At 71.7% G+C, this 113,438-nt stretch carries 100 protein-coding genes, 1 tRNA gene and 2 pseudogenes (1 of these 103 only partly in view); 52 read left to right on the plus strand and 51 right to left on the minus strand.

Going from position 1 to position 113,438, the window contains the following annotated elements:
* The 3 genes from ACFRFC_RS02300 to ACFRFC_RS02310 all read left to right on the plus strand — a co-directional run.
* On the plus strand, positions 1-942 hold a 942-nt coding region (locus tag ACFRFC_RS02300; RefSeq protein ID WP_383112576.1), incomplete at its 5' end, for a PP2C family protein-serine/threonine phosphatase.
* A 247-nt stretch (positions 943-1,189) separates the two neighbouring features.
* The gene (locus ACFRFC_RS02305) at positions 1,190-2,536 is read left to right on the plus strand and encodes a VWA domain-containing protein (RefSeq protein WP_382682018.1); all 1,347 of its coding nucleotides are present in this window, start codon (positions 1,190-1,192) and stop codon (positions 2,534-2,536) included.
* A 248-nt stretch (positions 2,537-2,784) separates the two neighbouring features.
* Entirely contained in the window at positions 2,785-4,170 is a 1,386-nt protein-coding gene (locus ACFRFC_RS02310) for an FHA domain-containing protein (RefSeq protein WP_382682015.1), read from the plus strand.
* 33 nt (positions 4,171-4,203) lie between these two features.
* Here ACFRFC_RS02310 and ACFRFC_RS02315 read toward each other — a convergent pair whose 3' ends face one another.
* The 3 genes from ACFRFC_RS02315 to ACFRFC_RS02325 all read right to left on the minus strand — a co-directional run bounded on the left by ACFRFC_RS02315 (position 4,204) and on the right by ACFRFC_RS02325 (position 5,988).
* Positions 4,204-5,190: a methyltransferase domain-containing protein gene (locus ACFRFC_RS02315; RefSeq protein ID WP_382682012.1), complete on the minus strand. Its 987-nt coding sequence runs from the start codon at positions 5,188-5,190 to the stop codon at positions 4,204-4,206.
* Positions 5,191-5,311: 121 nt separating this feature from the next.
* Positions 5,312-5,779 carry a hypothetical protein gene (locus tag ACFRFC_RS02320; RefSeq protein ID WP_382682010.1) on the minus strand — a complete coding sequence of 156 codons (468 nt, stop codon included), beginning with the start codon at positions 5,777-5,779 and terminating at the stop codon, positions 5,312-5,314.
* A gap of 38 nt (positions 5,780-5,817) precedes the next feature.
* Positions 5,818-5,988, minus strand: coding sequence for a DUF397 domain-containing protein (locus tag ACFRFC_RS02325; protein ID WP_382682007.1), 171 nt, complete (start codon positions 5,986-5,988; stop codon positions 5,818-5,820).
* Positions 5,989-6,206: 218 nt separating this feature from the next.
* Here ACFRFC_RS02325 and ACFRFC_RS02330 point away from each other — a divergent pair, with 218 nt between their 5' ends.
* Both ACFRFC_RS02330 and ACFRFC_RS02335 read left to right on the plus strand, forming a co-directional pair.
* On the plus strand, positions 6,207-6,740 hold the full coding sequence (locus tag ACFRFC_RS02330) for a DUF6879 family protein (RefSeq protein ID WP_382682004.1): 534 nt from the start codon (positions 6,207-6,209) through the stop codon (positions 6,738-6,740).
* A gap of 23 nt (positions 6,741-6,763) precedes the next feature.
* Positions 6,764-7,615 (plus strand): helix-turn-helix domain-containing protein, encoded by an 852-nt coding sequence (locus tag ACFRFC_RS02335; protein ID WP_382682003.1) that lies wholly within the window; start codon positions 6,764-6,766, stop codon positions 7,613-7,615.
* Positions 7,616-7,705: 90 nt separating this feature from the next.
* Here the strand turns inward: ACFRFC_RS02335 and ACFRFC_RS02340 are convergent, their stop codons facing one another.
* The 3 genes from ACFRFC_RS02340 to ACFRFC_RS02350 all read right to left on the minus strand — a co-directional run bounded on the left by ACFRFC_RS02340 (position 7,706) and on the right by ACFRFC_RS02350 (position 9,831).
* The gene (locus tag ACFRFC_RS02340) at positions 7,706-8,329 is read right to left on the minus strand and encodes a DUF4232 domain-containing protein (RefSeq protein ID WP_382682001.1); all 624 of its coding nucleotides are present in this window, start codon (positions 8,327-8,329) and stop codon (positions 7,706-7,708) included.
* A 408-nt stretch (positions 8,330-8,737) separates the two neighbouring features.
* Positions 8,738-8,932, minus strand: coding sequence for a DUF397 domain-containing protein (locus ACFRFC_RS02345; RefSeq protein ID WP_382681999.1), 195 nt, complete (start codon positions 8,930-8,932; stop codon positions 8,738-8,740).
* Between the two features lie 29 nt (positions 8,933-8,961).
* The gene (locus tag ACFRFC_RS02350) at positions 8,962-9,831 is read right to left on the minus strand and encodes a helix-turn-helix domain-containing protein (RefSeq protein WP_382681997.1); all 870 of its coding nucleotides are present in this window, start codon (positions 9,829-9,831) and stop codon (positions 8,962-8,964) included.
* A 297-nt stretch (positions 9,832-10,128) separates the two neighbouring features.
* Between ACFRFC_RS02350 and ACFRFC_RS02355 the strand changes: the two genes are divergently transcribed.
* From ACFRFC_RS02355 to ACFRFC_RS02365, 3 genes and pseudogenes are all read left to right on the plus strand, one after another.
* Positions 10,129-10,587: an ATP-binding protein gene (locus ACFRFC_RS02355; RefSeq protein WP_383112577.1), complete on the plus strand. Its 459-nt coding sequence runs from the start codon at positions 10,129-10,131 to the stop codon at positions 10,585-10,587.
* Positions 10,588-11,429: 842 nt separating this feature from the next.
* Positions 11,430-11,843: a globin gene (locus tag ACFRFC_RS02360; RefSeq protein WP_382682115.1), complete on the plus strand. Its 414-nt coding sequence runs from the start codon at positions 11,430-11,432 to the stop codon at positions 11,841-11,843.
* Positions 11,844-12,085: 242 nt separating this feature from the next.
* Positions 12,086-12,352, plus strand: a pseudogene (locus ACFRFC_RS02365) (ABC transporter ATP-binding protein); the annotation flags it as partial.
* Positions 12,353-12,385: 33 nt separating this feature from the next.
* Here ACFRFC_RS02365 and ACFRFC_RS02370 read toward each other — a convergent pair.
* From ACFRFC_RS02370 to ACFRFC_RS02400, 7 genes are all read right to left on the minus strand, one after another.
* On the minus strand, positions 12,386-13,060 hold the full coding sequence (locus ACFRFC_RS02370) for a hypothetical protein (RefSeq protein WP_382681995.1): 675 nt from the start codon (positions 13,058-13,060) through the stop codon (positions 12,386-12,388).
* Positions 13,057-13,467, minus strand: a complete 411-nt coding sequence (locus ACFRFC_RS02375; RefSeq protein WP_382681992.1) for an acyl-CoA thioesterase — start codon at positions 13,465-13,467, stop codon at positions 13,057-13,059. The genes ACFRFC_RS02370 and ACFRFC_RS02375 overlap by 4 nt, the downstream gene beginning before the upstream one ends.
* Before the next feature lie 2 nt (positions 13,468-13,469).
* On the minus strand, positions 13,470-15,134 hold the full coding sequence (gene ettA, locus ACFRFC_RS02380; protein WP_382681990.1) for an energy-dependent translational throttle protein EttA: 1,665 nt from the start codon (positions 15,132-15,134) through the stop codon (positions 13,470-13,472).
* A gap of 216 nt (positions 15,135-15,350) precedes the next feature.
* Positions 15,351-16,787, minus strand: coding sequence for a Cys-Gln thioester bond-forming surface protein (locus tag ACFRFC_RS02385; RefSeq protein ID WP_382681988.1), 1,437 nt, complete (start codon positions 16,785-16,787; stop codon positions 15,351-15,353).
* A gap of 272 nt (positions 16,788-17,059) precedes the next feature.
* Complete coding sequence (locus ACFRFC_RS02390; protein ID WP_382681986.1) at positions 17,060-17,554, minus strand: single-stranded DNA-binding protein; 495 nt, start codon at positions 17,552-17,554, stop codon at positions 17,060-17,062.
* Between the two features lie 392 nt (positions 17,555-17,946).
* Positions 17,947-20,070, minus strand: a complete 2,124-nt coding sequence (locus tag ACFRFC_RS02395) for a GTPase (RefSeq protein WP_382681983.1) — start codon at positions 20,068-20,070, stop codon at positions 17,947-17,949.
* Between the two features lie 336 nt (positions 20,071-20,406).
* Positions 20,407-22,014, minus strand: coding sequence for a dynamin family protein (locus tag ACFRFC_RS02400; protein ID WP_382681981.1), 1,608 nt, complete (start codon positions 22,012-22,014; stop codon positions 20,407-20,409).
* 318 nt (positions 22,015-22,332) lie between these two features.
* Between ACFRFC_RS02400 and ACFRFC_RS02405 the strand changes: the two genes are divergently transcribed.
* A tRNA-Arg gene (locus ACFRFC_RS02405) sits at positions 22,333-22,405 on the plus strand.
* 429 nt (positions 22,406-22,834) lie between these two features.
* Entirely contained in the window at positions 22,835-23,977 is a 1,143-nt protein-coding gene (locus ACFRFC_RS02410; RefSeq protein ID WP_382681978.1) for a Fic family protein, read from the plus strand.
* Positions 23,978-24,315: 338 nt separating this feature from the next.
* On the opposite strand, the gene ACFRFC_RS02415 is transcribed toward ACFRFC_RS02410, so the two are convergent.
* Positions 24,316-25,485, minus strand: coding sequence for a tryptophan dimethylallyltransferase family protein (locus ACFRFC_RS02415; protein ID WP_382681975.1), 1,170 nt, complete (start codon positions 25,483-25,485; stop codon positions 24,316-24,318).
* A 492-nt stretch (positions 25,486-25,977) separates the two neighbouring features.
* Between ACFRFC_RS02415 and ACFRFC_RS02420 the strand changes: the two genes are divergently transcribed.
* From ACFRFC_RS02420 to ACFRFC_RS02430, 3 genes are all read left to right on the plus strand, one after another.
* Positions 25,978-34,356 (plus strand): amino acid adenylation domain-containing protein, encoded by an 8,379-nt coding sequence (locus tag ACFRFC_RS02420; RefSeq protein WP_383112578.1) that lies wholly within the window; start codon positions 25,978-25,980, stop codon positions 34,354-34,356.
* Between the two features lie 115 nt (positions 34,357-34,471).
* Entirely contained in the window at positions 34,472-34,702 is a 231-nt protein-coding gene (locus ACFRFC_RS02425; RefSeq protein ID WP_382682112.1) for an MbtH family protein, read from the plus strand.
* Positions 34,699-35,925 (plus strand): cytochrome P450, encoded by a 1,227-nt coding sequence (locus ACFRFC_RS02430; RefSeq protein ID WP_382681970.1) that lies wholly within the window; start codon positions 34,699-34,701, stop codon positions 35,923-35,925. The genes ACFRFC_RS02425 and ACFRFC_RS02430 overlap by 4 nt, the downstream gene beginning before the upstream one ends.
* Before the next feature lie 84 nt (positions 35,926-36,009).
* Here the strand turns inward: ACFRFC_RS02430 and ACFRFC_RS02435 are convergent, their stop codons facing one another.
* Entirely contained in the window at positions 36,010-37,026 is a 1,017-nt protein-coding gene (locus tag ACFRFC_RS02435) for an aldo/keto reductase family protein (protein WP_382681968.1), read from the minus strand.
* A gap of 170 nt (positions 37,027-37,196) precedes the next feature.
* Here ACFRFC_RS02435 and ACFRFC_RS02440 point away from each other — a divergent pair, with 170 nt between their 5' ends.
* Positions 37,197-39,713 (plus strand): ATP-binding protein, encoded by a 2,517-nt coding sequence (locus ACFRFC_RS02440; protein ID WP_382681966.1) that lies wholly within the window; start codon positions 37,197-37,199, stop codon positions 39,711-39,713.
* On the opposite strand, the gene ACFRFC_RS02445 is transcribed toward ACFRFC_RS02440, so the two are convergent.
* Positions 39,702-40,286, minus strand: coding sequence for a hypothetical protein (locus tag ACFRFC_RS02445; RefSeq protein WP_382681965.1), 585 nt, complete (start codon positions 40,284-40,286; stop codon positions 39,702-39,704). The two genes, ACFRFC_RS02440 and ACFRFC_RS02445, sit on opposite strands and share 12 nt — an antisense overlap.
* Positions 40,283-41,452, minus strand: a complete 1,170-nt coding sequence (locus ACFRFC_RS02450) for a hypothetical protein (RefSeq protein WP_383112579.1) — start codon at positions 41,450-41,452, stop codon at positions 40,283-40,285. Before ACFRFC_RS02450 ends, ACFRFC_RS02445 begins: the two co-directional genes overlap by 4 nt.
* Positions 41,453-41,900: 448 nt before the next feature.
* Between ACFRFC_RS02450 and ACFRFC_RS02455 the strand changes: the two genes are divergently transcribed.
* Positions 41,901-44,657 carry a BTAD domain-containing putative transcriptional regulator gene (locus ACFRFC_RS02455; protein ID WP_382681960.1) on the plus strand — a complete coding sequence of 919 codons (2,757 nt, stop codon included), beginning with the start codon at positions 41,901-41,903 and terminating at the stop codon, positions 44,655-44,657.
* Positions 44,658-44,729: 72 nt separating this feature from the next.
* Here the strand turns inward: ACFRFC_RS02455 and ACFRFC_RS02460 are convergent, their stop codons facing one another.
* From ACFRFC_RS02460 to ACFRFC_RS02470, 3 genes are all read right to left on the minus strand, one after another.
* Positions 44,730-45,275: a sigma-70 family RNA polymerase sigma factor gene (locus ACFRFC_RS02460; RefSeq protein ID WP_382681958.1), complete on the minus strand. Its 546-nt coding sequence runs from the start codon at positions 45,273-45,275 to the stop codon at positions 44,730-44,732.
* Between the two features lie 125 nt (positions 45,276-45,400).
* The gene (locus ACFRFC_RS02465; protein ID WP_382681956.1) at positions 45,401-46,369 is read right to left on the minus strand and encodes a hypothetical protein; all 969 of its coding nucleotides are present in this window, start codon (positions 46,367-46,369) and stop codon (positions 45,401-45,403) included.
* 11 nt (positions 46,370-46,380) lie between these two features.
* Positions 46,381-47,169 (minus strand): transglycosylase SLT domain-containing protein, encoded by a 789-nt coding sequence (locus ACFRFC_RS02470; protein WP_382681954.1) that lies wholly within the window; start codon positions 47,167-47,169, stop codon positions 46,381-46,383.
* 718 nt (positions 47,170-47,887) lie between these two features.
* On the opposite strand from ACFRFC_RS02470, the gene ACFRFC_RS02475 reads away from it, so the two are divergent.
* The 8 genes from ACFRFC_RS02475 to ACFRFC_RS02510 all read left to right on the plus strand — a co-directional run bounded on the left by ACFRFC_RS02475 (position 47,888) and on the right by ACFRFC_RS02510 (position 56,195).
* Positions 47,888-48,280, plus strand: a complete 393-nt coding sequence (locus tag ACFRFC_RS02475; RefSeq protein WP_382681951.1) for a hypothetical protein — start codon at positions 47,888-47,890, stop codon at positions 48,278-48,280.
* The gene (locus ACFRFC_RS02480) at positions 48,277-48,558 is read left to right on the plus strand and encodes a hypothetical protein (protein ID WP_382681949.1); all 282 of its coding nucleotides are present in this window, start codon (positions 48,277-48,279) and stop codon (positions 48,556-48,558) included. The genes ACFRFC_RS02475 and ACFRFC_RS02480 overlap by 4 nt, the downstream gene beginning before the upstream one ends.
* 173 nt (positions 48,559-48,731) lie before the next feature.
* Positions 48,732-49,016 carry a hypothetical protein gene (locus ACFRFC_RS02485; protein ID WP_382681947.1) on the plus strand — a complete coding sequence of 95 codons (285 nt, stop codon included), beginning with the start codon at positions 48,732-48,734 and terminating at the stop codon, positions 49,014-49,016.
* A 34-nt stretch (positions 49,017-49,050) separates the two neighbouring features.
* On the plus strand, positions 49,051-49,815 hold the full coding sequence (locus tag ACFRFC_RS02490) for a hypothetical protein (protein ID WP_382681944.1): 765 nt from the start codon (positions 49,051-49,053) through the stop codon (positions 49,813-49,815).
* The gene (locus tag ACFRFC_RS02495) at positions 49,812-51,125 is read left to right on the plus strand and encodes a hypothetical protein (protein WP_382681941.1); all 1,314 of its coding nucleotides are present in this window, start codon (positions 49,812-49,814) and stop codon (positions 51,123-51,125) included. Before ACFRFC_RS02490 ends, ACFRFC_RS02495 begins: the two co-directional genes overlap by 4 nt.
* A 140-nt stretch (positions 51,126-51,265) precedes the next feature.
* Positions 51,266-52,759, plus strand: coding sequence for an SCO6880 family protein (locus tag ACFRFC_RS02500; protein ID WP_382681938.1), 1,494 nt, complete (start codon positions 51,266-51,268; stop codon positions 52,757-52,759).
* A 191-nt stretch (positions 52,760-52,950) separates the two neighbouring features.
* Positions 52,951-54,390: an ATP/GTP-binding protein gene (locus ACFRFC_RS02505; protein WP_382682109.1), complete on the plus strand. Its 1,440-nt coding sequence runs from the start codon at positions 52,951-52,953 to the stop codon at positions 54,388-54,390.
* On the plus strand, positions 54,387-56,195 hold the full coding sequence (locus ACFRFC_RS02510) for a type IV secretory system conjugative DNA transfer family protein (RefSeq protein ID WP_382681936.1): 1,809 nt from the start codon (positions 54,387-54,389) through the stop codon (positions 56,193-56,195). Before ACFRFC_RS02505 ends, ACFRFC_RS02510 begins: the two co-directional genes overlap by 4 nt.
* On the opposite strand, the gene ACFRFC_RS02515 is transcribed toward ACFRFC_RS02510, so the two are convergent.
* Positions 56,128-57,510, minus strand: coding sequence for a DUF418 domain-containing protein (locus ACFRFC_RS02515; protein WP_382681933.1), 1,383 nt, complete (start codon positions 57,508-57,510; stop codon positions 56,128-56,130). The two genes, ACFRFC_RS02510 and ACFRFC_RS02515, sit on opposite strands and share 68 nt — an antisense overlap.
* Positions 57,507-57,899: a hypothetical protein gene (locus ACFRFC_RS02520; protein ID WP_382681931.1), complete on the minus strand. Its 393-nt coding sequence runs from the start codon at positions 57,897-57,899 to the stop codon at positions 57,507-57,509. Before ACFRFC_RS02520 ends, ACFRFC_RS02515 begins: the two co-directional genes overlap by 4 nt.
* A 151-nt stretch (positions 57,900-58,050) precedes the next feature.
* Here ACFRFC_RS02520 and ACFRFC_RS02525 point away from each other — a divergent pair, with 151 nt between their 5' ends.
* The 5 genes from ACFRFC_RS02525 (at position 58,051) to ACFRFC_RS02545 (ending at position 63,752) form a co-directional block, all read left to right on the plus strand.
* Positions 58,051-59,097 carry an NlpC/P60 family protein gene (locus ACFRFC_RS02525; RefSeq protein ID WP_382681928.1) on the plus strand — a complete coding sequence of 349 codons (1,047 nt, stop codon included), beginning with the start codon at positions 58,051-58,053 and terminating at the stop codon, positions 59,095-59,097.
* On the plus strand, positions 59,090-59,587 hold the full coding sequence (locus ACFRFC_RS02530; RefSeq protein WP_382681926.1) for a DUF4913 domain-containing protein: 498 nt from the start codon (positions 59,090-59,092) through the stop codon (positions 59,585-59,587). Before ACFRFC_RS02525 ends, ACFRFC_RS02530 begins: the two co-directional genes overlap by 8 nt.
* Positions 59,588-59,652: 65 nt before the next feature.
* Complete coding sequence (locus tag ACFRFC_RS02535; protein WP_382681923.1) at positions 59,653-60,741, plus strand: hypothetical protein; 1,089 nt, start codon at positions 59,653-59,655, stop codon at positions 60,739-60,741.
* A gap of 163 nt (positions 60,742-60,904) precedes the next feature.
* Complete coding sequence (locus ACFRFC_RS02540) at positions 60,905-62,050, plus strand: hypothetical protein (protein WP_382681921.1); 1,146 nt, start codon at positions 60,905-60,907, stop codon at positions 62,048-62,050.
* Between the two features lie 82 nt (positions 62,051-62,132).
* A complete protein-coding gene (locus ACFRFC_RS02545) occupies positions 62,133-63,752 on the plus strand; it encodes a glycosyl hydrolase (protein WP_382681918.1) in 1,620 nt (539 codons plus the stop codon).
* 122 nt (positions 63,753-63,874) lie between these two features.
* On the opposite strand, the gene ACFRFC_RS02550 is transcribed toward ACFRFC_RS02545, so the two are convergent.
* The gene (locus ACFRFC_RS02550) at positions 63,875-66,838 is read right to left on the minus strand and encodes a BTAD domain-containing putative transcriptional regulator (RefSeq protein ID WP_382681915.1); all 2,964 of its coding nucleotides are present in this window, start codon (positions 66,836-66,838) and stop codon (positions 63,875-63,877) included.
* Between the two features lie 101 nt (positions 66,839-66,939).
* Here ACFRFC_RS02550 and ACFRFC_RS02555 point away from each other — a divergent pair, with 101 nt between their 5' ends.
* On the plus strand, positions 66,940-68,352 hold the full coding sequence (locus ACFRFC_RS02555) for a hypothetical protein (protein ID WP_382681912.1): 1,413 nt from the start codon (positions 66,940-66,942) through the stop codon (positions 68,350-68,352).
* A gap of 101 nt (positions 68,353-68,453) precedes the next feature.
* Positions 68,454-68,903, plus strand: a complete 450-nt coding sequence (locus tag ACFRFC_RS02560; RefSeq protein ID WP_382681909.1) for a hypothetical protein — start codon at positions 68,454-68,456, stop codon at positions 68,901-68,903.
* 144 nt (positions 68,904-69,047) lie between these two features.
* Here ACFRFC_RS02560 and ACFRFC_RS02565 read toward each other — a convergent pair whose 3' ends face one another.
* Entirely contained in the window at positions 69,048-70,265 is a 1,218-nt protein-coding gene (locus tag ACFRFC_RS02565; RefSeq protein WP_382681907.1) for a helix-turn-helix transcriptional regulator, read from the minus strand.
* A gap of 172 nt (positions 70,266-70,437) precedes the next feature.
* Here ACFRFC_RS02565 and ACFRFC_RS02570 point away from each other — a divergent pair, with 172 nt between their 5' ends.
* Positions 70,438-71,301 (plus strand): radical SAM protein, encoded by an 864-nt coding sequence (locus ACFRFC_RS02570; RefSeq protein ID WP_382681904.1) that lies wholly within the window; start codon positions 70,438-70,440, stop codon positions 71,299-71,301.
* Between the two features lie 490 nt (positions 71,302-71,791).
* Here the strand turns inward: ACFRFC_RS02570 and ACFRFC_RS02575 are convergent, their stop codons facing one another.
* The 3 genes from ACFRFC_RS02575 to ACFRFC_RS02585 form a co-directional block, all read right to left on the minus strand.
* Positions 71,792-72,001 (minus strand): DUF397 domain-containing protein, encoded by a 210-nt coding sequence (locus ACFRFC_RS02575; RefSeq protein WP_382681901.1) that lies wholly within the window; start codon positions 71,999-72,001, stop codon positions 71,792-71,794.
* A 196-nt stretch (positions 72,002-72,197) separates the two neighbouring features.
* Entirely contained in the window at positions 72,198-72,398 is a 201-nt protein-coding gene (locus ACFRFC_RS02580) for a DUF397 domain-containing protein (protein ID WP_382681899.1), read from the minus strand.
* Positions 72,395-73,225, minus strand: a complete 831-nt coding sequence (locus ACFRFC_RS02585) for a helix-turn-helix domain-containing protein (protein ID WP_382681896.1) — start codon at positions 73,223-73,225, stop codon at positions 72,395-72,397. Before ACFRFC_RS02585 ends, ACFRFC_RS02580 begins: the two co-directional genes overlap by 4 nt.
* Before the next feature lie 105 nt (positions 73,226-73,330).
* Between ACFRFC_RS02585 and ACFRFC_RS02590 the strand changes: the two genes are divergently transcribed.
* The 5 genes from ACFRFC_RS02590 (at position 73,331) to ACFRFC_RS02610 (ending at position 77,257) form a co-directional block, all read left to right on the plus strand.
* Positions 73,331-73,582: a hypothetical protein gene (locus ACFRFC_RS02590; protein WP_382681893.1), complete on the plus strand. Its 252-nt coding sequence runs from the start codon at positions 73,331-73,333 to the stop codon at positions 73,580-73,582.
* Positions 73,579-74,121, plus strand: coding sequence for a hypothetical protein (locus ACFRFC_RS02595; protein WP_382681891.1), 543 nt, complete (start codon positions 73,579-73,581; stop codon positions 74,119-74,121). Before ACFRFC_RS02590 ends, ACFRFC_RS02595 begins: the two co-directional genes overlap by 4 nt.
* Complete coding sequence (locus ACFRFC_RS02600) at positions 74,115-74,327, plus strand: hypothetical protein (protein ID WP_382681888.1); 213 nt, start codon at positions 74,115-74,117, stop codon at positions 74,325-74,327. Before ACFRFC_RS02595 ends, ACFRFC_RS02600 begins: the two co-directional genes overlap by 7 nt.
* Before the next feature lie 583 nt (positions 74,328-74,910).
* Positions 74,911-76,776, plus strand: coding sequence for an RICIN domain-containing protein (locus tag ACFRFC_RS02605; RefSeq protein ID WP_382681885.1), 1,866 nt, complete (start codon positions 74,911-74,913; stop codon positions 76,774-76,776).
* Between the two features lie 136 nt (positions 76,777-76,912).
* Complete coding sequence (locus tag ACFRFC_RS02610; RefSeq protein WP_382681882.1) at positions 76,913-77,257, plus strand: hypothetical protein; 345 nt, start codon at positions 76,913-76,915, stop codon at positions 77,255-77,257.
* 244 nt (positions 77,258-77,501) lie between these two features.
* On the opposite strand, the gene ACFRFC_RS02615 is transcribed toward ACFRFC_RS02610, so the two are convergent.
* The 5 genes from ACFRFC_RS02615 to ACFRFC_RS02635 form a co-directional block, all read right to left on the minus strand.
* The gene (locus ACFRFC_RS02615) at positions 77,502-78,320 is read right to left on the minus strand and encodes a BtpA/SgcQ family protein (RefSeq protein WP_382681880.1); all 819 of its coding nucleotides are present in this window, start codon (positions 78,318-78,320) and stop codon (positions 77,502-77,504) included.
* 74 nt (positions 78,321-78,394) lie between these two features.
* Positions 78,395-79,318 carry a sugar phosphate isomerase/epimerase family protein gene (locus ACFRFC_RS02620; RefSeq protein WP_382681879.1) on the minus strand — a complete coding sequence of 308 codons (924 nt, stop codon included), beginning with the start codon at positions 79,316-79,318 and terminating at the stop codon, positions 78,395-78,397.
* Positions 79,315-80,082 (minus strand): SDR family NAD(P)-dependent oxidoreductase, encoded by a 768-nt coding sequence (locus tag ACFRFC_RS02625; RefSeq protein WP_382681875.1) that lies wholly within the window; start codon positions 80,080-80,082, stop codon positions 79,315-79,317. The genes ACFRFC_RS02620 and ACFRFC_RS02625 overlap by 4 nt, the downstream gene beginning before the upstream one ends.
* Before the next feature lie 16 nt (positions 80,083-80,098).
* Positions 80,099-81,583: an FGGY-family carbohydrate kinase gene (locus ACFRFC_RS02630; protein WP_382681873.1), complete on the minus strand. Its 1,485-nt coding sequence runs from the start codon at positions 81,581-81,583 to the stop codon at positions 80,099-80,101.
* A complete protein-coding gene (locus ACFRFC_RS02635) occupies positions 81,580-82,383 on the minus strand; it encodes a DeoR/GlpR family DNA-binding transcription regulator (RefSeq protein ID WP_382681870.1) in 804 nt (267 codons plus the stop codon). The genes ACFRFC_RS02630 and ACFRFC_RS02635 overlap by 4 nt, the downstream gene beginning before the upstream one ends.
* Before the next feature lie 351 nt (positions 82,384-82,734).
* Here ACFRFC_RS02635 and ACFRFC_RS02640 point away from each other — a divergent pair, with 351 nt between their 5' ends.
* Genes ACFRFC_RS02640 through ACFRFC_RS02660 form a run of 5 tightly spaced genes read left to right on the plus strand, consistent with a single transcriptional unit; the run spans position 82,735 to position 88,135 of the window.
* Positions 82,735-83,727, plus strand: coding sequence for a sugar ABC transporter substrate-binding protein (locus tag ACFRFC_RS02640; protein WP_382682107.1), 993 nt, complete (start codon positions 82,735-82,737; stop codon positions 83,725-83,727).
* A gap of 14 nt (positions 83,728-83,741) precedes the next feature.
* A complete protein-coding gene (locus ACFRFC_RS02645) occupies positions 83,742-85,253 on the plus strand; it encodes a sugar ABC transporter ATP-binding protein (RefSeq protein WP_382681868.1) in 1,512 nt (503 codons plus the stop codon).
* Between the two features lie 19 nt (positions 85,254-85,272).
* Positions 85,273-86,265 carry an ABC transporter permease gene (locus tag ACFRFC_RS02650; protein ID WP_382681865.1) on the plus strand — a complete coding sequence of 331 codons (993 nt, stop codon included), beginning with the start codon at positions 85,273-85,275 and terminating at the stop codon, positions 86,263-86,265.
* A gap of 20 nt (positions 86,266-86,285) precedes the next feature.
* Positions 86,286-87,365 (plus strand): amidohydrolase family protein, encoded by a 1,080-nt coding sequence (locus ACFRFC_RS02655; protein WP_382681862.1) that lies wholly within the window; start codon positions 86,286-86,288, stop codon positions 87,363-87,365.
* Entirely contained in the window at positions 87,365-88,135 is a 771-nt protein-coding gene (locus ACFRFC_RS02660; protein WP_382681859.1) for an inositol monophosphatase family protein, read from the plus strand. Before ACFRFC_RS02655 ends, ACFRFC_RS02660 begins: the two co-directional genes overlap by 1 nt.
* Before the next feature lie 46 nt (positions 88,136-88,181).
* On the opposite strand, the gene ACFRFC_RS02665 is transcribed toward ACFRFC_RS02660, so the two are convergent.
* Complete coding sequence (locus ACFRFC_RS02665; RefSeq protein WP_382681856.1) at positions 88,182-88,706, minus strand: GbsR/MarR family transcriptional regulator; 525 nt, start codon at positions 88,704-88,706, stop codon at positions 88,182-88,184.
* A 148-nt stretch (positions 88,707-88,854) separates the two neighbouring features.
* Between ACFRFC_RS02665 and ACFRFC_RS02670 the strand changes: the two genes are divergently transcribed.
* Genes ACFRFC_RS02670 through ACFRFC_RS02680 form a run of 3 tightly spaced genes read left to right on the plus strand, consistent with a single transcriptional unit; the run spans position 88,855 to position 92,691 of the window.
* Positions 88,855-89,796 carry a DUF885 family protein gene (locus tag ACFRFC_RS02670; RefSeq protein WP_382681853.1) on the plus strand — a complete coding sequence of 314 codons (942 nt, stop codon included), beginning with the start codon at positions 88,855-88,857 and terminating at the stop codon, positions 89,794-89,796.
* A 59-nt stretch (positions 89,797-89,855) separates the two neighbouring features.
* A complete protein-coding gene (locus ACFRFC_RS02675; protein WP_382681850.1) occupies positions 89,856-91,319 on the plus strand; it encodes an MFS transporter in 1,464 nt (487 codons plus the stop codon).
* Between the two features lie 43 nt (positions 91,320-91,362).
* Positions 91,363-92,691, plus strand: coding sequence for an alpha/beta hydrolase-fold protein (locus ACFRFC_RS02680; protein ID WP_382681847.1), 1,329 nt, complete (start codon positions 91,363-91,365; stop codon positions 92,689-92,691).
* 52 nt (positions 92,692-92,743) lie between these two features.
* Here ACFRFC_RS02680 and ACFRFC_RS02685 read toward each other — a convergent pair whose 3' ends face one another.
* Together ACFRFC_RS02685 and ACFRFC_RS02690 are read right to left on the minus strand one after the other, a co-directional pair.
* Entirely contained in the window at positions 92,744-92,971 is a 228-nt protein-coding gene (locus ACFRFC_RS02685) for a hypothetical protein (RefSeq protein WP_382681845.1), read from the minus strand.
* An 80-nt stretch (positions 92,972-93,051) separates the two neighbouring features.
* Positions 93,052-93,600 carry a LuxR C-terminal-related transcriptional regulator gene (locus ACFRFC_RS02690; RefSeq protein WP_382681842.1) on the minus strand — a complete coding sequence of 183 codons (549 nt, stop codon included), beginning with the start codon at positions 93,598-93,600 and terminating at the stop codon, positions 93,052-93,054.
* A 912-nt stretch (positions 93,601-94,512) separates the two neighbouring features.
* On the opposite strand from ACFRFC_RS02690, the gene ACFRFC_RS02695 reads away from it, so the two are divergent.
* Together ACFRFC_RS02695 and ACFRFC_RS02700 are read left to right on the plus strand one after the other, a co-directional pair.
* Positions 94,513-94,746: a hypothetical protein gene (locus tag ACFRFC_RS02695; protein ID WP_382681839.1), complete on the plus strand. Its 234-nt coding sequence runs from the start codon at positions 94,513-94,515 to the stop codon at positions 94,744-94,746.
* A gap of 277 nt (positions 94,747-95,023) precedes the next feature.
* The gene (locus ACFRFC_RS02700) at positions 95,024-95,956 is read left to right on the plus strand and encodes a hypothetical protein (protein WP_382681836.1); all 933 of its coding nucleotides are present in this window, start codon (positions 95,024-95,026) and stop codon (positions 95,954-95,956) included.
* 225 nt (positions 95,957-96,181) lie between these two features.
* Here ACFRFC_RS02700 and ACFRFC_RS02705 read toward each other — a convergent pair whose 3' ends face one another.
* Positions 96,182-96,478, minus strand: coding sequence for a hypothetical protein (locus tag ACFRFC_RS02705; protein WP_382681833.1), 297 nt, complete (start codon positions 96,476-96,478; stop codon positions 96,182-96,184).
* Positions 96,479-96,612: 134 nt separating this feature from the next.
* Between ACFRFC_RS02705 and ACFRFC_RS02710 the strand changes: the two genes are divergently transcribed.
* A complete protein-coding gene (locus ACFRFC_RS02710; RefSeq protein WP_382681830.1) occupies positions 96,613-97,311 on the plus strand; it encodes a TetR/AcrR family transcriptional regulator in 699 nt (232 codons plus the stop codon).
* Positions 97,312-97,418: 107 nt separating this feature from the next.
* Here the strand turns inward: ACFRFC_RS02710 and paaE are convergent, their stop codons facing one another.
* The 6 genes and pseudogenes from paaE to ACFRFC_RS02740 form a co-directional block, all read right to left on the minus strand.
* Positions 97,419-98,459 carry a 1,2-phenylacetyl-CoA epoxidase subunit PaaE gene (gene paaE, locus ACFRFC_RS02715; RefSeq protein WP_382682105.1) on the minus strand — a complete coding sequence of 347 codons (1,041 nt, stop codon included), beginning with the start codon at positions 98,457-98,459 and terminating at the stop codon, positions 97,419-97,421.
* Between the two features lie 320 nt (positions 98,460-98,779).
* Entirely contained in the window at positions 98,780-99,361 is a 582-nt protein-coding gene (gene paaD / locus ACFRFC_RS02720; protein ID WP_382682103.1) for a 1,2-phenylacetyl-CoA epoxidase subunit PaaD, read from the minus strand.
* A gap of 83 nt (positions 99,362-99,444) precedes the next feature.
* A complete protein-coding gene (gene paaC / locus ACFRFC_RS02725) occupies positions 99,445-100,275 on the minus strand; it encodes a 1,2-phenylacetyl-CoA epoxidase subunit PaaC (RefSeq protein ID WP_382681827.1) in 831 nt (276 codons plus the stop codon).
* A gap of 39 nt (positions 100,276-100,314) precedes the next feature.
* Positions 100,315-100,623, minus strand: coding sequence for a 1,2-phenylacetyl-CoA epoxidase subunit PaaB (paaB, locus tag ACFRFC_RS02730; RefSeq protein WP_382681824.1), 309 nt, complete (start codon positions 100,621-100,623; stop codon positions 100,315-100,317).
* Positions 100,620-101,564, minus strand: coding sequence for a 1,2-phenylacetyl-CoA epoxidase subunit PaaA (paaA, locus tag ACFRFC_RS02735; RefSeq protein WP_382681821.1), 945 nt, complete (start codon positions 101,562-101,564; stop codon positions 100,620-100,622). The genes paaB and paaA overlap by 4 nt, the downstream gene beginning before the upstream one ends.
* A 169-nt stretch (positions 101,565-101,733) precedes the next feature.
* Positions 101,734-101,871, minus strand: a pseudogene (locus tag ACFRFC_RS02740) (3-oxoadipyl-CoA thiolase); the annotation flags it as partial.
* Positions 101,872-102,028: 157 nt separating this feature from the next.
* Between ACFRFC_RS02740 and ACFRFC_RS02745 the strand changes: the two are divergent.
* The 3 genes from ACFRFC_RS02745 to ACFRFC_RS02755 all read left to right on the plus strand — a co-directional run bounded on the left by ACFRFC_RS02745 (position 102,029) and on the right by ACFRFC_RS02755 (position 105,553).
* Entirely contained in the window at positions 102,029-102,469 is a 441-nt protein-coding gene (locus tag ACFRFC_RS02745) for a hotdog fold thioesterase (RefSeq protein ID WP_382681818.1), read from the plus strand.
* A complete protein-coding gene (gene paaK / locus ACFRFC_RS02750) occupies positions 102,466-103,854 on the plus strand; it encodes a phenylacetate--CoA ligase PaaK (RefSeq protein ID WP_382681815.1) in 1,389 nt (462 codons plus the stop codon). Before ACFRFC_RS02745 ends, paaK begins: the two co-directional genes overlap by 4 nt.
* 379 nt (positions 103,855-104,233) lie before the next feature.
* The gene (locus tag ACFRFC_RS02755) at positions 104,234-105,553 is read left to right on the plus strand and encodes an amidohydrolase family protein (RefSeq protein WP_382681812.1); all 1,320 of its coding nucleotides are present in this window, start codon (positions 104,234-104,236) and stop codon (positions 105,551-105,553) included.
* Between the two features lie 197 nt (positions 105,554-105,750).
* On the opposite strand, the gene ACFRFC_RS02760 is transcribed toward ACFRFC_RS02755, so the two are convergent.
* On the minus strand, positions 105,751-106,443 hold the full coding sequence (locus ACFRFC_RS02760) for an alpha/beta fold hydrolase (protein ID WP_382681809.1): 693 nt from the start codon (positions 106,441-106,443) through the stop codon (positions 105,751-105,753).
* Positions 106,444-106,606: 163 nt separating this feature from the next.
* Complete coding sequence (locus ACFRFC_RS02765; RefSeq protein ID WP_382681806.1) at positions 106,607-107,329, minus strand: RNA polymerase sigma factor; 723 nt, start codon at positions 107,327-107,329, stop codon at positions 106,607-106,609.
* Between the two features lie 505 nt (positions 107,330-107,834).
* On the opposite strand from ACFRFC_RS02765, the gene ACFRFC_RS02770 reads away from it, so the two are divergent.
* On the plus strand, positions 107,835-108,788 hold the full coding sequence (locus ACFRFC_RS02770) for a D-2-hydroxyacid dehydrogenase family protein (RefSeq protein WP_382682101.1): 954 nt from the start codon (positions 107,835-107,837) through the stop codon (positions 108,786-108,788).
* A 139-nt stretch (positions 108,789-108,927) separates the two neighbouring features.
* Positions 108,928-109,221 (plus strand): chaplin, encoded by a 294-nt coding sequence (locus tag ACFRFC_RS02775; protein WP_382681803.1) that lies wholly within the window; start codon positions 108,928-108,930, stop codon positions 109,219-109,221.
* Positions 109,222-109,356: 135 nt separating this feature from the next.
* Here ACFRFC_RS02775 and ACFRFC_RS02780 read toward each other — a convergent pair whose 3' ends face one another.
* The 7 genes from ACFRFC_RS02780 to ACFRFC_RS02810 form a co-directional block, all read right to left on the minus strand.
* Complete coding sequence (locus ACFRFC_RS02780) at positions 109,357-110,223, minus strand: tyrosinase family protein (RefSeq protein WP_382681801.1); 867 nt, start codon at positions 110,221-110,223, stop codon at positions 109,357-109,359.
* Positions 110,207-110,680 carry a tyrosinase family oxidase copper chaperone gene (locus ACFRFC_RS02785; protein ID WP_382681798.1) on the minus strand — a complete coding sequence of 158 codons (474 nt, stop codon included), beginning with the start codon at positions 110,678-110,680 and terminating at the stop codon, positions 110,207-110,209. Before ACFRFC_RS02785 ends, ACFRFC_RS02780 begins: the two co-directional genes overlap by 17 nt.
* A 108-nt stretch (positions 110,681-110,788) precedes the next feature.
* Complete coding sequence (locus ACFRFC_RS02790) at positions 110,789-111,304, minus strand: hypothetical protein (RefSeq protein WP_382681795.1); 516 nt, start codon at positions 111,302-111,304, stop codon at positions 110,789-110,791.
* 145 nt (positions 111,305-111,449) lie between these two features.
* The gene (locus ACFRFC_RS02795; protein ID WP_382681792.1) at positions 111,450-112,061 is read right to left on the minus strand and encodes a vitamin K epoxide reductase family protein; all 612 of its coding nucleotides are present in this window, start codon (positions 112,059-112,061) and stop codon (positions 111,450-111,452) included.
* The gene (locus ACFRFC_RS02800) at positions 112,061-112,558 is read right to left on the minus strand and encodes a DUF5949 family protein (RefSeq protein WP_382681789.1); all 498 of its coding nucleotides are present in this window, start codon (positions 112,556-112,558) and stop codon (positions 112,061-112,063) included. Before ACFRFC_RS02800 ends, ACFRFC_RS02795 begins: the two co-directional genes overlap by 1 nt.
* A 261-nt stretch (positions 112,559-112,819) precedes the next feature.
* Complete coding sequence (locus ACFRFC_RS02805) at positions 112,820-113,107, minus strand: hypothetical protein (protein ID WP_382681787.1); 288 nt, start codon at positions 113,105-113,107, stop codon at positions 112,820-112,822.
* 228 nt (positions 113,108-113,335) lie between these two features.
* A protein-coding gene (locus tag ACFRFC_RS02810; RefSeq protein WP_382681784.1) for a hypothetical protein crosses the window boundary here: on the minus strand, positions 113,336-113,438 show its 3' portion. 662 nt of this gene lie beyond the right edge of the window; only the last 103 of its 765 coding nucleotides appear in the window; the start codon falls outside the window, past its right edge; the stop codon is at positions 113,336-113,338.

The following is a 113,438-nucleotide window of genomic DNA, read 5'->3' on the forward strand; positions in this document are numbered from 1 at the left end:
CGGGGGGGGTCCGTCGGGACGGCCGGTGCGGCCCTGTGTGTGGCCTGCCGGGCGGGGCGGGTGGACGGCGACGGGTACTGCGAGAACTGCGGGCACGCGCAGCCGCGTGAACGCGACCACATGGAGCAGGAGTCCGGCCCGGTCGCCGCCGTCAGTGATCGCGGGCTGCGGCATCACCGCAACGAGGACGCGTTCGCCCTCGGCTGCACCGCGCTGCCGGACGGCTCGACGGCCGCGCTGGCGATCGTCTGTGACGGGGTCTCCTCCGCGACCCGGCCGGACGACGCCTCGCTGGCGGCCTCCCGCGCGGCCGGTGACAGTCTGCTCGCCGCGCTGCCCGCCGGGACGCATCCGCAGCAGGCCATGCACGACGCGATCGTGGCCGCCTCCCGCGCGGTCAACTCGCTGGCCAACGAGCCGGCGACGGCCCGCGAGCACCTCCCGCACCAGAACGCCCCCGCGTGCACGCTGGTCGGGGCGATCGTCACCGGCGGCCTCCTGGTCGTCGGCTGGGTCGGCGACAGCCGCGTGTACTGGGTGCCGGCCGACCGCACCTCACCACCGGCCCGGCTCACCGAGGACGACTCCTGGGCGGCGCAGATGGTCGCGGCGGGCCTGATGAACGAGGCGCAGGCCTACGCCGACGAGCGCGCCCACGCGATCACCGGCTGGCTCGGCGCCGACGCCTACGAACTGGAGCCGCACACCGCTTCCTTCAAACCGGACCGGCCAGGTGTAGTGGTCGTATGCACCGATGGTCTGTGGAACTACGCGGAAGGGGCCGAGGAGATGGCCCGGACCGTGCCGGTCGACGCCGCGGTACGGCCGCTGCACAGCGCGCGGGTGCTGGTCGGCCACGCCCTGGACGGCGGGGGCCACGACAACGTAACAGTGGCGGTCCTGCCGTTCCCGGCCGTGCCACAGGGGGCAGGATCGGCCTGAGGCCGGGGGTGCCGGGGGTGCCCCCTGCGTGCCGGGGGCCGACCGTACGGAAAAAAATGAAGCATGACGTGGCCTCGGCGGCGCCGTTCAGGGGCGCCACGGGGTAGGGGTCCCGCGAGGTATGGGTCCTACGGGGTGTGGGTCCCGCGGGACCTCGTCCGGAAATGATCGTTCGCGGATCGGAGGGGACCGGTCCGCCCACTGTCGTCGTCCCACCTCGGGGCGTCCAAGGGGGATTTGAACAGGAATGGCCAATTTCTCGAAGTCGAACGTGCCGCAGTTCTCGATGGACGTGTACCAGAACGAGTACCTGCCGGAGGGCGGCCGGGAGGTCAACGCGATCGTCACGGTGAGCGCGACCGGCGGCGGGACCGTCGGCAGCGCGGTCGGGGCGCAGCACATGTACTCGCCCGGTCAGGGCCCGTCGGCCGCCGTCGCGCTCATGGTCGACTGCTCGGGGTCGATGGACTACCCGCCGACCAAGATGCGCAACGCGCGCGATGCGACGGCCGCGGCGATCGACACCCTGCGTGACGGCGTGCACTTCGCGGTGATCGACGGGACGCATGTGGCGCGGGAGGTCTATCCGGCCGGCGGGCGGCTCGCGGTGGCCGATCCGACCACCCGGGAGCAGGCCAAGCAGGCGCTGCGCCGGCTGAGCGCGGGCGGCGGTACGGCGATCGGCACCTGGCTGCGGCTGGCCGACCGGCTGCTGTCCACGGCGGAGGTGGAGATCCGGCACGGCATCCTGCTGACCGACGGCCGCAACGAGCACGAGTCGCCGGAGGATCTGCGGGCCGCGCTGGACAGCTGCGCCGGGCGGTTCACCTGCGACGCGCGGGGCGTGGGCACCGACTGGGAAGTGAAAGAAGTCACAACGATCGCCTCGTCGCTGCTCGGCACGGCCGACATCGTCGCCGATCCGACCGGGCTGGCGGCCGACTTCACGCAGATGATGGAGACGGCGATGGGCAAGGAGGTCGCCGATGTCTCGCTGCGGCTGTGGACCCCGGTCGGTACGACGATCAAGTACGTGAAGCAGGTCGCGCCGACCGTCGCCGACCTCACCGGCCGTCGCACGGAGGCGGGCCCGCGCGCGGGCGACTACCCCACCGGCTCCTGGGGCGACGAGTCCCGGGACTATCACGTCTGCGTGGAGGTTCCGGCGGCGAACCTGGGCCAGGAGATGCTGGCCGCGCGGGTCTCGCTGGTCATCCCCGAGGCCGACGGGTCGGTGCGCAATCTCGGGGCACAGGGGCTGGTACGGGCCGTATGGACCGACGACATGGCGGCGTCCACGTCGATCAATCCTCAGGTCGCCCACTACACCGGCCAGGCCGAGCTGGCACAAGTCATTCAGCAAGGGCTCGATTTGCGCAAATCGGGAGATATGGATGGCGCAACGGCCAAACTGGGCCGAGCCGTTCAGCTCGCCAGCGCTTCGGGCAACGCCGATACGGCGAAACTCCTGGCGAAGGTGGTGGACGTCGTGGATGCCACGACAGGTACTGTGCGACTGAAGACGAAGGTCGCGGAGGCCGACGAGATGACTCTCGAAACCCGGTCCACAAAGACTGTTCGTGTAAAGAAGTAGAAAACCGTCCGGGAAACATCGGACGGTTGGAGTGGCAGCAGGCCGTCGAAGAAGTACCGGACGGTTGAAGTGGCGGTAGACGGTCGAAGAAGTAGAAGAAGTAGCAGACGGTCGAAAAAACAGCAGACGCAAGAGGACGCACGAATGCGGGTCGGGGCGAAGAGTTCCCGGTCCGCCGCGAGCCCGGCCCCTCGGGGTGGGAGAAACCCGGCCGTACGGCCGGGAAAAGGAGAGGGGGAAGCGCTGACATGCCGACCTGCCCGAACGGACACCAGTCGGGGTCCGACGATTGGTGCGAGGTCTGCGGTCACCGCATGGCCGGTGCCGTGCCCCCGCCTCCCCCGCCGCCTCCGGCCCCGGGCGGTTACGGCTTCCCGCCGCCCGCCGGCCACCCCGGCACCGGACGCCCGCCGGAATTCTGCCCGCAGTGCCGCACGCCCCGCGAGGGGGCGGCGCCGTTCTGCGAGGAGTGCCGGTGGAACTTCCTGACCAACACGGCGACGTCGTACACCCCGGCGGCCCCGCGCCCGCCCGGCGGCGGCCCCCCGCCCGGCTTCCAGACGGGACCTCCCGGGCAGCCCAGTCCGGGCCCGACGTATGGCGGGGGCACCGACGCGTACGACTATCAGGGCTCGCGCCCGTCACAGATGAACCGGCCGGCTGAGCCGATCCCGCCGTTCGGTGATCCGGGTGGGGGGCGTCCCGGGGGGCCGGGGCCGTTTGGCGGTCCCGGTGGGCCTGGGGGGCCTGGGGGGCCTGGTGGGCCTGGAGGTCCGGTGGGTCCTGGTCCGGGAGGGCCCGGTCACGGCCCCGGTCCTGGTCCCGGTCACGGTCCTGGTCCGGGTCCCTTCGGTGGTGGCGGCGATCCGTCCCGGCCCGTTCCGCCGCTTCCCGGGCCAGGTGGACCGGGTGGGCCGGGTGGACCGGGTCCGCACGGAGGTGCTCCGCAGGCGTTCCAGCAGCCGGGTCCGCATGGTCAGCCCGGACCGCCCGCGCCGCCCGCTCATCCCGGCTTCCCGCAGGAGACGGGACGCCCGCCGGCCGGTGGCCCGCCCTTCGGGGGCGGGGAGGACGACTGGGTGATCTCGCCGCCGACGGGCGGACAGGGTGGGTACGGAGCACACGGCGGCGGTCCCGGTGGTCCGGCCGGTCCCGGCGGGGGTTACGGCTACCCGCAGCCCGGCTCCCACCAGGCCCCGCCCCCGCCCCCTCCCGGGCAGCAGCGTCCACTGACCTGGACGGCGACGATCGGTCCGGACCGCGACTACTTCCTGGCCATGATGCAGCGCTCGGGCCCCGAGGCGGCGGGCCTGAACCTGCCCGCGTACTCGCCCGAGCAGCAGCGCACCCTCCCCGGCAACCAGTTCACGATCGGGCGTCGTCGTCACTCGACCGGGGAGACGCCCGACATCGATCTGTCGGTGCCGCCGGAGGACCCGGGTGTCTCGCATCAGCACGCGGTGCTGGTGCAGCAGCACGACGGCACCTGGGCGGTGGTCGACCAGAACTCGACGAACGGTACGACGGTGAATGGGTCGGAGGAGCCGATCCAGCCGTTCGTGCCGGTGCCGTTGCAGGACGGGGACCGGGTGCATGTGGGGGCGTGGACGACGATCACGATCCGGCGCGGCTGAGTCAGGGGCGAGTGAGGGGCGGCGGCCGGGTGGTCATTCGGGAAGGGGCCAGGCGTACGGCCCCTCCGGTGCGTCGAGCCAGGACCAGGCGCGCTCGCCGGTGACGGTGATGCCGTACCGCTCGCGGCGGGGTCGGCCCTCGCGCTCCCACAGGGTGTAGGCGTCCTGCGGGTCGAGGCTGCCGTGGGTGAGGGTGACGAGGAAGCGGAACAGATCGTGCTCGCGGCCCGGGTGTGGGACCGCGCCGAGCGGGGCCGGTTCGGGTGGGGGGCGGCCGGTGCCGCGCAGGGGCACGAAGTAGGCGGGGGTGTTGAGGAAACGTCCCTCGGCGTGTCCGGCGCCGGTCACGGTGAGCGAGATCAGGCCGGTGGCCAGCGGCGTGAGGATCCGCCCGCCGGGACGGCACTGGGCGAGCCAGGGGCGCGGGATGCTCGGCAGAGCGCAGGTGGCGATGATCCGGTCGAAGGGAGCGCGCTCGGGAACGCCTCGCGCGCCGTCGCCGGTGACGACCACGGGCCGGTACCCGGCGGCGGCGAGATGCCGTAGGGCGGAGTCGGTGATCTCCGTTTCGAGATCGATCGTGGTGACGAGCCCGTCATCGCCGAGCCGGTGAGCTAGCAGGGCGGCGTTGTAGCCCGTACCCGTGCCGATCTCCAGCACCCGGTCACCGTCCCGGACGTTCAGCGCGACGAGCATGAGCGCCATGAGGGAGGGCTGGCTGCTGGAGGAGACGAGTTCCCCGTCACGCAGGCGGGTGGCGAGGGGGGTGTCGGCATAGGCGCCGCGCAGCCAGCGTTCCTGGGCGGCGGGGTCGGGGTTCTCCCCCCAGCAGCGCTCGTAGCCGCCGACGGCACCGACGTAGTAGTACGGCACGAAGAGATGCCGGGGCACCGCCTGGAACGCCTCCCGCCACACCGGGTCCCCGGCCCAGGCCCCGCTCGCGTCGATCTCCCGCACCAGCGTCTCGCGAGCCACCACGGCCAGCTCCTCCAGCTCCCGCCCGGGAGCGTGTGCGCCCATGGGTCCACTGTGCGGCGGTTCCGGACGGGAGGCGAGCAGGCGGGGCGGAGGGTCACCGGGGCAATCCGGAGCGTCACGCCCTCCGGCGACCTGAGGGCTCTCGCATCGCGCATTTCGAGGGCTATCGCATGGGACATTCCAGCTGCGGCATGCCCCGGTGCGGGGAGCAGCAGATGAGGGACAGATGCAGATACGAGGGCCGTTCGAGGTAGAAGCCGAGTGACACGTCCCCGCCCCGGGCGAGCCGCTCGGCGGCGGATCTGACCAGGACCGCCAGGCGCGTACTGTCACGGTCGGCCTCGGAGTCGAACCGGGGCGCGTACGCGGTGAGCCGCTCCCCCAGCCACTGCGCCGCCTCCTTCGGCTCCGCCCATGTCCCGCGCACCAGCTTCCTGGGCTTGACCAGCCAGTACGCCGTCTCCAGCGGAGGCAGATCGACGACCGGGAACTCGGCCCTCACCTCCCGGTACCTCTGCACCAGCTCCGGCCTGCCATCCCCCGGCGGTGGAAGAGAGTGCGCGGGCCTCCGCAGCGCCTCGTCATCGAACCGCCGCTTCGGCCCGGTCCACAGATATCCGTGGTGGTGCAACTGCCGTCCCCTTCAGGACCGTACGGACGACAGCGACGTCAGGCCGAGAGCCCGAAGCGGGCCGGGTCGATACCGGCGGCGTCCAACTCGGCCGTGGTGAACCGCAACGGGGCCTTCTTGAACGCGGCGGATTCGGGCAGTGGGAGGTCGTAGAGGTCGGTCATCCCTGTGCCCTTCTGATTGAGGGTCTCGCCCGGTGCTTGGCGCACGTCGTCACGCTAGGGGGGAGGTGCGGAGAGCTGCCAGCGTTGTGCGTGAATGTGCGTACAGGCTTGTTCAGTGCCGGTTAACTACATTTCACCCTTGACCAGATCTCCATCTGACGTCAGATTTGCGCACATCAGTGCACGGCAACGACGACGGAGGACGTCATGCGTTTACATCCGCGTTCCCGCCCGCCTGGCGCCGATGCTGAGGGAGGCGTGCGATGCCGCAGAACGCACCCAGCTTTGAGGAACTGCTGGGCGCCGCTCAGCAGTCCGCCGTGCATCTCGAAATGCGCGATCAGTACTCCGTCGGTGACGAGGAGGACGACTTCAACGCCTGGCTGAGCACAGGCCGGAGGGACGTCGACCCCGCCTCGGAGTACTGGGCGCCCTGGTTTGAATTGATCTCCAGCACGGTGGCTCGTGGCGTCGTCGTTCGACGGGCCAGGATCGTCTCCGAGCCGGTCACGGACTACATCCGCTACGAGCACGCGGGGGCGGTCGTCAATGTGACGGCCGGCGAACAGGTGCGGTGGCTGCCCCGGCCCCGGGCGGTCGATCTGCTGCTGCCGGGCGCGGATCTGTGGATCTTCGACCAGGAGCAGGTCCTGTTCAATCACTTCACCGGCGTGGGAGATTGGGCAGACCCGCGCCAGGAGCTGCGAACGGAACCGACTATCGTCAAGCAGTGTTCGGATGCGTTCGAGGCGGTCTGGGAACGCGCCGTCCCACATGAAACGTACGAGATTCACTGACAGAAAGCACCGTTGGCTGGCTCATGACGAAGTCGCCGTCCTCCTCGGCCCAAGCCGCCCGCGCGAATGTGGCGCGGCGATTGCGGGAGTTGAGGAGAAACGCCGGCCTGACCGTCACCGAGCTGGCCAACGAGTGCGGTTGGCATCACGCCAAGACCTCGCGGATCGAGAACGCCCGTACTCCACCGTCGCCGACGGACATCCGCCTGTGGTGCCGGGCGACCGGCGCGGCCGAGGAGATCGCGGACCTGATCGCGGCCTCGCAGCATGCGGAGTCGCTGTACCGCGAGTGGCGGCAGCGCGTACGTACCGGGCTGGCGAGGCTCCAGGACAGTTACGTCGAGCTGTATCGCTCGACCGCGCTGCTGCGCGAGTATTCCCCGGTCCTGATCCCAGGACTGCTCCAGACCGAGGGGTACGCGCGGGCACTGCTGGGCATAAGCGCCCGTTTCCATGGCGCCCCGGACGATGCGACGGAGGCCGCCGCGGCCCGCGTACGGCGGTCACAGGTGATCCATGAGCCTGGCCACCGGTTTGTACATGTGGTCGAGGAGGCCGCGCTCTACTACCGGCTCGGCGACGCGGAGACCATGGCCGCGCAGTTGGGGCATCTCCTGACGGCGGGGGCGCTCCCCCAGGTGTCGTTCGGCATCATTCCGACAGCCACGCGCGAGCGCTCGCTGTGGCCGCAGGAGACGTTCACCGTGCACGATGACACCCTTGTCTCCGTCGAGCTGGCAACCGCCGAGGTGAATGTCACCCAGCCCTCCGAGATCGCCCTCTACCTCAAAGCGTTCGAGCAGCTCCGCAGTATGGCGGTGTACGGGGCGGAGGCTCGGTCGTTGATCGTGCGGGCGATCGACGCGCTGTCCTGACGGTGACGGCACGGCCGGGGTGTTGGGGCGCAGGAGGCTGACTCGCCGTCCCCCTGTCCACCTCACCGGGCCTCCCCCGGCACCCGCGGTTCAGCCGCCCTGCCCGGCACTGCCCAGCGGGCCGACCTGTACCGGGGAGCCGGAGCCGTCCGTGACGGGCAGGGTGGCGGCGCCCGGCCAGGCGAGGGTGACCGACTTCGTCTCGTTCGGGGGAGTCACCAGGAGTCCGGTGATGCTGACGCCTGAGCCGCCCGAGTCATTGATCGGGTAGGTGATGCCGAACGCGATCATCTCCCCGTCCTTCAGGGTGATCGGGCCGGAGTCCTCACCGGTGCGCTCCGCGGACAGCGTCCCCGAGTCGGTCTCCAGGTCGACGCCCGCGTACCCGGAGAGGTCGCAGTCCTGGCCGCCGCGGTTGGCCATCTCCACCGCGACGGTGTTCTCGCCGTCGCCGTCGATGGTGCTGTCGATCGCCGTGATCTCCAGGTCGTCGGTACGGCAGGTGCCGGGTGCGCTGGTGTCTTCGGACCCCGAGGGCGTGTCCTGTCCGGCGGAGTCCGTCGTGTCGCCCTGCTCGGCGCTGTCCGAGGAGGACTCCGTGGACACCGGCTTCGGGTCGCTCTCCCCCAGGCTGCCGTCGTCGTTCTGGCAGGCCGTGAGCGAGAGGCTCGCGACGACGGCCAGGGCGGCGAGGGTGAGCTTGTGAACGCGCATGGTTTTTCTTCCTCAGTGTCGGTTGGCCGGGGTCCCGTCCGCTCGGTGCGAATCGCTGTGAGCGGCGGTTCTGAGCAGCAGGACCGGTCCGGCGGGGTGGCTCGTTCCGCCCAACCTCCGGCTAATACCCGCCTGTTACAGGCACGGCCGGGCGCGACGCGCTGCGCGGTGCCCTGCGGCCGGTCGGGAGGCGGTTCCCGCCGCTGTTCCGTACCTGTGTGTGGGCTGGCAACGGCTGGGACAGATCCGTGACCCCGTAGGTCTTGATCACCGATTGTGGCATGCCCTCCTCAACCGACCCGTTCCGGCGGTGCGGTGCGGCTGCCGCCGGGCTTGAGGGTGAACCGGAAAGCGCCCAGCCGGGAAACCCCGGTCGGGCGCTGTGTTCGTGGGCGGGCAGTCGGTGCGCTAGTGAGGGGCCGCGCCCGTACGTACGAGATGGATGAACGTCGTCCAGGCGGTGGCGGGGACGATGAGGGCGGGGCCGGACTTGTGCTTGGAGTCACGGATACCGACCGCCGTAGAGAGGTCGGCGACCTCAAGGCAGTTGCCGCCTTGTTCCTCGCTGTAGGAGGACTTGAACCAAGCGGACTCGGGTGCCACTTCGGATGCCGCGTTGCTGGTATCGATGGCTACTTCCACTCCTTTGCTAGTTGTTGCAGGAAGCCCGCCGTCCGGGCCGGGGGCAAGGCACTCTCGCGCATGGCGTCGAAGCGACGGAGGGCTCGTTGGACGTCTTGTCGTTCGTCGCTGACGCTGATCGTGTTCCAGACATCAGCCTGGACGACAGGATCAAGGGTTTCCGCGAAGATGAGGACGGCAAAGTTGCCACCTGAGCGGTAAGTCACCACGTCGTGCGGCAAGATCTGGACAGTAACGTTGTCCAGCTCGTTCAGCTCGATGATCTCGTCGTGCTGGGCCCGCATCGCTTCGTAGCTCCCCACCACCCGCCGGACGGCTGTCTCATCCATGATGACGCGCAGTTCCAGCGGGTTCTCCGAGCGGGTGATCAATTCCTTCCGCTCCATCCGAAGCCGGACGTTCTGCTCGACGTACTCGGTCGTCGTCTCGTCCACCGGCTTGGCCAGTTGGTACATCGCTCGCGCATATTCCTCGGCTTGGAGGGCTCCGTAGACGTAGGAAGGGTGCCAGGCACGCACTGCCTTCGCGTCCTGTTCCAGTCCACGGAACGTCGGCATCTTCGACGGCATATACGCCTTGTACGGCGTCCATGGCTCCTTGCTCAGCGACTCCCGGTGGAGTTGGAGCAGCGTCCCTACGTCTTCCCTCGGGAGGTCTGGAGCGAGGTAGTCGATCAGGTTCTCCAGGTCGCTCACCCGAGGAAGGTCGTTCGCTCCTATTTCGACGCGGGAGAGCTTCGTGAAGGAGAAGCCCAGAGCCTTGGCCACCTCCTGAAGGGTTTCGCCCTTCTTCTCCCGGAGCTTCCGCAGCTCCTTCCCTAGCTCCCTGCGGCGAAAGGTCGCCCCACGCTTCGCTGCCACTGCGTATCCCTCTCCCTGCTTCTGTCGGTGCCCGGCGTGCGCATGTCCGGTGCCACTGGGGGGCGGGTCCCTGCCCACGCCACACCCTGTACCCCATGGAGCCATCCCATGCCCACGCTCGGGCATTTGCCAGTTTGAGCGGTATCGCCAACGCGCTTGCCTTGTAAATCGCGCATGCATCACGGTATTTCAGAGCACCACCGGGAGTAACCGCTTCAGGACAACGCGTGACTCCCACCGCCCGCTCGCGCCCAAAACCCCGCGCGTGCGCCCCCACACCAGCCCCGGAGAACTGGCATGACATCGACCGTGATGCGCATGGCCGCCGGTACCGACATCTCCTTCGAACGGGACCCGGCCTCAACCCCCCACCACCTCACCCCCGCCGACGCGGCCTGGCCCCGCCGCTTCCGGCGGATCGTCCGTGCCTCGCTCACCCACCGGCGTCAGCCCGACCTCGTCGAGCCCGCCGAGCTGCTCGCCACCGAGCTGCTCACCAACGCCCTGCGGCACGGCACCGGACCCACCGTCCGCTTCCGTATGCGCTTCCACGACGACCACCTCCTGATCGAGGTCGCGGACGGCTCCCCCACCCCGCCCTCGCCGCGCCACGCCACCCCCGACGACGAGACCGGCCGTGGGCTGTTCCTCGTCGACGCCATCGCCGACGACTGGGGCGTCAGCGGCGACGGCACCACCACCTGGTGCTCCCTCGCCCTGACCCCCACCCCGGAACCGGCGGAGCCACGCCCGTGATCGTCAGCCCCCGCACAGAACCACCCGTCTACGACCCCACCGAGCCCAACAGCAGCGCCCCCGCCGTCGTCCAGCACGACCTGGATCAGCTCATGCTCGGCGGCAGGCGATGGCCGCACGGCATCGGGCTGTCCGGTCCGAGGGCCGGTGACGGCTGGTGCCGCGCCCTGTACGCGCCCGAGTGCGCCTGGCCCCGGGGCGCCGAGCTGTGCGTCGTCGTCCAGTGGTTTCCCGACCGGGCCGGGGCCGGACACGTACCGGGCACAGCGGACGCGCGGCTCTGGGGCGAGCGCCTGGACGCCGTCGCCAGGGGGCTGCGGTCTCGGGGGTACGTCGTCGAGCGGGCGGGCAGGGCGCCCGATCCCGGGCGGGATCCGCACGCCGACCTGCTCGTCCACCGCATGCGGGCCGGTCTGACGGCCCCCGTCCGGCCCGCCGGCTCCTGGGCGTATCTCGCGTCGCCGGGCACGGTCGGTCACGTCACGGACTCGCTGCGCGAACTCGTGCGCGCCGCCGCCTTCCGGCAGGTCGCGCAGCTCTGGGTGCGGGACGTCCCCACCTGCCTCTGGCCGCCGCACGCCGCCTTCTGCGCCCGGCTGCAATGGCGGCCCGTGCCGCGTGCGAGCCCCAGGAATGTGCGCAGGGGGCGCCGAGCCGTTCTCGCCTTCGCCGAGCGTGCCGGGTATCGGGTCCAGGCGCGCGAGCGTGGCCTGTCATCCGGGCCCGTGGAGTTCCTCGATGTCCTTCTCCATCTCCCTGTCTCCATTGCGATGGGGCACCCCGAGACGGCCCGTAGGACCCGGGACCTAAGCCTCAAGTCCTCCATCCACCCGTCTGACACCATGGAGGGCGTGAACGAGATTCCGCGCGGCACGCTTCAGGAGCAGACCTTCTACGAGCAGGTCGGCGGGGAGGAGACCTTCCGCCGCCTGGTCCACCGTTTCTACGAGGGGGTCGCCGAGGACCCGGTCCTGCGGGCCATGTACCCCGAGGAGGACCTCGGACCCGCCGAGGAGCGGTTCACGCTGTTCCTCATCCAGTACTGGGGTGGGCCCACCACATACAGCGACAACCGTGGTCACCCCCGGCTGCGGATGCGGCACGCCCCGTTCGTCGTGGACCAGGCCGCGCACGACGCCTGGCTGAGGCACATGCGGGTCGCCGTGGACGAGCTGGGGCTGTCCGACGAGCATGAGCGGACGCTGTGGAAGTACCTGACGTACGCCGCCGCCTCGATGATCAATACCCCCGGCTGAGCGCCCCGCCGACCGCGAGCGTCCGCTGAAGCTCGGATTCCGGGCATCCTTCGCCGATTTTCGGTCACAATCCGGTCAAGGCCGGTTCGCTGGCGCTTATCCGGGGCCCACCCCCTCTGACAACATCACCGACGTCCGGGGAGAGCGCAGGGGGACGGGGCGTACGGGGTGGGGGGCACGGGGGCTGTCAGGTTTGTGCTGCTGCGCGGGCGCGCGCACCGGCTGCTGGCGGCGGCGCTGCTCAGGCCGTGGCCGGGGAGGTGCGCCGCACGGTCGCCATCCGGGACGGCCGTACGTCCACGGAGGTGCTGCGGCGCAGCGAGATCGACGCTGCCACCGGCCGGGAGACGGTCGTGGCCCGCGAGTACGCCATGCTGGACCGGGCCGGACGGCTCCAGCTCCCCGCCGACTACACCAGCGCCCTCGGCATGCGCGACCGGGTGGCCCTGGAACTGGAACGGGACCATATCGCCGTATGGCCGGACGACAGCGACCGGGACGACCGGTGAGGGCTGTGCGGGAGAACGGCGGCCGGGGGCCGGTCAGCGCACGCTGAGGCCCAGGGGGCCCGTGCCCGGCTGGCGGACCGCGATCGAGCCGTACGCCGTGCGCAGCCGGAGCCAGGCGCCCGAGGAGAACAGTGCCAGGTCGCCCGGGGCGCCGGGGCGCAGGAAGCCCAGCGACTGGGCCGCGTGCACCGCCCGTACCGGCAGGGCGGTGTCTCCGACCGTGCGGGACCAGATCTCCCGCCCGATCCGGTCGAGTTCGGCCCGGACCCGGTGCTCGGGGGTCAGTTCCTGGGTGCGGGCCTTGAACTCGGTGACCGCCGCCCGTACCAGCGCCCGCAGCGCCTCCGGTCCCGGCAGCCCCGGTTCGGGCCGCCAGCCGCCGCGCGGGGGCAGCACCCCGGCCCATGGCGGGCCGGTCACCGCGCGTGGCAGGGCCGCGGTCGCCGCGGCCTCGTCCACGGACTCCAGCAGTTCTCCCGCGGACACCGTCACATCCAGGGAGACATCCAGCCCGTTCTCGTACGGTTTCGCCAGCCGGACCGCGCGGATCGCCAGCACCTCGAAGGAGGGCGGGCGGCCGAAGACGGCAAGGGCGGTGCCGGTCGCCTGGAGGCGCACCACGGCGGAACGGTCGTAGTGGAGCAACCGGGAGAGGAAGGCCGCGAGATCCGCCGCCTCCCCTTCGTCGGCGAGGTGGAGCGCCGTCATGCGGCGACGGCCTTCTCCTGGTCGTCCCGGAAGCCGTCGAGGAACTCGCGTTCCTCGTCGGTGATCCGGCGCGGGCGCTGCGCCTGGAAGTCGAACGGCACTATGACGGTCGAGGCGCGGACATAGACCGTGTCCCCGTCCTTCACCTCGTAGGTGAGGGTGAAGGACGCGGCCCTGATCTGGGTGACCCACAGCTCGATGTCCACGGGGGTGTGCCGGTGGACGAGCTGGCGTTTGTAGTCGATCTCGTGGCGGGCCACCACCGACCCCTGCTGGAAGTCCTTCTCCGGACGGAACAGGAAGTCGATACGGGCCTCCTCCAGATAGCGGAGGAAGACCACGTTGTTGACGTGGCCGTACGCGTCCATGTCCGCCCAGCGCAGTGGGCAGCGGTAGATGTGCCGCAAGGTCAGCCCCGGGTCAGCTTCTTGTAGGTGGCGCGGTGCGGACGCGCGGCGTCCGCACCGAGCCGCTCGATCTTGTTCTTCTCGTACGACTCGAAGTTGCCCTCGAACCAGAACCACTTGGACTCGCCCTCGTAGGCGAGGATGTGGGTGGCGACCCGGTCCAGGAACCAGCGGTCGTGGGAGACGACCACGGCGCAGCCGGGGAATTCGAGGAGCGCGTTCTCCAGGCTGGAGAGGGTCTCGACGTCGAGGTCGTTGGTCGGTTCGTCGAGGAGCAGCAGATTGCCGCCCTGCTTGAGGGTGAGGGCGAGGTTGAGGCGGTTGCGCTCACCGCCGGAGAGCACCCCGGCCGGCTTCTGCTGGTCCGGGCCCTTGAAGCCGAACGCCGAGACATAGGCGCGGGACGGCATCTCGACCTGGCCGACGTTGATGTAGTCCAGCTCGTCGGAGACCACGGCCCACAGGGTCTTCTTGGGGTCGATGTTCTCGCGGCTCTGGTCGACGTAGGAGATCTTGACGGTGTCGCCGACCTTGATGCTGCCGGAGTCGGGCTGCTCGAAGCCCTGGATCATCTTGAACAGGGTGGTCTTTCCGGCGCCGTTGGGGCCGATCACCCCCACGATGCCGTTGCGGGGGAGCGTGAAGGAGAGGTCGTCGATGAGGACCTTGTCGCCGAACCCCTTGGTGAGGTTGGTGACCTCCACGACGATGGAGCCCAGGCGGGGGCCCGGCGGGATCTGGATCTCCTCGAAGTCCAGCTTCCGCATCTTGTCCGCCTCGGCGGCCATCTCCTCGTAGCGGGCGAGCCGCGCCTTGGACTTGGCCTGCCGCCCCTTGGCGTTGGAGCGGACCCACTCCAGCTCGTCCTTGAGCCGCTTCTGCCGCTTGATGTCCTTCGCGCCCTCGACCTTGAGGCGGGTCGCCTTGGTCTCCAGGTACTTGGAGTAGTTGCCCTCGTAGCCGTGCAGCCGGCCGCGGTCGACCTCGCAGATCCAGCCCGCCACGTTGTCCAGGAAGTACCGGTCGTGGGTGACGGCCACGACGGTGCCCTCGTACTTGGCCAGGTGCTGCTCCAGCCAGTTCACCGACTCGGCGTCCAGGTGGTTGGTGGGCTCGTCCAGCAGCAGCAGGTCGGGCGCCTCCAGCAGCAGCTTGCACAGCGCGACCCGGCGGCGCTCACCACCGGAGAGGGTGGTGACGGGCGAGTCGCCGGGCGGGCAGCCCAGCGCGTCCATGGCCTGCTCCAGCTGCGCGTCCAGGTCCCACGCGCCCGCGTGGTCCAGCTCCTCCTGGAGCTTGCCCATCTCGTCGAGGAGCGCGTCCGAATAGTCGGTCGCCATCAGCTCGGCGATCTCGTTGAACCGGTCGAGCTTGCCCTTGACCTCGGCGACGCCCTCCTGCACGTTCTCCAGGACGGTCTTGTCCTCGCTCAGCGGGGGCTCCTGGAGCAGGATGCCGACCGTGTATCCGGGCGACAGGAACGCGTCGCCGTTCGAGGGCTGCTCCAGTCCCGCCATGATCTTCAGAACCGTCGACTTACCGGCTCCGTTCGGGCCGACGACGCCGATCTTGGCACCCGGATAGAAGCTCAGGGTGACGTCGTCGAGGATCACCTTGTCGCCGTGCGCCTTGCGCGCCTTGCGCATGGTGTAAATGAACTCAGCCAAGAGAAACCGTCCGGCAGCTTGAAATCTGGCAGTGGGCAGATACAGCCCATCTTGCCCGACCGTCACCCCCTGGAGGAAACCAGTCTCAGTGGCTGGCGCTGACCTGGGGTTTCTGGGGCGGGTGGGGGCCTTGTGGGGGTGGTGAGGGCCGTACGGGGCCCGACGGCGCGTCGTCGGGCCGTCGCGCACTGTGGAGGTGTCAAGGAGCGGGGACGGTCAGTCCTGGTGCGGGGCGGTTCTCTCGCGTTCGCGCAGGAGGATCACTACCGCGCCGCCGATCACGACCAGGCCGATGGCGACGCCGCCGATCAGCGGGGTGGCGCCGGAGGAGCCGGACTCGGCGAGGTTGAGTTCCTCGGAGGTGCCGCCGCCGACGGTGGCCGGGCTGGGCTCGCTGAAGATCTGGGTGGTCTCGCCGTCGTTCGAGCCGGTGCTCTGGGTGAGGCAGTCCAGGACGCCGCTGAAGCGCTGCTCCAGGCCGCCGGGTCCGGTGATCGTGAAGTCGTACGCCTGGTCTTCGAGGAGCGGGACCGTCACCGTGCGGGTGGTGTCGGCCGGGATGGTGTGCTCGATGCCGAGGAGTTCGAAGGTGAAGGGCTTGGTGCCCGCGTTGACGGCGGTGATGTCGACCCCGCCCTCGGCGCAGTTCTCCCGCGCGGACAGGGCGGGTATCGGGCCGCTGTCCGCCCATACCGCGCTCGCGGTCGCGGTGACCGTGGACGCGCTGGACCCGGCGAGGATCTGGGTCTGGCTGCGGCCCTCGGAGGCGAAGGCGCGGCCCACCGGGACGGTGGTCGAGGCGTGCACGGTCAGCTCCGCCGTGCCGTCGGCCGCGTCGGCGGGCACGTCGAAGTACAGCCGGCTGCCGTCCTGCGCGGTGGTGACGGGCTCGCCCTGCTCGTCGACGATCCGCACGCCCGAGGTGGCGGCGTCGGCGGGCGGCGTCACCGTCACACTGTCCGCGCCGGTGCGCACGGTGACCGGGCCGAGCAGGGTGCCCGGGGAGCCGGAGACCGCGGGCGGCTCCAGGGTCAGCGAGGCGCTGGGCTCCGCCGTGGACCCGGCCTTGTCCTCCAGATAGTCGGCGAGCCGCTCCGCCTGCGGGTCGACGGCCTCCACTTCCGCGCCGTCCGAGTACCGCCAGATCGCCACCTGGGTGCCGGCCGCCGCGTCCTGCTCGGTGAAACCGGAGCCGATGCCCGCCTCGCGCGCCAGCTCCGTCAGGTCGTTGACCTTCGGGTAGGAGTTCTGGAGGATCCAGCGGATCTTTCCCGCATTCTCGTTGGCGCCCAGCGAGGTGCCGCTCCACGGGGTCTCGTAGTACTTGGCGTCCTTCTGTGTGGGGGTGAGCAGGTCGACGCAGTACGTCTGGAGGGTGCCGCCGCCCTCGACGGACATCTCGAACAGTCCGGCCGAGATCTGGCGGTCGCCGGTCTCTTCGTGGAGGACCGCGTCCCCGTACGTCTTCAGCCCGCCCACCGTGGCGATCGCCCCGCCCTGGCCCGTCGCCGTCCCGTCCGCGGCGGCGGGACCGGCGGTGACGAGCACGCCGGCGGCCGCGAGCCCGCACACCACCAGCGCGGCGACGGCCGGACGGACCGGCCGACGCCCGCGCCCGGTGGAGACGAGCGGCACACAGAACGAAGAAAACACGGAACTCCCCTTCGAGCAGGACCTATCGATGTGGGGGGTGTGGTCCCACCAGCAGCATCAGCAGCCCCTGGAGCTATGCCCGGCATCCTAAGGACGCGGGCCGACCGTGCTTCCCCGTGATCTCTACGGGCAACCGATCCGACTCGGAATCGTTATCGCCAGGCTGTCTTGAGCTGGGCTTATCGACAAATCCCCACGGTTGTTCGAGGTCCATTCCGGGGTGCAGTCGCCGATAAGCCGCTTCAGGCTTCAGACTGGTGTGAACAGTGACATCACGTCACTGTCGCCAGCTCCGGCCGCTGTTGGGCGGTCTCCGTCCCGGACCCCGCCTCGCTTCCTTCCGTCCCGCCCGGCGGTGTCTCCCAGTCGGGCTCCGGGCGCGGTGACTGTGCGGTCGCCGCCGGCTCCGGGCGGCCTGCGCGGCGGAAGGCCGAGGTGCCGCGGGCCAGGTCGTGTCCGATCGCCGTCGCGTCGATGTCCGCCGAGGTCCAGCTCTGTCCCTCGCGCACATCGGTGCGGACCTTCAGCCTGCCCTGCACGATCACCGGGTCGCCCACCCCCAGCGACGCCGCCACGTTCGTGGCGAGCTGGCGGTTGGCCCAGACCGTGAAGAAGTTGGTGTGCCCGTCGGCCCACACCTGCTTCTCCCGGTCGAAGTAGCGCGAGGTCACCGCCAGCCGGAAGCGGGCCGACGGGCCCGACGCCAGCTCGCGGTAGACCGGCTGCGTCGCCACGTTCCCCACCGCGCACACGCTCGTCTCGTTCATGGTCCACAACCCTCCCTCGCCCGGCCGTCACGCCGGGCGGATACGCCGACGGGCCCGTCCCGTACGGCGGTGTCCGCCGCGGTGGGCGCGATCGCCTCGGGTCACCCGGTCACCCCAGGTCGCCTCGGATCGTGTCCGCCGCGGACTCGCGCCGACCGCCGTCGTGGCGATCGCCGCGGGTCCAGACTGCCGCCGCCGGGCCGGGCCCGCTGAGCCCTGTGGACGCGGTCCCCGCCTGTGGATAACTCGGCCACTCGAAGGTGGGGTTCCGCAACGGTGGGGGCCTTGGGGGTGCGAGGGAGCGAGGTTCGGGCGCTGGCGAGCTGGGGGCTGAAGGCTCACGGGGAGGGCTGAAGGGCCTGCGCTGAAGCGCCGGGACCGGCGACCGGGGCCTATCCGGCGCCCACCCCCACCACCCTCGCGTACTGCTCCCTGACCTCCCGGTACCGGAGCAGTTCCGCCGCCACCGGGTCCAGTACGCGGGCCCGTCCGCACCCCGCCGCGGCGTCCCGCAGCCGGCGTTCGGCGTCCAGCCCGTACCGTCTGGCCGGGCCGCGGGCCGCCAGCCGGCAGCTCCACTCGACGAGCGGGCCGCCGACGATCCCGGTGATCATCAGCAGCACCGGTACGCCCAGGTTCGGGGCCATGAAGCCGGCGATCTGGCCCACCAGCCACAGCCCGCCGACGATCTGAAGGATCGTCATGGCGGCCTGGGCGAGTACGGCGACCGGCCACCAGCCCGGACGCGGGGGACGTCCCGGTGGCAGCCCCGCGCGCGTGGCCAGGTCGTCCAGGGCCTCCGGCAGGCCCTGCGCGCCGCGTACCGCCGCCTCGCGCACCGCCTGCGCCCAGGGCGTGGCCAGCCCGGCCGACGCGCGGTCGGCGACCGTCCGTACGGCCTGCTCGACCCGCTGGCGCGCGGTGGTCTCCTCGTCCGCCTGCGGGCGCAGCGGGTGGCGGCCGGTGGAGGAATCGCCGCGGTCTTGGTACCAGCGCCACAGCCGCAGCCATGGCGTGCCGCACGCACGGTTGGCGTTGCGCAGCCAGGCGCGCTCGGCGGCCTCCCCGGCGGCGGTGGCGCCCACCGCGTCGGCGAGCCGCGCGGAGAACTCGTCGCGCGCCTCCTCGCTGAGCCCGGCACGCCGGCCGGTGGCGTAGACGGGCCGCAGCCGGTGCGCGGCGGCGTCCATGTCGGCGGAGATCCGGCGGGCGGCGGCGCCCCGCTCGGCCACGAACTGGCCCAGCGCCTCACGCAGCTCGCCCAGGCCGTCCCCGGTGAGCGCGGACAGGGCGAGGACGTTGGCGCCGGGTTCGCCGTACTCGCCGAGGGCGATGCCGTCCTCGTCCAGGAGCCGCCGCAGATCGTCCAGGACCTGCTCGGTGGCCTCGCCGGGCAGCCGGTCGATCTGGTTGAGGACGACGAACATGACCTCGGCGTGACCGGCCATCGGCCGCAGATAGCGTTCGTGCAGGACGGCGTCGGCGTATTTCTCCGGGTCGACGACCCAGACCACGGCGTCGACCAGGGCGAGCACCCGGTCCGCCTGCTCGCGGTGCTCCACGGCGGCGGAGTCCACGTCGGGCAGGTCGATCAGGACCAGCCCGCGCAGCTGCGCCTCGGCCTCCGGGCTGTGCATGGGGCGGCGGCGCAGCCTTCCCGGGATGCCGAGCCGGTCGATGAGGGTCGCGGCGCCGTCGCTCCAGCTGCACGCGATGGGCGAGGAGGTGGTGGGCCGCCGTACGCCGGTCTCGGAGATGGGGACCCCGGCGAGCGCGTTGAACAGCTGTGACTTCCCGCTGCCGGTGGCGCCCGCGAGGGCCACGACCGTGTGCTGCCCGGAGAGCCTGCGGCGGGTGGCGGCCTCGTCCAGCACCCGGCCCGCCTCGGCGAGTGTGCGGCTGTCCAGCCGGGTCCGGGAGAGCCCGACCAGTTCGCGCAGCGCGTCCAGGCGTGAGCGCAGCGGGCCGTCGAACGCCAGCGGCGTCACCGGCAGCGCGCTGCCGACGCGGGTCTCGGCGGCCACCGGGACGGGGGGCTGGTCCTCGTCCTCGTTCACCCGGCGGGCGATGAGTCCGTCGTCCCATGCGGGGCCCTCGGGCTCCGGGTGCGCTCTGCCGCCGGGACGGCGCGACTCGCCCGGGGACGCCTTGGCCGCCGTACGGGGGCCGCGCTCCTGGGGAGGGGGTTCGGCGCGCGGAGGGTCGGTGACGTGGGTGTCCTCGGTGTCCTCGGTCCGGAAACCTTCCGCCAGGGAGGGCTCTTTCCTGAAGCCCTCCGCCAGGGAAGCGTCCGTTCGGAAGCCCTCCGCCAAAGAGACCTCCACCCGGAAACCCTCCGCCAAGGAAGCCTCTGTCCGGAAGCCCTCCGCGCGGGCGCTCCCCGTACGACGGGGCGGGTCGGCCGGTACGCGCGCGGGGCGGGGGTTTGCGGCCTGGTCGTGCCGGGTCCCGGAGGGGGGTTCCGGTGGGGTGGTGCCGGGGTCGGGGTCCGGGTGCTGGTCGTTCGCGGCGTCCATAGGGGGCGGATTCTGGTGAACGGCGTCCTTAGGGGGCGGGTTTTTGTGAACGACAGGGGGCGGGTTCTTGTGAGCGACCTCCTTAGGAGGCCCTCCGTCCAGGGACGCGGTTACGTCCGTGGCCTCACGGGAAGCACTCTCGCCGGGCTCTTGGGCCTGGTCGGCCCGGTCGGCGTGTCGCCGTCGCCCGGCGTGCTCCGGGTGCTCCGGGTGCTCTGGGTGCTCCGCCTGGTCCCGGTCGGCCTGGCCCATGTAGTCCATCTGGTCCATCTGGTCCGCGTGTTTCCCTTGTCCGGCGTGGTCCGTCTGTTCGTGGTCAGTGACGGCGGTCACCGGTCACCTCTCCTTCTGAAGTACGGACAGCGCGGCGATCAGTTCGGCCTGGGGTTCGGGGTGGACGTTGAGCGCGTCGAGGGGGGCGAGACGGCGCTCGCGTTCGATGTGCAGCACCCGGTCGGCGTATTCGCCCAGGAGCCGTCCGCCGCGGTCGCGCAGGCGCAGCGCGCCGTGGGCGCCGAGGCGCTCGGCGAGGCCCTCCCCGGCGGTGCGGCCCCGGCGTCCGCCGAGCAGGGCGGTGGCGACCAGGGCGGCGATCAGCTCGGGGTCGGGGGCGACGCCGCGGTCGAGGGCGCGTACCTCGTCCTCGGCGTATTCCTCCAGCTCACGGCGCCAGCGGCGGGCGGAGACGCCGATGCGGTGCTCGGCGGTCTCGGGCGGGAGGTCGCGCTCGGTGAGCCCGGGGGCGCCTGCGGCCGGCTCGCGGCGCCACGCCTCGTCAATGCGCTCGTCGGCGGCGGTGATGGCGCACGTCAGCAGCTCGCCGAGGCTCTCCACGAGCGCGTCGAGCAGTTCGGCCGGGGTGCAGTCCAGGGGGAAGGCCCGCCAGCGTTTGAGGGCGTCGCCCGCGAGGACCGCGCCGGACTGGAGCCGGCCGCGTACGCGCGCGTGCTCGCTGTCGTAGGCGTTGTCGACGGCGGAGGTGAGGCGCAGGGCCGCCGCGTACTGGGCGGCGGCGGCGCCGGCCAGCTCGGGCATCCGGGATTTGAGGGAGTCCAGGACGCCGTGGGCGGTGCGGGTCACGGTGTGGCGGCGGGCGCCGGGGTCCTGGGCCTGCTGGACGAGCCAGGTGCGCAGGGAGGCGACGGCGCTTGCGGGCAGCAGGCCGCCGCCCCAGGCCGACTCGGGCAGCTCGGGCACGGTGAAGCGGGGTACCTCGCCGAGGCCGGCCTTGGTGAGCAGGGCGCCGTACTGCCGGGAGACCTCGGAGACCACCTGGTGGGGGACCCGGTCCAGGACCGTGACCAGGCTGGCGCGGTACTCCTTGGCGGTGCGCAGCAGATGCCAGGGGACGGCGTCGGCGTAGCGGGCGGCGGTCGTGACCATCACCCAGATGTCGGCGGCGCAGATCAGCTCGGCGGCCAGGACGCGGTTGTCGGCGACGAGGGAGTCGACGTCGGGGGCGTCCAGCAGGGCGAGGCCGGGCGGGAGGGTTTCGGCGGTCTCGATGCGCAGCACGCGCGCGGGGTTCTCGCCGGGGAACAGGAGATCGTCGCCGGGTTCCTGGTGGGGCACCCAGACCCGGGTGAGCTGGGGCAGTACCCGCATCCCGCTGAACCAGTGATGATCCTCCGGATGGCAGACGAGAACCGGCGTCCGGGTGGTCGGCCGCAGCACCCCCGCCTCGCTGACCCGCCGCCCGACGAGCGAGTTCACGAGGGTCGATTTCCCGGCGCCGGTGGACCCCCCGATGACGGCCAGGAGCGGTGCCTCGGGCTCTCTGAGCCGGGGCACCAGATAGTCGTCGAGCTGGGCGAGCAGTTCATCGCGGTTGGCACGCGCGCGTGGGGCCCCCGCCAGCGGCAGCGGAAAGCGTGCGGCGGCGACACGGTCGCGCAGGGCGGAGAGTGCGTCGAGCAGTTGAGGCCGTACGTCCAAGGTCACCACATGCGAAGAATGCCCAATTTTAGGGGAATTCTGAAGCATATGCGCATGTCTGCGCGCCGACCGGACACAAGGGACGGAAGGGACGACCGGGGAGCAGTCACAGTCGAGGCATAACGAGTGCACAACACCCGGGGCGTAAGACGTCAAAAGCGATGCACGATTCGTACCTGCCTGCGATTATCAGGACCGCTTCACCGAACCTCCACATTGAGCCACGGAGGCGAAGCAGCAGGGGCAGGGAACCCGGAGCTTTATCCTTGTCCCCGGCAACGTCACGGATCAGCCCGCACCCGGGCACCACGACAGAGGCCGCACCTGGCCCCCGTAGCTCAGTGGATAGAGCAGGCGCCTTCTAAGCGCTTGGCCGCAGGTTCGAGTCCTGCCGGGGGCGCACATTTTCGCAGGTCAGAGGTTCTTTCTTAACCCTTCACGAGATCTCCCGCGGAGGGCTTTTTCATGGCCCGCGAGGCCATTTTGCGCCGATATACACCCTGGCTTGAGGTGCTGCGTCCCCATACCTCCCCCAGTCGAGGCGGCAGCTTTCCCCTGAGCGGCTGCGCTGCAAGTTCCTGGGGGTCGTCGCCATCGGGCGGCTGTCCGGCGATTACCAGTACCGGAGCGAGGCGGCCCCCGGCTTCCGGCACCCTCAACGCGGATACGAGCAGGAAGTCGTGCCGGCCAATGCCAACACGGTCGGTTACACGCGTGGCCAGATCCGCGAGGCGTTCAAGATCTACCTCGGGAAGACCGCTCCGTCCACAGTGATCTGATCCAAGCCCACCCGCTTGACTTAATGACACAATTATCATGTCATGGAGACATGCTGTACGCCACTCCCTCCTTGGACACCGACGACCAGCGAGCGCTCGACGAGATCGAGAGCATGCGCCGCGCCCTGCGCCACATGCTCCGGGCCACCCCCCGCTGGACCCGTCAGCTGCGCCGCAACCTCACCGCCCGCGCGATCGCCGGATCGAACACCATCGAGGGATACGCCGCGACGGTCGATGATGTGGAAGCCCTCATGTCCGGCGAGGAGCCGCTGGAGACCGGGGAGAGGACACGCGCCGAGTTGGAGGGCTATCAGCGTGGCATGACCTACATCCAGGCGCTCGCCGACGCCGGAGACGCCTTCCGCTACGACGCCGGCCTGCTCAACGGTCTGCACTTCATGTTGCAGGGCCACCACCTGGACAAGCGTCCGGGCCGCTGGCGCGACGGGCCCGGCTACATCACCAGCCCCGACGACCCGCTGGTCCCCGCCTACACCGCTCCGGACCAGACGGTCGTTCCCGCTCTGATGTCGGAGTTCGTCGACTGGCTCAACGACGGCGATCTCGACGCCCCCGTCCACGTCCGCGCTTCCATGGCCCACCTCAATCTCGTCAAGATCCACCCATGGAAAGACGGCAACGGGCGCATGTCCCGTGCACTGTCCACCTTGGTGTTCTCCCGCGAGGCCCTGATGCCGCCCGAGTTCTCCTCCATCGAGGAGTGGCTCGGACGCGGCCAGAACACGTACGCCTACTACCAGGTCCTGGAGGACGTGGGTGGCCCGCACTGGAGTCCGGAGCGGGACACCCGGTCCTGGATCCGCTTCTGCCTGACCGCCCACCACCGCCAGGCCCAGCAGGCCCAGCGGCGCTTCGACGTCATGTCGCGAGCCTGGACCCGCCTGGTCGAGAGTGTGGAAACAGCGGGCCTGGACGAACGGGTCGTCTACGCCCTGCTCCCCGCCTTCTCGGACGCGAAGGTCCGCCGCACGGTCTACCAGCAGGACGCGGACCTCAGCGACCAGCAAGCCATCCGCGACATCCGGGAGCTGGTAGCCCGCGGCTGGCTCGTCCCCCACGGCAAGGCACGGGCCCGCCACTACGCTCCCGGCCCCCTCATGGACCCGGTCCGGGAAGAGGTCCGACAGTCCATGGAGCCGTACATCGATCCCTACCGGCGTACGCAGTGACCGTACGTACTCCTGGCGCCCCTGAGTCGTATGGCGCCGCCGCGTCTTCCAGCGCCGGAAGGCTCTGCGGCGGCTCGGCGCGGGCCTTCGGTTCCTTGGTCTGGCCGACGGTGCAGCGGGCGTAGGCTGCGGCGGTGCCGCCGGACCGACGAGGCCGCAGCGGCTGACCCGTCCAGCGGTGTGCCCGGTGCCAGGAGTACGTCCGCTGCGGGGTCGTCCCAGATGTTCATGGTGGGGCTGCGACCAAGTCGACGCATGGCGGTGCAGCGTGCGTGGATCGCAAGCATGGCGTTCGTCCCGGGAAGGTGAGCCGAACCGGATTCCGCGGGCTGTCCCGGTCAGTGCGCGGCCCGGTAGAGCCCCGGCGCCAGATACACCGAGAAGCGGGGATCGTCGCCGCCTCGGTAGGAGATGAAGTTCTGGGTTCGGGACTCGGTGAGGGGGCGGTCGGCCAGGTCGTCCAGGAGTTTGGTGTAGGCGTCGGCGGCGGGGGAACCCTCGGCGCGGAGGAAGGCGGACACCCGGGTGCGTGCGGCGGCGTCGTGGTCGTGGACCGGGATCAGGGGGACGTAGACCGTCGCGCTCGGCAGGTCGTGGCGGGTGTCGAGGGTGAAGGTGGTGACCGGGGGTTTGCGGGACCAGGCCGCCGTGCCGTGCGGGCCGTTGATCTGTTCCAGGGCGCGGGTGAACAGGCCGGGTATGTGATCGCGGGCCACCGCCGCCTTCGCATCGATCTCGGCCGCGCTCACCCCGGAGTGCGCCAGATACAGCTGGGCACGGAAGTCCGGGCCGCCGGTCAGGTCCAGGGCGATGGCCACCGGCTCGTGGCCCGGGCCGAACTCGCCGAGATGGTCGGCCAGCGCCTGCCAGGGGGTGCCCAGACCGAGGGTGCGCAGGGCTTTCGCGGTGCGGTCGGCGGCCTGTTCCCGGCCGGCCACCGCCGGGTTGAGGAACACCTTGAACTCCGGTGCGGCGCCGGGCCGCAGGGCCACCGCGTGGGCGAAGCTGAAGTAGCCCTGGGGGTCGTCGTCCCGGAACAGGTCCTCGACGGCCAGCAGCCGGTCCACGCTGACCCCCGGCCGCCCCGCCAGCCGCCGGGTCACGTCCATCGCGTCCCGCATCCTGGACAGCGCGGTGCCCTCGCCGGGCGGTTCGATGGAGAGCCGCACCCCCGCCCGCACCCCCGCCCGGTCACCGGCCCACACGACCGACGGCTCGAAGGGCGAGCCGTCGATCGCCACCCAGCAGGCCCGCTCGGGCGGCACCCCGACCGGCCTGCCGCCCCAGGGCTCGGTCAGCTCCCGGAGGAGGGCGAGTGTCGACGCCTCGCTCTCCCCGGTCAGACCCAGACTGCGCCAGGTCCGCCGGACCCGGTCGGCCGCGACCTCCGCATACGTCTGGGTGGGGCGGTACCGGGGGGTGTCGAAGCGCATCGGGCTGCCGATCATCTCCGCGATGACACCCGTGTCCGGGCGGTATGCGGTGCGGTCGATGCCTGCGGCGTCCATCTGATCTCCTTCGAACTGGACCGAACTGAACTGTCTTGCGCACAGGGGCCGTTACGGCGGGCGATCGTCTCACCGACCGTCCGGCCGTCGCCGTGCTTTGCCGAAGGTTGGAAAGCCGTCCCGGTGCGCCGGCGCGTCTTCCGGCCAATGTCATGCGTTCCGTGCGGGGCGACCGATACAGCCGTGACGTGCTCCGGACAGCCCTGAGGCGCTCCAAGGCGGCGCACAGGGTCCCCTGCGGGCGTCGGAAGGAAACACTCCGGGGCGCACACCAGGGGCATTGCGCAGGGTGGTCATCGTGTGACGCTATGTGCGTGAGAAGAGCCGAAAATATGACCACGCCATTGGTACGCCTGCCATCCTTTGACTCGCTTCGCCGCACGTCCAGGAACAGTCTGCGCCACCGCCCCTCCGGTGTCCGTCCGCATGCCCTCGACCGGGAACCACCACGCCCTGATCCCGGCCGTGTGCACAGGAGTGCTGAGGAGTTCCGTGCACACGTCTGCCCCACGCCCCGAGGCGCACCGTCACGACCATCACGACCGGCACGACCGTCGTCCCCACGGTGACCCCGCGCTCCGCCTCGCCCCCGCCCCCGAACCCGGCGTGAGCCTGCCGCAGGCGTTCGCCCGGCAGGTCCTGCGCACCCCCGACGCGCCCGCCCTGATCAGCGGACCACTGACCCTGACCTACCGTCAGCTCGACGCCCGTTCCGACGCCCTCGCCCAGCGGCTGAGGGGCGAGGGCGTCGGCCCGGAGACCGTCGTCGGCGTACTGCTCGACCGCTCCGCCGAACTGGTCGTCGCCCTGCTCGCCATCGCCCGCAGCGGCGGCTGCTCCCTGCCGCTGGACCCCCGCCAGCCCGCCGCGCGGCTCACGTCCCTGCTGGAACGGACCGGCGCCGCGCTGCTGCTGACCGGGGCGGGACAGGCGGGGCCTCCGGCCGGGCCGCGCACCCTCTCCGTTCCCCCGGTCGACCCGGACGTCCTCCCCGCCACCCCGCCCGACATCACCGCGCCGCCCGAGCCCCTCTCCGACGAGCCCCAAGTCGACGTCGATCCACGGCAGCCGGCGTACGTGATGTTCACCTCCGGCTCCACCGGCACCCCCAAGGGCGTCGCCGTCACCCACCAGAACGTGGTGGGGCTGGCCGGCGACCGGGCCTGGTCGCACGGCGGCGCCCACGCCCGCGTCCTGCTCCACTCCCCGCACTCCTTCGACGCCTCGACCTACGAGCTGTGGGTGCCGCTGCTCACCGGAGGCGCGGTCGTCGTGGCACCCCCCGGGGAACTGGACGCCCGTACGGTCGCCGAAGCCGTCGTCCGGCACGGGATCACCGCGCTGTGGGTGACCGCCGGGCTGTTCGCCGTCCTCGCGGAGGAGGACCCCGTCTGCTTCACCGGGCTGCGCGAGGTGTGGACCGGCGGCGACGAGGTCCCGGCCGCCGCCGTACGCCGGGTGCTGACCGCCTGCCCGGACACCGCCGTGGTCAACGGCTACGGCCCCACCGAGACCACCACCTTCGCCACCTGCCACCGGGTCACCGACCCCGACGCGCTCGGCACCGTCGTACCGATCGGCGCCGCCATGGACGGGATGCGCACCGAGGTGCTCGACGCGCTGCTGCGTCCGGTCGCACCGGGCGAGGTGGGCGAGCTGTACGTCGGCGGCTCCGGCCTGGCCCGCGGCTACTGGGGGCGGCCCGCCCACACCGCCGAGCGCTTCGTCGCCGACCCGCACGGCGCCCCCGGCGCCCGGCTCTTCCGCACCGGCGACCTGGTGCGCCGCGCCCCGCACGGGCGGCTGGAGTTCATCGGCCGCGGCGACGACCAGGTGAAGATCCGCGGCTTCCGGGTCGAGCCCGGCGAGGTGACCGCCGTCCTCGGGACCCACCCCGGCGTCGCGCGGGCCGCCGTGCTGGCCCGTCCCGACCGCACCGGCCACCCACGGCTCGTCGCCTACGTCGTCCCCACCGACCGGCAGCCCTCCGCGCCCGGCCCCGCCGGGGACGAGTCCATCGCCCAGTGGCGGCACCTCTACGACACCCTCTACCAGGACACCGCGAACGCCCCCTTCGGCGAGGACTTCTCCGGCTGGAACAGCAGCTACGACGGCCGCCCCATCCCGGCGGAGCAGATGCGCGAGTGGCGGGACGCCACCGTGAACCGGATCCGCGAACTGCGCCCGCGCCGGCTGCTGGAGATCGGCGTCGGCACCGGGCTGCTGCTCTCCCGGCTGGCACCCGGCTGCGAGACGTACTGGGGCACCGATCTGTCCCCGCGGGTCGTGGCCGCGCTGGGCACCCATGTGCGCCGCGACCCCGCGCTCGCCGGGCGGGTCGAACTGCGCGCCCTGCCCGCCGACCGGACCGGCGAACTGCCCCGCGGCCTCTTCGACACCGTCGTCCTCAACTCCGTCACCCAGTACTTCCCCGACGGCGACTACCTCGCCGACGTCCTCACCACCGCCCTTGACCTGCTCACCCCCGGCGGTACGGTCTTCATCGGCGACGTACGGCAACTGCGGCTGCTGCGCGCCTTCCACACCGAGGTCCAACTGCGCCGGCCCGGGCGCCCGGACGACCGCGCGGCCCTGCGGGCGGCCGTGGAACAGAGCCTGGTCCGGGAGAAGGAACTCCTCGTCGACCCCGCCTTCTTCACCGAACTCGCCGCCACCCTGCCCGACATCGCGGGCAGCGAGATACGGGTCAAGCGGGGGCGGTACGTCAATGAACTGACCCGGTACCGCTACGACGTGGTCCTGCGCAAGGCCGCCGACATGGACCTGGACGGGGCCATGGCCATGGACGGGGAGGTGGAGGCGGACAGGGGCGGGGGGCCGCGCGCGGTGGCGGTGTCCGGTGTACGGGACATTGTCTTCGGCCGCGATATCGGCGGGCCGGGCGAACTCGGTGAGCTGGCCGGCCGGTTGATGGCGTCCGGGGTTACGGAGCTGAGGGTGACCGGGGTTCCGGACGCCCGGATGGTGTCGGTGCATCGGGGGGTGCGGGCGCTGGGTGCGGCGGAGGCGCGGGAGGCGCCGGAAACGCCGGAAGCGCGGGAAGCGCCGGAAGCGCGGGAGGCGCGAGGGGATGACGGGAGCGGCCTCTTGGAGGTCCCGGGGGTACGGGAGGTCCCGGAGACCGCGGAGGTCCCGAGGGTCCCGGGCGTCCTGGGGGTCCCGGAGGGCTCGGAGGGCTCGGAGGTCCCGGAGGGCTCGGAGGTCCCGGAGACCTTGGGGGCCCTGGAGATCCCGGGGGCCCAGGTGGGTTCGGGGGCCCAGGTGGGTTCGGGGAACCCGGTGAACCCCGGGAACCCCGACAACACCACGAGCCCGGACGTCCCGGACGTCGATCCGAACACAGACCTGGAGGAGTTCCACCGCGTCGCCGAGCGCCTCGGGCTGCGCGCCTCCGCCCGCTGGTCGCCCACCGCCCCCCACACCCTCGACCTCACCCTCACCGCCCGGCCCCCCGGCGCCCCCGCGCCCGGCACTCCCCGGCCGTCCGGTGTGCCGCTGGCGTCGCTGGTCAACGCCCCGGCTCGGGCCCGTGACACGGGCGCCCTGCTGGCCTCGGTCCGTGCCTTCCTGGGCGACCGGCTGCCGGAGTACCTCTTACCGGCCGCCACGGTCGTCCTGGACAGCCTCCCGCTGACCGCCAACGGAAAGGTCGACCGGCGGCGGCTGCCCGAACCCGGCGTGGGCGCCGCCCCGGACGGACGGGCCCCGCGCGATCCACTGGAGCGGCTGCTGTGCGAGTTGTTCGGGACGATCCTCGGCGTCGGCGACGTCACCATCGACGACAGTTTCTTCGCGCTGGGCGGGCACTCGCTGTCCGCCACCCGGCTCAGTACCCGGCTGCGCGCCACCCTCGGCGTGGAACTGCCGGTGCGCAGCGTCTTCGAGACACCGACGGTCGCTCAGCTCGCCGACGCGGTACGGCTCGCCTCGGCCGGGCGACGCCCCGCGCTCACCCCTCACCCACGGCCCGAGCGCGTACCCCTCTCCCCCGCTCAGCGCCGGCTGTGGTTCCTGGCCCAGCTGGACGACACGGGGGCCGCGTACCACGTACCACTGGTCCTCGACCTCGACGGCCCGCTGGACCGCGTCGCCCTGGAGCGGGCCCTGGCCGATGTCATGGCCCGGCACGAGAGCCTGCGCACGGTGTTTCCGCAGGTCGACGGGGTGCCGTATCAGTGGGTGCGGGAGGTTTCGGCGGCGCGGCTGGACCTCGACGGACCCCAGCCGCATGAGGCCGCGCCCGTCGACGACGGGCCCGTCGACGACGCGCCCATCGGGGCCGCGCTCGCCCACGACACACCCGCCCAAGTCAGGCTCACCCAGGACCCGCTCACCCCGCACACAGTCGCCCAGGACCCGCTCACCCCAGCCCCGCCCACCCGGCACACACCTGCCCAGAACGCGCCCACCCAAGACCCACTCACCCAGGACCCGCCCGCCCAAGACTCGTTCACCCGAGCCCCGCTCACCCCGGCCCTGGCCATCCCGGACGCGCCCGCCCCGGCCCCGCCCGCCCAGGACAACACCCTCACCCAGGACACCCTCACCCAAGCCATCGCCGCCATCGTCCGCCCGCCCTTCGACCTCGCCCGGGATCTCCCCGTACGCGCCCGGCTGCTCCGTACCGGGCCGGAGCGGCATGTGCTGGTGCTGGTGGTCCATCACATCGCCTGTGACGGGTGGTCCCTGGCGCCCCTGTGGCGTGACCTCGCCGCCGCCTACGCCGCCCGCCGTGCGGGCCGCGCGGCGGACACCGCGCCGCTGCCGGTCCAGTACGCCGACTACACGCTCTGGCAGCGGCGGCTGCTCGGCGACGAGCACGACCCGGACAGCGCGGCCGGTCGCCAACTCGCCTACTGGAAGGCCGCGTTGAGCGGGCTGCCCGCGCGGATGCCGCTGCCCGCCGGTCGCCCTCCGGCACCCACGGACGCCACCCCGGCCCAAGCCCCCGCCCGAGCCCAAGCCCAAGCCCCCGCCCGAGCCCAAGCCCCCGCCCCCGCCTCCGCCCCCGGCGCCACCCTGCACTTCACCCTCGACGCGCCCCTCCACCGCCGGGTCACCCGGCTCGCCGAGGAGCTGGGTGCCAGTGTCTTCATGGTGCTGCACACCGCGCTGGCCGCGCTGCTGAGCAAGCTGGGCGCGGGGCAGGACATCGTGATCGGCACCCCGGTCGCCGGGCGCACCGACACCGCGCTGGACGACCTCGTGGGGTTCTTCGTCAACACCCTGGTGCTGCGCACCGACACCTCCGGCAACCCGTCCTTCCGCGAGCTGCTGGCCCGGGTCCGTGAGGGCGACCTCGCCGCCTACGCGCATCAGGACCTGCCCTTCGAGCGGCTGGTCGACGCCGTGGCGCCCACCCGGCAGGCGGGCCACCACCCGCTGTTCCAGGTGCTCCTCGCGCTCCAGAACGCGCCGGGCGAACCCCCGCGGCTGCCCGGGCTGACCGTGGCCCGGCGGGCCGCCGACACCGGGGCGTCCCGGCTCGACCTCGGCCTCAGTCTGGAGGAGCACCACGGCCCCGGTCTGCGGCCGGAGGGGATGGCGGGCGTCGCCGAATACCGTACGGACCTGTTCGACCGGGCCGGCGTCGAGCGGCTGGTGAGCCGCTTCACCCGGCTGCTCGACCAGGCCACCGCCGACCCCGGCCGCCGCCTCGGCTCCCTGGACGTGGTGCTGCCCGCCGAACGCGCCCGGCTGCTCGCCCGCAGCGGACGCCCCGGCGAGGACGTACCCCGCCGCACCCTGCCCGATCTCTTCCACGCCCAGGTCCGCCGGACCCCGCGCGCCGTCGCCCTGCGTCACGACGACGGCGCCGGACGGGTCCGTACGGTCGACTACCGGACCCTGGACCGGCGTTCCACCCGGCTGGCCCGTGAGCTGATCGCGCGCGGCGTCGGGCCCGAGCGCCTGGTGGGCATCGCCCTGCCCCGTACCGTGCAGTCGGTCGTGGCCGCCCTCGCCGTCCTCAAGGCCGGGGGCGCGTACGTCCCGCTGGACCCCGGCCATCCCCCCGCCCGGCTCGCGCTGCTGGCCGAGGACGCCGAGCCCGTCCTGCTGCTCACCGACACCGCCACCGCGCCCGTCCTGCCCGAGGGGCCGCGGGTGCCCAGGCTCGTCCTGGACGCCCCGGCGACCCGGCGGGCCCTCGCCGCGCGCTCCTCCCACCCGGTCACCGACACCGACCGGACCGCCCCGCTGACCTTGGGGCACCCGGCGTATCTCGTCTACACCTCCGGCTCCACCGGCCGCCCCAAGGGTGTGGTGGTCACCCACTCCGGTATCGCCGGGGTGGCCGAGGCGCAGCGGCGCCGGTTCGGGGTGACGGCGGACAGCCGCGTCCTCCAGTTCGCCCCGCACGGGTTCGACGGGGCGGTGTGGGAGGTGTGGGGCGCGCTGCTGACCGGCGCGACGCTGGTCATGGCGCCCGCCGAGGCCACCGCCCCCGGCCCCGCGCTCACCGCGCTGGTGGCCCGGCACCGGGTCAGTCACGCCACCCTGCCCCCGGCCGCGCTCGGCGTGCTGGAACCCGCCCGGCTGCCGTCGCTCACCTCGATGATCGTCTCCGGTGAGGCGTCCTCCGCCGAGACCGTCCGCCGCTGGTCCGCCGGGCGCCGCCTGTTCAACGGCTACGGCCCCACCGAGACCACCGTCTGCGCCACCCTCAGCGACGCGCTGTCCGAGCCCGTCGCCCCGCCGCTGGGCCGGGCCACCGTCAACGCCCGCGTCTATGTCCTCGACCCCGATCTGTGCCTGGTCCCGCCGGGTGTGGTGGGCGAACTCCATGTCGCCGGGGCCGGGGTGGCCCGCGGGTATCTGCGCCGCCACGCGCTGACCGCGGACCGGTTCGTCGCCGACCCGTTCGGCGCCCCCGGCAGCCGCATGTACCGCACCGGCGATCTGGCGCGCTGGACCCCCGACGGCGATCTGGAGTTCATGGGCCGCCGCGACGACCAGCTCAAGATCCGGGGGTTCCGGGTCGAACCCGGCGAGACCGAGGCGGCCCTGCTGGCCCTGCCCGGGGTGGCACAGGCCGCCGTCGTACCGCGCCCCGACCGGCACGGCGCCACCCTGCTCGCCGGATACGCCGTCCCCGCACCGGAAACACCCAGTGCACCTGGTGCACCCGACGCACCCCGCCCCGACGGGCACGCCCTGCGCGCCCAGCTGGCCGCCCTCCTGCCCGACCACCTGGTCCCGGCGGTGGTCGTGGTGCTGGACGCGCTGCCGGTCACCTCGACCGGCAAGATCGACCGGGCCGCGCTGCCCGCCCCCGAGTTCACCCCGCTGGCCACCGGCCGCGCACCGCGCACCGCGGACGAGCGGCTGCTGTGCGCGCTGTTCGCCGAGATCCTCGACGTCCCGCACGTCACCCTCGACGACAGCTTCTTCGCCCTCGGCGGGCACTCGCTCCTCGTCCCCCGGCTGATCAGCGCGCTGGGGCAGCGCATGGGCCGTACGGTCGCCGTCCGCACCCTCTTCGAGCACCAGTCACCGGCGGCCCTGCTCACCGCGCTCGACGCCCCGGCCGCTGCCCCCGGCGGCTCCGGCGACCCGGACCCGGACCTGCTGGCGGCGGACGCCCGCCTGGACCCGACGGTCACCGTCACCGAGCGTCCCCGGCGTCCGGCCGCGGTCACCGTCACCGAGCGTCCCCGGCGTTCGGCCGCGACCGGCGAACACCTGCTGCTGACCGGCGCGACCGGCTTCCTCGGCACCCAGTTGCTGCGCGAACTCCTCGACCGCACCGACGCCGACATCCACTGCCTGGTCCGGGCCACCGACGAGGCGGACGCGCTCACCCGCGTCCTCGGCGCCCTCGCCGCCCGGGGCACACCGCCCGACGCCGCCGCGCGGCGCCGGATCGTCCCCGTCCCGGGCGAGCTGACCCGGCCGCTGCTCGGGCTGACACCGGAACGGTTCGACGCGCTCGCCGGGTGTGTCACCGCCGTCTACCACAACGGGGCCCGGGTGAGCGCCGTCGAACCGTACGCGCTGCTGCGCCCGGCCAACGTGGGCGGGACCACGGAGGTGCTGCGGCTGGCGGCGCGGGCCGGTGGGGTGCCCGTGCACCACATCTCCACGGCCGCCGTCGCCGTCGCCCGTGACGAGTACGCGGACGAGACCGGCGGCGGGCCGACGCGGGCCGTCCCCGAGGCGCGTCGGCTGACGGCGGATCAGGTGATGCCGGGCGGCTACCCGGCCAGCAAGTGGGTCGCCGAGGAACTGGTGTGGGCGGCCGGTGAGCGGGGGGTCCCGGTCACCGTGTACCGCTGCGGCCGGATCGGCGGCGACAGCCGTACCGGGATCGGCTCCGACCGGGATGTGTTCTGGCATCTGGTACGGGCCATGCTGCTGATCGGCGCGGCCCCGCGCCCGGAGCCTGGTCCGGCGGGCGGACCGGTCGTCGATCTGGTGCCCGTGGACCGGGTCGCCGCGGCCGTCGTGACCCTCTCCCGGCGCCCCGGCACCACCGGCCTGGCCCACCAGCTGAGCTGCCCCGACCCCGTCCCGATCGCCACCGTGCTCGACGGGCTCCGCGCGCTGGGCCACCCGCTGCCCGAGCTGGACCCCGGCACCTGGGCGCACACCGTGCACGAGCACGGCCGCGCGGGCACCGCCGACCTGGCCGCGGCGACGCTGCTCACCGGCACTCTGCCCGCGCTCGCCCGGCTCGGACGGCTCCGCTTCGACCGCGCCAACACCGTGAGGGGGCTCGCGGGTTCGGGGGTCGACCTGCCCGGGCCGGACGCGGCACTGCTACGGGCGTACCTCGACCGCTTCACGGAGTCGGGCTTCTTCCCGCCACCGCCACCGCCACCGCCGTCCCGGCCCACCACCTCGCTCTGACCCCAACCCCGACCCCAATCCCGGCTCCGCCCCTGCCGCCGAACCAGCCCCGCTCCCCGCCCCGCTCCCCGCGCCGAACCCCGCCCATCTCCCCACGGAAGGACGACCTGTGAGTGTGAGCAACCCCTGGGAAGACGCCGACGCCGTCTTCCTGGTCCTGGTCAACGACGAGGACCAGCACAGTCTGTGGCCCGCCTTCACCCCCGTACCGGCGGGATGGCGGACCGCCCACGGACCGGCCGCCCGCACCGAGTGCCTGGCCTATGTGGACGAGCACTGGACCGATCTGCGGCCCAGGAGCCTCGCCGTCCGCCCCGACCGACTCCCGGAGGCACGCACCGCATGAACGAGCAGGCCGTCCCCCAGCATCCGGCCGCCGCGGCCGCCCCGCCCGCCTACCCCTTCACCGAGGCCGTCGCCCTCGATGTCGACCCCCGCTTCGAGCGGCTCCGGGCCGAGGAACCCGTCGCCCGGGTCTCCTGCCCGTACGGCGAGGACGCCTGGCTGGTCACCAAGCACGCGGACATGAAGACCATCCTCGGCGACCCCCGCTTCAGCAGGGCGCTGGCCGCCGAGCACGACGAGTCACGGCTGACCCCGCTGCCCATCAACACCAGCATCCTGGGCATGGACGGGAGCGACCACGCCCGGCTGCGGCGGCTGCTGGCCAAGGTGTTCACCACCCGACGGGTGGAGGAGCTGCGTCCGCGCGTCGAGCGGGAGGCCGCCGCGCTGCTGGACGCGCTGGCGGCGGCGGGCGCCCCCGGCGATCTGATGGAGGGCTTCGCCGTCCCGTTCGCGGGCACCGTCATCTGCGATCTGCTCGGGGTGCCCTACGAGGACCGGGAGCGGTTCCGGGGCTGGCTCGACGCGTTCTCCGCGACGACCGTGATGTCCGAGGAGGAGATCGAGGAGGACACCCGGCGGCTGTACGACTACATCGGCAAGCTGATGGTCCGCCGCCGGGAGGCACCGCGGGACGACCTGATCAGCGCCATGGTCAAGGCCAGCGACGAGGAGGACCGGCTCTCCGAGCAGGAACTGATCGAGCTGGCCAGTGTGCTGCTGATCGCCGGGCACGAGACGGTCTCCTCCCAGCTCATCGACTCGATCCATGTGCTGCTGACCCACCCCGGCGAACTGGCCCGGCTGCGGGAACAGCCCGGGTCGCTGCTGCCGGGCGCGGTCGAGGAACTCCTGCGGTACGTCCCGCTCATCTCCCATGTCACCTTCGCCCGCTACGCCCGGGAGGACGTGGAACTGAGCGGCACCCTGGTGCGCGCCGGGGAGTCCGTGCTCCCCGCGATCCCCTCCGCCAACCGGGACGAGTCCGTCTTCGAGCACCCCGACCGCTTCGACCCGGCCCGGGACCCCAACCCCCATCTGGGCTTCGGCTATGGCATCCACCGCTGCCTGGGCGCCCCGCTGGCCCGGCTGGAGATGCGGGTGGCCATCGAGACGCTGCTGACCCGCTTCCCGGACCTCGCGCACGCGGTGCCGGTGGAGAGCCTGGAGTGGAAGGACGGCATGCAGGTACGCAGTCTGCTGCGGCTGCCGGTGACCTGGTGACCTAGCCCCGCCACCACGGGGCACCCCGCAAGGGTGACAAGCCCTCGGCCCCGCCTCCCCCTCCGGGCGGGGCCGAGACCCGTCTCAGGCCAGGCGCCAGCCGGGGTCGGTGGGGCTGCTCGCCTCGGTGGCCGCCGGATCGAAGGCGGCGACCGGCCCGAGCACACCGTCGACCGCGGCCACCACCTCGTCGTCCAGTTCCGTCCCGGCCGCCTCGGCGTTGGCGGTGATCTGCTCCGGCCGGGACGCGCCGAGCACGGCGGCGGACACGTTCGGATGCCGCAGCACCCAGGCCAGGGCGAGCTGGGCCACGGTCAGGGCGAGGTCAGCCGCGATCGGCCGCAGCCGCTGCACCCGGCCCAGCACCTCCTCGGTGAGCCAGCCGGCCAGCACCTCGGAGCCGTCGTTCACGGCAGCGGCCCGGTACCCCTCGGGCGGGCGGTGCCCCGGCGCGTACTTGCCGGTGAGCACCCCCTGGGCCAGCGGTGACCAGACGATCTGCCCGATGCCCAGCTCCGCGCAGACCGGCATCACCTCGGCCTCGGGGACCCGCCACAGCGCCGAGTACTGCGGCTGGTTGGAGATCAGCGGGATCCGCAGCTCACGGGCGAGGGCGTGGCCGCGCCGCAGTTGCCCGGCGGTCCACTCGGAGACCCCGATGTAGTGCGCCTTGCCCGCGTGGACCACATCGGCGAACGCCTCCATGGTCTCCTCCAGCGGCGTGGAGACATCGAACCGGTGGGCCTGGTAGATGTCGACGTACTCCATGCCGAGCCGCCGCAGCGAGCCGTCCAGGGACTCGCGGACATGCTTGCGGGACAGTCCGCTGTCGTTGCGCCCCGGGCCGGTGGGCGCGAACACCTTGGTGAGGATCTCCAGCCCTTCCCTGCGCTCGCCCTTGAGCGCCCGCCCCAGCGACTCCTCCGCCGCGCCACCGGCGTAGACATCGGCGGTGTCGAACGTCGTGATCCCGGCGTCGAGCGCCGCCCTCACACAGGCCGCGCCCGTGTCCGCGCTGTTCGTATCGGTCGGTGTCAACCAGTTGCCATAGGCGAGTCGACTCACGACCAGCCCACTGTTCCCCACATGACGGAACCTCATATCTCCAAGCTAGCAAGGCAGTTGCTCATGCCGGTCGGACTTCGGCCATCCGCGCACCGCCGGCCGCGGTGGGCGCGTGCCTGGGCCATGACGGGACGGTACGAGGTCCCATGGACTCCGCCGGGTGTGCGCCCGGCGTGATGGGTAGGTCAGGTCAGGGGTGATGTCGCTTGGAGGAAACAGCGTTCGCGGCGGAGCTGTTATCGGCCATGGTGGACAACGGGCCGCTGCACAGTTCGCCGGCCGGACAGGCCCTGCTTTCCTTTCTGGGGGCGCGGGCGGATCCCCGGGGGGCACTTCTCTCGCACTGGCGAGAGGCCGCCCGGGCCGACAATCCCCTTTCCTCACTCATCGCACTGTCGGATTCGCTGGCCCGGTACGCGGCCGCCGACCCCACCTGGCGAGCGGGCCTGGAGACCTGGCTCCAGCAGCACCGGCCAGAGCCACAGGCACAGCCGCAGACACATACACAGCCGCAGACACATACACAGCCACAGGCACAGGCACAGACCCAGCCACAGCGGCGGCCGGGGGCGACGCACAACAGTGTCGGCGGATCCGCCCAGCTGCACGGCCCGACCGTCCAGGCCGGTGCCATCCACGGCGGCGTGCACTTCCACCACACCGATCAGGCCGCTTCCCACCCCCCACAGGTGGTGCCCAGCCAACTGCGGCCCGTCCCCGCACACTTCACCGACCGCCATGAGGAACTGACCGCCCTGCACGGCATCACCGGCTCCCGCCAGGAGAGCGGCGCACCGGCACTGGCGGTGATCTCCGGTCCGGGCGGAGTGGGAAAGACCACGCTGGCGCTGCGCTGGCTGCACGACGTGGCGGACCAGTACCCCGACGGCCAGTTGTACGCCGACCTCGCCCCCAGCGCCTCCGCCGGGGAACCGGTGCCGGCCGGCGAGGTGCTGAGGAGATTCCTGCGGGCGCTGGGCGTCCCCGGGGACCGGCTGCCCGCCGAGGCCGACGAGGCCGCCGGGCTGTTCCGCTCCACCACCGCCGGCCGGCGTCTCGCGATCCTGATGGACAACGCGGTCTCCGCCGCCCAGGTGCGAGCCCTGCTGCCGTCCTCGCCGCTGAGCACGGTGGTGGTGACCAGCCGATGGCGGCTGGGGGGCCTGGCCATGGACGGCGCGAGGTTCGTCCCGCTGACCCCCATGCACGGCAGGGCGGGCAGCGAACTGCTGAGACGGACCATCGGGGAGCACCGGGTCGCGGCGGAGACGGACGCCGCGGCGCGGCTGGTCCGCCTGTGCGCGGGACTGCCCATCGCGCTGTCCATCGCGGGAGCGCGCCTGGCGGTACGTCCCAGCTGGCCCATCGCCCGCGTCGTACGGGAACTGTCGGACGAGCAGCGCAGACTGAGGGCGCTGTCGGTTCAGGAGGCAACGGTTGTGAGCGTGTTCGACTACTCCTACGAGGGGCTGCCGCCGGACACGGCCCGCGCCTACCGGCTGCTGGGCCTGCACCCGGGCCCGGACATCTCCCTCGAAGCGGCCGCCGCGGCGGTGCGGCTGCCCGCCGACGACACGGCCACGCTGCTGGAACGTCTCGTCGACGCCAGTGTCCTGGAGACCGGCGACGACGACCGGTACCGCTTCCACGACCTGATCCGTCTGCACGCCCGGCAGCGCGCGGAAGCCGAGGACAGCGACCGTGACCGCGACGACGTCGTACGGCGCCTCCTGGAGTTCTATCTCGCCTTCACCGCGGCGGCCGACCGGACCGTGACGCCGCTGGACTGGCACCTGGGTCCGGCTGGTCCCGCGCCGGACCGGCCGCCCGCCCACGCCACGCGCCAGGAGGCGCTCGACGCGCTGGAGAGGGAACTCCCGAATCTGATGGCGGTGATGCGGGCCGGCCATGAGCGGGGGTACGACACCCTGGTGTGGCAGTTGGCGGAGGCCATGTGGTCACTGTTCCTGCTGCGCAAGCACTTCACGGACTGGGAGGCCGCGTACCGGCTCGGCATCGATGCCACGACCCGGTGTGCCGATCCCGCCGCCCGGTCCCGTATGCACCATCACCTGGGTTTCGCCTTCCACAGTCTGAGCAGGGCCGAGGAGGCTCTCCAGCAGGGCGTGGCCGCACTGGCCGCGGCGCGCGAGGCAGGGCACGAACAGGCGCGGGCGGAGGCGCTCGGGCTGGTGGGGATGGCGCACCGTTCGCTGGGCCGCCTCGGTGAGGCCGTCGCGGCACATCGAGAGGCGGTGGCACTGCACCACGGGTCGGGCCGGGTGCGGCCGGAGGCCCTCGCGCGGCGCAGGCTCGGCCAGGCCTTGTCCGCGGCGGGAAGGTTCGAGGAGGCGATCGGTGAACTCACCCAGGGCCGCGACCTGGCCGCGTCGCTGCCCGACAACCTTGGCAAGGCGATGACCACGGTCTGGCTGGCGGACGCGCTCACCCGGGACGGCCGTCCCGGTGAGGCCGTGGCGATGGCTCAGGATGCCTGGTCGGTCCTCACCGAATCGGGCTCCAGCCGGTACCGGGCCCAGGCGCTGATGGTGTGGGGTGAAGCCGAGGAGGAACTCGGGGACCTGGAGAGCGCCCGCGACCGTCTGGGACGATCGCGGGCCTACTACGTGGAAGCCGGTGCACCGGATCTGGGCCGGGTCGACCGCGCGCTCGGCAGGGTGGAGGCGCGGCTCGACGACGGCCCCGGCCACCTACCCCGGTGACCCGGCCCGCGCCGAGCGGCGGAGCGGTCCGTCGAGGTGGGTGAGCAGGTGCCCGGCGACCAGCCAGGGGTACACGCACACCCCGCACACCGGCGCCCGCCCGGCCTCGTGGCGGACGAGAACCCGTTCGGCGCGGGTGTGGAGGAGCGTCCCGGACCCGCACACCGGCACCGTGGCCAGCGACAGCCCGGGAAGGCGGTCCACCTGGGCCGCGGCCGCCTCGCGCGCGCAACCGGCCGTCGCCCGGGGGAGACAGGTCACCACATCGGCGCTCTGCCGCCACCGTGCCTCGGCCCCTTCGGCGACCACGAGGAACCGGTCGGCCACCGCGCACGGACAGGCGTGCCGTGCGTCCCCACCCCCGGTGCCGAGCGGGGACGGGTCCACCGTCCCGTCAGGGCAGGGGCCCGCGCCCCAGGCCCACACGGAGACACCCGCGTCATCCCGGCTGTGCGTCCGGCAGCGGCCGACCGTCGGGCCCCCGGCGGCCGGAACGCCCATCAGGCCGGTGATGAGCGCGTGGCGGCACCGGGGAGACGTCGTGCCGTGTCCCCGGCTCCGGAGGGAGGTCATGCCCCCTCCGCGAGGTCGAAGCGCTCGGCGCCGCCGAGGGGGACGGGCAGCGGTACCGGCTCGACGGTGAGCGCCCGGTGCGGCTCGGGAAGACCCAGCAGGCCGTACATCGTGCGCCGCAGGATCCGTGCCGCCTGCCCCGGCCTGGAGGTGATCATCCCGGCGATCCGGCGCTGATGGATCCACGAGCGGCGGCCCATGGCCGTACGCACCTGCCCGGCCAGCGGTGTGTCCCACCGCAGCCGCACGGCCCCGCGGCCGACCTGCTCCGCCAGACTCCCCAGGCGCAGGAAGGAGCGCTGCGCCGGCGGGGCCAGCATCACCGGGGCGCCGATCGCCGCGCCGTAACTGGTGACCGACCCGTGGTCGCCGATGACCAGGTCGGCGGCGACCAGCGCGGCCCGCCATCCCTCCTGCGGCGGCAGCAACAGCAGCCCCGCACGCAGGCAGTCCGCGAACCATGCCCGCACCTGCCAGTCGCCGTGCACGCCCCAGATGTTGGGGTGCAGGATCGCCACCACCCGGTACTTCCGCGGCGGCAGCTCACCCAGCAGCCGCTCCAGCAGCTCCGGATGACTGCCGAGGACGGACTCCGGCTGCCAGGTCGAGGTCACCGCCACCAGCTTCTGCCCCGCGCCCACGCCCAGCGCCCGCCGGTAGCTCTCCCGCAGCGGGACGCTCGCCACCAGCCGGTCGAAGCACACATCGCCCGTCACGACCGCGACCGGCACGGCCTCGGGGCACGAGTCGCGCAGCACCGCCAGCTCGTCGTCGTGCGTGAGCGGCAGCGCGGCCGGCAGCAGCCGGCCACGGTGCACCAGCCGCCCCCGGTCCAGACCGTGTGTCGGAGCCGCGTGGGAACCGGCGCTGCGCGCCCGCAGCCGGGACGGCAGCACCCCCGCCCCGTGCGGCAGCAGCAGTACTTTCCCGTGCAGTTGCTCCACCGCCACCTCACTCGCGGCCAGGACGAGGTCGAACTCGCACTGGACCGCCTGGTGCCACGGCAGCAGAAAGCCGCCCTGCGCCCGGACGAATTCCTCGGAGCCGTGGCACACCGCGCCGTTCGTCGCCGGCGCGACGGTGAACATCACCGAAACACGGTGATCCGCCTTCAGCAGAGCGAGCACATCCATCAGCCGGATACCGGCCACCATGAACGGCACCACGACCAGTACGGTGTGGCACCCCGTACGGAGCACACGACTGTGCGCCCCCAGACCAACAGGCCCGTTCAGCCACAAAGCCCCCGTTGCAGTCACTGCGTCCCCCCGAGTGTGTCGACCATTTCCCTCGCACGAGGTCTGCCGCACCTACTCGACGGATTGCTTGCAAGGACCTTGCGGAATCCTTGCGGCGACGCGCGCATCCCCCCTCGCCGCCCGCAAAAAGTGCCGGAAGTGATCCTTCCGGCACGCGGGATTTCCTTGTCGGGCGGCGGCCTGCGCGACATACCGCAGGTAACGCGCTTGCCGGGCGCCAGAAGATCATAGTCGTATAAGACGTGGCAAATTGGCATAATGTCACTGTCATATGACAGACCACCCTCTCCGGCCGGCTGGCGGGAAATGGTGTGCTGGACTGGCGCCCGGGCGGGCGGCCGCTACTGTCCGGGGCGTGGAGGAAAGAGGAATCGAACCGCTCCGGTTCGCTCTGCTCGGTCCGCTGCGCGGTCGGCGTGGCACCTCGGAACTGGCGCTCGGTTCCCCCCAGCAACGTGCGGTTCTCGCGATGCTGCTGCTGCGCCGGGGCCACGCGGTCGGCGTGGCCGAACTCGTCGAAGGCGTCTGGGGCGCCGAGCCGCCACCGGGCGCGGTCGCCGTGCTGCGCACCTACGTCTCGCGGCTGCGCAAGCTGCTGGAACCCGTGCGCGGGCGCGGACAGGCGCCCGGGGTCCTGATGTCCCTCGGGGACGGATACGCCCTGCGGACGGACAAGGTCGCCACCGACCTCGCCGACTGCGAGGCGGCCGTCACACAGGCCAAGCAGCACCGGGCGGGCGGCCGGCCCGACCGGGCCCTCGGCCCGCTGCGCGCCGCCCTCGCCGGGTGGGACAGCCACGCGCTGGCCGGGGTTCCCGGCCCGTACGCCGGATCCGCGCGGGTGGATCTGGCCGAGCGGCGGCTGAGCGTCCTGGAACTGCGGCTGCGCGTCGAGCTGGAGCTGGGCCGTCACGAGACGGTCGTCGCGGAACTGCTCGCCCTGCGCGACGCCCATCCCATGCGCGAGGCCGTGAGCGAACTGCTGCTCCTCGCCCTGTACCGGTGCGGCCGGCAGGCCGAGGCGCTCGCCGCCTACACCCGCACCCGCCGTACCCTCGTCGACGAACTGGGCATCGAACCCGGGCCGTCCCTGCGCGCCCTGCACACCCGGCTGCTGACCGGCGACCCCGCCCTCACCCCGGCACCGGCACTGCCGACGCCGCCGCCCGCGCCCACCGGTATCCGGCCCTCCCAACTCCCCACCGACCTGCCCGTGTTCACCGCCCGCCGCACCGCGCTCGGCCAGCTCACCGCGCTGCTCCTCGGTGACGGCGGGCCGGGGACGAGCGGCGCCACCATCGCCGTCGTCAACGGCATGGCCGGTGTCGGCAAGACCGCCCTCGCCCTGCACTGGGCCCACCGGATCGCCCACCGCTTCCCGGACGGCAGCCTCCACGTCGACCTGCGCGGCCACGGACCCGGTGGCACCGGCATGCATCCCGGCGAGGCCCTCGAAACGTTCCTCGTCGCGCTCGGCGTCGCCCCGCCCGCCGTACCCGAGGGGCTCGACGCGCGGGCGGCGCTGTACCGCAGTGTCCTCGCCGCCCGGCGGGTGCTGATCGTGCTGGACAACGCCCGGGACACCGCCCAGGTGGAACCGCTGCTGCCCGGCGCGTCCGGCTGCCTCGTCGTCGTCACCGGACGCGGCCGGCTCAGCGGCCTGGTCGCCCGGCACGGTGCCCATCCGCTCACGCCGGCCCCGCTGAGCGCCGGGGAGTCGCGGGAACTGCTGGCCCGGCGGCTGGGCGGCGCCCGGATCGCCGCCGAGCCGGAGGCGGCCCGCGCCATCGTCGACCTGTGCGCCGGACTGCCGCTGGCCCTGGCCGACGTGGCCGCGCGCGCCGCCCATCACCCCGGCTTCCGGCTCGCCCACCTCGCCGCCGAACTGCGCGACGGCCACGGCACCCTCGACGCGTTCACCGGCCACGACACCGGCACCGACCCCCGTACCGCCTTCTCCTGGTCGTACCGGGCCCTGTCGCCCGGCGCCGCCGTGCTGCTGCGCCGTCTCGCCCTGCACCCCGGACCCGACATCGGCGTACGGGCCGCCGCCGCGCTGGCCGGCGGGGACGGGAGCCGCGTCCGCGCGCTGCTGACCGAGCTGACCGGGGCGAGCCTGCTCATCGAGCACCTCCCGGGCCGGTTCGTCCTGCACGACCTGCTGCGCGCCTACGCCCGCGAACGCGCCGCCGAGCAGGACACCCCGTACGAACGCGACACGGCGACCCGGCGGTTGCTGGACCACCATCTGGACACCGCCCAGCACGCCGGAGCCGTCCTCGACCCGTTCCGTACGGCCCTCCCCCTGCCCGCGCGCACGGCTGACAGCGCGCCCCTGCGGTTCGCCGACGGCGAGCAGGCGACCGGCTGGCTGCGCGCCGAACGCCAGGTGCTGCGCACGCTCGTCGAGCACGCCGCCGCCCATGGCCACCACGAGCACGCCTGGCGGCTCGCCCACGCACTGGACCCGCACCTCGACCGCCTCGGCCATCCGCACGACCTGCTGGAGATCCACCGCGCCGCGCTGCGGGCCGCCCGCGCCCAGGGCCACGCCGTCGGACAGGCGCACGCCCTGCGCGGGCTCGGACTCATCCACACCCGCCTCGGACGTCCCGGCGAGGCGATCAAGTTCCTCGGCCAGGCCCTGGAACTCCTCAGCCGCCCGGACGGCCGGTCCGGCGGCGAGGGCACGGTCCTGGACGAGATCGGCCGTGCGTACCTGCTGCTCGGGGACGCCGAACGCGGCCTCGACCACTGCGAACGGGCCGTCCGCGCGCACCGGGAGGCCGGTGACCGGGGCGGCGAGGCCGCCGCGCTGGACGGCGCCGGGCGCGCGTACCACCGGCTGCGCCGCTACGAGCGGGCCGTCGAGCGGTTCGGGTGGGCCGTACGGCGGTACCGGGAGATCGGCGACCGGCGGCAGGAGGCCGGCGCGCTGCGGCGGCTCGGCGACTCCCACCATGCGGCGGGCGACCACGCGTCGGCCCGTACGGCCTGGTCGGTGGCCATCGCGCTGCTGGAGGTGGACGACGGGGAGCGGAGCCGTGCGGGGGCGGCGGTCGGGCCCGGCCATGGGGTCCGGCCGGTCTGGTACGAGTCGGCCGCGGGGTGAGATGTGGGGGTGAGGTGTGGGAGTGAGGGGCCGGGGTGAGCTGCGGGGGTGTGAGAGGCCCCGGCGCCGGACTCAGCGCACCCCGCGTTCCTCCAGCGCCGACTTCAGGACCCGCAGGGCGTAGTACACCCGGGACTTCACGGTGCCCTGCGGGATGTTCAGGGCCTCGGCCGCCTGCCGGGTGGTGTGGTCGGCGAAGAAGGTCGCCCGGAGCACATCGCGGTGCGCGGGCGTCAGCGCGTCCAGGGCCTGCTGCACGACCACGGACGACAGCATCCGCTCGATGTCGTCCACCTCGGCGCTCCACTCGTCCAGCCAGGTGTCGCCGTTGATCTCCAACGGGCGTGCCATCCGTGTCCGGTGCGCGTCGATGACGAGGTTGCGGGCCACCCGGAACATCCACGGGCGTACGGCCATCCCCTCGTCGTCCACCAGATTGCGGGTGTTCCAGCAGCGCAGCAGCGTCTCCTGGACGACGTCCTCCGCGCGGTGGGTGTCGCCGCCCAGCATGCGCAGCACATAGGTGTAGAGGGCCGGACCGTGCGCCATGTAGAGGTCGCGCAGGGCCCGTTCCTCGGGCGAGGCCGCGTTCGCCGATCCGATGACCGTCACGTTCATGGTGTGCTCCTGCTCCTGGGGACGACCGGCGCCGGTCCGGATGACCGGGGGCCGGGTCGTCCCGGGGAACGGAGTGTTCCGAGGGGCGATCCATGAGCGATTGACGTCCGCTGTACGAGGCCGGATCAGACGTTTGCCGCCAGGGAGTCCACGTGTCCGCGCACCCGTTCGGCGACGTTGCGGTGGCCGGGCGTGAGCAGTCCCCGGCGGTTGAGGACGTCCCACAGGTGCAGCAGTTCGCGCCCGTGCGCGAGGGCCGCCCGGTCGTCGTCCAGCTGCTGCCAGGAGGCCGCCGCCCGTGCCACGTCGCCGGGCGCCCGCAGGTCCCCGGACGCGCACCGGATCCGGGCCACGCCCAGGGCCAGGACGACGGCCTCGCGGTGCTCGCCGCACAGATGGGCGACGTACGCCTCCAGGGCGCGCGCCTCCAGCGCGTGCGGATCCTCGGCGCCCGCCGCACGCGTCAGGCTCACCCGCAGCGCGGTCGCGGCGGCCAGCGCCTCCGCCGGGCGGCCCGCGGACACCAGCGCGTTGATCCGGTCGATGCGGCCGGTGAACTCCGCGGGGAGGGCCGCGGTTTCGGGGGTCTGCCGGGTTTCGGGGGTCTGCCGGGTTTCCGGGGACGCGGCGCGGGCGGCGGCTCGGGCGCGGCCCACCACCGCGGCCAGGGGTGAGGGGGTGGTGGTGGCTGAGGGGGTGGCTGAGGGGGTGGTGGGGGGTACGGCGGTGTCCTGGGCCGCGGGCCCATCGTGCGCGTCGGGCACCTCCGGCTCTTCGGGCACCTCCGGCTCTTCGGGCACCTCCGGCTCTTCGGGCACCTCGGGTTCTTCGGGCTCCTCAGGCTCTGCGGGCCCTTCGGGTTCCTCCGGCAGGAGGAGGCGGCTGGAGCCGTCCGGGGAGACCTGGAGGGCGAAGTCGTCCAGGCCGGAACCCTGGTTCACGGTCGCCTCCACGGCACCGCCGCGCTCCTGCGCGTACCGCTGCAACCGGTCCAGTACGGCCTCGTGCACCGACCTGCCGGGGGCGGCGACGACGGGCTCCCCGTTGATCTCGGCGACCTCTTCGTCGGAGAGGTACACCTCGAAACGGTCCATTGCTGTGCTCCTCATGCGGCGGGGGGTGCGGACGACGTGGTGGGGCTCGGTGTGACGCCGGGGGTGGCGCCGGGGGGCGGCGCGGCCAGGCCGCCGTACTTGGCGAACTGGGCGCGGATGGCGGCGACATAGCCCTGTGCCTCGTTCGTGGCGGGCACCCCCTTCGCGGCGCGCACCGAGTCCATGCCCACGTGGTAGGCCGCCAGGGTGAGGTCCAGGACGCTGTCGTCGGTCTCGTTCGCGTCGATCATCTCCTGGGCCTGGTCCGCGAGATCGCACATATGCCGGCCCTGCGCCGCGATCGAGTCGGCGGCGTCGAAGGCGGAGGTCCTGTCGTTGTCGTCCTCGTCCTCGCCGTACCGCTCGAAGACATCCGGCGGCAGTTGCGAGATGCCCTCCTCGCCCTGCGCGCCGACCATCGCCGCGTTGAAGCCGGACTCCCGCTCCAGTTGGGAGGCGATGACGATCGGGCCGATCGCGAGGCACATCGCGCCCGCCTCCTCGATGGGGTCCACCAGGTCGGCGGGGACCGTACTGGTCTCCAGGGGGCCCTTGCCGTCGCCCTCGAAGACGGCGATCACCTCGTCCGCGTCGTCCGGACCGGCAGCGCCGCCACCGCCGCCGAAGAGCAGGATCAGCGCGATGAGGGGGGCCAGCAGGACCCCGAGCCCGCCGAAGACGATCACGACGACGACCCCGCCGGCCAGGACGAGCGGCATCATCAGACAGCCGCAGGAGCCGCCCGCGATCAGGCTGTTCCGGACGGCCTTCGACCCATCGCCGCCCTCGCTGTCCGCCATCCGCGCGCGCCTTCTTCCCCTTCACTCCGGAGCCCTTTCGGAGCCACTTCGGAGCCACTTCGACATCACCTTGAACCGCCGTGGGCGGACCGCCCGTTGTGCTGTCCGCCGGGCTCGAAAGATCCCAACGGGCCCCGCGGCGAATAAGTTCAAACCGGTGGAAAACAAGATGAGTCACAGCGGCGGAAACACGAGCGACGAAGGGGGCGGCACGGAGATGGACACGGAGATGGGCATGGATATGGGCACGGATGTGGGCACTCGTTCGGCGAAGGCTCCGGGTTCGGCTCCAAATCCACGTCCAGGTCCGGGTCCGAGTTCACGTCCGGGTCCGGGTCCGGGTCCCGGCTCACGTGCGTGGGAACGGGGGCCGAGCACCCCGCCGCCCGCGCCACCGGCCCCACGGCCCGCTTCCGGCGGAGACGGCAGCGGAGACGGCACGGGCAGGCGTACGAGCAGCAGGGCGCCGCGGATCGTCTCGGCGGCGCCCGCTCCCGAGGCGCCCGTACGCACGCCCCGCGCCCCCAGACCCGTACGCCGCACCGCACCCGCACCCGCGCCCGGACCGAAGCCCGCCCGTGTCTCCTCCCCTGTCCCCTCCCCTGACCCCACCCCCGTCCCCGAAGGCACCTGGGGTCATCAGCCCCGGCGGCCCCAGGTCGCGCGGGGGAAGTCGCGGGGTGACGTCGGGTGGGTCAAGGCGCATGGCGGGGCCGGGGTGTCCTCGCTGGTGGAGGTGCTCGGCGGAGTGGAGGTCGGAGCCCGGTGGCCGGAGCCGCGACGGGGTGAGCCCCGGCGGATGGTGCTGGTCGGACGGACCAGCGCGCACGGGATGCGGGCCGTCTCGCAAGCGTTGCGGGCGCTGGAGGAAGGGCATGCCCCGCAGGGGCTGGACCTGCTGTGCGTGGTCCTCGTCGCCGACGCGCCCGGCCTGCTTCCGCTCAGCCTGCTGCGCCGCGTCCGGGTCATCCGGTCCGTCGCCCGGGTGCACCGGGTGCCGTGGATCCCCGCCTGGCGGGAGGGCGGCGAGCCTCGCCGGCTGCCCGCGCAACTCGTGCGGCTCGGCGACCTGGTGGGCGCCGGGTCCGGACGCGAGCGGGGCCGGTCATGATGGCCGCGCCGGTCGCCGCCGCGGCCCCGAACGAGGAGTTCTTCAACCCGGGCCCCGCGGCCGACACGATCCTCAACACCCTCGCCTGGTGCGCCTCGGCCGCGGGCGTCCTCGGACTGCTGGTCGTCGGCATCAACATGTCGCTCCAGCTGCGCCGGGGCGAACCGGGCGAGGGCGGCGAGCACTTCCGCGGTGTCTTCTTCGTCGGCCTCGCCTCGCTCATCGCCACGACGGCCGGCCCGCTCGTCGCGTTCCTCGGTGACCTGGGCCTGAACTGAACCGACCCACCCGACCCACCCGACCCACCCGACCCACCGACCGATTCCCCGCCCCCGTGAACCGCCCCACCGCGACCCTCGGCCCACCGCTCACAATCCACCGCCCACCGCCCACCCCTCACCGCTCACCGCCCACCCCTCACCGGTGGCACCGATTCCTCCCGGAGATCCTCATGTCCTCCCTGCTCCAGAAGACCTCCCAGCTGCTCGCCGCCGTGCCCGCGCCGGAGAGCGACGCCCCGCCCGAGCTGACCGAGAAGGTCGACACGGTCCTCGGTCTGGTCGCCTGGGCGGGTACCGCGGCCGGGGTGGCCGGGGTGCTGGTGACCGGCGCGATGATGGCCATATCGGTGAAGCGGGGTGAGAGTTCCGAGCACATGAGCCGCCTCGGGATGGTGCTCGGCGGCTGCGTCCTGGTGGCCACGGCGGGCCCGATCGTCACCTTCGTGTTCGGCTGAGCCGGAGGGACGAGCGGAGCGACGGGCACGCGAGATGTTCCTACGCAGGCAGCCGCGGGCCGAGGAGTCCGGGCCGTACTGGAGGCAGGGGAGCTGGCAGCTGTCGGCGGGGTTCCTCGCCGTCGTGGTCGTGATCGGCGGGCTGCTCGCGCTGACGTCGGCCATGACGGGCGACACCGGTGGGCAGCCGGCCGAGGCGACCGCGAGCGAGGGCCCGCTGACCGGCGCGGCCCCGCTGACCGACGGCCGCCCCGGGGGCTGCGTGACCGACGACAGCGCCGGTGACGTACTGCCGAAGGCCGCGCCCGCGGACATCGACTGGCGTCCGCTCGGCGTCGCGCGGGTGCCCGTCTCGGCCTCGGCCGGGCCCACCCTGTTCCAGGGCGCCCTGTGGTGGTGCTTCGCGCACACGCCCGCGGGCGCCGCCCTGGCCGCCACGGTGATCCCCACGCAAATGAGCGAGTCCGGCTGGCGGACCGTCACCGAGCAGCAGGTGGTGGCGGGGCCCGGCCGGGACATGTTCGAGTTCCAGCGCTCCCTGAGCGCCGACACGGCCCGCCGCACCGACGGCTCGCCCGTCTCGTCGTACGTCGGTTTCTCCCTGATCGCCTACACGCCCGACGCGGCGACCGTCTCGCTGCTCATCAAGGGCGGCCAGGGCTTCACCGCGACCGCCGTCGAGGTGCGCTGGAGCGACGGCGACTGGAAGGTGCGGCCCGGGGTCGACGGCTCGCTGTACTCGCAGATGACGACGGTCCAGGACACGAACGGCTATCTCCTGTGGGGAGCCGGCACATGACCTGCAAGACCGGCAACCCGCTCCTCGACGCCATCCTCGGTTTCTTCAGCTTCCTGGGCGATCCCATCGGGACGATCCTGGGCACGATCGCGGACTTCGTCCTCTTCGCGGCGATCCAGGTGTACGGGGCGATCATCACCGGCATCCCGACGCTCGAATCCATGACGACGTCCCAGCGGGTGAACGGCCAGACCCAGTGGATCGTGATCTATCTGGCGGTCGGCTCCCTGCTGTTCGCCGCCGCCCGTATGGCGATCGAACGCAAGGGCACCGCGGGCGTCACCGCGCTCAAGGGCATCCTGCGGGTCGTCCTCGTCTCGGGCGCGGCCACCACCGTCGTGGGCGCGGCCGTCATCGTCTCGGACAACTACGCGACCCATCTGTTCAACGAGGGCGCGCGGGCGCAGCTCGAACAGATCGGCGGCTGCTCGGACATCGGCGGGGTCGGCGCCTTCGTCAAGCTGATCCTCGCCTTCCTGCTGCTGATCGCCGGGATCCTCCAGACGATCCTGCTCTACATCCGGATGGGCGTCCTGATCGTGCTCCTGGGCACGCTCCCGGTGGCCGCCGCGGCCTCCATGACGGACTGGGGGGCCGGCTGGTGGCGCAAGCACATCGGCTGGATGATCGCCTGGCTGCTGTACAAACCCGCGGCCGGGCTGATCCTGTACGCGGGGTCGGTGATGACCGGTGCGGGCAAGAACGTGCCCGGCGCGGTCGAGGGCACGATCCACACCCGGATCGCCGGTATCGCGGTGATGCTGCTGTCGGCGGTCGCGCTGCCCGCCCTGCTGAAGCTCATCGTGCCCGCCACGGCCGCGCTCGGTACGGGCAATCCCGGCGGGCAGGCGCCGAGCGTGGCCGGTGGTCTGGCCTCCGGCGCCATCCAGCTCGCCAGCCGCGGGGCCGGTGGCGGTGGTTCCGCCGCGGGTGGTGGCGGGCCGCTGGGGGCGCGCGGGCCGTCGGGGGCGTCAGGCGCGGGCGGGTCCACGGGGGCCGGTGGTTCCTCCGGCGGTGCCGGTTCCGCCGGTGCGGGTGGCTCCAAGAGCCTGGGCGGCTCGGGCGGTTCGGAGGGTTCCTCCTCCGGCGGCGGCGGATCGAGCGGCCGGGGCGGCCCCTCGGGCTCGGGAAGCGCGGGGGGTGGCGGTGCGGGTGGTGGCGGTGCCGCCGCGGGTGCCGGGCGGGCGGCCTCGCTCGCCGGACCGGCCGCGGCGGTGGTCACCGCGGCGACCACCGTGACCCAGGCCGTCGCCCGCGGCGCCACGGAGGCCGTCGACGGCGCCGACGGCAAGCTGGGGCACAACGAGTGACGCCCGAGCGCCCCGCCCACCCGACTCCCCGGCCCCACCCCCCTCTCCCCTGAACGACCGCCGGGCTCCCCTGCCCCCGGAAGCCCGGCGGTCCCCCTCCTCCCCGTACCCCCACCCCTCCAGAAGGGACCCCGATCCACATGTCCACGGAAGCCGCCACCCATCCGACGTACGGGAACTGGCGCAGGCCACGGCGGCCGGGGCTCGGGCCGCTCGGGCTGGTCGGCACCTTCGGGGTCTTCGGCGGGCTCGTCATCACCCTGCTGGCGTCGCTGATCTCCATCGAGGCCGCGCTGACCGTGTGCGTCCCGATGGTCGTGGTGCTGGCCCCGCTCGCCCTGCGCACCCAGGACGGCCGCAACGTCTACCAGCTGGTCACCCTGCGGGTCGGCTGGTGGCGCCGGAAGGCGAAGGGCGCGCACCTGTATGTCTCCGGCCCGCTGTCGGCCCGGCCGGGCGGGCGGTTCCGGCCGCCGGGGCTGCTGAACAAGGTGACGGCGACGGAGGGACGGGACGCGTACGACCGCCCGTTCGGGGTGCTGCACCACCCGGCGCGCAATCTGTACACGATCGTCCTGGGCTGTGAGCCGGACGGCGGTGCGCTGATCGACCCGGACCAGGTCGACGTATGGGTGGCGCTGTGGGGCGAGTGGCTGGCCCGGCTCGCGCACGAACCGGGGCTGCGGGGGGCCTCCGTGATCGTGGAGACCGCCCCCGACCCGGGCACCCGGCTCGCGCACGAGGTGCTGCCGCGGATCCATCCGGACGCGCCGCCCGCCGCCCGCGCGGTGATGGAGGAGGTCGTCGAGCGGTATCCGATGGCGTCCTCCGAGATGCACACGTACGTCTCCCTCACCTACGGCGTCCCGGGTGGCGCGCGGCGCCGGAAGGACGAGGTCATCGCGGATCTGGCGATCCGTATCCCGGGGCTGCTGAGCGGGCTGGTCGCGGCCGGGGGCGGTGCCGCGTACCCGCTGTCGGCGGAGCGGATCGCCGAGGTCGTCCGGGTCGCGTACGACCCGGCGGTGGCCGCCGATGTGCTCAGCGCACGCGCCCAGCACGGCGGTACGGGGCTGGAGTGGGAGGACGCCGGACCCGCCGCCGCCGTCGAGACGGTGAACGCCTACCAGCACGACTCGGGGGTGTCGCGGACCTGGCTGATGACGCTGGCGCCGCGCGGCACGGTCCGTTCCTCGGTGCTGCGGGGCATGCTGGAGGCCGCTCCGGTCACCCGCCGCAAGCGGGTCGCGCTGGTCTACCGGCCCATCGACCCGGCGACGTCGGCGCGGATCGTGGAGGCGGACCGGCGCAGCGCCCAGTTCATGGCCACGTCCGGCAAGGGCATGGTGCAGGCCCGTGCGGCCACCGAGGTGCGGGCGGCGGAGCAGACGGCGGCCGAGGAGGCGTCGGGCGCGGGGCTGGTGGAGTTCTCGCTGATGCTGACGGTCACCGTCGACACGATGGAGGAGCTGGCCGACGCGAGTGTGGCCGTCCGGAATCTGACCGCCGCGGCCCGCGTGCTGATGCGTCCGGCCGACCGGATGCAGGCGGCGGCGTTCAGCTGCACGCTGCCCGCCGGGATCCTCCCGTGGGAACAGACCCTGGTCCCGCACGAGTTGCAGGAGGCGCTGTGAGCGATCGGCGTGAGCAGAGGCAGGCCGAGCTGGCCGACCGGCTGGCCGAGGAGCGGCAGGCGGGACGGGCGGCCGAGCCTCCCGCGCCCCGCAGGGGCAGGCCCGCGCCGCGCCCCCGGCAGCTGTACGTGCCCCCGCGCGGCTGGCTCGGCGCGGGCGGGGGCCGGGTCGGCTACCTGGATCCGCCGACCATGTGGCGGGCCACCACCGTGCAGGCGTGCGGCATGTGGCCGTTCGCCGCCGGTTCGGGTTCGCCGATGACCGGCGTGCCGCTGGGGCAGCATCTGTTCACCGGCGCCACGGTCTGCGGCGACCCGCTGAACTGGTTCACCCGGGCCCGCTACATCTCCAACCCCTCCCTGTTCATGCTGGGCATGCCGGGTCTGGGCAAGTCGACGCTGGTCAACCGGATGCTGATCGGGCTGGCCGCGACCGGTGTGGTCCCGCTGGTCCTCGGCGACCTCAAACCGGACTACGCCGACACCGTACGGGCGCTGGGCGGCCAGGTGATCTCCATCGGGCGCGGCCGGGGCGGCATCAACGTCCTGGACCCGGGGGCGATGGGCACCGCCGCCGACCGGATCGGCGGCAAGGCGGGCGCGGTGCTGCACGCGGAGGCGCACGGCCGGGTGCTGAACATGGTCGCCGCGCTGATCACCATCGTGCGGGGCCGTCCCATGGACGACCACGAGCAGTCCGTGCTGTCCGCCGTCCTGCACCACTTGCGCGAACACCCCCCGGTGGGCCGTCCGGTGCTGCTGCCGGATGTGCTGCGGGTGCTGACCGAGGGCCCCGACCGGGTGCGCGCGGTCACCCTCGACCGGGGTGACGACACCCGCTACCGGGACGCCGTGGACCCGCTGCACCGCTCCCTGCTGGGCATCCTGGACGGCCCGCTCGGTGACACCTTCGCCTCCGAGACCTCCACCCACATCGACCCCGACGCGCCCGCCGTGTGCATCGACATCTCCGGCATCGGCGAGGCCGACACGCAGCTGACCGCCGCCGCGATGCTCGCCGCCTGGTCCGACGGGCTCGGCACGGTCGCCGCCTCGCACGCGCTCGCGGACGCCGGACTCGCCCCGCGGCGCTGGTTCTTCACGGTGCTGGACGAGCTGTGGCGCCCGCTGCGCGCCGCGTCCGGCATCGTGGACCGCATCGACGCGCTGACCCGCCTCAACCGCTCCCTCGGACTCGGCGACGCCAAGATCACCCACACCCTGAAGGACGCCGAGGCGCTCGGCACCGACGCCGACCGAGCCAAGGCCCGCGGGTTCGTGGAGCGGGCCGGGATGGTGGTGTGCGCCGGGCTGCCGAAGGCGGAGATGGAGGATCTGGGCAAGGTGGTGGGGCTGTCCCGGCGCGAGATCGACCTGGTGTCGTCGTGGTCGTCGCCGCCCGGCTGGGGTGTCAGCGGGGAGCACACCGAGAACGGCGAGCCGCCCGGCCGGGGGCGCTTCCTCATCAAGGTCGGCGGCCGTCCCGGCATCCCGATCAAGGTCGCCATCACGGACGCGGAACGCCGGTTGCACAACACCAACACCCGCTGGACACCGAACGAGGAGACCGAAGCGGCGGCGGACCCGAAGCGGCGGCCGTCCGGCCGTCCCGGCGGGAAGCGGATCCGATGAGCCGGCAGCCCTCCGGCGGCGGTCAGCTGCACGACCAGGTGCAGTGGGCCGTCGCCGCGATCATCGGGACCGTCCTGCTGATGTTCACCGTGGCCTGGGCGGGCGGCACCCTGGGCGCGGGGCTCACCGGGCACGGCTGGGACACCCCGCCGTTCACCCTGTCCAGCGCGGGCGCGCTGGCCTCCGACGGCACGGCCGCGCTGTGGCCGGGGACCCCGCCCGCAGCCGTCGTCGGGGGCGTCCTGCTGGTGCTGGCGCTGGTCGCGGTGCCCGTCGCCGTCGCCGTCCGCTTCCTCACGGACCGCTTCGCCCGCCCCGGCGGTCTGGCGCGCGCCCGCGATCTGGCCGCCCTGTGCCCCGAGGGCGTCACGGCCCGCGCCCGCGAGCTGCGCCCCTCCCTCCAGGGCCGTACCGAGCTGCATCCGGACGAGACCGGCAATCTCCTCGGCGACCTCGACCCCAAGGGCCCGGAGCTGCGCAGCAGTCACGAGGACGTGGAACTGGACCTGATGGCCCCGCGTGCCGGGAAGTCCACCGGCATCGCGATCCCCCGGGTGCTGCGCGCCCAGGGCGCGGTCCTGCTCACCTCCAACAAGTCCGACGTGTACGCGGTGACCCGGGCCGCGCGCGCGGAGACGGGCACGGTGTGGACGTTCGACCCGCAGGGCATCGCGCACACACCGCGCGCCATGTGGTGGAACATGCTCGACGAGTGCCACTCCATCGAGGGCGCCCGCCGCCTGGCCGGGCATTTCGTGGCGTCCGTCAACGACGACACGGCGAAGAAAGACTTCTGGATCGCCGCCGCCCAGAACACCCTCACCGCCCTGTTCCTGGCCGCCGCGCGCGGGAAGGCCCCGGTCGCCGATCTGCTGGGCTGGCTCGCGGACCCCGCCGACCGCACCCCGATCGATCTGCTGCGCGATGTCGGGCTGCGGGCGATGGCCGAGCAGTTGCAGGGCACGATCCGGGGCGCGGTGGAGACGCGGGACGGCATCTACGAGACGGCCCGGCAGACGGTGGCCTGTCTGCTGGACCCCGACATCCTCGCCTGGGTGACCCCGGACCCGGAGCTGCCCGAGTTCCGCCCGGACGCGCATGTCCTGGGCACCGACACTCTGTATCTGCTGTCCAAGGACGGCGGCGGCTCGGCGGCCGGGGTCATCGCGGGCCTGGCGGACGCGACGATGCGGGCGGGGGTGGTCGCCGCCGAACGCATGGGCGGCCGGCTCGACCCGCCCCTGACGGCGGTCCTGGACGAGGCCGCCAACGTCTGCCGCATCTCCGACCTGCCCGACCTGTACTCGCACCTCGGCTCGCGCGGCATCAATGTCGTCACCCTGCTCCAGAGTTACCGGCAGGGCTCGCGGGTGTGGGGCGAGATGGGCATGGACGCGCTGTGGAGCGCGGCGACCGTCAAGCTGCTCGGCGCGGGTCTGGACGACGCCGATTTCGTGCAGAAGATCTCCACCCTGGTCGGCCAGCACGATGTGCGGACACCGAGCGTCTCGCACGGCAAGGAGGGCACCTCACGCTCGTACTCCTACCGGCAGGAGGCCGTGCTCCCGCCCGACCGGATCCGGGCGCTGCCCAAGGGCACGGCGCTGCTGCTGGCGACAGGTGTGCGGCCCGCGCTGATCCGGCTGCGGCCCTGGTACAAGGAGCCCGGCGCCGCCGCCATCTCGGCCGCGGCGAAGGCGGAGACGGCCGCGATCACCCGGCGGGCCGCTCAGCGGCTCATGCCGGGCGTCCCGCTGGAGAAGGGCCCGCGTCCGGCCGGGCCCCGGGACGCCGCGCGAGCGTGACGGTCCGCAGCAGCAGTTCGGCGGGCCCGTACCGGAAGCGCCCGCTCAGCCAGGCGCCGAGGGCGAGCTGACCGCCGTACAGCAGTATCGAGCCCGCGAGGACGGCGGCGGCGCCCGCCCGGTCGTAGAGCCCGAGGCCGTACCCGGTGAAGACGAGGGCGAGGACCAGCGACTGGGTGAGGTAGTGGGTGAGGGCCAGGCGCCCGGAGGAGGCCAGCGCGGCGGAGAGCACCCGCGCCGGGCGCCGGGCGCTGCCGAGCAGCAGGAGCAGTCCGCAGACGTACGACGCCGTCAGCGCGGGTCCGGTCAGGACGGCCACCGCGTGTCCGACGTCGAACCAGCGGTTGTCCAGGGGCCAGTTCGCGCAGAGCGCGGAGACGATGCCGCCGAGCAGGCCGAGGGGCAGCCGGCGCAGGGCCGTTCGGCGCAGCCAGGCCCGGTCCCGGCCGCGCCGCTCCAGGAGCCGCACCCTGCCCGCCGCGAACCCGGCGAGGAACGCGGCGAACAGGTCGGGGCTGTACAGCAGGTTCGCGGCGATGGACCCCGGGAGGTCGGTGAGGTGGGCGCCGATCACCGAGAGCGCGTCGCCCCGGTAGGCGGCGATGGTGTCGGCGGCCGTGGGCGCGTACCCGGCGGCGGTCAGCGGCTCGGTGACGGCGACCGACGCCAGGCCCTCCAGGAGCAGCAGGACGGTGAGGAACACGACGAGCCCGGCGGCGAGTCGCACTGCGGTGCGCGGGGGGAGGCCGCGCGCCCCGTACAGGGCGAGCGCGAGGACGGCGTACGCCATGAGGATGTCGCCGGGGTAGAGCAGCACCGCGTGCGCGAGCCCGAGGGCGAACAGGCCCACCGTGCGCCGCAGATGGCGGGGCCCGAACGGGACGCCCGCGCGGGCGGCGGAGCGCTCCTGGAGGACGAAGCTGTAGCCGAAGAGGAAGGAGAACAGCAGATAGAACTTGGAGGCGACCAGTGCGGTGATCAGCCAGGCGACCCCCCGGTCGAAGGCCGAGGCGTCCGGCCCGCCGCCGAAGGCGTAGTACGGCCCCGCCATCATCTGGGCGTTGACCACCACTATGCCCAGCAGCGCGAAGCCGCGCAGGACGTCGAGCTGCACGACGCGCCGGACGACTCCGCCGGGTATGTCCTCGCCGGTGTCCTCGCCGGAGTCCTTGCCAGCGTCCTTGCCGGTGTCCTTGCCTGTGCTGTTGCTCATGCCCTCGCTCGATGTCCGTGCTCGCGCCCTTGCCCGCGCCCTGCCCCTGCCCGCGCCCGTGCCCATGTCCTCGTTCATGTCGTCGTTCATGTCGTCGTTCACGCCGACCCCACGACCGCCGTGCCGAACGCCACCGTCGCCGACAGGAACCAGCCGAAGGACGGGGCCAGCAGATGGGCCACCGTCCACAGCCGGGCCGCCTGGGGCCGCTCGCGCGGATAGACCACCGGCACCCGGCCACCGACCTCGGGCAGCCCGCAGAGCGGCGCGTACCCCCCGGGGTCCACGACCAGCACCCGACCGAGGTGGTCCGGGAACGCCACCAGGCCGCCGCGCCGGGGGTCGGCCGCCGCCCGTGCCGTGACCGTCCCCATCGCCCGCAGTCCGCGCGCCCACAGCCGCAGCGCCGTCACCCCCGCCCGCACGGCGAGCAGCAGAAACCCGAGCCCGCACCCCGTGCACAGCGCGAGCAGCGCCAACGCGGCATCCATACGGCCCCTCTCACCGGCATCCGACCTGTACGACCGTCCTCGCACCCACAACGGGCCCCGGGCTCCGGTCGGTTCCCGCGCCCTTGAACCGCCGTACCGCACGCCCCCGTTGTGAGGGCGAAGCACGCCTACGAAGGGAGCGGCTGACCCGATGAGACGGATGCCGCGCGCGCGGCTGCGCCGGACGGTGGCGGTCGCCGTACTGGCCCTGGCGCTGACGGCGACGGGCGGGACGGCCGCACACGCGGAGCCCCTCACCACGCTCGCCGAGGTGCGCGCCGAACTCCAGCGCCTCTACCACGACGCCGCCGTGGCCACGGACAGGTTCAACGCGGCCGACGAGCAGGTGGACGCCCAGGAGAAGCGGGTGGACACCCTCCAGGGGCAGGTCCGCACGGCCGAGCAGAAGCTGGCCCGGCTGACCGCGCAGGCCGGGGCGGCGGCCCGCGCCCAGTACCGGTCGGGTACGGGTGCCGCGCTCCCCGCCGAGTTGCAGTTCGTGCTGGCCGACGACCCCGAGCGCGCCCTGGACCACGCGTCCCTGGCCCGCCAGGTCCAGCAGGGCACGATCGACACGGTCACGGCGCTCACGGCGACCGGCGAGGAGCTGCGGGCCCGCAGCGACGAGGCGTCCGAGGTGCTGGGGCGGCTGAGGACGGACCGCGAGGCCCGGGACGCCGAACGCAGGACCGTCGAGGAGCGCATCGCCGCCGCCGAATCGCTGGAGTCGCAGCTCGCCGCCGCCCAGCTCCAGGAACTGGACGACCTGGACACCCGGGAGGCGAGCGCCGCCCAGGACGCGTGGGTGGACACCGGTGTCCTGGACACCGTGGGCACCACCACGACGGCCGCCGGGAAGAAGGCCGTCGAGTACGCCGCCCGGCAGCTCGGCAAGCCGTACGTGTGGGGCGCCGAGGGCCCCGGCGGCTACGACTGCTCCGGCCTGACCTCGCAGGCGTGGCTGTCCGCCGGGATCGTCATCCCCCGCACCTCGCAGGCACAGTGGCAGGGCCTGACCCGTATCCCGGTCGGCTCGATGCGCCCCGGCGATCTGATCGTCTACTACTCCGACGCCAGCCATGTCGCGATCTACATCGGCGGCGGCGAGATGATCAACGCGCCCCGGCCGGGCCGGACGGTGTCCATCGCACCGGCCGGTTCGATGCCGATCCTCGGGGTGGTGCGGCCCGATGCGTGAACCGGTGGTTGAGCCGGTGGGTCAGCCGGTGGGTCAGCCGGTGGGTGAACCCGCCACCGCGCCGGCGACGGAACCCGACGGGTCGGGGGCGGAGGAGCCGCCCGCCCTGTCGCCCTTCATCCTCTACATGGAGGGCCCCGCCTACGCCGAGGCTCTGCGCGGGCTGACCCTGTGGACCCACCATGTGCTGCTGCCGGTCTACGGCCGGGAGGTCACCTCCTCGTCGCCCTGGTGCTCCCGCTGGTGGGAGCACCCCGAGGCGATCGCGCAGCTCCACGGCCTGTGGCTGGCCTGGGAGGAACTGACCGGGCCGCACGCGAGCATGACCGGCCCGGCCTCCTGGCACCGCGACTACCTTCCGGCGGTCATGGACGCCCTGCGCGACCCGCAGGGCCCGTTCGCGGGGTGCAAGCCCGGGGGGCACCGGCCGAAGGAGCCGCCCGTCGTCGACGTACTGGATCCCTTCGCGCCGCGGCCCGGACGGCGGTGAACCGGCGCCCCGGCGCCTCCCGTTGTGCCTGCCGTCCAATCCTCTGAAAGGAAAGGAAGGGTCACATGGCAGGGTCAGGTTCACGCGATCACGAGTCCTCGCGGAAGCGGGACTCGAAGAAGAAGGACTCGTCACGGCGGTCGTCGCCGCAGGAGGGCTCGTCGCGGCGGCGGTCGTCCCAGGAGGAGGCCGCCCAGCCGGACTCACCGCACAGCAGCGCCTACTCCAACGCCAGCGACTACGCCTCCGTCTACATCGTCCAGGACCCCCAGACCGGTGAGATGGGCACCATGGCGGCGGGGGTGGAGGTTCCGGAGGACGCGCCCGCGCTGCCCGAGGGAGCCGTGCTCGGCGCCTTCGTGCCGAACACCGCCGACACCGGCCGCAACGCGGAGCCGGGAACGTACTTCGCGGTGTACCAGAACGCGGCCGACGCCAGTACGTCGGTCGCGCGGTATGTCGCGGCGACGGCCAAGAAGGCGGCCAAGTGGTCCTGGGACAACCGGGAGTTCCTCGGCAATCTCCTGATCGACCTCGGCCCCCAGGCCGTCCAGGGGCTCGCTCCCATGATTCCCTCGGCCCAGGACACCCTCACCCAGGTGGGGGCCATCGCGGGAGCCGCGCCGGTCCTGCGTGACGTGTATCGCGGGGTCCAGGAGTACCCGGAGCACGGCCTCTTCACGCTGAACAACGCCGCCCTCGCCAGTCGCACCGTGGGCCTCGTGGCGAACAGTGTCTCGGCCTTCCAGGAGGAAGGGCTGCTCCAGGACCGGCTCGGCGCGGGCGGCACCTGGGCGAACGGGCTCGGCACCGGGCTCGACCTGGCCAACGAGCGTCACAGGCAGGGCCATGCGGCGCAGGAGCCCGAGAACGTCGGGAACGAACGCGGCGGCGGGGGTACGGACCTGCGGACCCTGCCCGACCGCACCCGCACCCGGGAGCGGGAGCAGGGGGCCACCTCCGCCGTCGCCCCGACCGCCGCCCATCACCGGCCGACGCGGGTGTCGACGGCCCCCGCGTCCAGCAGGGGCGGGGAGTCGTCGGGACAGGGGTCGAGCAAGAAGAAGTCCAGGGAGGGCCACCACTCGTCCAAGGAATCGCGGTACGAGCCGAAGGGCGGGTCGTCGTCCGGCAGGGGCAAGGGCCGCAGCTGACAGCCCCCGGCGGTCGAGCGGACCGCGCGCGCCCCTCCGTCCGGCAGGCGGACGGTGGGGTGGGAGGTGGGGTGGGCCCTCTCGGCGTCCGGACATTGAACCGATCGCCCGGACCGAGCCGTTGTCGCTCGCGTCGGCACCTCCGGGACGAGAGAGGGACACCGTGGCGGACGACAACGGCAACGGCAACGGCCCCCGGCGGCAGGGCAGACGGCCCGGCGGCCCCGAGGGCACCTGGACGCAGGTGGTGGACCAGGTCTTCCGCCTGCTGACCGCACTGCGGGACATGCTGCGGGCGCTGCGGCGGGGCGACCGCCCCGAGGGCGCCGGACAGCCGGCCGCCGCCAGCGCCGAGCCCCTCCGGGACGCACCCGAGCGGCAGCGGGGGGACCAGGGGCTACGGGACGAACGGGGGCTGCGGGACGCCGTGGAGGCACTGGACCGGGCCAAGGAGATCATCATGGCCGCTGACGCACAGCAGTTTCAGACGGCTCGGGCCCGCTGGGAGCGCCCGGCCCCGGACCGGCGGCAGGCGCCACCCCAGCAGGGGGCACCCTCGGCCGTGCCGGACGCCGGGCACCCGCGTCCCACCGCGACCTTCATGCCCGGCGGGGGATCGGAGGTGGACGCCGCCACCTTCACGCCCGGCGCGGGATCGGAGGTGGACGCCGTCGGCTTCCTGGCGGCGGCTCGGGCGGGGCGGGAACGTGGGGAGGCGGTGCGCGAACGTGGGGAGGCGGCTCGGGAACGCAGGGAGGCGGCTCGGGAGAGGGACGCGGAGAGGCCCGTACCGGCGCCCGTGCCTCCGCCCGTGCCGCCCAAGGTGCCCATTCCCTTGGCCTCCGCCGAGTCGCCCGAGTCCGCCGTCTCGCCCGATTCGCCGGGGCCGCCGCCCGTACCTCCGAAGGTCCCCCTCGCCCCCGACTCCGCTGTCTCCCCCGAGCCGCCCAAGTCCCCTGACCTCGCGGTCGCCCCCGTATCGCCCGTATCACCCGCTTCCCTCAACTCCCCCATCTCCCCTGTGTCCCCCATCTCCCCCGTCTCTCCAGACCCCCCGCGCCTCACGACAACCCCCCTCCCCCACACCTCGGACATAGGGGCGGAGGTCACCTCCGCGCTCTCCCCCGAGGCGCGGCAGTTCCTCAAGGGAGCGTCGCTCGGTTCGCTGAGCGACCAGCGGGCCGACTCGGCCGACCCCGCCGCCCCCTCCACAGCCCCCCGCTCCCGTACCCGCCCCGCGACGCCCGCCCAGGCTGTCCCCGGGGCGCGGAACACGGCGGGCACCCCACGTCGGCCCGGACGCCGTTGACACACACCGCCGTTCACGGCGGATCCCGCGTCCCCTGCCGAGCCCACCCCCCACCATCCCGCCATACGGAAAGGCACGCTCGATGCGCCGACTGCGCAGACGTACCCAACTACTGCTCGCATTCCTCCTGGTGATCGTCGGTGTGACAGGGACCGCCGCCGCGATCCAGTGGCAGAAGTCGGACGGGACGGCCATCAACGCCGAGAACGCCTCCGGCGGAGCCGATCGCACGGTGACGTTCCAGAACCGTACGGACGACCCGCTCTGGGTCGGTGCCACGGTCAACGCCGACGGCTCGGCCGTGCTGACCGGGCTGCCGAAGCTCGACCCGGGGCAGTCCGCGACGATCACGATCCCCGAGAACTCGGGGGCCGGGCACTGGCGCGGAAAGTTCTTCGCCCGCCAGGGCTGCGCCGGGGAGGACGGCTCGACCTTCCACTGCGCGGTGGGTGACTGCGGGCCGTACGCCGACCGCTGCTCGACCGGTGAACAGCCCACCAGTCTGGCCGAGTTCAACTTCGACCCGAAGGACGCGCTGGCGCCCTGGTACAACGTGAGTTACGTCAACGCCGTGTCCGTGCCGATCACCATCACCCCGGACGGGGTGCAGGTGCCGGAGTCGGGCGCGTGCCAGACGATGGGCTGCGCGAAGGACCTGATCTCCGCCTGCCCGGCCGAGAATCTGACCAAGGACCCGGCCACGGGCGAGGCGCTGGTGTGCGTCAACCCCAACCGGGACGCCAAGACGCCCTACAGCGACGCGATCAGCGGGCAGTGCCCGACCGCGTACGCCTGGTCGAAGCAGGACACCGAGCCCGGCAACCAGACGGTCCGCCAGTGCACCGAGTGCACGGGCATGACGGTGGCCTTCGGGACCGGCGCCGCCGCTGCCGCCCCGGTCGAGACCGAGCCGCGCGAGGCCGTGGAGGGGGCGGCGCCCGCTCCCGAGCAGCCCAAGGCCCCGGACCGCGAGGGCACGGGCGCCAAGGGCGTGAGCATCAACCCGGAGCCCGGGATCACCGAGGCGATCGTCGACTCCGGCGCCGCCTGGTACTACAACTGGGCGTCGTCGACGGGTCCGGTCGCGAAACCGGAGGGTGTCGAGTACGTCCCGATGATCTGGGGTCCCGGCTCGGTCACCGACGCCGAACTGAACGCCGCCAAGCAGGAGGGCACCAGCCTGCTGGGCTTCAACGAGCCCGACCACGGCGGCCAGGCCGACATGACCCCCGAACAGGCCCTGGACCTGTGGCCCCGGCTCCAGTCGACGGGCCTGCGGATGGGCGCCCCGGCCGTCGCCGCGAACGCCGATGTGGCGGGCGGCTGGCTGGACCGGTTCATGACCGGCGCCCAGCAGCGCGGACTGAAGGTCGACTTCATCCCGGTGCACTGGTACGGCTCCGACTTCGGCCCGGACGCGGTGAACCACCTGCGTGACTATCTCCAGCGCGTGTACGACCGCTACCAGAAGCCGATCTGGCTGACCGAGTACGGCCTGATCGACTGGTCGTCGGGGTCCGCGCGGCTGCCGGGCGAGCAGGAGCAGGCGGCGTTCGTGACATCGTCGACGCACCTGCTGGAGGGGCTGGACTTCGTCGAGCGGTACGCGTGGTTCACGCTCTCCACGGACACCTTCGGGACCGGCCTCTACACCGGGGCCACCCCGAACGCCTCCGGTCAGGCGTACCGCGCGCTGGGCTGAGCCCGAACGGGCGGAAACGGGGCTGTGGATGCCCGTTTCCGTTGAACCGCCCTCACCCGTACACCCGTTGTACGGGTGAGGACGCGCGCCGGGCGATGCAGCGGCTGGAGGTGAGAGGCATGTCAGAGACGCTTGAGCCGCTCACGGATCCCCTCGGCGTCCTGGTGCCCGACCCCGGCGAGGATCTCCAGCGCGCGTTCCCAGGAGGCCCGGGCCGCGGCCCGGTCACCGGAGGCCAGTTCCACCTCGCCGAGGTGGGTCAGGGTGTCCGCCTCGCCCCACCGGTTGCCGACGTCGTGGTGGGTCTTGAGCGCCTCGTGGTAGTACTCGATGGCGGTGGCGGGCCGGTCGAGCCCCGCGTGCACGGTACCCAGGATGTCCAGGACGACCCCTTCGACCCAGCGGTTGTCCTCGGCGCGCAGCACCTCCAGCGCTTCCCCGAGGCACTCGACGGCCTCGGTGGCTCTGCCCTGCCGCTGGTAGGCGTCACCGAGGTTGGCGAGCGCGATGCCCACGGCCCACATGTTGCCCAGCTTCCGGCTGAGGGCCAGCCCGCGGCGAATGTACTCGACGGCCTTGCCGAGCCGTCCGGCCCGCAGATGGGCGTCGCCGAGATTGCCGACGGTGGACACCCGCCCCTGTACGTCCCCGACCTCGCGGAAGGCACGCATCGCCAGCAGCAGATGCTGGACGGCCTCGTCGTAGCGGCCACCGGCGCGCAGCGCGGCGGCCAGGTCCATCAGGGCGCGGGCCTCACCGGCCCGGTCGTGCACGGCGCGGACGGCGGCGAGACCGGTACGGGTGGTGTCGAGCCAGTCGGTGTGGTGGCTGCGCAGATAGAAGAACCCCCACAGCACGGCGGGCAGCCGCCAGGCGATGCCGGACCGGCCGGTCGCGGCGGCCTGGTGCACCGCGCCGACGAGGTTGGCCCGTTCGTCCTCGCACCACCGCAACGCCTGTTCATGGCTGTCGAACTCAAGGGGACGGCACCCCTCGGGCACGGGGTCGAGCCGGACGCGGGGCCGCTTGGGGGTGAGGTGGGGGTAGGTGGCGTCGGCGGTGTGCAGATACCAGGCCAGCAGCCGCTCACCGGCCCGCTCGCGCTCCTCGCCGGTCTCCTCGGCGGCGACCCGCTCGGCGGCGTAGACCCGCAGCAGGTCGTGCGGGGCGTAGCGGCCGGGGACGTGCTCGGTGAGCAGATGCGCCCGGGTCAGCTCGGCGAGCAGCCGCCGGTTCTCCTTCACGGGGAGCCCGGTGAGGGCCGCGGCGGCGGGCGCGGACAGATCGGGTCCGCGGTGCAGCCCCAGCAGCCGGAACAGCCGCGCGGCCGGGGCGGACAGCGCTTGGTACGACCACGAGAACACCGCCCGTACATCGGTGCTCAGATCCTCACCGGCCGCGAAGGCGTCGAGGCTGCCGTGACTGCCGCGCAGTTCCCCGGCGATGGCGCTCAGCGGGAAGCCCGGGTGGGCGGCGGCGTGGGCGGCGACGATGGCCAGTGCCAGCGGCAGCCGGGCGCACCGCGCGACGATCTCCTCGGCCGCGTCCGGCTCCGCCGCCAGCCGCGCGCCGCCGAGCCGTCGTGCCAGCAGGTCGTGCGCCTCGGCCGCGGTGAGCTGGTGCAGCGTCAGCGGATGCGCCCCCTCGCCCACCACCAGGCCGGTGAGCTGGTTACGGCTGGTGACGATGACCAGACAGCCGCGCGCGCCCGGCAGCAGCGGGCGGACCTGCTCGGTGTCCCGGGCGTTGTCCAGCAGGATCAGCATCCGGCGCCGGTCCAGCAGGCTGCGGTAGAGCGCGGCCTGAGCGCCGAGACCGGCGGGGATCTGCTCCGGGGGGACGCCGAGCGCGTCCAGGAAGACCCGGATGGCGGCGCTGGGCGCCACCGCCGCGCCCGTCGGGTCGAAGCCGCGCAGATTGATACAGAGCTGCCCGTCCGGGAACCGGTCGGCGATCTCGTGCGCCCAGTGCACGGCCAGCGCGGTCTTGCCGATGCCCGCCATGCCCCCGATCGCGCTGATCACCACGGTCGCGGGAACGCCGCCACGCTTGGGCAGCAGCGCCCGTACGCGGTCGAGTTCCGTATGCCGTCCGACGAAGGTGACGAGGTCGGCGGGGAGTTGGGCGGGGCGGGGGGTGTGGGGGGTGCGTGGGGGCTCGGGCGCGGGTGTGACCGGGGGCGGCGTGGGCGTGGGCGCGGGTTCGGGCTCGGGCTCGGGCTCGGGCTCGGGGAGAGCCTCGGGAGAGTCCCCGCGACTCGCGACTCGGAGGTTGGGCCGGGAACCGGCGACCGGCGACTTGTCCGCCGCCAGCGGCTCGTCCGCCGCGAGGATGCGTTCGTGCAGCTGCTGGAGGGCCGCGCCGGGTTCGATGCCCAGCTCGGTCATCAGGGTGCGCCAGGTCCGGCGGTGGACGGCGAGCGCCTCGGCCCGCCGCCCGGACCGGTACAGCGCGAGCATGAGCAGCCGAACCGGCTCTTCGCGCAGGGGATGGGCAGCGGCCAGCGACATGAGTTCGGGGATCACCTCGCCGTGCCGCCCGAGTTCGACATCGATGTCCCACCGTGTCTCCAGGGTGGCCAGCCGCAGCTCGTCCAGCCGGGAGCGCTCGGACTCGGCGGCGGCGCCGGGAAGCCCGGCCAGTGCCGCGCCCTGCCAGGCGCCGAGCGCGGTGTGCAGCAGTGCGGCGGCGGCGGATGTCTCTCCCGCAGCACGCAGCCGCCGCGCGTGGGCGACCTGCCGCTCGAACACGGCGAGATCGAGGGCGTCAGCCCCGAACCGGGCCAGATAGCCATCCCCGACGGAGACGATCACCGGTACGGCACCGTCCGCGTCCCGCGCGGGATCGAGCACCTTGCGCAGCCGTGACACATAGGTCCGCAGAACCGATACGGCGGCGGCGGGTGGCTCGGCGCCCCAGACGGCGTCGAGGAGTTCATGGAGGGTGACGGGGCGCCCCCGGCGGATCAGCAGAGTCGCCAGCACCACGCGCTGCTGGGGCGAGCCGAGATCCAGTTCCCGTCCACCCCGCCAGGCCCGGACCGGCCCCAGCACGGCGAAACACACCAACTCTTCCGGGGCGTTCACGCGCCGCACTCTACCGACCCGCGCCGCACATTGAACCGTTGGGCGTGCGGGGGCCGTTGCGCTAGCGCGAAGGACGTCGGAAGGGAAAGAAGGGAAGGCGTATGGGCCGGGGTGAAGAGACCGATCAGCCGATCACGGGGGACGACCACTTCGCGGTGGTGATCTCCGGCGACGGTTCAGCCGCGATCGACGGCGAACCCGTAAGGATGGCGCCGGGCCAGGAACCGGACGCCGCGATCCTGGACGCGCTGCACACACTGGCCCGCGCCCGCGCCACCAAGGTGACCGCCACCATCTCCGACCCGTCGGCGGCGTACGTGGCCCACATAGAGGTGGCCCCCGACGGTTCGAGCAGACTCCTGGAACAACGGGAGACACCGGTCGGCGTGGTCGACGTGTCGGTGACGGACGAAAACGAGAACGAGGACGAGGACGAGGACGAGGACGACTTCGAAGACGAGGAACCGGACAAGGAGCCAGACAAGGAACCAGACGAGGAACCGGACGACGAACCGGACGAGGAACCGGACGAGGAACCGGACGAGGACGACGCCGCCCCCGAACCCCCACCACCCCCACCCCCGATTCGCACCCCTCCTCCCCCACCCCCACCCCTGGTCAGAAGGCTGGACCGCAGGAACGGGTCGTCCCGTCAGTCGGACGACGAGTACGCGCCCGCCGGGCTGCTCCAGCGCCCGCTGGTGGTGGCCCCGGCGGCGCTGGCGGTGGCGGGGATCGTGGTCGTGTCGCTGGTGGTCCTGGGCAGCGGTGATTCGGGCGGAGACTCGGAGCAGGCGTCGGCCCGTTCGAGCACACAGCTGAGCGAGAGCCCCACGACGACGGAACCGGCGCCGACCTTCTCGGTATCGGTCACTTCGCCGCCCCCGTCCGCGTCGCCCTCGGCATCGGCGTCATCCAGCCCGAAGGCGAAAAGCGCCGAGGCCAATACGAGTCCGGAGCCGCCGCCCGACGTCACCACGGTGACGGCGACGCCGCCGCGCAGTGTGGAGACGGTGACGCAGAAGCCGGCGGCCGACACGGCGGGCACCGCGGTGCGCCGGCTGGCGGAGAGCGACCCGGGCGGGCGGCACATCTGCTACCGCGCGTATGTGACGGGACAGGGCTGGCAGAAACCGGTGTGTGACGGGACGCTGGCCGGTACGACGGGCCAGGACAAGGCGATCAGGGCGCTCAACATCGCGGTGTACGGCACCAATGGCTCGGCGGCCAGCGCCTTCCAGCACAACCCCGAGTCGACCAACGGCGAGGGCAAGTGGGCACCGAGCTGGACGGCCGTGACGGGTGACGGCAAGGACTTCTACATAGGGAAGACATCCGGCCCGTACATGACCGGCTTCGCGGTCAATGTCGGCAGCGGCCAGATCTGCCCGTCCGCCAAGGTCCGCGGCTACGACTGGGGCAGCCAGGGCTGCGCCGACCCACGCCCCGACTTCGTCTTCGGCGGCACCCTGGAGAACACCCGCTTCCTGGAAGCGGTCAAGTTCACGGTGTGACCGATGACGTGATTGCCCGCCCGCCTCCACCGGGTACCCCCTACCGTGGACGGGCACGGGCAACAGGCCGGCCGACACCGGGAGAACCCCGAGGGAGCCCCGTGGAAGCGGAACTGATGGCACTGGTCGGGACCGGTGCGAGCACGGTGGTCGCGCTGATGGTCACGGACGCATGGGAGCGCGGAAGACAGCAGGTCGTACGGCTCTTCGCCCGCGGCGACGACAGGGACCCGGACACGGTGGCCGGAGAACTGGAGGAGAGCCGAGCCGCGCTGGTCCCGACGGCGGACACCCCGGACGACGAGGAGGCCACCGCCGAACTGACGACGACGGTACGACGACGCCTGCGCGACCTGCTGGAGCGCGACCCCGAAGCGGCGGAGGAACTCCGCCGCCTGGTGACGGAGTTCGCCCCCGCGACCGCCGCCGACGCCGTGCACAACAACGTCGGCGGCGGCACGCAGCACGGCCCCGTGGTCCAGGGTCACACCTTCACCGGCCTGACGTTCCACGTCTCCACGAACACCACGCCGCCACCTCGGACCGACTGAACGCCCGAGCGACTCGGCCTCCGAGACAGCTTCGATCCGCAATTGGTGGTAATTCCTGATCAGCGGCAATACCGATGACAGCGGGCTGATCGTCCCGCACCGCAAGCGCCTTCGACGGCCAAACACAGCCTTCCGAAACACCCTTTAGGCTGTCAGGTGCTCGGCGAGCAGCGCAGCGACTTCCGCCACGTCCCGGTAGTCCTGCAACCGGCCGAGGATGACGCGAACCCGCTCCGCCACCCTTTCCGACAATATGCCGGATCCGAGGGAGATTACGCGCTCGGTTACGACTGCCGCCTCTTCGGGTTCGTTGGCGTCAGCCAGCGCTACGGCCAGCCAAGAGAGGTACAGCGCCATTTCCCGTGTATGCGTGGCGTCATATTCGCTGAGCACCTCCCGGAGCAAGGGCACGGCACGTAAAGGCCGGTGAAGCTCCGTGTAGACCCGGGATTCCATGACTCGGAGTTCGCCGACGTCGACCCAATACAGGTAGGCGGGTGATTCCGTGCCTTCGCTGTCTTCGCTGAGGGCTTGTCCGGCTTCCCCCAGCGAGCGCATGGCCTGTTGTCCGTTCTCCGCTCCTCCGGCTTTCGTGTGAGCCCATGCCACACGGTCCAGATACAGCGCGCGGGCTTTCGGGGGTGCTTCGGCCCGGGCGTCCCGGAACGCTGCCTGAGCCAGGATGAGCCCTTCGGATTCCCGCCCCGTGTTGCTCATTTGGTAAGCGAGAGATCCCGCAAGATTCCCGGCAAGGGTATGGTCTTCCGCTTGCCGTGCGGCGCTGATCCCCAGCCGATAAATGCGCTCTGCCTCCTCGTGGCGTCCGGCGTCACTGGCAATCCATCCGGAAATCTGCGCCAACTCCCCGATCTGTCGCAGGAGTTGCCGCCCCACTTCGCCGGTGTGCGTGCTCTCTCGGTACAGCTTCACAGCGCGCCGAAGGTCCCGAAGTGCCGGGCGGATCAGGTCCCCACCCGCCAGCACGTCATCAGCCAGCCTGAGCCCATGCACCCGTTGCTGTAGTTCATCCACCGTGCCCATTCCGACACGTCGCCCTTTGTTTCCTTCCCGTGGGCTTAGCGGGTCCTCCTCGGGCAGGAAGTCGGCCAGGGTCGGCAAAGGGGGCTCAGCGGGCTTGTGAGGGGCGGTGAGGGTATCCACTGTCACGCCCAGCGCGGCGCCGAGAGACGGCAGCCATTCACGGGGCATGCGCTTGCCCGTCTCCCACCGGCTGACCTCTTGCCGCCCGACCGGCTCGCCGGCTACTCGCGCTACCCGGCAGACTTCCCGTGCGAGGCGCGCCTGACTCCACCCGCGCTCTTCGCGGAGTCGCCGGATGTTGGCCCCGATGCTGCTGCCCATGCCCCAATTCTGGCCGACAGGTGGCCTACAGGGGGCCGCTAGTCGGTGATCAATTCCGGGGAGACGCTGTACCGCGTGACCGAGCGGACTGGCGCGGCATCCCGAGGGGCACGGTTGATCAGCGTCGCGCTTACCCCATGAATCCGAACTCCACACCCGCAAGGAGTCTGCAATGAATGCTGCCCAAAGCTCCCTCAAGTTCGCATGGTTAGAGGTGACAGGGTTGTGCAATGAGTTCTGCGATCACTGCTATGCGGACTCCTCACCCAAGGGAACGCACGGCACCATGACCGTGGAAGACTGGATGCGTGTCATCGATCAACTTACCGAGATCGGTGCTGCTGACGTTCAATTCATCGGTGGCGAACCGACCCTGCACCCGAACCTTCCGGAGCTGATCCGGCACGCGCACAGCTCCGGCTTGTCCGTCGAAGTCTTCTCCAACATGACCCACATCCGGGACGACCTGTGGGAGGCGTTCACGGACTGCGGGGTCAAAATCGCCACGTCGTACTACTCCGACACAGCAGAGGAACACGATACAGTGACTCGGCTCCGGGGTTCCCACAACCGGACCCGCGCGAACGTGCAAAAGGCGCTGAGTCTCGATATCCCGCTTCGCGGCGGGGTCGTGGCGGTCCGGGAAGGTCAGCGCGTCCAAGAGGCGGCACAAGACCTTACGGCGCTCGGGGTCGGCATGGTTGGCGGTGACAAGACCCGGGCATTCGGTCGGGCGAGTAAGGGCGCTGCCCCGACCATCAGTTCCCTGTGCGGGCACTGCGCCCATGAGAAATGTGCCATCGGTCCGACCGGCGACGTGTGGCCGTGCGTTCTCGGCCGATTCCTGAGCATCGGAAATGTGCTGAGTTCACCCCTCTCCGAGATTTGGGGCGGGGCCCAGATGGCGGAGATAGTTGCCCGTATCACGACCGAGCACGGAGGAGGCGCACAGTCCTGTACTCCGCCGCAGTTCCTGCCCATGTGTGGCCCATGTGGTCCGTGTGTTCCCTCGATCGGACACTGTGACCCCAGGTAGGCAGACAGCGCCGCTACGATCGGCTCACCGGCCTGACTTGCTGCGATCATGGGGAGCGCACAAATGAACGATCATGGGGACGACTTCGGGGTTTGGGGATGGGAGAGCGAAAGCAGCACCGCACAACGAACCGAAGAGGAATGGGCCACGATTGCCCGCTACATTCGGCATGCGGCAAACAAGGTCGGCCCCGATCTCCCACTGTGTCTCCCTGGCGAGCCCCAGGAATGCGGGCGGACCGCTCAGCAACACGTGTTGGCGTGGGCCTCCCATCTCAAGGCCGTGGCCCACCACCTGATCGAGCAATCCACCCCCAGCGAGGCAAGGGGGGCGTTCGCAGCCGGGCCCCTGTACCAACGGCGGCTGGCGGAGCTTCGCTCCCAGAGCGCCCACGTGCATGCCTCACACTGACCGGCCGAGCCACTGACGGCCCGGACCCCGCCGCCCAGAGGATGGGAATCGGCGGGGCCCGGGGTCGAGCGGTGCGGTTCTACAGGTCGGCGGACCGGGCGAGCCCGACCAGCCCGGCGAACGCGGGGACGGAGACGGCCAGGACGGGGCCGTCGGTGCGCTTGCTGTCCCGGATCGGGACTATGCCGGTGGTAGTCGCGTGTGCGGGGGCCCACTCGAAGCAAGCCCCGCCGTTGTCCACGCTGTAAGAGGACTTGACCCAGTGGATAGGTTCGGTCGTGGTTGGCACGGATACCCCTTCGTACCTCATCGATCACGGCCACCGATGCCGCTTGCAAGACGGCTTCGGCCTGTAGCCGATGGTAGGCACGCACTCACCAACGGCAGGACCGAGCGGAACGCATACAGCCAAAGTCACCCGCCACTGAACGCCCGAGCCCCGCCGTCCCGGAAGAGGGGAAACGGCGGGGCTCGGTGTTGTGCGGTTACAGGTCGGCGGACCGGGCGAGCACGACCAGCCCGGCGAACGCGGGAACGGAGACGGTCAGCACGGGGCCGTCAGTGCGCTTGCTGTCCCGGATCGGGACTATGCCGGTGGTGGTCGCGTGCGCGGGGGCCCACTCGACGCAGGAGCCGCCGCTACCGCTGTAGGAGGACTTGATCCAGTTGGGTGGTTCGGTCGTCACGGGATGCCCTTTCGTACCTGACGGATCATGGCGACAGACTCCGCTTGTGACAGTGCTTCTGTCTGTAGTTGATGGTAGGCCCTCACCAACGGACGAACAGAAGTGATCTCGCGGTCCAAGTAGCCCTGCGTCTGCGACTCAAGATAGGCAACCACGGACCGGTCAGTCAGTGTCAGTAGGTTCACCAACCGGTTGAAGGGGCGTTGTTCCCCCATGGTGTAGGGAGCGACCTGCAACGACGTGTTCGGCTGTTCGGCGAACTCCAGTAGCCGCGCCAACTGTGCGTTCATGACCTCGGGTCCGCCGATCGTGCGTCGGATACAGCTCTCGTCCAGCACCACGAACACGAGGGGCAGCGGATCCCGAGCGAACCCAGCTTGCCTCTCTATCAGGAAGCCGACTCGCTCCGCAGCTTGCTCGGCTGTGATGGAACCTCGCCGGACATGACCCGCCTCGATGGCTGCTGCGTACTCGCGTGTCTGAATCGGCCCCGGAATCAACCCGACTTCGAAGAGCCGAACCTCTTCAGCCCTCCCCTCGTACCCGACGTACTCCGGGAACCCTTCAAGTAACGCCCTCTGCCGCACGGCCAGACTCCGGCGTACGAACTCGTCCCCGGTGCCGAAGGTCTGATCAGCACTTGCCGCAAATCGTTGAGTTGGCGGGCGACGACCAGTTTCCACGGCAGAGATATGCGACCCGGTGCACCCCATGCGCTCCGCCAGCTCGTCTTGAGTCCAGCCACGAGCATCCCGCAACCTGCGTAGATGCTCCCCGAACGCTGCCGAAGGCGACGATTCCGGGTCCAGTTGCTTCCGGTTCACCATCCGATTCCCAACCAATCAATCAAGTCGCGCAAGTTGAACGGCCCTCCGACTCTAGGTCACTCTGACTCCACCCGGTAGTGGAATCACTACAGAGAGGAGTGGGCCATGCCCGACCGGACCGTACCGGAGCAGCACCAGGCACCCCAACTCAGCATCGGCGACCTCGCGTTCGACACCCGGACCAGAACCCTCGGCATCGTCATGGACACCGGCAGCCGCTACTGGCTCCGTCCGCCCCGGGGCGGCATCGAGTGGGAGGCGTCGCCCGCCGACGTACGGCCGGCGACCGTCGCCGACCAGCTCCGCCCCGCCCTCACCGAAGCGAACGCCCGCAGCCGAGGGGACGTGACCTGGTGAACCCCACCGGCGGCTACTGGGCCGAGATCACCGCCGAAGGCCACGTCTACGGACGGGACGAGACCGCCCGGGTAGTCCTCGCCGAGTTCGAGAGCCCCCTCCTGCACACCTCCGCCCACTGGCTGGCCACCCAGGCCCTCCGTATCGCCGACCGGCTGGACCCCCACCCCGGACAGTCGCCCTGGTGCCCCGCCGAAGCCCTACGCCCGGTCACCGAGACCATCACCGAGACGGAAGGCGACGTACCGACCCTCCTACGACAGTGGGCGAACTCCCCCGACGAACAACAGTCAGTCGTCGCACAGTTGGAATCCGGTGACCCCTTCGCCTACATCGCCAGTGACCACACGGGGCTCTACGTCCTCGCCCTCTGGCCCGTGTCCACCCCACGGAACCCACCCACCCCGCGCCCCCGCCACGCACGCCACCGCAAACCACGGCTACGGCCCACCCTGCGCAACTGGCGCACCCGCACCCTGGCGCTGATCCGGGACTTCTGCGAAGGCGTCCGCCCCGGCTCCACGGAGACCACATGCTGACCCTCGACCAGCTCATCGCGGTACAGCCGGGTCCACCTGACCCCGAGGAGTGCGACTGGTGCCGGGTGCTGCGGGACAGCCTGCACAGCCGAGCCGAGCGCGGAGACATCAACGGCGTGTGCACCGCCCGCGACCTCCGCTCGCTGCACGAGAACCGGGCCCATGAGGGCCGCCGGGTATCCCGGCCTTCTCGTGACGGATGCTGAGTGGGCGTTGATCGGCGGTCGCGGGATGTACCGGAGCGTTACGGGCCCTGGTCCACGGTGTACTCCCGGTTCAGCGCCGGGGCGAAGGGCGGGGTGTTCCAGGATCTGGTGGATGCCCTGATCGCCGAGGCGGCGGCGCGTGGCCAGGTCGGACCGGAACGGGGCCGAACCCCCTCGCGGCTTCCTCCGAAACAGCCAGCACGCATCACCCACACCGACGCCGGCTTCGGCAAGACCGTCACCGTGACCAGCTGCCCGTGCGCCCACTCGAACCCGACGAGGACACCCGTACCGAGTCGCGATTCCCGCCGACAGATGTCACGCTGAGATCAGACGTCTTTGCCGGTTCACGGCCGCGTTCCGGCCGGGATCGTTCGAAGAGGGACAGCGAAACATGTCACGACGGTCCCACCGCTCAGTGCGCGTTCATGGAGTCGCGCGGGGATCCGTCTCCCGTTCGGCGATCAGCTGAGACATGTACCGGCCGCTTCCCTGAACGTGGCACCCGTGAGCGTGGTTCGGTGTGACGAGCCGGCTCCAGGACCTCGATGCGGGAAGGGCCTGCGCGACACCTGGAGTTCACATGGCTCGATATGACGACCTCTACGTGCTGGAAACCACGGCCGAACCACAGCCGGCCGAGCAACCGTCACCCGCGCGACAGCCGAACGGGGAGAAGGCGCCCGGGCGGTCGATCCACCGGTACGGACGGCTCAGCATCGTCTCCGATGTGGACCACGAATCGCCCACGGCCGTACCGAGTGCGTCGGAGTTCGAGGACGCCAGGAACGGTCTCAAGGACATCGAGCGTCTCGGGCTCCAAGCACTCCGCCTGCGCCAGTCCGAGAGCTTCATCGCCGCCAAGGTCGACCGGCCGCGGGCCGGGGAGCGCTGGGACATGCCCAGCTGCACCACCGTGGTCCCCACCCCCACCTCGGCCACGCATCCCGGGGCGGCGGCGTTCGCCCCGCCGACGAGCGCCTATCTGGAAGGCAGTGTCGCGGTCGGGATCGTCATCGTCCAGGGCCCCACCGCCGCACTGCAATTCACCGACGACGAGCGGACGAAGGTCGTCGCGGAGGTCCAGAACGGGCTCGGGTGGCTGGCGAGCGCCAACCCGACCGCCGGAGTCAGCTTCAGCTACGACATCCAGACCGTCACGCTGTCGACCCCGGCCGACCCCTCGGCGCCCGACCTGGAGGCGCTCTGGCGGGACCCCGCCATGGGCGCGCTCGGCTACAGCGCCGACTGGAACGGCGTCCTGTCCTACGTCGAGGCCATCCGGAGCGGGCTGGGCACCCGGTGGACGTACTGCGGCTTCTTCACCAAGTACCCCGTCGCTCACTTCGCGTACGCCAGCATCGGCGGGCCCCGGGTGGTGATGGACTACAACAACGACGGGTGGGGCCCGGACAACATCGACCGCGTCTTCGCGCACGAGTCAGGGCACATCTTCGGCTGCCCGGACGAGTACGCCAGCAGCGGGTGCGACTGCGGCGGACGGTGGGGGCGTTTCGGCGTCAACAACGGGAACTGTGCCAACTGCGCCCCGGGCGGCGGATCGGCCTGTCTGATGAAGGAGAACGACTTCAGCTTCTGCGACTACACGGCGAGCCACCTCGGCTGGTCGGTGGTGACCCCGCTCTTCGCCCGGCACAGCGGCAAAGTGCTGGACGTCTCGGGCATCTCGCCGGACAACGGCGCGCAGATCATCCAGTGGGACCACTGGGGCGGCAACAATCAGCGCTGGCGGCTGGAGGCGGTTGGCGACGGGTACGTCCGGGCGGTCGCTCAGCACAGCGGCAAGGTGCTGGACGTCTCGGGGGTCTCTCCTGACAACGGCGCACCCCTGATCCAATGGGACTGGTGGGGCGGTGACAATCAGCGCTGGCGCTTCGACACGATCGCCGACGGGGTCCATGTGCTGGTGGCGAAGCACAGCGGCAAGGTGCTCGACGTCGAGGGCCTGTCCAAGGACAACGGTGCCCGGCTCATCCAGTGGGACTACTGGGGCGGCGACAACCAGCGCTGGCAGTTCCAGTACCAGCCGCTCTTCGCCAAGCACAGCGGCAGGGCGCTGGATGTGTCCGACATCTCCACGGCGAACGGCGCACCCGTCATCCAGTGGGACTACTGGGGCGGTGATAACCAGAGCTGGCGGCTGGAACCGGTCGGTGACGGCTATGTGCGCATCATCGCGAAGCACAGCGGCAAGGTGCTCGACGTCGAGGGCGTCTCGATGGACAACGGTGCCCGGCTCATCCAGTGGGACTGGTGGGGCGGCGACAACCAGCGGTTCCGGGTGGAGCCCGTCGAAACCGGCTACTTCAAGCTGACGGCGAAGCACAGCGGCAAGGTGGTCGATGTCTCGGGCATCTCGATGGACAACGGCGCGCAGATCATTCAGTGGGACTACTGGGGCGGCGACAATCAGCGGTGGCGCTTCTGACCGCGTTCGGTCCCGCCGCACGTGACAACCGTCCGCAGGCCCGGCCCCCGGGGCGAGTCCTGCGGACAGCCCCACCACAACGACCGGTGCGGGCGCGGCCACGGAGTCCCCGACGAACCGGATGGAGCAGGACGGTATGAACGAGAAGCGCGAGGCACTCGTGCTGGTCGAGGACGCTGACTGGGAGACCGTGATCGTCGCGCTGCGCGCGCTCGGTCCGGTCACCCAGTTGCTGCCGCCGAGACTGGCCCTGTTCGCCCTGCCCGCGGACCCGCGCACACAAGTTCCCGAGCTGCCCGGCACCGCGTGGTACGTGGAAGACCTGCCCCCCGAGGTGTACGACCGCCTCTCCGAACAGGAACAGTTGTTCGTGGGCGCCTGGAGAGCCCGCCGCACCCCGAAACAACGCCCCGGCAACCACCTGCCCTGGGACGCCCCCGGCCACCTCCCTCCCGACCGGCCGCGCTCCGACCCGTCCTGAGGAACGGGGGCCATGGCCCGCGGATCCGCACAGGCGCCGGACGTGGTGGCGAGGTCGAGGTGCGTCCGGTTCTTCGTCGCCGTCCTGGCCTCCGGGACGGGAACGACGTCGATGCCGACGACGACCGGGTCCGGCCAGACGAAGCCGCCGACGGGGCCGCCGGCCGGGCCTCCGACCGAGCCAGCATAGGTGCCCGCCCCGGCGCCCACTGCCGGGCCGGCGCTCGCGAGTCGGCTCGCTGTCTCTACCGAAGTGTGGCGCGGAAATCGTGCACCGCGCCGACCAGTTCGCGTACCCGGTCGAGGTGGGCCCTGTTCTCGAACTGGCCGCCTTCCTTGAAGAACGTGCCCACCACCGCGCCGTCGGCGACGGAGAGTTGCTCACCGACGTTGTGTGCCTTCACGCCGGTGTTGACGAACACAGGGGTGTTGCCGGAGGCGTCCTTGACGATGCGCAACGCCTGGGTGTCGGTCGGCGCTCCGGCGGTGAGTCCGGAGACGCAGATGGCGTCCGGTGCGGTGGCGAAGACGGTGCTCTCGGCGATGCCCTTGAGGTCTCGGTCGGCGAGGTACTTGGCTGACTCCGGCACGATGTTGAAGAACAGCTTGACGTCACCCGCTCCGATGCGGTGGCGGTAGCGGGCGACCTCGCCGACGTTGGTGTTCCACAGACCGAAGTCGGAGGCGTAGACGCCGGTGAAGATCTCGCGTACCCACTGGGCGCCGGTGGCGACCGCCAGGTCTATGGACGCGCGCCCGTCCCACAGGACATTGACCCCGTAGGGGATCGTGAGGTCGGGGAGCAGTTCGCCGATGATGCGTGCCATGGTGATGGCGGTGATGGGCTCGGTCTCGGTGAGGTAGGGAAGACTGAACTCGTTGGAGATCATGACGCCGTCGACGCCGCCGGTTTGCAGGGCGTCGAGTTCCTCCCGAGCACGGTTCACGATGGCGGCGATGCCGGCCTCGGAGTCGTAGCCGGGGTCGCCGGGCAGGGCGGAGAGGTGGAGCATGGCGATGATCGGTTTCGGGGCGTCGAAGACGTCGTTGAGCCAGGTGGTCATGGTCTTGGTCTCATGCTTTCTTCGTTGAGGCGGCGGGGGCGCCGGTAGGCGGCCGGTGCGGGGCGGCGTCCGGTCTAGGCGGTGAGGTTGTCGATGCCGTCGCGCCAGTAGGTGACGCTTTCGATGAGATCCCGCAGCACGGCGTCGTCGTCGGCTTCATGGGCGGGAATGATTTCGAGGTACAGCTCGATCTCGGGAGCGGTCCAGTCGAGAAGTGCGGGGAGTACCTCGTCGCGGTGGACGAGTCCGTCGAGGTTGTTGCCCGCGGTGAAGGCACCGTGGTGGTCACTGCCTCGCGGCGACTGCTGGAGTTGGACGACGGGGGTGTGCCGCCACTGCTCGTGGAGCCAGGCCACCGGCTGGTCGCTGGTCGAGCCGGTCCGCAGTGCTGCGGGGTGCCCGAGGTCGAGGCAGAGCCGCCACGGGGTGAGGGTGCCGGAGAGGTCGGTTTCGAGTTGGTGGGCCTCGGGGATGGAGTGGCCCGGCTCCCGGTTGACGGCGAGGTTCTCGAACAGGAGGTAGTCCAGGCCGGCGCCATGGGCGTGAGTGCTGAGCCGCCGCAGCCGGCGGACGAGGTCGGCCCATAGCTCCGTATGGCGAACGGGGTCACGGAAGCTCGGCACGGTGAACGCGCCGAGATGGCCGCCCGTGCCGTGCGCGCCCATGGCGGCGGTGACCGCGATGACCTGTTCGTACCAGCGTTCGGCGCTGTCGCGCTCGGTGGGGGAGTCCGAGAGGAGAAGGTTCGAGCCGTAGGCCCCCAGACCGGTGAACACGCTGTTGACGCGGATGCCGTGGCTGCCGGCGATGTCGCGGACTTCGGCGGCGTGGTCCAGGGCGGCCGTGGTGCCGAACGAGGGGGGCAGCAGGTCGAGACTGAACTGTGCTGCGCCGAGGCCGAGTTCGTCGGTGATGATGCGTGCCCATTGTTCGGGGCGGGTCCACCGCTTGACGGCGAAGCAGGTGTTGATTCCCAGGGTGATCTTCGGTTCGCTCATGCGGGGAAGCTCGACTCTGCGCTGTATCCGAAGTCCGCGATGAGCGGGTGCGCGTTGATGGTGGCTGTCACGGGGGAGATGAGGAGCGTGAGGTAGCGGGCGATGTCCTCGGGCTGGTGGACCGGGTAGTCCACCGCCTTGTACCCGTCTTCCTCGATGCCGAGGTCGTTGCGCGACTGGGGGGTGTCCACGACGCTGGGGCAGACGCAGTTGACGCGGATGCCGTCGTCGCGGAGGTCGACGGCAAGGGCTTTGGTGAGCATCAGGACCGCGCCTTTGGACGCGACGTACGGAGTGTGCCGGGGCGAGGCGAACAGCGCCGAGTCCGAGGCGACGATCGAGATCGCCGGCCGGCGGGTGCTGCGGCGCAGGGCCGGCAGAGCGTGCTTGACGGGCAACCACTGGCCGCGGACGTTGACACCGAAGAGGCGGTCCCACTCGGCCGCGGTGATCTCGTCGATGTTCTTGCCGTAGACGTTGGAGATGCCTGCGCAGAGCACCATGTAGTCGATGACGCCGAACCGTTCGACGACGCGGGCGATCGCGGCCTCGGTGGAGGATTCGTCGCTGATGTCGGCCTCGGCGGCCAGGGCCTCATGACCGCTGGAGACGAGTTCCGCGGCAACGGCCTCGGCGGTGGCGAGATCGCGATCGAGGAGCGCGACCCGCACCCCCTCGGTGGCCAGGAGGCGGGCGGTCGCCCGCCCGATGCCGGAACCGGCTCCCGTGATGACGGCGACGCCGTCGCGAAGCTGTAGATCCATTGCGGCTCCTTCGGTGTCACCGGCGGCTGCGGGCCGCGAGTCGGTGAGATACGGGGGTCATGGCGTCGCCGAGTTCCCGCCACAGGGCGTAGGCCTCGTCGTAGATCTCGGTCCGCCGCGGGTCGGGTACGACCGGGTCGCCGAACCGGGCGTAGCCGCCCGCTTCCTCCCACGACCCGATCACCTCAGTGCCCATGCAGGCGAGGATCGCGGCCCCGATGGAGGCGCCCGGGTGGTCGACGACGGGGTACATCTCGGTGCCGAGCACCTCGGAATGGATCTGTTTCCAGAGAGTGGACCTGCTGCCGCCGTTCGTGATGCGGACGGTCGTCAGCGGTACACCGAGTTCGCGGAAGATCTCGACGTGGTGGCGGAACCCGAACGCGATCGCTTCGAGGACCGAGCGGTACAGGTCGGCGCGGGTGTGGCCGAGGTGCAGCCCGGCGAAGTTTCCCCGCAGGCGCGGGTCGTGCAGGGGGGACTTCTCGCCGAGGAAGTAGGGCAGGCACAGGACGTCCGCGGGTGTGCGGGCGGCGGCCTCGTCGTCGAGCTGGAGCAGATCGGTACCGCCGACGATGCTCTGGAACCAGCGGATGAGGCTTCCGCTGGTGGCCATGCAGCCGTTCGGCAGCCAGTGGCCGGGCCGGGGGTGGGCGTCGAGGTAGAGGCGGCTGTCGGTGATCGGCCTGTCGCTCGCGACGAGGATGTCGCCCGCGCCGCCGAGCTTGACGAGCCAGTCACCGGGCCCTTCGACTCCCGCGGCGAAGGCCGACAGGACATGGTCGGCGCCACCGACCACGAGCCGGGTGGAGGTGCTCAGGCCGGTGGCCCGGGCCGCCTCCGCGCTCACCGTCCCCACGACGGTGCCCGGGGCGGCGACCGGCGGGATGACACGGAGGTCGAGTCCCGCGGCGGCCGCGACGCTGTCGAGCGGTGTTCCCTCGAGGGCGAACAATCCGGACTCGATCGCCCAGTTCCGCTCGATGTGGGGGTGCGCGCCGAGCTGGGACAGGACCCAGTCGTACGAGCCCTGGACGTGCTGGACGTCCGCCCAGACCTCGGGCTCGTGCCGGGCCAGCCACAGCAGGGTCGGGGCGACGGACTGCTGAGTGATCGCGGATCCGGTGAGGGACACCATGTCGATGCCGGTGGTGAGTTCACGCAGTTCCTGCACCTCTTGGTCGGCGCGGGCGTCGTTTTGCAGGATCGCCGCACGCACGGGTGTCCCGTCGGCCTTCACGGCGACGATCGCGGGGACCATGCCGGAGGTGGACACCGCGGTCACGTCGGCCGCGGAGACACCGGAGACGGACAGCAGCTCACGGATGGACTCATGGACATTGCGCAGCCACTGGCCGGGATCCGCCTCGGCGAAGCCGGGGCGGCCGGCGAGAAGCTTCGAGGGCCGGCTCGTCTGCGCGACGATTCCGGCTCCGGGCGTGAAGAGCACGCATTTGGTGCCGGTCGTGCCGATGTCGATGCCGATGGCGTAGCCGGTCACTGGGCGGTCTCGCTACTCGTGTCGGTGGGGTGAGGGGAACTGATGACGGACACTCCGGCCGTCACGGCCGAGGCGATCAGGGGCGAGTCGGTGACCTCATCCGTGACCAGGACGTCCGCGGCGCTCAGTGGCGCGATGTTGCAGAAGTGGGCGCGGCCCATCTTGGAGTGGTCGGCGACGACGATGAGCCGGTCGGAAGCATCGATGGCGGCCCGTTTCACCGCGCTCTCGTCCCGGTGGTAGTCGGTGAAGCCACGCTGTTCGTGGACGCCTGCCACACCCATGACGAAGGTGTCGCAGTTGTAGCGGCGATAGGTCTCGGCCGCCTCCGCTCCGATCAGGCTCAGCTCGCCGGGACGAATGAGCCCTCCGGTGACGAGGACGCTCGTGTCCGGTTCCTCCGAAAGCTCGATCGCGACCAGCAGGCTGGGAGTGATGACGGTCAGGCCCAGCGCCCGCCCCCGGATGGCCCGAGCGACCGCGAGTACCGTGCTGCCGCTGTCGAGGATCACGGTCTCGTGTGCGGAGAGCTGCCCGACCACGGCTTCCGCCATGTGCTGCTTGCTTTCGACGTCCAGATTCGAGCGGGCCTCGAAGGTGGGCTCGGCGCTCTTCCCGAGTGCGATCGCGCCTCCGATGATCTTGCGAGCCACGCCTTCCGCCTCAAGTGACTCGATGTCGCGGCGGATGGTCATCTCTGAGACCCGGAACCTCATGGCAAGGGTGCTGAACTCGATCTCGCCCTGATTCAGCAGCTCATCGCGGATGAGTTCCCTCCGGCTCCCCATCGCCTTCGCCATCGGGTGACTCCTTCCCTCGATCGGTGGCGCCGTCAGATGTGAGTATGTCACACGTATCGGGGCTCGGTGAAGGGGCATGTGAACGGGTCCCAGATCCGCCCGACGAGGTGCCCTGCACTCGGCCCACATGCATGATTTGAACAAAAGTGCAGGTCAAAGCCCTGTGGAGGTCGATGCGGATTCGGTGTGATTACGGTTCGTCCCGTCTATTGCAATCGGGCCCGGACTTCGTAAGATGAGATCTGGTAACAGGGTGCTTACCGGCGGCGTGTGAACTGATAACAGTCGCGTCGCAGCGTCGAGAACATGCCGCACACGGCCTCGCCGCATCCCACCAAAGGAGATCCCGTGATGAAGGTCTTCCGCCGTTCCCTCACCGGGGCGGCCACCGCATGTGCAGCACTTGGCCTCGTGGCCACCGCGTGCTCCCCCGGGAGCAGTTCCGACAGCAGTACCAGCGCCGATTGCGCGAAGACCTACACCTTCGGCTTCAGCCACTCGAACGCCGAGTCCGCCTATGTGATCGGCCTGTCCAACGCCATCCAGCGGGCCGCCGACGCGGACGGCTGCACCAAGGTCCTGTTCGACACCACCCAGAACGGCGACCTCGAGCACCAGCGCTCCACCGTCGAGTCGTGGGTGACGCAGAAGGTCGACGCGATCGTCGTGGTGCCGGTCGAGGCGTCCGCACTGGAGGGCCTGCGTTCCCAGGCCCAGTCCCAGGGGACCAAATGGATCTCGTACGCCGTGCCGGTCACGGGCGGCGACGGCTCGGTCGGTTTCGACAATGCCGCGAGCGGCAGGCTGGCCGGCGAGGCGGCCCTGAAGTTCCTTCAGGAGAAGTTCCCCGAGGGCGGCGCCACCGCGGCCATCACCACGTCCCAGTCCACGACGTGGTCACCGCGCAACACCGAAGCCCGCAAGGTACTGGAGGATGCCGGCATCGAGGTGGTGTCCTACCAGGAGTGCAACACCCAGGCGTGCGGTCTCCAGATCGCGGAGGACACCCTTCGTGAGCACCCCGACCTGCGCGTGTTCATCGGCAACAACGACGACGCGGGACTGGGCGCGGTCCGTGCGTTCAGCAACGCCGGAGTACCCGACGACCAGGTCTTCATCGTCGGCCAGGACGGCGGCAGCGAGGCCCTGGAGCAGCTCCTCACCAACGGGACGTTCCGTGCCACGGTGGCGATCCCCCTGGACGACCTGGCGAAGTCGGTACTGACCACGGTCCACAACGCCGTCAACGGCGAGGGGAAGACAGACAATGTGACCCCGGTCACCCTCGTGTACCAGGACGAGAAGGACCGGATCAACGAGTTGCTGGCCCAGTTCGAGAAGTAAGGACGTCCGATCTCGTGGCAACCGCTCTGGAGAATGTCCTGTCCCTGCGGGGGATCCGGAAGTCCTACGGGGGAAACGAGGTCCTGAAGGGAGTGGATCTCGCTTTCAGGGCGGGTGAGGTCCATGCCCTGCTCGGACCGAACGGCGCCGGGAAGTCGACCCTGCTCGGCTGTCTGTCCGGCGCGACACGGCCCGACAGCGGAACCATCACCCTGCGTTCACGCGACTACCCGGGATTCACTCCCACGTCCGCCTTCGAGGCGGGGACGTCGATCATCTACCAGCACTTCCAGTTGATCGGCGAGCTGAGCATCGCGGACAACATCTTTCTGGGAAGTGAGCAGACCACGGGCCGGGGCATCGACAACCGGACCCAGAACGAGCGGACCGCGCGGATCCTGGGATCGGTCGGCGCCGACCTCGACCCGACGCGCCTGGTGGAAACGCTCAGTGTGGGCGAACAGCAGATCGTCGAGATCGCCCGTGCGCTGCGGCACGAGCCCTCGGTGCTCATCCTCGACGAGCCCACCGCCGCCCTCAGCGACCACGAGGTGAAGGCGCTGCTGAACCTCGTCCGGCGGCTGGCGCACGAGAACGGGCTGGCGGTCGTCTTCGTCACGCACATCCTGCGCGAGGTGCTCCAGGTCGCCGACGTCGTCACCATCCTGCGAAACGGCGAACTCCTGTGGACGAAGCAGCGGAGCGAGGTGTCCATGGACACCCTTGTCGACGGCATCTCCCCGCTGGTCGGCGCCGCCGCCGGCCGGGACCGCGGCAACTCGGGAATCCCTCTGGTGACCTTGAACGCCTACTCGTCGATCGGCACCGGGCCCGTGGACCTCACGATCCACGAGGGCGAGGTGGTCGGGATCTTCGGACTCCTCGGGTCCGGGCGCACCGACCTTCTGGAGACCATCGCCGGCGTCCGCGGCGGCTCCTCGGGAACGCTCTCGATCAACGGGAGAACCATCGCGGCCGCCAGTCCCGCGCAGGCCATGCGGGCGGGGATCGCGCTGGTCCCCTCGGACCGCAAGACGCAGGCCCTGTTCGGCGAGATGACCTCGCAGGAGAACCTTCTCGTCCCGCACTACGCCACGCTGTCCCGGCCGTTCCGCTCCACGCGCGCGGAACGTGAGATTTTCACGCGCACGGCGGACGGAGTGAATCTGCTGCCCCGGACACCCGCGACGGAGGGCGGCCAGCTGTCCGGCGGCAACGCGCAGAAAGTCATGGTCGGACGCTGGGTCTCCGGCGTCCGTGACATCTCCTTCCTGCTGCTGGACGAACCGACCCAGGGCGTCGACATCGGGGCCCGCGGGGAGCTGTACGGCCTGCTCCACGAGTTCATCGCGTCCGGCCCGAAAGCCGTCCTGTTCGCCACCAGCGACCCCGACGAGATCGTCGCCCTGGCGGACCGGGTCGTAGTGATCGCCGAAGGAAAGGTGGTGGCCGTCCGTTCCGCCGACATCACCGAGAACGAGCTGCTCCGCCTGGCGCACTCGGGCTCGCGACCAGGATCCGAATAGACCCGACCAAGGAAATCCCGTGGCAATCGTTACCGCTCCACCCGACCCCCAGCTGGCCGCCTCGCAGCACAGGCAGAAGCTACAGCTCACCCTCATCGCCTACATCCTGCCGGCGGCGACCATCGGGCTGATGATCTACTTCAGCTTCACCACGAGCGCCTTCCTCACGTCCGGCAACCTCCTGGCGGTCGCCACACAGAACGCCCCGACCTTCGTCGTCGCGGTCGTCGCGGCGCTGCTCATGATGGCCGGCTACATCGACCTCTCGGTCGGATCGACCATGGCGGTGTCCGGGGTGGCTGCGGGCCTGATGTTCAACTCGGCCGGGATCCTCCCCGGCATTCTGGTCGGCCTGGCCGCCGGCCTGGCCGTCGGGCTCCTCAACGGGTACTTCATCGGCTTCCAGAACTTCTCGCCGATCGTCGTCACCCTCGGTCTGCTCGCCGCGGGCCGTGGCGTCGCGCTGTTCCTCGCGCCCCAGTCCGTCTTCGGATTCCCGCAAGGGGTGATCGCGTTCGGCTCGGACAGGGTCGGGGGCGTCTCGTATCTCGTCATGGTCGCCGTCGTCGTCACGATCGTCACCATGATCGTGTTCAACCGGCTCCCCGTGGGAAAGCACATCGTCGCGATCGGTGTGAACAAGCGCGCCGCCTATCTCAACGGCATCCACGTCAAGCGGATCACGCTCGGGCTGTACGCGGCCACCGGCGTCGCCGCCGCAACCGCCGGCCTTCTCCAGGTGGCCCGGCTGAACAGCGCTCCCTCCGCCACTTTGGGCAGCGGCTTCGAGGTGACCATCCTGACCGCTGTCCTGCTGGCCGGCATTCCCGCCGAGGGAGGCCGCGGAGCGATCTGGCGCGTGCTGGTCGCCGCCTGGCTCATCGCGGTGCTCGGCAACGGCCTCACCCTGATGAACGTCGGCGTCGAGATGAGCGGCATCATCACCGGCGCGGTGCTCGTCGCCGCAGCCGGCCTCGAAGCGGTCCGCCGCAAGATCCGCAGCAGTTCCTGACCAGAACGGAAAGCACCGACATGACGAACCCGGACTGGGACAGCCTCCGGAAACTGCCGCTCGTCGAGTACGAACCGGTATCCCGCCTCAGCAGGCGTGAATCCCGGATCACCAGGAGCGCGGTCCCCGCGATCGACGCCCACAACCACCTCGGTCGCTGGCTCAGCGAGACCGGGGACTGGATGACACCCGATGTGACGGCGCTCATCACCTTGATGAACGCCCACAACGTCGAAGCGATCGTCAACCTGGACGGCATGTGGGGCGACACCCTTGAGGAGAACCTCGACCGCTACGACCGGGCACACCCCGGCCGCTTCCACACCTTCTGCCAGCTCGACTGGGATCTGCTCGCCCGGCCGGGAGGAGACGACGAACTCCTCGACATGCTGCGCGACAACGTCGCCCGAGGCGCCCGCGGCCTGAAGATCTGGAAGACCGTCGGGCTGAAGTACCGCGACGAGAGCGGGAAGCTCGTCCTGCCCAACGACGCCCGCGTCGTCGAAGCGGTCCGGCTCGCCGGCGAACTCGGCATCCCCGTCCTGATCCACACCGCCGACCCCGTGGCGTTCTTCGACCCCCTGGACAGACACAACGAGCGACTCGACGAACTGCTGACCGAGAAGGACTGGTGGTTCGGCGACCGAGACCGCTTCCCTCCCTACGAGGCGCTGCTCGACGCCCTTGAGGAACTCGTCATGGCGGCCCCGTCCACCAGGATCGTCGGCGCTCATGTCGGCAGCTGCGCGGAAGACCTCGACCGCCTCGAACGCCTGCTGCGAGCGGCCCCCCACTACAGCGTCGACATCGGCCAGCGCATCGCCGAACTCGGCCGCCAGCCCCGAAGGACACGTGCCCTGATCGAACGGTTCCCCGACCGCATCCTGTTCGGCACCGACATCTACCCCATCACGGGCCGGCAGTACGAGCAGCACTTCCGATTCCTCGAATCGCTCGACGAAGCATTCGACTACCGCCCGGAACACCCGGTCCCACCCCAGGGACGCTGGACCGTGTCCGGACTCGGCCTCGACGGCGACGTACTGGAGAAGCTGTACCGGGGCAACGCCCTGCGGGTGCTGGGGGTGTCCCCGGCCTGATGGACATGCCCCACTCCTCGCGCATCACCACCCGCGAACTCTGCGCCATCGCCGCCGAGGCCGCCTCACGCGGCACGAGCATCCTGAGGACCGACGCCGCGTCCCGCACGCCCGTACGGAAGGGGGCACCCGGTGACGTCGTCACCGAGGTGGACCGCCAGGTGGAAGCGAGCATCCGGGAATTCCTCCGCGAGGTCCGCCCGGACGACCGGGTCGTGGGTGAGGAACTCCCCGACACCGGCACCGCCACCACAGGCATCGAGTGGTACCTCGACCCGATCGACGGAACCACGAACTTCGTGCACGGCCTCGACCTCTACTGCACTTCGGTCGCCGCCTACGACGCGACCGGCGGCGTCTGGCTCGCCGGCGCCGTCGCCGTCCCCGCCGGCGGCGTCATGTATTCCGCCGCCTCCGGCCACGGTGCCCGCAAGACCCTGCCCGACGGGACCTTTGTCCAGCTCGACGCCAGCGGGCCCAGCGGGGCGCCCCGGCTCCTCGGCGTCGGACTCTCCTACGACGCGGAAGCCCGCGCCGGACAGTTCGACGACATCCGCGCCAGAATGAACGACTACGACGACCTGCGCAGCCTCGGCACGGCCGCGTACGCGCTCTGCCTTGTCGCGGACGGCGTCCTCGCCTCCTTCGTCGAGACGGACCTGTTCGTGTACGACTGGGCCGCAGGCGCCCTCATCGCCGAGGAGGCCGGCGCGACCGTCACCCGGCCCGCAACGGGCCGGGGACCGGTATCCGCGCACGGCAGGCACTAGGGCGGGTCCGGCCGGCGGCGCGGCCCCCGGGACAGTCGACATTCCGTCAGACGTTCTCAGCGTCGCCGCCGCCCGGCCTCCGGTACACCGCCTCCGGCCCGTTCTCCGTGCGCCATCGCTCGTAGCGGGACACCAGGTCGGGGATCTCCGCCCAGAGGAAGGCGTAGAGGTTGTGCATCTCGCGGATGCGGGCGCGGGGGGCGTCCGCGAGGGTGGGGTCGGCGAGGGTTCCCTCAAGGAGGGCCAGGGCCTCGGAGATGTAGCGCTCGCCGTCGCGGTAGACGCCGACCCAGGCGTTGGGGGCGATGGTGAAGAGATCGCGGCGGGTCTCGGGGGAGACCGTACGTTCGACCAGGCCCAGGTCGATCAGCAGGCGGCCCATGGTGGAGACGGTGGCTGCGCTCGCGCCCAGCTGGGCGACCAGGTCCTTGCTGGAGAGCTGGGGCTCCTCGGTGACCAGCAGCAGTCCCAGCATCCGGCCGGCCATCCGCGGCACCTGCCCGGTGAACACCTCGGCGATCCCGTCCGCGAACTCCAGCTGTGACCTCGACTTCTTGTCCTCCTTCGGCATGGACGTGACCTTATCAATCAGGATCCGTGAAGGGTATTCCGTCCCTGATAGATGATCTTCATCATTCCCTGAATGACATTCGCTATTGACTCGATGCTGTTCATCTTCCCATAATCTGCGCACCGTACTCCGACAAGCGGGAGCGACCGTGGGCGAGAAGCAGCATCAGGCGGAACTCGACCGGCTCGCGGAGGAGTACTTCGCCGCGGAGATGGGCTACGACCCGCTCGCCGCGACCCTCCTCGGCGTCGCGGGGCACGCGCACCGGGTGCCCGACCCCTCCCCCGAGGCCGCCGACGCCCATCGGCGGGCGCTGGCCGGGCTGGGGGCGCGGCTGGAGCGGATCCCGCTCGACGGGCTGCGCGGTGAGGAGCGGGTCACCCATCGCGTACTGGACGTGCTCATCGCCAGTTCCGGCAGCGAACTGCGGCACGGGCTCGCCGGCTTCGCCGTCTCCGCCAGCGTCACCGCACCCCAGACCCAGGTGTTCCAGTCCCTCGCCATGACACCCGTCGAGCAGGTGGGCGCCGAGGCGTGTCTGGAGCGGCTCGCCGCCCTGCCGGGGTTCTTCGACGGCTGGCTCGACCGGTACCGGCGAACCGCGGCGGACGGGCGGCTGCCCCTGCGCAGCGGGGTGCTCGCCGCCGTCGCCCAGGTCGACGGCGTCCTCGCGGGCGACCTCGCCACCGATCCGCTGGTCCGGCCGCTCGGCGCGCGGAGAGAGGCCGAGCGGGGCCGTGAGCTGGTACGGGACCGGGTGCGGCCCGCGCTCGTACGGTTCCGGGACGGGCTCGCGGGACTCGCCGAGGGCGCCCGGCCCGACTCCGCGGCCGGGGTCCGCCATGTCCCCGGGGGTACGGAGGCGTACGCCGACGCCCTCGCCCGGCACACCCGGCCGGGGCTGGCCGCCGAGGACATCCACCGCATCGGCCTCGAAGCCGTGGCGGCGCTGCGGGAGGAGTTCGCCCGGCTCGGGGAGCGCGTCCTCGGGATCCGTTCCCACGACGCCGTACTCGCCGCCCTCCGCGAGGACCCCGCCCTCCGGTTCTCCCGCTCGGACGAGATCGTCGCCCTCGTCGAGTCGGCGTAGAGCCCACGACGGCCACGACGGCCACGACAGCACCACGTCCACAGCGTTGCGGAGGAAACATGTCCGGAAGACCATCGACACCCATACCCATACCGACAGCTGCCCCGCCCACCACCCCCGGCAGCCCTCGCCGTGCCGATCGCCCGGTCATCGCTCTCATCGGGCTGCTGACCGTCGTCATCGGCGCCCTGGAGAGCATGACCATCCCGATCCTTCCGCTCATCCAGGGGGATCTGGGGCTCACCCCGGCCCAGGCCGCCCTGATCCCCAGCACCCTGACCATCGCCGGGGCCCTGGCCACGCCCTTCGTCGGGAGTCTCGCCGACCGGTACGGCGGTCGCCGGGTGCTGGCCGCCGTGGCGGTGCTGGTGGTCGGCGGGGCGGGCGTCTCCGCGTTCGCCGGTACGTTCCCGCTGCTGGTGGGCGGACAGGCGCTCCAGGGCGTCGGAGTGGGCTTCGTACCGCTCGGGCTGGTGCTGCTGCGGGAACGGTTCGCCGCGCCGAAGCGGTCCGTGGCCGTCGGGTTCGTCGCCGGGATGTTCACCCTGGGCGGGGGCCTCGGGGTCGTCCTCGCCGGACCGATCGCCGAGGGGCTGTCCTGGCGGTGGATGTTCGGACTTCCGGCCGCGCTGATCGCCGTGTTCGCGGTGATCGCGTACGCGGTGCTGCCGCGCGGGGAGAAGGCCGCGGGGGGTGACCACGGGGCGCTGGACTGGGGCGGCGGCGCGCTGCTCGCCGGGGCGCTGTTCTCGCTCATGCTCGCCCTGACCGAACTGCCCGAACGGGGCTGGACCTCCCCCTTCGTCCTGGGCTTCCTCGCCGCCGCGCTCGCCCTGGGCGCGCTGTGGGTGCTGGTCGAACTGCGGGTGCGTGAGCCGCTGGTGGACGTACGGATGCTCGCCCGGCCCGTGGTGCTCGGCGGCACACTGCTCGCCGTCGTCCTCGGCAGCGGGTACGCGGTCGCCTACCTGGCGATCCCGCAGCTGGTGGTCACGCCGGTGGAGACCGGTTACGGGCTCGGCGGCACGGTCACCGACATCGGGCGGTATCTGCTGCCGGGCGCCGTGATCGCCGCGGTCGCGGGGCCGCTGGCCGGGCTGGCGGGACGGCGGTTCGGGGCGCGGGCCGTGGTGGTCGCGGGGCTGCTGGTCGCCGTGGCCGGTTCGCTCACCGGGGCCTGGCTGCACGATGCGGCCTGGCAGCTGATCCTGGTCTTCGTGCTGCTCGGCGCGGGTGTCGGCGTCGGCCTGACCGCGCTCTACAACGGCATCCTCGACACCGTGGACCCCGCCGAGACCGGTGCCGCGACCGGCATCAACACCGTCGCCCGCTCGATCGGTATCGCCCTGGGCCTGCAGATCTCGGCGGCGGTGATCTCCCGCTCGGCCCATGGCTCGGCGACCGGGCTGCCGACCGAGTCCGGCTACACCAGCAGCTTCCTGGTGGCCGCCGCGATCACCGTCCTGGCCGTGCCGCTGGCCTGGGCGATCCCCCGGTTCCGGCGCGCCGGGTCCGCCCCCTGATCCACCGCCCGCCCGGACCACCCGACCTTCCCAGGAGTCACCCATGACCCGCACGCCCTCCGACACCGCCGCCCGCTCCCTCCTCGGGGCCGTCGCCCGGGACGAACCCGGCGCCCTCGACCGGCTCTCGGCCGCCCTGCGGGAGGCGGGCGGGCCGCTGCTCGCGCCGCTGGAGGGCGGGGGGTGGGCCGTCACCTTCGTCCATCTCGGCCCGGCCGCGCATGTCGAGGTCTCCTCGCAGCTCACCATGGACGCCGAGGGGCGGCCCGCGTCCATGGAACGGATCGCGAGAACGGACATCTGGCAGCTGACCGTTCCGGTCACCGACGACCGGCTCTCGGTGGTCTACAGCTACTCCGTCGACAACCCCTACGCGACCAAGTCCCTGAGCGAGGTGATGGAGCTGATGCAGGCGGGCGCGTACGAGGACGTCATGGACGCGCATCTGCGCGCGGCCCGCCCCGATCCGTTCAACCCCGATCTGATCGTTTCCGCGCACGCGTCCCTGACCCCGGGCGCCGAACGCACCCATGACTCCGTGCTGACCCTGCCCGGCGCGGACTCCGAGATCTGGTTCGGGCCCGGCGCAGGGCCGCGCGCGGAACGGGGCACGATCACCGAGCACCGGGTGCCGTCCGCCGTGTTCGGCGACGAACGCGAGGTGGCCGTCCAGCTGCCCGCCGGATACCGCGAGGGCGGCGGCTATCCGCTGCTGTTCCTGCTCGACGGCGAGTATCACCTCGACCACTACCCCGAGATCGTGGACAACCTGATCGCGGCCGAGGCCGTCCCGCCGACCGTCGTGGCCTACGTCCGGAACAAGGACGCCATGTCCCGGATGGTGGAGATGTGCTGCAACCCCGATCTCGTCCAGCAGTACGCGGACGAGCTGCTGCCCTGGCTGCGCGCCGAGTTCGGGGCGGGCACGGATCCGGCCACCACCGTGGTCTCGGGGGCCAGTTACGGCGGGCTGGCCTCGGCCTGGCTGGCGTATCGGCGGCCGGAACTCTTCGGCGGGGTGCTGTCCCTGTCGGCGTCGTACTGGTGGGGGCTGAAGGACCAGTTCGGCGGGGCACAGGGGCCGTACGCCATGGGGCGCGACGGTGAGCCGGAGTGGCTGACCCGGCGGATCGCCACCGACCCGGACGGGCCCTCGCCGCTCTCCCCCACCCGGTTCTGGATCGCCGCGGGCACGCTGGAGACCCAGCCGCTGCCCGGCGGCATCACCCTGCTCTCCGCCAACCGCCACGCGCGCGATGTGATCACCGCCAAGGGCTACGACGTCCGGTACGACGAATTCCCCGGCGCACATGAACAGGCGGGATGGCGGCGGACGTTCGCTCAGGGGCTGCGGTACCTGCTGGGCGGGTGAGTTCGCTCAACTTCGATCAGAGCGTTCGCTCAGACCCGACACTTGATACGGGTCACCTGTCGTCGCCGGCGTTATGTGCAGGGCCGGGTTCGCGATGGCCGGCCTCGGCGTCCCCGATGCGGTTGGTGGAGCGGCTGGAGGCGTTCGCCGCCCCGGAGGCACCGGCACCGACCCGGACCGCGGTAAGCGGGCTGCGGTTCTCCGCGCCGATGACGAACGGGCCGTTGATGGTCTCGTTGGAGTGGAGGGCCCCGCTGCCCGGCCCACGGGGGTCGGTCATGGGCCTCGGACCCGGGGCGGGGGGCACGATGTCGAGCGCGGCGTCTTCGGGGATGGTCGGTCGGTGCGTGCCGGAATTTCTCAGAGGATCCCCGTCCGCACCGCGTAGGCCACGGCCTGCGTCCGGTTCTTGCACTTCAGCTGCTTCACCGTGTCGTGGATGATCCCTTTGATCGTGCGCTCGGAATAGCTCATCCGCTCGGAGATCTCGACGGTGTTCAGCCCTTCGGAAAGCATACGGAGCACCTCGATCTCACGCGCCGTGAGACCGCCCCGGCGTGCTAACTGGGCCAGTGTCTGCTGTCGTTGCTGGTGTCCCAGTTCGGCAATCAGGTGCCCGACCAGCTCATCGGGCATACGACTGCGTCCGGAACTCGCCTCGATGGTCGCGTCGACCAGTTGCTCAAGGCTGGAGTTGCTTCGGTAGAGAAAGCTCGTCAGTCCGTATTCGATGGCGAGCGTCAGCTGTCTCTCATTGATCCGGTCGGCCATCACGACGACCGGTATCGGAGCGCCGTCCGCCCGTGCCGCGTCCTGCTTCAGCACGCGCAGCCAGTCGTCGCTCACACTGTGCAGCAGCATGACCGAGACATCCGCCTCGGGGATCCCCTGCTGAGGCACGATGTTCACCCTCGAACGCGCCTGGAGATACGCACAGGTCGCATGCTCCAGAATGGCGTCGCTCGCTCTCAGTACCACGGAGATCGGGGTGCCCGATCCACCGCCCATGACACCCGTTTGTCTCTCAGACACTTCGACATTCCCCACATAGAGCCGACATGCATAGCTCGGTCCGTGCCTCCCCGGTCGCCGGAGCCATGACCAGCACCGACGCGAGGGTGTACCGAGGCACATCAGCACAGTAGGGGGAGGGTGGGAGGCTGAGCTTCCGTCAAATGACCGAATACGACTTGGACGGTCACCCACGCTGCCGCGTCTTGGCCGGCCCCCCGGACCCCCCGGATCCGCCGGATCCCCCGGACCCGTCAACACCCGCGGATCCTCCCGACCCCGCAGCCGCCTCGGGCCCCACCCACCCCGGCGCCGTGCTGCTCGCCGCCCGGCCCGCGATGGCGTTGCCCGGCGACAGATCGGGGCGGGTCGGCACCATCGCCGGCAGTCCCGACGGCAACCCGCGAGCGTCGCCGAGGTCGTACCCGAGAACCGCCGCCGCGTCCGCCGACGGCACCAGACACTTCATGCCGGTCTCGGTGACCAGGTACGTGACAGCCGCGGACCGGAGCGAGCGAGGCACACCACTCGCGGTCGGGTCTCCGACTCCGCTGCCACCCCGGGTGTCAGCCACGGGGTCTTCGACGGCCAGGCGTTCGGCCGGCTCATGGAGAAGTGGCTCAACGAGGTCAACCAGATCAAGGCCACCTGACCGCACCCCTCACCCGACCATCCGAAGGGGCCCGTCATGCCGATCGACAACGGCACCAGCGGATCGCGTCGATCATCGAGAACCTCCAGGGCCAGCCGCTCAGCAGCGTTCACCAGACTCGCCGGGTCTTCTGCAGGGCCGGGTTCTGGAGCGCCACGGTGTCCACGCCCGCGCTCGGTGCCGGTGGGCCGGGGTACGCGGTCCGGTCACCGACCGGCCGGCTCATGGAGTCCATCGACCCATACACCCCGCGGCGGCTGCTGTTCCTGCCGGGCACCCGGTTCAAGGTGCTGGATGTACGGAGCGGTCAGCGGCCGTTGGTACTGCTGCGGGAGGTGTTCCCGCAGAAGCCAACTCATATGACCGGCACAGGCGACGCCCATGGTGAGTGACTGGACAGAACGACGCTCGCGGAGCTGAGTACGGCACTGGAACAGCCGTCCACATTGACCCCGACCGAGTACATGGGTCCACGAACCCGCCCGCCTGGGCTTATCGTAGGGACTTAGTGTCTGTAACTGACTGACCCCTAGCACAGCGCCTTCCCCTATGACTCGGGAACGGGGCCCTGATGTCAGTTCGGGCAACGGTTCCGTACTATCGGGTCAAATCAAGCGTGCCAGGAAGGTTGTGAGCACAATGTCCGAACCCACCACCTCAGTCGCCGGGGTGACATCACAGTATGCCGCGAAGGTATCGGAGGATCTGGAGCGCAACCTCAGGGAGCAGCAGCGGGTCAGCAGTGACATCGTCGCACTTCAGGAGCAGTTGACTGCCCTGGAGGGCGACCATGTCGTCCTGAACAGCCTCCAGCAGGCGCTCGGTGTGAGTGAGTCTGCCGCCGAGTCGGCCGAACCCACCGGGCCGGCCGCGTCGGTGGAGCCCGCGGCGGAGTCAGTGACCGCCCCCGCCGAGGCTGCCGCGGCGGAGTCCGCCACCGCCGAGCCCACTACGGCCGAGCCGGCCGCCGTGGTCCCCGCGCCCCGCAAGAAGCCCGCCAAGGCACCGGCGAAGACGGCGGCCAGGTCAACGGCGGCCAAGTCGGCTGCCACCAAGACGGCGGAGAAGACCACCGCCAAGACCACCGCCAAAACCACCGCGAAGACCGCGACCAAGACGGCCGAGAAGCCGGCCGACAAGGTGACTGACCAGCCGGCCGACACCCCGGCCGACACGGCGGCGGCCGAGAAGCCCAAGGCCAAGAAGGCTGCGCCCGCGAAGAAGGCCACCCCGGCCAAGAAGGCCACCTCGGCCAAGAAGGCGGCCCCCGTCGCCAAGTCGACGCCGGCCACGAAGGCGTCGGAGAACGGCTCCGAGTCACCCGCCGCCGAGAAGGGCACGGCGGACACCGCCGCCGCGCAGCCCACCTTGGTCCAGCTCATCCGCGAGCACCTCTCGGGTCAGCAGGAGCCGCGCTCGGCGGCCGAGATCACCGGGGCACTGGGTGAGCAGCACCCCGACCGCACGGTGAAGATCACCGTTGTGCGCACCACGCTGGAGGGTCTCGTCGCCCGGAGTCAGGCGCAGCGCAGCAAGCAGGGTTCGTCGGTCTTCTACACCGGTCCGGCGGAGGCGGAGACCGCCGCTCAGCCGACCGCCTGAGTGCGGCCCACCCCGGGCAGGCCGCCGGGGTGACTCCTTCGAGTGGAACAACTGCCCGGGCCCCGGCCCCGGCAGACTGACAGGTGCGGTGCCCAGGCCGGTCCTCAGGACGGCGGGGGTGGGCACGGCCCTGTGGATCCGATCCGTCGCCCACCTTCGGGCACCTCATATGGGGGTACGGGGTTCAGCGCGTCCGGCGGATGACCGCCCAGACACAGGCGAGGCTCACGAGGTCACCCCGGTCAGATACCAGGTGATCGGGGTGGTCGAGGACCAGTTGGTGTAGAGCCCGGTGGCGATGGTCGGGGCGATGCCGCCACCCAGGATGGAGCCCACCTGGTAGCCGAGCGAGGCGCCGCTGTAGCGGACCTCGGCCTTGCAGAGGCCGGAGAACAGTCCCGCGACGGGCCCGCACACCACCCCCATGAACACGGCGGTGACCAGCAACGCCGTCAGGATCAGGGGCGGTTCGCCGACGGTGGCGTAGGTGGGCAGCGGAGACGATGGCCGCGGCCAGGCCATATGAGCAAAGGCAGCTCCACAACCGGTCTCAAGAAGATGCGCGCGGGGAAGTCGGACAGCCCCGACTCCTGACTCCCGGGACCCATGCTCCGGTACCGCGCCGAGCGCACAGCGGCCATGGTTAGCATGAGGTCATGACTGAGATGTCCCGAGGCGCCGGTTCGCCGGACGGCGACCGTCCGCTGCGGCGGGACGCGGCGCTCAACCGGGAGAAGATCCTGCACGCGGCTCGGGAGATCTTCGGGGAGCGCGGGCTGAAGGTCACGCTGGACGACGTGGCCCGGCACGCGGGCGTGGGCGTGGGCACCGTGTACCGCCGCTTCCCCACCAAGGAAGCCCTGGTGCGGGCGCTGTTCGAGCACGATCTGCGGATGCGTCAGGAGACGGCCGAGAAGGCGCTGGCCCACCCCGATCCCTGGCAGGGCCTGGTCGACTTCCTCGTCCTGATGGCGGGTGACCTCGCGGAGAACCGCGGCCTGCACGAAGTGATCATGACGGGCACCCACAGCTCGGCGTCCATCGAACGGGCACGCGGCGGCATGCGCCCGTTCCTCGCGGAGCTGATCGAACGCGCCCAGGAGAGCGGGGACCTGCGCCCGGAGGTGACGCCCTCCGACTTCCCGGTCATCGTGCAGATGCTGGCCGGATCCAGCCGCTTCACCCAGGGCATGCGCCCCGACATCTGGCGCCGCTACCTGGAGATCCTCCTGAACGGCCTCCGCCAACGCCCCGACAACCCACCCCTGACGACCCCGAGCCTGAGCGACGAGGTGGTGGAACAGGTGATGGGCTTCAGAAGGCCGGAGGGGAAGCCGGAGCGGAAGGCTCAGTAGGACGAGGCAGGGCAGGCGCAGCCTGCCTCTCAGGGGCGCGGGGAACTGCGCGAACAGCCACGACGAGCCGGAAACCCGCCCCCCGAACAGCAACCCGCGCGGAGCGCCTAGCTGTCGAAGTCCACCGTCAGTTTCTCCGACACCGGATACGACTGGCAGGTCAGCACATACCCGGCGTCCACCTCGGCGGGTTCCAGGGCGTAGTTACGGCGCATGTCGGCCTCGCCGTCGGTGATACGGGCGCGGCAGGTGCCGCAGACTCCGCCCTTGCAGGCGAAGGGCACGTCGGAACGGACCCGGGCGGCGGAGTCGAGCAGGCTGCGGTCGCGCGGCAGGGCGTCGGTGGTGGACCGGCCGTCGAGGGTGAGTGTCACCTCACTGACCGGCCCGGTGGCCCTCGGCTCCTCCCGCCTCAGCGGCGCGGGCGCCACGTCGTCCGCGAAGAACAGCTCCTGGTGGACCCGCTCGCGGGGCACGTCGAGCCGGCCGAGGACCTCGCGGGCGTCACGCACCATGCCGTGCGGCCCGCACAGCCACCAGTGGTCGGCGCCGGGTACGTCGATCAGCGCCTCGACCAGCGCGGCGAGCCGTTCCCCGTCGAGCCGCCCGGAGAGCAGGTCCACCTCACGCGGCTCACGCGAGAGGACATGGGCCAGCTGGAAGCGCGTACGGTACTCGTCCTTCAGGTCGGCCAGTTCGTCCGCGAACATGACGGTGTCGGTACGGCGGTTGCCGTAGAACAGCGTGACCTGTGAGCGGTCGTCGGCGGCCAGCACGGACTCGGCGATGGAGAGCATCGGCGTGATGCCGGAGCCCGCCGCGATCAGGACGTGGTGGCCGGGGGCGGAGAGGTCGGGCGTGAAGAGGCCGGTCGGCGCCATCACCTCGACGGTGTCCCCGGGCCGGGCGCCACGCACCAGCCAGGACGAGAAGAACCCACCGGGCACCTCCCGCACCCCGATCCTTGGCACCGCCCCGGCCGGCGAGCAGATCGAGTACGACCGCCGCTCGTCCCGCCCGTCCACCTGGCGCCGCAGCGTGAGCGACTGCCCGGGCCGAAAGGCGAACTCCCGGGCGAGCCCATCAGGAATCTCAAAGGTGACAGCCACCGCATCCTCCAGCAGCCGCTCCACGGAGGAGATCCGCAGGAGGTGGAAGACGGGGCGCTTTCGGCGGGGGGTGGAGGTGGGGGCGTCGGCGGTGACATCGGCGCCGGACGCCGGGGCGTTGGCAGCGGAGGCATCAGCGGCGCGCGCGGGGGCATCAGCACCGGGCGCGACGGCGTCGGCGGCGGAGGCATCAACACCAGGCACAGGCACGTCGGTGCCAGCCGCAGGCACGTCGGCGCCAGGCACAGGCGCCTCGGTCGCAGGCGTCCGGCTCCCGCCCGCTGCCGGACCACCGGTGTCCCGGGCCGGCGGGCCCGCCATCGGCGCGGTGGCACCCGTCGGTGCCGTCACCTCTGCCATCAGATCTCCTTGACGTACTCGAACGGCTCGTGACAGGCCCGGCAGCGCCACAGGGCCTTGCACGAGGTGGCCGAGAAGCGGGAGGTCTCCTCGGTGTCGGCGGAGCCGCAACGCGGGCAGGGGACGGTGTGCCGGGTCGGGGCGAGGACCAGCGGGACCGGGCCCGCCGGGTGGCGTGGGGCGGCGCCGGGCGGGGCGATGCCGTGCTCGGTGAGCTTGCGGCGGCCGGTCTCGGTGATCCAGTCGGTGGTCCAGGGCGGATCCAGCACCGTACGGATCTCCACCCGCTCGAACCCGCCCGCGCGCAGCCGCGCCGCGACATCCGCGCGCATCTCGGCCATCGCCGGGCAGCCCGAGTAGGTCGGGGTGAGACTGGCGACGACCGTGCCGTCGGCGTCGACGCGCACGTCCCGCAGGACGCCCAGGTCGGCCAGGGTGAGCATGGGCAACTCGGGATCCGGCACCCGCTCGGCGATGTGCCGGGCGCGGCGGGCACGGGTCAGGCCGGTCACCGTGTCGACGTCGGTGTCGGTCGCCGGGCCGGACGCCGAATCGGTCGCCCGGCCGGACGCCATGTCCATCATCGAATCGGACGCCAGGCCAGGCACGGGACCGGACGCCAGGCCACCCACAGAACCGTTCGTCATGCCACCCACAGGATCGGTCACCATGTCGCCTCCGGGTGGGCGCGGGCCAGGGACTGCAACTCGGTGAGCAGCGGGGTCAGGTGGGCGGTGTGGTCGCCGTGCCGTCCGTCGCCGGGCAGCGCGGGCGGGCGCGGCAGCGGCAGGGCGGCGGCGTCCAGGACCTGCTTCAGGTCGGCGGAGACCGCCTCGCGGGCGTCGTACGCCCGGAACAGTTCCTCCTGGTAGGGCGCCAGCGCCTGGAGCGCGGCCGTCATCCGGGCCCGGGACTCATCGGTGCCGTCACCGAGCCGTACGGCCCACTCGGCGGCGTACTGCCGGTGGTAGGCCAGCTCCTTGACACCCTTGGCCGCGATCGCCGCGAGCACCGGATCCGCGGTGGTGGACAGTTCGGTGAGGTGCGCGAGGCGCCAGCTGGCGAACAGCAGCAGCCGTACGATCGAGAACGCGAAGTCGCCGTTGGGGAGTTCGGCCAGGCGTACGTTGCGAAAGGCGTCGGGGGCGCGGAAGTACGCGTAGGCGTCCTCGCCGCGCCCGGTGCCGTCGGCCTGTCCCGCGCGGGAGTACAGCAGCCGGGTCTGGCCGAGCAGGTCGAGGCCGATGTTGGCGAGCGCGACCTCCTCCTCCAGCTCGGGCGCGCGGGTGACCCACTCGGCGAGCCGCTGGGCCAGCACCAGGGCGTCATCGCCGAGCGCCACGCAGGTCGTGGCCAGTGCGGCGGCGTCGACGCCGGGCGGGACGGTGGTGTCCACGCCGTGCAGCGGGTCCAGGAAGCCGGTGCCGAAGGCCCAGCGGGCGTCACTGTCGTCATGCCCCTCGGCCAGGCTCAGATAGACGTGGTCGTCGCTCATCGCCGCCCGCCTGTCGTGATGTCGCTCATCCTCGGGCTCCTAGATGTGCGGGACATCCTCGGGGATGTCGTAGAACGTGGGATGGCGGTAGACCTTGTCGGCGCTCGGCGCGAAGAACGGGTCCTTCTCGTCGCGGCTGGTGGCCGCGATGTGCTCGGAGCGCACCACCCAGATGCTCACGCCTTCGTTGCGCCGGGTGTAGAGGTCGCGGGCGTGGGTGAGGGCCATCTCGTCGTCGGCCGCGTGCAGCGAGCCGACATGGACGTGGTTGAGTCCGCGCTTGCCGCGCACGAACACCTCGTACAGCGGCCAGCCACCCTGCTTGTCCTGCTGCTCCGCACCGGTCATGCCACGGCCTCCGCTCGGGCTCGGGCCGCCTGCTTGGCGGCGTGGGCGGTGGCGGCCTCGCGGACCCAGGCGCCGTCCTCGTGCGCGCTGATACGGCGCTGCATGCGCTGCGCGTTGCACGGGCCGTCGCCGCTGATGACCCGCTTCAGCTCGCTGTAGTCGGGGGTGCCGAAGTCGTGGTGGCCGCGCTCCTCGTTCCAGCGCAGCTCGGGGTCGGGCAGGGTGACGCCCAGTTTCCCGGCCTGCGGCACGGTCATGTCCACGAACCGCTGGCGCAGTTCGTCGTTGCTGTGCCGCTTGATCTTCCAGGCCATGGACTGGGCCGAGTTGGGCGAGTCGTCGTCGGGCGGGCCGAACATCATCAGGGACGGCCACCACCAGCGGTCCACCGACTCCTGCACCATCGCGCGCTGGGCGTCGGTGCCGCGCATCATCGTCATCAGCAGTTCATAGCCCTGGCGCTGGTGGAAGGACTCCTCCTTGCAGACCCGGACCATGGCGCGCGCGTACGGGCCGTACGAGCTGCGGCACAGCGGCACCTGGTTGCAGATCGCGGCGCCGTCCACGAACCAGCCGATGACGCCGACGTCGGCGAAGGTGGGGGTGGGGTAGTTGAAGATCGAGGAGTACTTCTGGCGGCCTTCGAGCAGCCGCTGGGTCAGGTCGTCGCGGTCGGCGCCGAGGGTCTCCGCGGCCGAGTACAGATACAGGCCGTGCCCGGCCTCGTCCTGGACCTTGGCGAACAGGATCGCCTTGCGGCGCAGCGAGGGCGCCCGGGTGATCCACTCGCCCTCGGGCTGCATGCCGATGATCTCCGAGTGCGCGTGCTGGGCGATCTGGCGGACCAGCGTCCTGCGGTACGCGTCCGGCATCCAGTCCCGCGGCTCGATCCGCTGGTCACGCGCGATCGTCGCGTCGAAGTAGGACTCCAGGTCCCGCATCTTCCTCCCACCTTCCCAACCGACCATTCGTTCGGTTCATCATACGGTGATTCCCCACGGATCGCGCAAGCCCTGAGCGCGGCGAGCTTGAGTTTCGGGGCGATGAGCCTGGGCTCCGGGGCGATGAGCCTGAGTTTCGGGTGCGGGTGCTCGGGGGTCGCTCGCGCAGTTCCCCGCGAACCCCGGCACGGCGGACGGCCTCCTTGAGCACCAGCGCCGCGAGATCGTCGGGGCGTACGGCGGCCAGGGCACCGCCGTAGCGGCCCTGCGGGGTGCGGGCCCCGTCCACCAGATAGACGTCGGGCATCGGCAGGCTCCTCCACGGCGACGGGCTACGACAGGGCCGGATCCGGCGATGCCCCCCTTGACAGCCTGGGGTCTTGCTGGATTACTTGACCACGCCGCACGCTAACCGAATGTTCGGTCGGTTCACAAGGTGGGTTCCACGAGGTGGGTTCCACGAGGTGGGTTCCACGAGGTGGGTTCCACGAGGTGGTGGAGATGACATCCCAGGTATCGGGGGTATCCGGCACGGCGACGGGACCGCAGTGGCGCGGATGACGGTGACGGCCGCGCAGGTCAACGGGCACCGGATCGCGCACGGCGGCTGTGTCTTCCTCTTCGCGGACACGGCGCTCGCCTGCGCCTGCAACGGCGACGGCCCGGTGACGGTCGCCGCGGGCTGCGACATCGACTTCGTGGCCCCCGCGTACGAGGGTGATGTCGTGGTGGCCACCGCGCGCGAGCGCACCCGCTTCGGGCGCAGCGGCATCCACGACGTGCGGGTCGTACGAGCGGCCCCGCAAAGACACTCCCCGGGGGACCGACGGCGGGACGAGGTGATCGCGGAGTTCCGGGGCCGCAGCCGGACTCTGCGCGGAGCGCAGCACGAGGAGCCGCGATGAGCAGCGAAGCAACCGCGCGGGCGACCACCGGCGGGCCGGGCCGACCCGCCCGCCCCGGCCAGGACACAGCACCACCCCGCCGGGGCGACCCCCTCCCCGAGGCGTTGCTGGACGACGCCGAGCGGCTGTCGCGCGAGGAGGTGCGCGCCCTCCAGCTGACCCGGCTGCGCGCCACCCTGCGGCACGCCTACGACCATGTGGAGCTGTACCGGAAGAAGTTCGACGCGGCCGGGGTGGGCCCCGGGGACTGCCGTGCCCTGGACGACCTCGCCCGCTTCCCGTTCACCACCAAGGCCGATCTGCGCGACACGTACCCCTTCGGCATGTTCGCCGTGCCGATGGAGCGGGTGCGCCGGGTGCACGCGTCCAGCGGCACCACAGGCCGTCCGACGGTCGTCGGTTACACCGAGCACGACCTGTCGGTGTGGGCCGACGTGGTCGCCCGCTCGATCCGCGCCGCCGGGGGCCGCCCCGGCCACAAGGTCCATGTGTCCTACGGCTACGGCCTGTTCACCGGCGGCCTGGGCGCACACTACGGCGCCGAACGGGCGGGCTGTACGGTGATCCCCGCGTCCGGCGGCATGACCGCGCGCCAGGTCCGGATCATCCAGGACTTCCGCCCCGAGATCATCATGGTCACCCCGTCCTACATGCTCACCCTGCTGGACGAGTTCGAGCGCCAGGGCATCGACCCGCGGACCACCTCCCTGAAGGTCGGCATCTTCGGCGCCGAGCCCTGGACGGAGGAGATGCGCCGGGAGATCGAGGAGCGCCTGGACATCCACGCGGTGGACATATACGGGCTGTCGGAGGTGATCGGCCCCGGGGTCGCGCAGGAGTGCGTGGACACCAAGGACGGGCTGCATGTGTGGGAGGACCACTTCTACCCGGAGATCGTGGACCCGTTCTCCGACGCGGTGATGGCCGACGGGGACAGCGGTGAGCTGGTGTTCACCTCGCTCACCAAGGAGGCGCTGCCGGTCATCCGTTACCGCACCCGGGATCTGACCCGGCTGCTGCCCGGCACCGCGCGCCCCGGGTTCCGCCGGATCGAGAAGATCACCGGCCGCTGCGACGACCTGATCATCCTGCGCGGGGTGAATGTCTTCCCCAGCCAGATCGAGGAGATCGTGCTGCGCACACCCGCCGTGGCCCCGCACTTCCAGATCCAATTGAGCCGCCGGGGCCGGCTGGACCACATGACGGTCCGCGTCGAGGCCCGGCCCACCAGCGACACCGCCCGCCGGGAGAGCGCCGGGAAGGACATCGCGCGGGCCATCAAGGACGCGATCGGGGTCAGCGTGGACGTCGCGGTGGTCCCCCCGGAGACCCTGGAACGCTCCTTGGGCAAGCTGAAGCGGGTGCAGGACCTGAGGGGTGAGTAACTCCCGTCCCGCGCGGCGGGAGTAACTCCCCTCCCAGGTAAGTGAGTTAACGCATCGGGGAGCGAACACGGCGGCCCCTGTGCCGTCTTGTGGGCGTCCACTGCCCACCACCCGGAGACCCGACCTGACGCTCAAGTCCATGCCCAGCGCCCTCGCCGTCGCCGGGCCCCTCGTGCTCACCGGATGCAGCGGCGACAGGACCGCCGTCGCCCCGGAACTCCGGCGAGAAGGATCTGCTGACCAGGAGCGGGCGCGCTGGATGGCCGGATCGGCCTGTCCCGGTGGGGCACATCCTGACGGACGTTGTTGACTGACTTCCGCACCGCCCACCCCCGGCCCCCCACAGGCCGGCCCTCACCCACGGGATGAACCGCCTCCTATGCGCACGCCCCATCGCTATCTCGCCCCCGTCGTCCTGCCCGCCGACCCGTCCTGCTCCGTGCTCAGGGACGCGGCGGTGGACGTGGGCGCGGACGGCAGGATCACCTACTGCGGCCCCGCCCGCACCGCCCCCGCCCTCCCCCACCACACCCCCCGCACCCGGCTGACCGGCATCCTCGTCCCCGGGCTGGTCAACGCCCACGCGCACTCCCCGATGACCCTGCTGCGCGGCCTGGGCGGGGATCTGCCGCTGCTGCGCTGGCTCCAGGAGGTCATCTGGCCCGCCGAGGCCCGGATGGCCCCGGCCGACGCCCGCGCGGGCATGCTGCTCGGCTGTGTCGAGATGCTCCGGTACGGGGTGACGACCAGCGCCGAGATGTACGCGCACGCCGAGCAGGTCGCCGACGCGGCCCTTGAGGCGGGCAGCCGCACCCTGATAGCGCCCGCCTACTTCGACCGGCCCGGCGGCGACTGGCGCGGCGACATCGACGCGATCGGCCGGTGGATCGACGCCGACGGACTGCGCTTCGGCCCCGGTGAACGCGTCGAACTCTGCTACGGCCCGCACTCCACGTACACCCTGCCGCCCGAGGCACTGCGGCACACGGCTCAGGAGGCCGCGCGGCGCGGCGCGCTGGTGCACATCCATGTCGCCGAGACCCTCGCCGAGGACACCGCGACCCGCGAGCGGTACGGCTCCGTACCCCAGCTCCTCAAACAGACCGGGCTGCTGGACGGGCGGCTGCTGGCGGCGCACGCCGTGCATCTGTCCGACGAGGACATCGCGACGCTGGCCGGGTCGGGCGCCGGGGTGGCGCACTGCCCCGGCTCCAACGCCAAGCTCGCCTCCGGCACCGCCCGCCTCGGCGCGCTGCGGGCCGCCTCGGTCGCCGTCGGGCTGGGCACCGACGGGCCCGCCAGCAACGACGACCTCGATCTGTGGGAGGAGGCCCGGCTGGCGATGATGTTCGCCCGGCTCGCCGCCGCCGACCCGATGGCCCTGGGCGCGGCGGACGCGTTCCTGCTGGCCACCTCGGCGGGCGCGGCGGCCCTCGGCCGTACGGACATCGGCAGCCTGCGCGAGGGCAACTGGGCCGACATGGCCCATGTCTCCGTCGACGGCCCCCACTTCACCGCCGGCCTGGACATCACCGACACCCACCTGATCGCCAATCTCATGTGGGCAGCGGGCTCCCGACCCATCACAGACGTCTGGGTGGCAGGCGACCACGTGCTGACCAACGGCGAACCCACCTGGGTGGACCGCCGGGAGGCCCAGACCGAGGCAGGAAAGGCAACGGCCCGCATCATCCGATGACGCGCGTGCGGGGCAAGGCACAAACCGCCCACCCCGCCCACCCGTCAGGGGTCACGGCCCACCTTCAGAACACGCGAACCGCATCGCCCTAAGGGGCGCGGGGCTGGATCAATATGCGGCTCCGCCGCGTGGGCGCGGCCAGCCACACTCCACCCGCACCCCGAATCCCCACCGCACCCCCGAGGCGCCCCCGGCACTCAGGGCGCCGCAGACGCCGCCGCCTGCTTGATCAGATCAACAACCGCATCCGGCTGAGAAACATAGATCGCATGGCTCCCCGGCGCCTCCGCCACCATCGCCCCCGCCCGCTCGGCCATGGCCCGCTGGGCAAGCGGCGGGAGCATCCGATCGTCGGCGGCGACGAGATACCACGTCGGCTTCGTCTGCCACGCCGGTTCCCCCACCGCCCCGTTGAGCGCCTCCACCCCCCACGGCACCTGGGAGTCGGCCATGAACCGGGCCTGCGCCGCAGGCAGATCGTCGGCGAACGCGGCCCGGAAGTGCTCACGGTCGAGGAACAGGAACCCGTTCTGCGGCGGCAGCAGCGGCGCGGCGGGCGCTCCGGGCGGCGGGTCGGAGATCAGGGAGTTCACCGACTCCCCCCGCTTCGGCGCGAACGCCGCGATGTAGACGAGCGCGGAGACCTTGGAATGGCGCCCCGCCTCGGTGATGACGACGCCGCCGTAGGAGTGCCCGACGAGGACCACGGGCCCGTCATGCTGGGCGATGACCCGTAAGGCCGCCGCCACGTCGTCGGTCAGCGACTGGGTGGGGTTCTGCACGATGCTGACGTGATACCCGTCGTCGACCAGCCGCTCGTGCACCCCCCACCATCCTGAACCGTCCACGAACCCCCCGTGCACGAGGACGATGTTTGTCACGGTGCTCATGTGCCGGCTCCCTGTCGTCTGTGAGTCCTGCCAGCCGCGATACAGACTAGGTCTCACCGTCCGCTACCGCTTCGCTCAAACGGCCTAGTCAGGCAAGCCATGAGGCCGGCGCACCACGACGGTTAACACCACCCGATGAACGGCGGATGAAGTGAGGGTGACTTCAAGACGCCCGGGCGAGGGTCCGGCGGTCGGTGGGGTGCCCGCGTGTCCGGCCGGCCGGTCCTTGGGACCGCTCCCTCGCGGCGGCCAGCATCCGCCGCGCCTCGTCACGGCTGGCCCGCACCCGCTGTTCGGCGTCCCCGTGCGGGCCGTCGGCGGTGGCGGCGAGCGCGTCGGCGAGCTTGGCCCGCCCCTGGCTGAGCCGGCTGCGCACCGTCCCGACCGGCACACCGCACGCGTACGCGATGTGCTCGTACGAGGCGACGCCCCCGGCGAAGTGCCGCAGCACCAGCGGCATCCGCAGCACCGGGGACAGTTTCTCCAGCGCCTCCCACACCCAGTCGCGCAGAGCGGTGCGCTCCAGCCACTGCTCCGGGCCGATGTCCATGGACGGCAGGTGCACCTCGTCCACGGACATCGGCCGCAGCACCAGCGCCTCGCGCAGCACGGACCGGCCGGCGTTGCGCACGATCATCCGCAGCCAGGCCCCCACGGCCGCCGGGTCCCGTACGTCACGGATCCGCCGCAGCGCGGTCAGTGCCGCGTCCTGCATCACATCGTCGGCATCGGCACCCGGGCCCAGCACGCTCAGCGCCACGGCCCGCATGCCCGCCCGGTGCCGCTCCAGCAACAGGCCCAGCGCGGCGACCTCGCCCGCCTGTGCGGCCCGGGTCAGGGCCGCGTCATCGGGCGGCGCGGCGTCGGCCGTATCACGCGTCATCATGGGATTCCTTCCGCGGCGGACACGGGGTCCCGCACCCGGGCGCGTGACCCTTCGCACCGGGGCGGGACCGCGAGTCGGTCGGGGGTGGACCGAAGGGGACGGGCCGGTCGGACGTGGGCACCTTCCGCCGCCGGTCGCGTACGAGCAGCAGCGCTCCGGTGATGAGCCCCGCCATCGCGCCCCGGCGCCAGTCCCAGGCGGAGCCACCGATCGAGACGATCCAGGGGACGAACCCGCGCACATATCCCCCCAAACTGGAGAACCTATCTCCACTTCAAGCTACCATCGCCGTCGCGGTCGACGCGTGCAGAACCCGCAGAGTCCGGTTGACACTTTCCGGGTTCCGACAGCCCAGGTGGTGGGGAGGGTGCGGGCCGCCGATCCACCCCGGCCCGGCCGCCCGCCGCCCCGTCACAAAACCGTCACCCCTTCCACGGTCACCGCACCCCACCCCCTACAGTCGGACCCCACCGCGACCCGATCAAGGGAGGCACCCGTGCGCCCGCTGCGCTGCGCTCTGCTCGACGACTTCCAGGGCATCGCCACCGACGTGGCCGACTGGTCGGCGCTCGCCCCTCAGGTCGAGACCGTGCCGTTCCGTGAGCATTTCGCGGACGAGGACAGCCTGGTGGCCGCGCTCGCCGACTTCGACATCGTCGTGACCCTGCGCGAACGCGTCCCGTTCCCCGGCTCCGTTCTCACCCGGCTGCCCCGGCTGCGGCTGCTGGTCGCCTCCGGGATGCGCAACACCGTCATCGACTACGCCGCCGCCGAGCGGCACGGCGTGACCGTGTGCGGTACGGCGAGTTCGTCCACCCCGCCCGTCGAACTGACCTGGGCGCTGCTGCTGGGCCTGGCGCGCGGACTGACCGTCGAGTACGGCTCCCTGCGCACCGGCGGCCCCTGGCAGTCCACCGTCGGCGCCGATCTGCACGGGCGCCGCCTGGGCCTGCTGGGCCTCGGCAAGATCGGCGCCCAGGTGGCCCGGATCGGCCTCGCCTTCGGCATGGAGGTGACCGCCTGGAGCCAGAATCTCACCCAGGACCGTACGGACGAGGTCGGCGCCACCCTCGCCCCCTCCCTCGACGACCTCCTCACCACCAGCGACTTCGTCTCCGTCCATCTGGTCCTCGGCGACCGCACCCGAAATCTGCTGGGCGCCGCCGAACTCGCCCGGCTGAAACCGACCGCCTATCTGATCAACACCTCCCGCGCGGCCATCGTCGACCAGGACGCCCTGCTGGACGCCCTGCACACGGGCCGGATCGCGGGCGCCGCACTCGACGTCTTCGACATCGAACCGCTCCCCGCCGGCCACCCCGTCCGCACCGCCCCCCGGCTGCTCGCCACTCCCCACCTGGGCTATGTCTCACGCGCCAACTACGCCACGTACTACGGCCAGGCCGTGGAGAACATCCGGGCCTACCTCGCCGGCGCCCCGCTGCGCCGGCTGCCCTGACCGCCGTACCCCGCCCCGGGCCTGTTCGGAACGGGTGATCCCCTCTCACGCACCGTGACCCGCCCCCGCCCCCGGCGTTGAAGGAGCGTGCGGCGGCGAGTCCTGCCTCCGTGCTCACCCAGTCAATAAGGAGAACGTGATGTCTCGCATCGCGAAGGCAGCCGGAGTCGCCCTCGGCGCGGGTGCCATGGTCCTCGGCGGAACCGGCATGGCCATGGCGGACGCGGGCGCCGAAGGCGCGGCCGTCGGCTCGCCCGGCGTGCTGTCGGGCAACCTGATCCAGGTCCCGGTGAATGTTCCGGTCAACGTGTGTGGCAACACCATCAACGTCGTCGGCCTGCTGAACCCGGCCTTCGGCAACACCTGCGCCAACGTCAGCGACCACGGCGGCCACCACAAGAGCGGCGGCTACGGCGGCGGCTACGGCCGCTGAGCCCACCCGTCCGGTACGGCGGTCCCCCGGCCGTACGAGGACGGACAGCTGAGAGCCCCGGCACCTCCGAGCGCCGGGGCTCTCCCCTGTTCCGGTACGACGATTCCCGGTACGCGCGTTCCCGGTGCTCCGGTGTCAGGCGTACCGGTAGATCTCCCCGACCTCCTCCAGCTGATCCGGCGTCACATCCCAGGGCGGCAGCTTCTCGTGGCGGGCGACGATCCGGCCGTGCTGGTCGGTGCCCGGCGCGGGCGGCCTGTCGGGGAGATAGCGGTGCGTCCGGTGCCGCTGCTGCCAGCGCGACCAGAGCAGATCGACGTAGGCGTGGTGCAGCCAGAACACCGGGTCGTTGACGGAGGCGCCGCCGAGCATCACCCCGCCCACCCAGCGATGGACCCGGTTGTGGTTGCGCCAGGAGACGGCGCCCCGGCCGGTCCCCCACCCCTCCAGCTTGTTCCGGAACCCCTTCGCGGAGGTGGAGTTCCACGGCGAGACGTCGTACTCGGCGTCCTTCATCGCCCACTCCACATCGCTCTGCGTCGGCAGCTCGATCGGCTCCTTGGACCGGCCCAGGTCCCGGGTGAGGTACTCGGCGTCGGTGACGCCCTCCCGAAGGGTCCACCCGCCCTCCGCGTACGCGAACGGGCCCTGCGTCACCTGCCGGTCGCCCGACCGCCCGTTCCCGCCGAGCAGATCCGTGCTCCAGGGCAGCGCCGTCGCGCTCCGCTCCCGTGTCCAGTCCCAGTACGGCACCGTCACCGAGGAGTCGATCCGGCGCAGCGCCTCCTCCAGGTCCAGCAGGAACCGCCGGTGCCAGGGCAGGAAGGAGGGCGCCATGTGCGCCGTACGCAGTCCCCCCTCCCCGTCGGAGACGTAGTACTCGATATGGACCCGCACGAATTCGTCGTACTCGCCCCGCCGCTTCAGCTCCAGCAGCGCGTTCACGAACCGCCGCTTCTCGGCGGCGGTCAGCGTGCTGACGTCCTTACGCGTGTACGCCATGGTGTCCCCCTCCATGTGCCGTGGCCGTCTCCCGCAGTTGCTCCCCGGGTCCGAGCGCGTCGACGGCGGCGCGGGCCGCGTCCAGGGGGGTGCTGTACGAGCGGTAGTGGTCGACCATGCTCAGCCAGCCGCCGTCGGCCCGGCGCATCAGCGGCAGCGGGCGGCCGTCGACGGTGACGTCCCACCGCTCGGCGGCGAGCGCGGTGGTGGCGGCGGTGGCTGAGGTGCGGGCGCCGCGGATCCGGCGGCCCCGGTGGATCTCGTCGAAGGCGAGGTCCGGTGGCGGCTCGGTCTGCCGGGCGGGCCGGGAGGCGGCCACCAGCGGTGCGACGGCCAGCGCGGCGGCCGACCCGAGCAGCCCCCGCATCAACGCCCGCCGCCCGCGCCACCACCGCCCCGGTCTGGCCACCGCCCCCTGCCCGGCCCCCTCCCCTGTCCCACCGACCCTGACGACCATCGTGTCCTCCTCGTACGTTGTCCGGTTGCGCTGTGTCGCTACCGCTAACCGCACAAGGGGCCACCCGGTCACCGTCCACAGGGCCGACCGGGCGGGCAGGGGGGTGACTCAGAGGCCGGGGCCCATCACGATGTCGGCGCCCGGGACCGTGCGGAGCATCGGGGCGAGGACGCCCGCCTGGGGGAGCTTGAGGTCGGGGAGGCCGAAGTTGTCGGGGTTGGGGGCGGTCAGCGGGGCGTCCACGGTCAGGCCGGGGGCAAGAGCCCGGACGTCGGCGGCCGGGGCCTGCACGGCGACATGGTCGAACCGGTCGCCGAGGAGGCGCGGCAGCGGGGCGCGCACGTTGGCGCCGGGCAGCCCGGTGCTGACGGGCAGTTGCGGCAGGGCGCGGTCGGGGAGCAGCCGGCCCTCGACGTAGCGGGGGCCGTCGGGGGCGCCCGGCACCGGCAGCGGCAGTTCGGCGGCGATGGTCGGCATCTCCATGTTGAGGGAGTGCTCGACGCCGTCCAGCGGCACGGGCACGGGAACCGTCCCGGCCGCTGCCGCGGGGGAGGCGGCGGCGCCCATGGCGGCGGCCATCCCGGTGACGACGGCGGCGAGGGTTCCTCGGGTGCGGGGCTTCATGTCAGCTACGGTCCTTCGCTTCGGTTCCTGGGATCGACGTCCGCAGGGCCCAACGATTCCGGCCGCGCGACGAGCGCACAATTCCCCCGGGTGCCGCAGTTGTGGGACGGGGGGATAGTCGGTCCGGTGGATGGGCGGGCCTCGCTCAGGACGTCCAGAAGTCCCACCAGCGGGTGAGGATCAGCATGCCGATGACGCCGAGATGCACCACCACGACGACCCAGGTGAACTCCTCGAAGAGGGTGCGTACCCAGCGCGGCGCGGGCAGCAGCCCGGCGCGGACGGTGAATCCGGTGACGTACCAGAAAAGGATGATCGTCGCGATCCAGGCCAGGACGCACCACAGGCACAGCGCGTTGATCCGGTACAGCGACTCGAACTGGAGCCAGGTCACGAAGCCGACGCCGAACAGGGCGCCCGCCTCGAACAGCAGCCAGTACCAGCGGGGCAGGACGGCCCCGGTGAGCAGGGTGACGCCGACGCAGACGACGACGGCGTAGGCGACCAGGCCGAGCATCGGGTTGGGGAACCCGAAGGCCGCGGCCTGGTCGCTCTCCATGACGCTGCCGCAGGACACCACGGGGTTCAGGCTGCATCCCGGGGTGAAGCCGGGGTCTTCGAGGAGCTTGAACTTGTCGAGCGTGATGACCCAGGAGGCCAGCAGCCCGGCGGCGCCGGTGAGCACCAGCAGCAGGCCGAGCCCGCGGGCGGTGCCGGTGCCGGTGGTGCGGACGTGCCGTCCCGCGGCGGACGTCATCAGGCGCGCAGGCTGCGGGCCGGGAGGACGACGTGGGCGGCGGCGTTCAGGGTCGCGTCGGCGCCGGCGAACGCGGCGAGCGCCTCGGGCTCGACGGGCTTGCCGGGCTGGGCCTCGGGCCAGGGGCGGGTGGTGAACACGAAGTAGGCGTAGCCGCGCTGGGCGACCGCGGCGAGCCACTCGGGCGGTGGGGTGACCGTGGCGTTGAGGTGGGGCATGGCGACGACGGCGGTACCGGCCTCGACCAGCAGGCTGACCGGGAGGCTGGGCCTGACGTTGCCGTCGACCAGATCGCCGCCGACCGGCAGGTCGTTGTCGGTCAGCAGGTGCTCGACGGCGGCGGTGGTGGCGTCGGGGCCGTCGGCGGCGTCGCCGAGGGAGTAGGCGAGGAGGTAGGGCATGTCGCCGTCGGGGGCCTCGCCGCTCCAGGCCATCACGACGAGCGTGCCGAGGTCGGCGGGGTGGAAGGGGCGGGATGCGCCGGTGGTTGTGGTCACCCGCGCGACCCTAGTGGCGGGCCCGAACACCGCCGCGCGTGTTCTCACCCGACCGGGGGACGCGGTGCCGCCGTGCCACACGAACGAGGGACGGTGGGCGCCTCTTCCTCGAACAGGGCGTTTCCGTGCGGTACCGGCGGTCCGGGGGAATATGCCGGGCGACCTGACCACCGTAATTCCGCATTCCACAATGCCGAAGGGCCGATTCCCGGGGAATGGAATCGGCCCTTTCGGCCATTTCTCGCGAAGGCCGGCCGAAGGTCAGCCCTGGAGCGGGAGCCCGCCGAGGAGTCCGCCCTTGTTGAGGGTGGTGGTGGCGCCCTTGACGGTGTTCAGCACGGAGCCCTTGTTCTCGGTGTCGAGGGCCTTGGACTGGTGCTGGAGCGGCATCGCGTCGGCGGCGGTCAGACGGCCGCTGGTGAGGGTGTTCCAGGCGCCGTTCAGGCTGGTGGGCGTGAGGTCGGCGGTGTTGTGGGCGAACGCGGGCGCGGCACCGCCGGCGAGGGCCAGGGTTCCGGCGACGACAGCGGCGGCCTTCAGGGGCTTCATCGGTTTCCTTTCATCGGCAACCGGGGCTGCCGCAGGGAATTCTGACGCCGTGCCTAACGACCCTTCACCGGTACGGAAACTCCATTGCGCAGAAATCATAAGAACCCACGGGGCATCGCTCGGGAATGCGGCCCGGAATCGCCACCGGGCGCCCTCGTGGTGAAGGGCGCCCGGGTGGGTGGGCGTTGAGCGTGCGGGACCCCGGTGGTGGGCGGGACCCCGGTGGTGTTACGACACCGGCAGGCTCGGCGCCGACACCGGGAGGTTCGGTGCGGCCGGGAGGCTGGGCGCCGCGGGGAGGCTGGGCGCCGCGGGGAGGCTGGGCGCCGCC

The sequence above is a fragment of the Streptomyces sp. NPDC056734 genome (assembly GCF_042790455.1).
Classification (GTDB): domain Bacteria; phylum Actinomycetota; class Actinomycetes; order Streptomycetales; family Streptomycetaceae; genus Streptomyces.

What these genes read in the sequence shown, in the direction of transcription:
- ACFRFC_RS02305 (WP_382682018.1), top strand. Translation starts at nt 1,190, where the DNA reads ATGGCCAATTTCTCGAAGTCGAACGTGCCGCAGTTCTCGATGGACGTG.
- ACFRFC_RS02310 (WP_382682015.1), top strand. Translation starts at nt 2,785, where the DNA reads ATGCCGACCTGCCCGAACGGACACCAGTCGGGGTCCGACGATTGGTGC.
- ACFRFC_RS02315 (WP_382682012.1), bottom strand. Translation starts at nt 5,190, where the DNA reads ATGGGCGCACACGCTCCCGGGCGGGAGCTGGAGGAGCTGGCCGTGGTG.
- ACFRFC_RS02330 (WP_382682004.1), top strand. Translation starts at nt 6,207, where the DNA reads ATGCCGCAGAACGCACCCAGCTTTGAGGAACTGCTGGGCGCCGCTCAG.
- ACFRFC_RS02335 (WP_382682003.1), top strand. Translation starts at nt 6,764, where the DNA reads ATGACGAAGTCGCCGTCCTCCTCGGCCCAAGCCGCCCGCGCGAATGTG.
- ACFRFC_RS02340 (WP_382682001.1), bottom strand. Translation starts at nt 8,329, where the DNA reads ATGCGCGTTCACAAGCTCACCCTCGCCGCCCTGGCCGTCGTCGCGAGC.
- ACFRFC_RS02355 (WP_383112577.1), top strand. Translation starts at nt 10,129, where the DNA reads ATGACATCGACCGTGATGCGCATGGCCGCCGGTACCGACATCTCCTTC.
- ACFRFC_RS02360 (WP_382682115.1), top strand. Translation starts at nt 11,430, where the DNA reads ATGGAGGGCGTGAACGAGATTCCGCGCGGCACGCTTCAGGAGCAGACC.
- ACFRFC_RS02370 (WP_382681995.1), bottom strand. Translation starts at nt 13,060, where the DNA reads ATGACGGCGCTCCACCTCGCCGACGAAGGGGAGGCGGCGGATCTCGCG.
- ACFRFC_RS02390 (WP_382681986.1), bottom strand. Translation starts at nt 17,554, where the DNA reads ATGAACGAGACGAGCGTGTGCGCGGTGGGGAACGTGGCGACGCAGCCG.
- ACFRFC_RS02395 (WP_382681983.1), bottom strand. Translation starts at nt 20,070, where the DNA reads ATGGACGCCGCGAACGACCAGCACCCGGACCCCGACCCCGGCACCACC.
- ACFRFC_RS02410 (WP_382681978.1), top strand. Translation starts at nt 22,835, where the DNA reads ATGCTGTACGCCACTCCCTCCTTGGACACCGACGACCAGCGAGCGCTC.
- ACFRFC_RS02415 (WP_382681975.1), bottom strand. Translation starts at nt 25,485, where the DNA reads ATGGACGCCGCAGGCATCGACCGCACCGCATACCGCCCGGACACGGGT.
- ACFRFC_RS02430 (WP_382681970.1), top strand. Translation starts at nt 34,699, where the DNA reads ATGAACGAGCAGGCCGTCCCCCAGCATCCGGCCGCCGCGGCCGCCCCG.
- ACFRFC_RS02435 (WP_382681968.1), bottom strand. Translation starts at nt 37,026, where the DNA reads ATGAGGTTCCGTCATGTGGGGAACAGTGGGCTGGTCGTGAGTCGACTC.
- ACFRFC_RS02445 (WP_382681965.1), bottom strand. Translation starts at nt 40,286, where the DNA reads ATGACCTCCCTCCGGAGCCGGGGACACGGCACGACGTCTCCCCGGTGC.
- ACFRFC_RS02460 (WP_382681958.1), bottom strand. Translation starts at nt 45,275, where the DNA reads ATGAACGTGACGGTCATCGGATCGGCGAACGCGGCCTCGCCCGAGGAA.
- ACFRFC_RS02465 (WP_382681956.1), bottom strand. Translation starts at nt 46,369, where the DNA reads ATGGACCGTTTCGAGGTGTACCTCTCCGACGAAGAGGTCGCCGAGATC.
- ACFRFC_RS02470 (WP_382681954.1), bottom strand. Translation starts at nt 47,169, where the DNA reads ATGGCGGACAGCGAGGGCGGCGATGGGTCGAAGGCCGTCCGGAACAGC.
- ACFRFC_RS02480 (WP_382681949.1), top strand. Translation starts at nt 48,277, where the DNA reads ATGATGGCCGCGCCGGTCGCCGCCGCGGCCCCGAACGAGGAGTTCTTC.
- ACFRFC_RS02485 (WP_382681947.1), top strand. Translation starts at nt 48,732, where the DNA reads ATGTCCTCCCTGCTCCAGAAGACCTCCCAGCTGCTCGCCGCCGTGCCC.
- ACFRFC_RS02490 (WP_382681944.1), top strand. Translation starts at nt 49,051, where the DNA reads ATGTTCCTACGCAGGCAGCCGCGGGCCGAGGAGTCCGGGCCGTACTGG.
- ACFRFC_RS02495 (WP_382681941.1), top strand. Translation starts at nt 49,812, where the DNA reads ATGACCTGCAAGACCGGCAACCCGCTCCTCGACGCCATCCTCGGTTTC.
- ACFRFC_RS02500 (WP_382681938.1), top strand. Translation starts at nt 51,266, where the DNA reads ATGTCCACGGAAGCCGCCACCCATCCGACGTACGGGAACTGGCGCAGG.
- ACFRFC_RS02505 (WP_382682109.1), top strand. Translation starts at nt 52,951, where the DNA reads ATGTGGCGGGCCACCACCGTGCAGGCGTGCGGCATGTGGCCGTTCGCC.
- ACFRFC_RS02510 (WP_382681936.1), top strand. Translation starts at nt 54,387, where the DNA reads ATGAGCCGGCAGCCCTCCGGCGGCGGTCAGCTGCACGACCAGGTGCAG.
- ACFRFC_RS02520 (WP_382681931.1), bottom strand. Translation starts at nt 57,899, where the DNA reads ATGGATGCCGCGTTGGCGCTGCTCGCGCTGTGCACGGGGTGCGGGCTC.
- ACFRFC_RS02525 (WP_382681928.1), top strand. Translation starts at nt 58,051, where the DNA reads ATGAGACGGATGCCGCGCGCGCGGCTGCGCCGGACGGTGGCGGTCGCC.
- ACFRFC_RS02530 (WP_382681926.1), top strand. Translation starts at nt 59,090, where the DNA reads ATGCGTGAACCGGTGGTTGAGCCGGTGGGTCAGCCGGTGGGTCAGCCG.
- ACFRFC_RS02535 (WP_382681923.1), top strand. Translation starts at nt 59,653, where the DNA reads ATGGCAGGGTCAGGTTCACGCGATCACGAGTCCTCGCGGAAGCGGGAC.
- ACFRFC_RS02545 (WP_382681918.1), top strand. Translation starts at nt 62,133, where the DNA reads ATGCGCCGACTGCGCAGACGTACCCAACTACTGCTCGCATTCCTCCTG.
- ACFRFC_RS02555 (WP_382681912.1), top strand. Translation starts at nt 66,940, where the DNA reads ATGGGCCGGGGTGAAGAGACCGATCAGCCGATCACGGGGGACGACCAC.
- ACFRFC_RS02565 (WP_382681907.1), bottom strand. Translation starts at nt 70,265, where the DNA reads ATGGGCAGCAGCATCGGGGCCAACATCCGGCGACTCCGCGAAGAGCGC.
- ACFRFC_RS02570 (WP_382681904.1), top strand. Translation starts at nt 70,438, where the DNA reads ATGAATGCTGCCCAAAGCTCCCTCAAGTTCGCATGGTTAGAGGTGACA.
- ACFRFC_RS02585 (WP_382681896.1), bottom strand. Translation starts at nt 73,225, where the DNA reads ATGGTGAACCGGAAGCAACTGGACCCGGAATCGTCGCCTTCGGCAGCG.
- ACFRFC_RS02590 (WP_382681893.1), top strand. Translation starts at nt 73,331, where the DNA reads ATGCCCGACCGGACCGTACCGGAGCAGCACCAGGCACCCCAACTCAGC.
- ACFRFC_RS02600 (WP_382681888.1), top strand. Translation starts at nt 74,115, where the DNA reads ATGCTGACCCTCGACCAGCTCATCGCGGTACAGCCGGGTCCACCTGAC.
- ACFRFC_RS02605 (WP_382681885.1), top strand. Translation starts at nt 74,911, where the DNA reads ATGGCTCGATATGACGACCTCTACGTGCTGGAAACCACGGCCGAACCA.
- ACFRFC_RS02610 (WP_382681882.1), top strand. Translation starts at nt 76,913, where the DNA reads ATGAACGAGAAGCGCGAGGCACTCGTGCTGGTCGAGGACGCTGACTGG.
- ACFRFC_RS02615 (WP_382681880.1), bottom strand. Translation starts at nt 78,320, where the DNA reads ATGACCACCTGGCTCAACGACGTCTTCGACGCCCCGAAACCGATCATC.
- ACFRFC_RS02620 (WP_382681879.1), bottom strand. Translation starts at nt 79,318, where the DNA reads ATGAGCGAACCGAAGATCACCCTGGGAATCAACACCTGCTTCGCCGTC.
- ACFRFC_RS02625 (WP_382681875.1), bottom strand. Translation starts at nt 80,082, where the DNA reads ATGGATCTACAGCTTCGCGACGGCGTCGCCGTCATCACGGGAGCCGGT.
- ACFRFC_RS02635 (WP_382681870.1), bottom strand. Translation starts at nt 82,383, where the DNA reads ATGGCGAAGGCGATGGGGAGCCGGAGGGAACTCATCCGCGATGAGCTG.
- ACFRFC_RS02640 (WP_382682107.1), top strand. Translation starts at nt 82,735, where the DNA reads ATGAAGGTCTTCCGCCGTTCCCTCACCGGGGCGGCCACCGCATGTGCA.
- ACFRFC_RS02655 (WP_382681862.1), top strand. Translation starts at nt 86,286, where the DNA reads ATGACGAACCCGGACTGGGACAGCCTCCGGAAACTGCCGCTCGTCGAG.
- ACFRFC_RS02660 (WP_382681859.1), top strand. Translation starts at nt 87,365, where the DNA reads ATGGACATGCCCCACTCCTCGCGCATCACCACCCGCGAACTCTGCGCC.
- ACFRFC_RS02665 (WP_382681856.1), bottom strand. Translation starts at nt 88,706, where the DNA reads ATGCCGAAGGAGGACAAGAAGTCGAGGTCACAGCTGGAGTTCGCGGAC.
- ACFRFC_RS02675 (WP_382681850.1), top strand. Translation starts at nt 89,856, where the DNA reads ATGTCCGGAAGACCATCGACACCCATACCCATACCGACAGCTGCCCCG.
- ACFRFC_RS02680 (WP_382681847.1), top strand. Translation starts at nt 91,363, where the DNA reads ATGACCCGCACGCCCTCCGACACCGCCGCCCGCTCCCTCCTCGGGGCC.
- ACFRFC_RS02685 (WP_382681845.1), bottom strand. Translation starts at nt 92,971, where the DNA reads ATGACCGACCCCCGTGGGCCGGGCAGCGGGGCCCTCCACTCCAACGAG.
- ACFRFC_RS02705 (WP_382681833.1), bottom strand. Translation starts at nt 96,478, where the DNA reads ATGGCCTGGCCGCGGCCATCGTCTCCGCTGCCCACCTACGCCACCGTC.
- ACFRFC_RS02710 (WP_382681830.1), top strand. Translation starts at nt 96,613, where the DNA reads ATGACTGAGATGTCCCGAGGCGCCGGTTCGCCGGACGGCGACCGTCCG.
- paaD (WP_382682103.1), bottom strand. Translation starts at nt 99,361, where the DNA reads ATGGACATGGCGTCCGGCCGGGCGACCGATTCGGCGTCCGGCCCGGCG.
- paaC (WP_382681827.1), bottom strand. Translation starts at nt 100,275, where the DNA reads ATGAGCGACGACCACGTCTATCTGAGCCTGGCCGAGGGGCATGACGAC.
- paaB (WP_382681824.1), bottom strand. Translation starts at nt 100,623, where the DNA reads ATGACCGGTGCGGAGCAGCAGGACAAGCAGGGTGGCTGGCCGCTGTAC.
- paaA (WP_382681821.1), bottom strand. Translation starts at nt 101,564, where the DNA reads ATGCGGGACCTGGAGTCCTACTTCGACGCGACGATCGCGCGTGACCAG.
- paaK (WP_382681815.1), top strand. Translation starts at nt 102,466, where the DNA reads ATGAGCAGCGAAGCAACCGCGCGGGCGACCACCGGCGGGCCGGGCCGA.
- ACFRFC_RS02755 (WP_382681812.1), top strand. Translation starts at nt 104,234, where the DNA reads ATGCGCACGCCCCATCGCTATCTCGCCCCCGTCGTCCTGCCCGCCGAC.
- ACFRFC_RS02760 (WP_382681809.1), bottom strand. Translation starts at nt 106,443, where the DNA reads ATGAGCACCGTGACAAACATCGTCCTCGTGCACGGGGGGTTCGTGGAC.
- ACFRFC_RS02765 (WP_382681806.1), bottom strand. Translation starts at nt 107,329, where the DNA reads ATGATGACGCGTGATACGGCCGACGCCGCGCCGCCCGATGACGCGGCC.
- ACFRFC_RS02775 (WP_382681803.1), top strand. Translation starts at nt 108,928, where the DNA reads ATGTCTCGCATCGCGAAGGCAGCCGGAGTCGCCCTCGGCGCGGGTGCC.
- ACFRFC_RS02780 (WP_382681801.1), bottom strand. Translation starts at nt 110,223, where the DNA reads ATGGCGTACACGCGTAAGGACGTCAGCACGCTGACCGCCGCCGAGAAG.
- ACFRFC_RS02785 (WP_382681798.1), bottom strand. Translation starts at nt 110,680, where the DNA reads ATGGTCGTCAGGGTCGGTGGGACAGGGGAGGGGGCCGGGCAGGGGGCG.
- ACFRFC_RS02790 (WP_382681795.1), bottom strand. Translation starts at nt 111,304, where the DNA reads ATGAAGCCCCGCACCCGAGGAACCCTCGCCGCCGTCGTCACCGGGATG.
- ACFRFC_RS02795 (WP_382681792.1), bottom strand. Translation starts at nt 112,061, where the DNA reads ATGACGTCCGCCGCGGGACGGCACGTCCGCACCACCGGCACCGGCACC.
- ACFRFC_RS02805 (WP_382681787.1), bottom strand. Translation starts at nt 113,107, where the DNA reads ATGAAGCCCCTGAAGGCCGCCGCTGTCGTCGCCGGAACCCTGGCCCTC.